87 protein-coding genes, 1 tRNA gene and 1 pseudogene are annotated in these 97,687 nt (G+C 62.9%); 48 read left to right on the forward strand and 41 right to left on the reverse strand.

The window, feature by feature from the left end; genetic code table 11:
• The coding region (locus ACVOKO_RS08890) for a hypothetical protein (protein WP_430980739.1) at nt 1-258 on the forward strand (258 nt) is incomplete at its 5' end.
• 154 nt (nt 259-412) lie between these two features.
• On the opposite strand, the gene ACVOKO_RS08895 is transcribed toward ACVOKO_RS08890, so the two are convergent.
• The 6 genes from ACVOKO_RS08895 to ykgO all read right to left on the reverse strand — a co-directional run bounded on the left by ACVOKO_RS08895 (nt 413) and on the right by ykgO (nt 5,229).
• On the reverse strand, nt 413-1,645 hold the full coding sequence (locus tag ACVOKO_RS08895; protein ID WP_430980740.1) for a TraB/GumN family protein: 1,233 nt from the start codon (nt 1,643-1,645) through the stop codon (nt 413-415).
• A complete protein-coding gene (locus ACVOKO_RS08900; protein WP_346498572.1) occupies nt 1,638-2,168 on the reverse strand; it encodes a GNAT family N-acetyltransferase in 531 nt (176 codons plus the stop codon). The genes ACVOKO_RS08895 and ACVOKO_RS08900 overlap by 8 nt, the downstream gene beginning before the upstream one ends.
• Nucleotides 2,169-2,179: 11 nt before the next feature.
• Nucleotides 2,180-3,067 carry a carbon-nitrogen hydrolase gene (locus ACVOKO_RS08905; protein ID WP_346498573.1) on the reverse strand — a complete coding sequence of 296 codons (888 nt, stop codon included), beginning with the start codon at nt 3,065-3,067 and terminating at the stop codon, nt 2,180-2,182.
• Nucleotides 3,068-3,468: 401 nt separating this feature from the next.
• Nucleotides 3,469-4,506, reverse strand: coding sequence for an agmatine deiminase family protein (locus ACVOKO_RS08910; protein WP_346498574.1), 1,038 nt, complete (start codon nt 4,504-4,506; stop codon nt 3,469-3,471).
• Between the two features lie 69 nt (nt 4,507-4,575).
• Nucleotides 4,576-4,905, reverse strand: a complete 330-nt coding sequence (locus ACVOKO_RS08915; protein WP_346498575.1) for a hypothetical protein — start codon at nt 4,903-4,905, stop codon at nt 4,576-4,578.
• 198 nt (nt 4,906-5,103) lie between these two features.
• Nucleotides 5,104-5,229: a type B 50S ribosomal protein L36 gene (gene ykgO / locus ACVOKO_RS08920; protein WP_057628212.1), complete on the reverse strand. Its 126-nt coding sequence runs from the start codon at nt 5,227-5,229 to the stop codon at nt 5,104-5,106.
• A gap of 192 nt (nt 5,230-5,421) precedes the next feature.
• On the opposite strand from ykgO, the gene cmk reads away from it, so the two are divergent.
• From cmk to galU, 8 genes are all read left to right on the forward strand, one after another.
• On the forward strand, nt 5,422-6,096 hold the full coding sequence (gene cmk, locus ACVOKO_RS08925) for a (d)CMP kinase (RefSeq protein WP_346498576.1): 675 nt from the start codon (nt 5,422-5,424) through the stop codon (nt 6,094-6,096).
• A 192-nt stretch (nt 6,097-6,288) separates the two neighbouring features.
• Nucleotides 6,289-7,974: a 30S ribosomal protein S1 gene (gene rpsA, locus ACVOKO_RS08930; protein WP_346498577.1), complete on the forward strand. Its 1,686-nt coding sequence runs from the start codon at nt 6,289-6,291 to the stop codon at nt 7,972-7,974.
• 89 nt (nt 7,975-8,063) lie between these two features.
• Nucleotides 8,064-8,369 carry an integration host factor subunit beta gene (locus tag ACVOKO_RS08935; protein ID WP_057628209.1) on the forward strand — a complete coding sequence of 102 codons (306 nt, stop codon included), beginning with the start codon at nt 8,064-8,066 and terminating at the stop codon, nt 8,367-8,369.
• A 97-nt stretch (nt 8,370-8,466) separates the two neighbouring features.
• Nucleotides 8,467-8,766 carry a hypothetical protein gene (locus tag ACVOKO_RS08940; RefSeq protein WP_346498578.1) on the forward strand — a complete coding sequence of 100 codons (300 nt, stop codon included), beginning with the start codon at nt 8,467-8,469 and terminating at the stop codon, nt 8,764-8,766.
• A gap of 6 nt (nt 8,767-8,772) precedes the next feature.
• Nucleotides 8,773-9,951, forward strand: a complete 1,179-nt coding sequence (gene lapB / locus ACVOKO_RS08945) for a lipopolysaccharide assembly protein LapB (protein ID WP_346498579.1) — start codon at nt 8,773-8,775, stop codon at nt 9,949-9,951.
• On the forward strand, nt 9,952-10,926 hold the full coding sequence (locus ACVOKO_RS08950) for an MraY family glycosyltransferase (protein ID WP_346498580.1): 975 nt from the start codon (nt 9,952-9,954) through the stop codon (nt 10,924-10,926). It begins immediately after the preceding gene.
• A gap of 14 nt (nt 10,927-10,940) precedes the next feature.
• On the forward strand, nt 10,941-12,857 hold the full coding sequence (locus ACVOKO_RS08955) for a polysaccharide biosynthesis protein (RefSeq protein WP_346498581.1): 1,917 nt from the start codon (nt 10,941-10,943) through the stop codon (nt 12,855-12,857).
• Complete coding sequence (gene galU, locus ACVOKO_RS08960) at nt 12,857-13,735, forward strand: UTP--glucose-1-phosphate uridylyltransferase GalU (RefSeq protein ID WP_346498582.1); 879 nt, start codon at nt 12,857-12,859, stop codon at nt 13,733-13,735. Before ACVOKO_RS08955 ends, galU begins: the two co-directional genes overlap by 1 nt.
• A gap of 357 nt (nt 13,736-14,092) precedes the next feature.
• Here the strand turns inward: galU and ACVOKO_RS08965 are convergent, their stop codons facing one another.
• The 3 genes from ACVOKO_RS08965 to ACVOKO_RS08975 all read right to left on the reverse strand — a co-directional run bounded on the left by ACVOKO_RS08965 (nt 14,093) and on the right by ACVOKO_RS08975 (nt 18,441).
• Entirely contained in the window at nt 14,093-15,301 is a 1,209-nt protein-coding gene (locus tag ACVOKO_RS08965) for an acetyl-CoA C-acyltransferase (protein WP_346498583.1), read from the reverse strand.
• Nucleotides 15,302-15,380: 79 nt separating this feature from the next.
• On the reverse strand, nt 15,381-17,753 hold the full coding sequence (locus tag ACVOKO_RS08970; protein WP_346498584.1) for a 3-hydroxyacyl-CoA dehydrogenase/enoyl-CoA hydratase family protein: 2,373 nt from the start codon (nt 17,751-17,753) through the stop codon (nt 15,381-15,383).
• A 34-nt stretch (nt 17,754-17,787) separates the two neighbouring features.
• On the reverse strand, nt 17,788-18,441 hold the full coding sequence (locus tag ACVOKO_RS08975; protein ID WP_313317469.1) for a TetR/AcrR family transcriptional regulator: 654 nt from the start codon (nt 18,439-18,441) through the stop codon (nt 17,788-17,790).
• 210 nt (nt 18,442-18,651) lie between these two features.
• Here ACVOKO_RS08975 and ndk point away from each other — a divergent pair, with 210 nt between their 5' ends.
• From ndk to guaA, 12 genes are all read left to right on the forward strand, one after another.
• Nucleotides 18,652-19,077 carry a nucleoside-diphosphate kinase gene (gene ndk / locus ACVOKO_RS08980; RefSeq protein ID WP_057628193.1) on the forward strand — a complete coding sequence of 142 codons (426 nt, stop codon included), beginning with the start codon at nt 18,652-18,654 and terminating at the stop codon, nt 19,075-19,077.
• Between the two features lie 15 nt (nt 19,078-19,092).
• The gene (rlmN, locus tag ACVOKO_RS08985) at nt 19,093-20,298 is read left to right on the forward strand and encodes a dual-specificity RNA methyltransferase RlmN (protein WP_346498585.1); all 1,206 of its coding nucleotides are present in this window, start codon (nt 19,093-19,095) and stop codon (nt 20,296-20,298) included.
• 10 nt (nt 20,299-20,308) lie between these two features.
• Nucleotides 20,309-21,076 (forward strand): type IV pilus biogenesis/stability protein PilW, encoded by a 768-nt coding sequence (gene pilW / locus ACVOKO_RS08990; RefSeq protein WP_430980743.1) that lies wholly within the window; start codon nt 20,309-20,311, stop codon nt 21,074-21,076.
• Between the two features lie 6 nt (nt 21,077-21,082).
• A complete protein-coding gene (locus ACVOKO_RS08995; protein ID WP_346498586.1) occupies nt 21,083-21,922 on the forward strand; it encodes a helix-turn-helix domain-containing protein in 840 nt (279 codons plus the stop codon).
• Between the two features lie 55 nt (nt 21,923-21,977).
• Entirely contained in the window at nt 21,978-22,619 is a 642-nt protein-coding gene (locus tag ACVOKO_RS09000) for a YfgM family protein (protein ID WP_346498587.1), read from the forward strand.
• The gene (gene bamB, locus ACVOKO_RS09005; protein ID WP_346498588.1) at nt 22,619-23,815 is read left to right on the forward strand and encodes an outer membrane protein assembly factor BamB; all 1,197 of its coding nucleotides are present in this window, start codon (nt 22,619-22,621) and stop codon (nt 23,813-23,815) included. The genes ACVOKO_RS09000 and bamB overlap by 1 nt, the downstream gene beginning before the upstream one ends.
• Before the next feature lie 12 nt (nt 23,816-23,827).
• A complete protein-coding gene (gene der, locus ACVOKO_RS09010; protein ID WP_346498589.1) occupies nt 23,828-25,228 on the forward strand; it encodes a ribosome biogenesis GTPase Der in 1,401 nt (466 codons plus the stop codon).
• Nucleotides 25,229-25,441: 213 nt separating this feature from the next.
• A complete protein-coding gene (moeB, locus tag ACVOKO_RS09015) occupies nt 25,442-26,581 on the forward strand; it encodes a molybdopterin-synthase adenylyltransferase MoeB (RefSeq protein WP_346498590.1) in 1,140 nt (379 codons plus the stop codon).
• Between the two features lie 77 nt (nt 26,582-26,658).
• Nucleotides 26,659-28,518, forward strand: a complete 1,860-nt coding sequence (locus tag ACVOKO_RS09020) for a monovalent cation:proton antiporter-2 (CPA2) family protein (RefSeq protein WP_346498591.1) — start codon at nt 26,659-26,661, stop codon at nt 28,516-28,518.
• A gap of 62 nt (nt 28,519-28,580) precedes the next feature.
• Complete coding sequence (gene folD, locus ACVOKO_RS09025; RefSeq protein WP_346498592.1) at nt 28,581-29,480, forward strand: bifunctional methylenetetrahydrofolate dehydrogenase/methenyltetrahydrofolate cyclohydrolase FolD; 900 nt, start codon at nt 28,581-28,583, stop codon at nt 29,478-29,480.
• A 238-nt stretch (nt 29,481-29,718) separates the two neighbouring features.
• Complete coding sequence (gene guaB / locus ACVOKO_RS09030; protein WP_346498593.1) at nt 29,719-31,176, forward strand: IMP dehydrogenase; 1,458 nt, start codon at nt 29,719-29,721, stop codon at nt 31,174-31,176.
• A gap of 120 nt (nt 31,177-31,296) precedes the next feature.
• On the forward strand, nt 31,297-32,862 hold the full coding sequence (guaA, locus tag ACVOKO_RS09035; protein WP_346498594.1) for a glutamine-hydrolyzing GMP synthase: 1,566 nt from the start codon (nt 31,297-31,299) through the stop codon (nt 32,860-32,862).
• Nucleotides 32,863-33,157: 295 nt separating this feature from the next.
• Here guaA and ACVOKO_RS09040 read toward each other — a convergent pair whose 3' ends face one another.
• The gene (locus ACVOKO_RS09040; protein WP_346498595.1) at nt 33,158-33,955 is read right to left on the reverse strand and encodes a class I SAM-dependent methyltransferase; all 798 of its coding nucleotides are present in this window, start codon (nt 33,953-33,955) and stop codon (nt 33,158-33,160) included.
• Nucleotide 33,956: 1 nt separating this feature from the next.
• Entirely contained in the window at nt 33,957-34,433 is a 477-nt protein-coding gene (locus tag ACVOKO_RS09045; protein WP_346498596.1) for a DUF2938 domain-containing protein, read from the reverse strand.
• A 94-nt stretch (nt 34,434-34,527) separates the two neighbouring features.
• Here ACVOKO_RS09045 and ACVOKO_RS09050 point away from each other — a divergent pair, with 94 nt between their 5' ends.
• Entirely contained in the window at nt 34,528-34,971 is a 444-nt protein-coding gene (locus tag ACVOKO_RS09050; RefSeq protein WP_346498597.1) for a helix-turn-helix domain-containing protein, read from the forward strand.
• A 117-nt stretch (nt 34,972-35,088) separates the two neighbouring features.
• Here ACVOKO_RS09050 and ACVOKO_RS09055 read toward each other — a convergent pair whose 3' ends face one another.
• The 3 genes from ACVOKO_RS09055 to ACVOKO_RS09065 all read right to left on the reverse strand — a co-directional run bounded on the left by ACVOKO_RS09055 (nt 35,089) and on the right by ACVOKO_RS09065 (nt 37,449).
• Nucleotides 35,089-35,445: a GIY-YIG nuclease family protein gene (locus ACVOKO_RS09055; RefSeq protein ID WP_346498598.1), complete on the reverse strand. Its 357-nt coding sequence runs from the start codon at nt 35,443-35,445 to the stop codon at nt 35,089-35,091.
• The gene (locus ACVOKO_RS09060) at nt 35,381-36,784 is read right to left on the reverse strand and encodes an MATE family efflux transporter (protein WP_346498599.1); all 1,404 of its coding nucleotides are present in this window, start codon (nt 36,782-36,784) and stop codon (nt 35,381-35,383) included. The genes ACVOKO_RS09055 and ACVOKO_RS09060 overlap by 65 nt, the downstream gene beginning before the upstream one ends.
• 92 nt (nt 36,785-36,876) lie before the next feature.
• Nucleotides 36,877-37,449, reverse strand: coding sequence for a DUF2239 family protein (locus ACVOKO_RS09065; protein ID WP_346498600.1), 573 nt, complete (start codon nt 37,447-37,449; stop codon nt 36,877-36,879).
• A 374-nt stretch (nt 37,450-37,823) separates the two neighbouring features.
• On the opposite strand from ACVOKO_RS09065, the gene ACVOKO_RS09070 reads away from it, so the two are divergent.
• From ACVOKO_RS09070 to ACVOKO_RS09080, 3 genes and pseudogenes are all read left to right on the forward strand, one after another.
• Complete coding sequence (locus ACVOKO_RS09070) at nt 37,824-38,645, forward strand: AraC family transcriptional regulator (RefSeq protein WP_346498601.1); 822 nt, start codon at nt 37,824-37,826, stop codon at nt 38,643-38,645.
• A gap of 80 nt (nt 38,646-38,725) precedes the next feature.
• Nucleotides 38,726-39,382 (forward strand): LysE family translocator, encoded by a 657-nt coding sequence (locus ACVOKO_RS09075; protein WP_346498602.1) that lies wholly within the window; start codon nt 38,726-38,728, stop codon nt 39,380-39,382.
• 8 nt (nt 39,383-39,390) lie between these two features.
• A pseudogene (locus tag ACVOKO_RS09080) lies at nt 39,391-39,600 on the forward strand (GMP synthase (glutamine-hydrolyzing)); the annotation flags it as partial.
• A 286-nt stretch (nt 39,601-39,886) separates the two neighbouring features.
• On the opposite strand, the gene ACVOKO_RS09085 reads toward ACVOKO_RS09080, so the two are convergent.
• The 5 genes from ACVOKO_RS09085 to ACVOKO_RS09105 form a co-directional block, all read right to left on the reverse strand.
• Nucleotides 39,887-40,939 carry a fimbrial protein gene (locus tag ACVOKO_RS09085; protein WP_346498603.1) on the reverse strand — a complete coding sequence of 351 codons (1,053 nt, stop codon included), beginning with the start codon at nt 40,937-40,939 and terminating at the stop codon, nt 39,887-39,889.
• Nucleotides 40,936-43,545 (reverse strand): fimbria/pilus outer membrane usher protein, encoded by a 2,610-nt coding sequence (locus ACVOKO_RS09090; protein ID WP_346498604.1) that lies wholly within the window; start codon nt 43,543-43,545, stop codon nt 40,936-40,938. The genes ACVOKO_RS09085 and ACVOKO_RS09090 overlap by 4 nt, the downstream gene beginning before the upstream one ends.
• A gap of 59 nt (nt 43,546-43,604) precedes the next feature.
• Nucleotides 43,605-44,339, reverse strand: a complete 735-nt coding sequence (locus ACVOKO_RS09095; protein WP_346498605.1) for a fimbrial biogenesis chaperone — start codon at nt 44,337-44,339, stop codon at nt 43,605-43,607.
• A 71-nt stretch (nt 44,340-44,410) separates the two neighbouring features.
• A complete protein-coding gene (locus ACVOKO_RS09100; protein WP_346498606.1) occupies nt 44,411-44,941 on the reverse strand; it encodes a fimbrial protein in 531 nt (176 codons plus the stop codon).
• A gap of 508 nt (nt 44,942-45,449) precedes the next feature.
• Nucleotides 45,450-46,346, reverse strand: coding sequence for a LysR family transcriptional regulator (locus ACVOKO_RS09105; protein WP_346498607.1), 897 nt, complete (start codon nt 46,344-46,346; stop codon nt 45,450-45,452).
• A gap of 70 nt (nt 46,347-46,416) precedes the next feature.
• On the opposite strand from ACVOKO_RS09105, the gene ACVOKO_RS09110 reads away from it, so the two are divergent.
• Nucleotides 46,417-46,836 (forward strand): CidA/LrgA family protein, encoded by a 420-nt coding sequence (locus tag ACVOKO_RS09110; RefSeq protein WP_346498608.1) that lies wholly within the window; start codon nt 46,417-46,419, stop codon nt 46,834-46,836.
• Complete coding sequence (locus ACVOKO_RS09115; RefSeq protein ID WP_346498609.1) at nt 46,826-47,539, forward strand: LrgB family protein; 714 nt, start codon at nt 46,826-46,828, stop codon at nt 47,537-47,539. The genes ACVOKO_RS09110 and ACVOKO_RS09115 overlap by 11 nt, the downstream gene beginning before the upstream one ends.
• An 8-nt stretch (nt 47,540-47,547) precedes the next feature.
• Here ACVOKO_RS09115 and ACVOKO_RS09120 read toward each other — a convergent pair whose 3' ends face one another.
• From ACVOKO_RS09120 to amaB, 6 genes are all read right to left on the reverse strand, one after another.
• Nucleotides 47,548-48,435, reverse strand: a complete 888-nt coding sequence (locus ACVOKO_RS09120; protein ID WP_346498651.1) for a DMT family transporter — start codon at nt 48,433-48,435, stop codon at nt 47,548-47,550.
• 32 nt (nt 48,436-48,467) lie between these two features.
• Entirely contained in the window at nt 48,468-49,511 is a 1,044-nt protein-coding gene (murB, locus tag ACVOKO_RS09125) for a UDP-N-acetylmuramate dehydrogenase (RefSeq protein ID WP_346498610.1), read from the reverse strand.
• Nucleotides 49,508-50,563 (reverse strand): quinone-dependent dihydroorotate dehydrogenase, encoded by a 1,056-nt coding sequence (locus ACVOKO_RS09130; protein WP_346498611.1) that lies wholly within the window; start codon nt 50,561-50,563, stop codon nt 49,508-49,510. The genes murB and ACVOKO_RS09130 overlap by 4 nt, the downstream gene beginning before the upstream one ends.
• 4 nt (nt 50,564-50,567) lie before the next feature.
• Nucleotides 50,568-51,338: a class I SAM-dependent methyltransferase gene (locus ACVOKO_RS09135; protein ID WP_346498612.1), complete on the reverse strand. Its 771-nt coding sequence runs from the start codon at nt 51,336-51,338 to the stop codon at nt 50,568-50,570.
• Between the two features lie 7 nt (nt 51,339-51,345).
• The gene (locus ACVOKO_RS09140) at nt 51,346-51,642 is read right to left on the reverse strand and encodes a DUF4190 domain-containing protein (RefSeq protein WP_346498613.1); all 297 of its coding nucleotides are present in this window, start codon (nt 51,640-51,642) and stop codon (nt 51,346-51,348) included.
• 126 nt (nt 51,643-51,768) lie between these two features.
• Nucleotides 51,769-53,301, reverse strand: coding sequence for an L-piperidine-6-carboxylate dehydrogenase (gene amaB / locus ACVOKO_RS09145; RefSeq protein ID WP_346498614.1), 1,533 nt, complete (start codon nt 53,299-53,301; stop codon nt 51,769-51,771).
• 256 nt (nt 53,302-53,557) lie between these two features.
• Between amaB and kdsA the strand changes: the two genes are divergently transcribed.
• Nucleotides 53,558-54,403, forward strand: a complete 846-nt coding sequence (kdsA, locus tag ACVOKO_RS09150) for a 3-deoxy-8-phosphooctulonate synthase (RefSeq protein WP_346498615.1) — start codon at nt 53,558-53,560, stop codon at nt 54,401-54,403.
• Between the two features lie 245 nt (nt 54,404-54,648).
• On the opposite strand, the gene galE is transcribed toward kdsA, so the two are convergent.
• From galE to ACVOKO_RS09190, 8 genes are all read right to left on the reverse strand, one after another.
• Nucleotides 54,649-55,650, reverse strand: coding sequence for a UDP-glucose 4-epimerase GalE (galE, locus tag ACVOKO_RS09155; RefSeq protein WP_346498616.1), 1,002 nt, complete (start codon nt 55,648-55,650; stop codon nt 54,649-54,651).
• 9 nt (nt 55,651-55,659) lie between these two features.
• Nucleotides 55,660-56,826, reverse strand: a complete 1,167-nt coding sequence (locus tag ACVOKO_RS09160) for a glycosyltransferase family 4 protein (RefSeq protein ID WP_346498617.1) — start codon at nt 56,824-56,826, stop codon at nt 55,660-55,662.
• The gene (locus tag ACVOKO_RS09165; RefSeq protein ID WP_346498618.1) at nt 56,823-58,025 is read right to left on the reverse strand and encodes a glycosyltransferase; all 1,203 of its coding nucleotides are present in this window, start codon (nt 58,023-58,025) and stop codon (nt 56,823-56,825) included. Before ACVOKO_RS09165 ends, ACVOKO_RS09160 begins: the two co-directional genes overlap by 4 nt.
• Nucleotides 58,022-59,341 (reverse strand): hypothetical protein, encoded by a 1,320-nt coding sequence (locus ACVOKO_RS09170; protein WP_346498619.1) that lies wholly within the window; start codon nt 59,339-59,341, stop codon nt 58,022-58,024. Before ACVOKO_RS09170 ends, ACVOKO_RS09165 begins: the two co-directional genes overlap by 4 nt.
• A complete protein-coding gene (locus ACVOKO_RS09175) occupies nt 59,338-60,420 on the reverse strand; it encodes a hypothetical protein (RefSeq protein ID WP_346498620.1) in 1,083 nt (360 codons plus the stop codon). Before ACVOKO_RS09175 ends, ACVOKO_RS09170 begins: the two co-directional genes overlap by 4 nt.
• Entirely contained in the window at nt 60,404-60,871 is a 468-nt protein-coding gene (locus tag ACVOKO_RS09180) for a serine O-acetyltransferase (RefSeq protein ID WP_346498621.1), read from the reverse strand. Before ACVOKO_RS09180 ends, ACVOKO_RS09175 begins: the two co-directional genes overlap by 17 nt.
• Nucleotides 60,872-60,949: 78 nt before the next feature.
• A complete protein-coding gene (locus tag ACVOKO_RS09185; protein ID WP_346498652.1) occupies nt 60,950-62,113 on the reverse strand; it encodes a nucleotide sugar dehydrogenase in 1,164 nt (387 codons plus the stop codon).
• 51 nt (nt 62,114-62,164) lie between these two features.
• On the reverse strand, nt 62,165-63,589 hold the full coding sequence (locus ACVOKO_RS09190) for an undecaprenyl-phosphate glucose phosphotransferase (RefSeq protein WP_346498622.1): 1,425 nt from the start codon (nt 63,587-63,589) through the stop codon (nt 62,165-62,167).
• Nucleotides 63,590-63,890: 301 nt separating this feature from the next.
• Between ACVOKO_RS09190 and ACVOKO_RS09195 the strand changes: the two genes are divergently transcribed.
• Entirely contained in the window at nt 63,891-64,328 is a 438-nt protein-coding gene (locus ACVOKO_RS09195; RefSeq protein WP_346498623.1) for a low molecular weight protein-tyrosine-phosphatase, read from the forward strand.
• A 37-nt stretch (nt 64,329-64,365) separates the two neighbouring features.
• A complete protein-coding gene (locus ACVOKO_RS09200) occupies nt 64,366-66,597 on the forward strand; it encodes a polysaccharide biosynthesis tyrosine autokinase (RefSeq protein WP_346498624.1) in 2,232 nt (743 codons plus the stop codon).
• Nucleotides 66,598-66,674: 77 nt separating this feature from the next.
• Here ACVOKO_RS09200 and ACVOKO_RS09205 read toward each other — a convergent pair whose 3' ends face one another.
• The 5 genes from ACVOKO_RS09205 to ACVOKO_RS09225 all read right to left on the reverse strand — a co-directional run bounded on the left by ACVOKO_RS09205 (nt 66,675) and on the right by ACVOKO_RS09225 (nt 71,966).
• Entirely contained in the window at nt 66,675-68,816 is a 2,142-nt protein-coding gene (locus tag ACVOKO_RS09205) for a YjbH domain-containing protein (protein ID WP_346498625.1), read from the reverse strand.
• Entirely contained in the window at nt 68,813-69,583 is a 771-nt protein-coding gene (locus ACVOKO_RS09210; RefSeq protein WP_346498626.1) for a capsule biosynthesis GfcC family protein, read from the reverse strand. The genes ACVOKO_RS09205 and ACVOKO_RS09210 overlap by 4 nt, the downstream gene beginning before the upstream one ends.
• Nucleotides 69,583-70,323, reverse strand: a complete 741-nt coding sequence (locus tag ACVOKO_RS09215; RefSeq protein ID WP_346498627.1) for a YjbF family lipoprotein — start codon at nt 70,321-70,323, stop codon at nt 69,583-69,585. The genes ACVOKO_RS09210 and ACVOKO_RS09215 overlap by 1 nt, the downstream gene beginning before the upstream one ends.
• Complete coding sequence (locus tag ACVOKO_RS09220; protein WP_346498628.1) at nt 70,286-71,389, reverse strand: polysaccharide biosynthesis/export family protein; 1,104 nt, start codon at nt 71,387-71,389, stop codon at nt 70,286-70,288. Before ACVOKO_RS09220 ends, ACVOKO_RS09215 begins: the two co-directional genes overlap by 38 nt.
• An 88-nt stretch (nt 71,390-71,477) precedes the next feature.
• Complete coding sequence (locus ACVOKO_RS09225) at nt 71,478-71,966, reverse strand: hypothetical protein (protein ID WP_346498629.1); 489 nt, start codon at nt 71,964-71,966, stop codon at nt 71,478-71,480.
• Between the two features lie 419 nt (nt 71,967-72,385).
• Here ACVOKO_RS09225 and ACVOKO_RS09230 point away from each other — a divergent pair.
• The 6 genes from ACVOKO_RS09230 (at nt 72,386) to thrC (ending at nt 79,614) form a co-directional block, all read left to right on the forward strand.
• A tRNA-Arg gene (locus ACVOKO_RS09230) sits at nt 72,386-72,462 on the forward strand.
• A gap of 60 nt (nt 72,463-72,522) precedes the next feature.
• The gene (locus ACVOKO_RS09235; protein ID WP_346498630.1) at nt 72,523-73,269 is read left to right on the forward strand and encodes an AraC family transcriptional regulator; all 747 of its coding nucleotides are present in this window, start codon (nt 72,523-72,525) and stop codon (nt 73,267-73,269) included.
• 87 nt (nt 73,270-73,356) lie between these two features.
• Nucleotides 73,357-74,301 (forward strand): DMT family transporter, encoded by a 945-nt coding sequence (locus tag ACVOKO_RS09240; protein ID WP_346498631.1) that lies wholly within the window; start codon nt 73,357-73,359, stop codon nt 74,299-74,301.
• A gap of 492 nt (nt 74,302-74,793) precedes the next feature.
• Nucleotides 74,794-77,298 carry a bifunctional aspartate kinase/homoserine dehydrogenase I gene (gene thrA, locus ACVOKO_RS09245; protein WP_346498632.1) on the forward strand — a complete coding sequence of 835 codons (2,505 nt, stop codon included), beginning with the start codon at nt 74,794-74,796 and terminating at the stop codon, nt 77,296-77,298.
• Entirely contained in the window at nt 77,295-78,239 is a 945-nt protein-coding gene (locus tag ACVOKO_RS09250) for a homoserine kinase (protein WP_346498633.1), read from the forward strand. Before thrA ends, ACVOKO_RS09250 begins: the two co-directional genes overlap by 4 nt.
• 79 nt (nt 78,240-78,318) lie before the next feature.
• Complete coding sequence (gene thrC, locus ACVOKO_RS09255; RefSeq protein ID WP_346498634.1) at nt 78,319-79,614, forward strand: threonine synthase; 1,296 nt, start codon at nt 78,319-78,321, stop codon at nt 79,612-79,614.
• A gap of 268 nt (nt 79,615-79,882) precedes the next feature.
• On the opposite strand, the gene ACVOKO_RS09260 is transcribed toward thrC, so the two are convergent.
• On the reverse strand, nt 79,883-80,641 hold the full coding sequence (locus ACVOKO_RS09260; protein ID WP_346498635.1) for a Crp/Fnr family transcriptional regulator: 759 nt from the start codon (nt 80,639-80,641) through the stop codon (nt 79,883-79,885).
• A 110-nt stretch (nt 80,642-80,751) separates the two neighbouring features.
• Between ACVOKO_RS09260 and hisS the strand changes: the two genes are divergently transcribed.
• The 11 genes from hisS to ACVOKO_RS09315 all read left to right on the forward strand — a co-directional run bounded on the left by hisS (nt 80,752) and on the right by ACVOKO_RS09315 (nt 91,780).
• Nucleotides 80,752-82,161, forward strand: a complete 1,410-nt coding sequence (hisS, locus tag ACVOKO_RS09265) for a histidine--tRNA ligase (RefSeq protein ID WP_346498636.1) — start codon at nt 80,752-80,754, stop codon at nt 82,159-82,161.
• Between the two features lie 471 nt (nt 82,162-82,632).
• On the forward strand, nt 82,633-82,959 hold the full coding sequence (locus ACVOKO_RS09270) for a YerC/YecD family TrpR-related protein (RefSeq protein ID WP_346498637.1): 327 nt from the start codon (nt 82,633-82,635) through the stop codon (nt 82,957-82,959).
• 9 nt (nt 82,960-82,968) lie between these two features.
• Nucleotides 82,969-83,880 (forward strand): ATP phosphoribosyltransferase, encoded by a 912-nt coding sequence (gene hisG, locus ACVOKO_RS09275; RefSeq protein WP_346498638.1) that lies wholly within the window; start codon nt 82,969-82,971, stop codon nt 83,878-83,880.
• Nucleotides 83,877-85,172, forward strand: coding sequence for a histidinol dehydrogenase (hisD, locus tag ACVOKO_RS09280; RefSeq protein ID WP_346498639.1), 1,296 nt, complete (start codon nt 83,877-83,879; stop codon nt 85,170-85,172). Before hisG ends, hisD begins: the two co-directional genes overlap by 4 nt.
• Nucleotides 85,169-86,251: a histidinol-phosphate transaminase gene (gene hisC, locus ACVOKO_RS09285; RefSeq protein ID WP_346498640.1), complete on the forward strand. Its 1,083-nt coding sequence runs from the start codon at nt 85,169-85,171 to the stop codon at nt 86,249-86,251. The genes hisD and hisC overlap by 4 nt, the downstream gene beginning before the upstream one ends.
• Nucleotides 86,248-87,321 carry a bifunctional histidinol-phosphatase/imidazoleglycerol-phosphate dehydratase HisB gene (gene hisB / locus ACVOKO_RS09290; protein WP_346498641.1) on the forward strand — a complete coding sequence of 358 codons (1,074 nt, stop codon included), beginning with the start codon at nt 86,248-86,250 and terminating at the stop codon, nt 87,319-87,321. Before hisC ends, hisB begins: the two co-directional genes overlap by 4 nt.
• The gene (gene hisH, locus ACVOKO_RS09295) at nt 87,318-87,917 is read left to right on the forward strand and encodes an imidazole glycerol phosphate synthase subunit HisH (protein ID WP_346498642.1); all 600 of its coding nucleotides are present in this window, start codon (nt 87,318-87,320) and stop codon (nt 87,915-87,917) included. Before hisB ends, hisH begins: the two co-directional genes overlap by 4 nt.
• Nucleotides 87,914-88,648, forward strand: a complete 735-nt coding sequence (hisA, locus tag ACVOKO_RS09300) for a 1-(5-phosphoribosyl)-5-[(5-phosphoribosylamino)methylideneamino]imidazole-4-carboxamide isomerase (RefSeq protein WP_346498643.1) — start codon at nt 87,914-87,916, stop codon at nt 88,646-88,648. The genes hisH and hisA overlap by 4 nt, the downstream gene beginning before the upstream one ends.
• Complete coding sequence (gene hisF / locus ACVOKO_RS09305; protein WP_346498644.1) at nt 88,642-89,418, forward strand: imidazole glycerol phosphate synthase subunit HisF; 777 nt, start codon at nt 88,642-88,644, stop codon at nt 89,416-89,418. Before hisA ends, hisF begins: the two co-directional genes overlap by 7 nt.
• Nucleotides 89,408-90,046, forward strand: coding sequence for a bifunctional phosphoribosyl-AMP cyclohydrolase/phosphoribosyl-ATP diphosphatase HisIE (hisIE, locus tag ACVOKO_RS09310; RefSeq protein ID WP_346498645.1), 639 nt, complete (start codon nt 89,408-89,410; stop codon nt 90,044-90,046). Before hisF ends, hisIE begins: the two co-directional genes overlap by 11 nt.
• A gap of 210 nt (nt 90,047-90,256) precedes the next feature.
• Nucleotides 90,257-91,780, forward strand: coding sequence for a calcineurin-like phosphoesterase C-terminal domain-containing protein (locus ACVOKO_RS09315; protein ID WP_346498646.1), 1,524 nt, complete (start codon nt 90,257-90,259; stop codon nt 91,778-91,780).
• Between the two features lie 331 nt (nt 91,781-92,111).
• Here the strand turns inward: ACVOKO_RS09315 and ACVOKO_RS09320 are convergent, their stop codons facing one another.
• Nucleotides 92,112-93,794, reverse strand: a complete 1,683-nt coding sequence (locus ACVOKO_RS09320; RefSeq protein ID WP_346498647.1) for a long-chain fatty acid--CoA ligase — start codon at nt 93,792-93,794, stop codon at nt 92,112-92,114.
• 105 nt (nt 93,795-93,899) lie between these two features.
• On the opposite strand from ACVOKO_RS09320, the gene ACVOKO_RS09325 reads away from it, so the two are divergent.
• A complete protein-coding gene (locus ACVOKO_RS09325; RefSeq protein WP_346498648.1) occupies nt 93,900-94,349 on the forward strand; it encodes a nuclear transport factor 2 family protein in 450 nt (149 codons plus the stop codon).
• A 253-nt stretch (nt 94,350-94,602) separates the two neighbouring features.
• On the opposite strand, the gene acnA is transcribed toward ACVOKO_RS09325, so the two are convergent.
• Entirely contained in the window at nt 94,603-97,368 is a 2,766-nt protein-coding gene (gene acnA, locus ACVOKO_RS09330; protein WP_346498649.1) for an aconitate hydratase AcnA, read from the reverse strand.
• Nucleotides 97,369-97,687 lie beyond the last annotated feature (319 nt).

Consider the following 97,687-nt stretch of genomic DNA (forward strand, 5'->3'; position numbering starts at 1 on the left):
AGCAAAGCCCAAGCAAAGCCCAAGCAAAGCCCAAGCAAAGCCCAAGCAAAGCCCAAGCAAAGCCCAAGCAAAGCCCAAGCAAAGCCCAAGCAAAAGCCTGAAGTTTTTTGCGGCCGTGAGCCGAGGTGCAGCGGCAGACGCAGAAGAGTGAAAGCTAAAGCTGCGAAGCCCAAGCCCAAGCCCAAGCCCAAGCCCAAGGCCAAGCCCAAGGCCAAGGCCAAGGCCAAGCAAAAGCCTGAAGTCTTTTTGCGGCCGTAAGCCGAGGTGCCGCAGCAGACGCAGCAGAGTGAGAGCTAATCCCCTCTCCCGCGTGCGGGAGAGGGGTAGGGGTGAGGGGAGCTCTTAAGCCTCTAGAGCTTTTACAGCTTCCAAAGCTTTCGAGGCCTTTACAGCTTCAAAAGCCTCAACTCCATCACCCAGCCAACTTTCCATAAACACTGAAACCCGTGAGCCACAGCCCCAGCATGCTGCCCAGGTTGGTCAGCATGAAGGTCAGCACGATGCGCGTGACCCGGTTGCGATACCAGCCCTTGGCGCTCTGCGCATCATCACGCAGCTGCAGGAAATCCTGGTAGGTCGGCTTGCGCAGGCGGGTTTCCACCAACGCCGCAAACGCGCCAGTAGGAATGCTCAAGCGGAAAGGCTTGAACGGTGCGACAACAATCGCGGTCAAGATGCTCAACGGATGGCTGGCAGCCAACAAGGCCCCCAAACCCGCCAAACCGCCGGTATACATTGCCCAGGTCATCAGCATGTCGGCGCCCATGCCCATGCCGCCCTTCCAGAAACCAAAGCCAATGCCGCCCAGCACGATGGCCAGAATGCCCAGCGTGATCCACGGGACGTTGCGCTTCTTCGGCACCGACTCCAACTGCTCGCGCAGCGAGCCGGGCGCGTCGGTATCGGTTTCCAGGTAACGGGCCAACCCGGCCAGATGGCCTGCGCCAACCACCGCCAACACATTGCGCTGTTCACTGTTGTGTTCTTCGCGCAGGCGCGTGGCCATGTAGCGGTCGCGCTCGCCGATGATGGCCTGGTACAGCGCCGGGCTTTCATTGGCGAACTCGCCAAAGCTCGACTCCAGCATGTCGCCTTGCTTGAGTTTTTCGATCTCGTCTTCGCCGACATCCTCGGAAGAAAACAGCCCCGCACCCAGGCCCATAACCAGCTTGATCTTGCCGAAGAAGCCCAGGCTCTGCGAGGCGCGGCGGAAAGTCAGGCCAACGTCGCGGTCGATCAGGTGCACCGGCAGGTTGTTGGCCTTGGCCAGTTCCACCGCGCGCTTGAGCTCGGCACCGGGCTCGATGCCGAGCTGCTCGGCCAGGCGCCGCTGATATGCGGCTAGTGCCAGGTTGGCGGCAAACAGCGCCACGCGCCCTTTGCGGATTACTTCAACCAGATCCAGCTGCGCCAGGGCGTTGGGATTGGTCAGCGCCTGCAGGCGCTGCGGGTCCAGTTCCACCGCAACGGCGTCGTACTGGCCGGAGGCAATCGCCTGCTCAACGGCCAACACGCTGGCAGCAGAGACGTGGGCGGTGCCCAGCAGGGTGTAGCGCACGCCGTCGCGTTCAACCACGCGCACAGGCTGGCCAGCCAGCAGTTCGCCGGTGGATTCAACAGAGGAGTCAGTCATTGCTTCATTCATTGGAAGGGGCGCTGTCGGCACCGTCGCCGAGTGCGCGTTGCATCTGCACCGTATCCAACCAGCGCCCGTGCTTGCGGCCAAGGCCGCGGAAGATGCCGATCAGCTCGAAGCCGAAGCGTTCGTGCAGCTTGATCGATGCGGTATTGGTCGGCTCGCCGATCACCGCGATCATCTGCCGGAAGCCGCGAGCGGTGCATTCGTCGATCAGCGCCTGCATCAAGGCGCGGCCAACGCCTTGGCCCTGGAAGCGGCCATCCACGTAGACCGAGTTCTCCACGGTCCACTGGTAGGCAATACGCGCACGGTAGCTGTTGGCGTAGGCATAGCCGGCCACCTCGCCGTCAACAGTGGCGACGAGGTAGGGGAAGCCGCGCGTGGTGATGTCCTGCATGCGCTGCGCCATTTCCGCTTCGCTGGGCACCTCGTATTCGTAGGTGTTGACCAGTTCGCGGACTTCCACCGCGTAGATCGCGGTGATGGCCGGGATGTCGGCCGGTGTTGCTTGACGCAGTTGCAGGCTCATCGCAGGTCCAATCAGTCGATGTAACGCTTGAGCAGATCGCCGTAGGCATCGATGCGGCGATCACGCAGGAACGGCCAGATGCGGCGCACGTGCTCGCTGCGCTGCAGGTCGACTTCGCAGACCAGCAGGGTTGCATCGGTACCGGCTTCGGCAATGAACTCACCCTGCGGCCCCAGCACATGGCTGTTGCCCCAGAAGTTGATGCCCGATGCGCCCAGCGGGGAGGCTTCGTGGCCGACGCGGTTGCAGCTCAGTACCGGCACGCCGTTGGCCACGGCGTGGCCGCGATGGCTGAGCACCCAAGCATCGCGCTGGCGATTCTTCTCGTCCTGCATGTCGTCCGGATCCCAGCCGATGGCGGTGGGGTAGAGCAGCAGTTCGGCACCGGCCAGCGCCATCAGGCGCGCGGCTTCCGGATACCACTGGTCCCAGCAGACAAGCACGCCGAGGCGACCCACCGAGGTGTCGATCGGCTTGAAGCCGATGTCGCCCGGGGTGAAGTAGAACTTCTCGTAGAAGCCCGGGTCGTCGGGGATGTGCATCTTGCGGTACTTGCCCAGCAGGGTGCCATCCTTCTCGAATACCACGGCGGTGTTGTGGTACAGGCCGGCGGCACGGCGTTCGAACAGCGAGCCGACGATCACCACGCCATGCTTCCTGGCCAGTGCGCCGAGGTGTTCGGTGCTCGGGCCCGGAATCGGTTCGGCCAGATCGAATTCGTCCACCGACTCGTGCTGGCAGAAGTAAGGGCCGTTATGCAGTTCCTGCAGCAGCACCAGTTTGGCGCCCTGCGCAGCAGCCTCGGCCACACGTGCGTCGATCACCGCCAGATTGGCGGCGGCATCACCGTGGTTACGCTCCTGGACCAGAGCGACGGTAAGGGGGCTGCGCGAGTTCATGCTGCGATCCTGCGGGGGAAAACGCGCATGTTAGCGCGGATGCGCCTCTTCAATGTGGCCAGGGCTGAACAGATGGCGATGCAGGGCGCGTAGGCGCTTCGTGCCGCCTTTGGGTAGAGCCGAGCCATGCTCGGCTGAACATGTATGCGACGGATCCGGTTTGCATGCTGCTGGATCGAAATGCAGCCGGACGTGATTCGGTGCTATGGCTTGAACCCCTCTTCTACTGGCGGAAGAGGGATTGGACTGCGGCGGCTATTTTCGCCGGTGAAGCCACTGCCGAGCATGGCTCGGCACTACGCTTTGAGCCCCTCTCCCGTTTGCGGGAGAGGGGTTGGGGTGAGGGCGGCTTTTCGCTGGTGAAGCCTCTGCCGAGCATGGCTCGGCACTACAGGTGCCGCTTAGTTCTTCAGCAGGCCGGCCGGCAGTTGCATGGTGATGCAGTGCAGGCTGCCGTTCTGCCAGATCAGCGAGCGGCAGGGCACCTGCACGATTTCACGATCCGGGAAGGCCTGGGCCAGAACATCGCGCGCTGCGTCGTCTGCAACGTCACCGTAGGCGGGCATCAGCACCGCGCCGTTGACGATCAGGAAGTTTGCGTAGGACGCGGCCAGGCGGCGGCCTTCGTCCAGCACCGGTTCTGCCCACGGCAGGGGGAACAGGCGGTACGGTTTGCCGTCGCGGGTGCGCAGTGCAGCCAGTTCGGCGCCCATGGCCTGCAGCTCGGCGTAGTGCGAGTCCTGCGGGTCATCGCAGTTCTGGTAGACGATGCTGTCGACCGAGGCGAAACGGGCGAGGGTATCGATGTGGGCGTCGGTGTCGTCGCCTTCCAGGTAACCGTGGTCCAGCCACAGCACGCGTTCCTGCTGCATCCATGCCGCCATGTCGGCGCTCAGCGAGGCGCGGTCACGGTCCGGGTGGCGTTCGTGCAGGCACTTCCAGGTGGTCAGCAAGGTGCCGGCGCCGTCGGTATCGATGGCGCCACCTTCCAGTGCGAACGGAATGCTGCGCACCTGTGCGTTGTTGAACACCTGGGCCTGGTCCAGTACGCCGACCAGTTGGTCGTCGAGGCTGGCTTCGAATTTGCCACCCCAGCCGGTGAAGCGGAAATCCAGCAGCTGGAAGCTGCCGTCGGCGCGCTTGAGGGTGATCGGGCCGGAATCGCGCAGCCAGGTGTCGTCGTAGGCTGCGGTGACGAAACGCACGCGATCCATCTCCACGCGGTTGGAGCGCAGGCGCATTTCCGCGTAGGTCTCGATGTCGTCATCGGCCACGCAGATCAGCACTGGCTGGAAACGGGTGATGGCGCTGACCAGCGCGATGTAGGTTTCCTCGACCTCGGCCAAGCGCTCGGCCCAGTCGGTGTCGGCGTTCGGCCAGGCGATCAATACGCCGGACTGGGTTTCCCATTCGGCTGGAAAGCGGAGCGTTTCGTTCATTCTTCTCGGATGCAGTCGGCCCGGTCGGGCGTTGGGGGCGACAGGCCGGGCCTGCCGCCGGGAAAGGGTTCAGCGGATGGGTGGCTTCGGGCCGACTTCGTCAGGGCTGGCCTGGCGGGCCACCACGTCGATCACGCGCTGCCGTTCGAAGTACACGGTGAATGCAGGGTAGACCCAGCGGTTGATGGTCGGCCACTGGCGCTTCTGGCCGCCGCGCGGATCCATGCGCTCGCTGGGCGCACCGAAACGGGCTTCCACCTGGGCCATGCTCTGGCCGCGGGCGGGGATCGCTTCGGCAGGTTTTTCCTGCGCGCGCTCGATCAACAAGGTGTCGGCCAGTGCTGCCGGTGTGGCAGCCAGTGCGGCGATCAGGCCGAGAATCGTCAAGGTTTGCTTCATTGGTCACATCTCCCCAGAGGACAGGCTGCGATTACAGCAAAAAACGAAGCCGAAAGTACGGGTTCATGTCGTTTTTAGTGAGCACGCTCAGCATTGCGTCAGCGCTGTGTTCGGCCCGGTACGCAAAAAGCCGCCCGAGGGCGGCTTTTTGACGTTGCCCAACCCCTGCGGGTCAGGCGCTGGCTTGCGCCAGTTTGCTCAGCGCTGGCGAGCCTTGAAGCGCGGGTTCGACTTGCAGATCACGAAGATCTTGCCGCGACGGCGCACAACCTTGCAATCACGGTGACGGGTCTTCGCCGACTTCAGGGAGGACAGAACTTTCATGACATACCTCGGCGGATAACTAGTAAGGAGATCTTAGGAGCGTGGCCGCGGATATGCAGGATAACGCCCGTTCAAGCCCGCCATTCTACCGGGTAATTCCACGCCGGTTCAAGTGCTTGCGTGCAAACACCTGCCGGGATGGCGGTGCGGGGCGCTAGAATAGCCTGATTCTCGCTCCAGACAGGCCTCCAGATGAGCCAATTGCCCCCCGTTCTTACCATTGATGGCCCGTCCGGGGCCGGCAAGGGTACTGTCAGTCGCATCGTTGCCCGCCAGCTGGGCTGGCACTATCTGGACTCCGGTGCGCTTTACCGCGCGGTGGGCGTGGCCGCCAGCTGGGCGGATATCGACACTTCCGATGCGTCGGCGCTGGTGCGCTGTACCTTTGATACCAAGGTGCAGTTCGTGGAGCAGGGCGAAAACCTGCGGGTGCTGGTCAATGGTACCGATGCAACCGACGAGCTGCGGCTGGAAACCACCGGGGCGCTGGCCTCGGCCATTGCCGCCATTCCGGAGGTGCGCGCAGCGCTGAAGGAGCGTCAGCGCGCATTCAGGATTTTGCCCGGGTTGGTGGCTGATGGCCGGGACATGGGAACCGTCATCTTTCCCGACGCCCCATTCAAGGTTTTCCTGACTGCCAGCGCCGAGGAACGCGCCCAAAGGCGGCATAAACAGTTGAAAGAGAAAGGGGTTTCGGTTAACTTTGAAGACCTCCTGCGTGAGATCATGGCCCGCGACGCCCGTGATGCACAGCGCGCAGTGGCGCCCCTGAGGCCGGCCGAAGACGCCGTTCTCATCGACACCAGCGGAATTGGCATCGACGACGTCGTTGCCAAGGTGCTGGGTCTGGTTTCCAAGGAAGCCTGACCCTGGCTGCGTTGAGTGCGATCAGTTGACCGATTGCAGTCGCACCAAAGGTGTTGCAACAACCCGCTGCGCAATGGTGCGTGGTGGGCTTTTTCATTCACATGCGGCTGCCTTCATGGAGTCGTTCAACAGGCTGGACAGTACGGGTTTTCGCAACAGATCCGCTGTCCATATGTTCAACTGAGAAATCTAATGACCGAATCATTTGCAGAACTGTTTGAAGCCAGTCAGGCCAATCTGGCCAAGCTGAAGCCCGGTGCCATCGTTATCGGTACCGTCGTTGAGGTCCGCGGCGACGTGGTGATCATCAACGCCGGCCTGAAGTCCGAAGGCATCGTGCCGATCGAACAGTTCCGTAACGACGCTGGTGAGATCGACGTGGGCGTGGGCGACCAGGTGAAGGTTGCCCTCGACTCGATCGAGAACGGCTTCGGCGAAACCGTCCTGTCGCGCGAGAAAGCAAAGCGCGCCATGGTGTGGGACGAGCTGGAAGAAGCGTTGGAAAAGAACGAAACCATCACCGGCCGCATCAGCGGCAAGGTCAAGGGTGGTTTCACCGTGGACATCAAGGATGTCCGCGCATTCCTGCCCGGTTCGCTGGTCGATGTGCGCCCCGTGCGCGACCCGGCCTACCTGGAAGGCAAGGAGCTGGAATTCAAGCTCATCAAGCTGGACCGCAAGCGTAACAACGTGGTCGTGTCGCGTCGTGCAGTTGTCGAGAGCGAGCATTCGGAAGAGCGCGAGCAGCTGATGGACAAGCTGCAGGAAGGCGCCATCCTGAAGGGTGTCGTCAAGAACCTGACCGATTACGGCGCATTCGTGGACCTGGGCGGTATCGACGGCCTGCTGCACATCACCGACATGGCATGGAAGCGCGTGCGCCATCCGTCCGAAGTCGTGAACGTCGGCGACGAGCTGGACGTGCGCGTGCTGAAGTTCGACCGCGAGCGCAACCGCGTTTCGCTGGGCCTGAAGCAGCTGGGCGAAGATCCGTGGGACAACATCGCACGTCGTTACCCGGCCAACAGCCGCGTGTTCGGCAAGGTCTCCAACGTGACCGATTACGGCGCGTTCGTTGAGATCGAGCCGGGCGTTGAAGGCCTGGTGCACGTCTCCGAGATGGATTGGACCAACAAGAACGTCAACCCGTCCAAGGTTGTCCAGGTTGGTGATGAAGTCGAAGTGATGGTGCTGGACGTTGATGAAGAGCGTCGTCGTATCTCGCTGGGCATGAAGCAGGTTGCTGCCAACCCGTGGGAAACCTTCGCCGCCATCTTCAAGAAGGGCGACAAGGTTTCCGGCCAGATCAAGTCGATCACCGATTTCGGTATCTTCATCGGTCTGGACGGCGGCATCGACGGCCTGGTTCACCTGTCGGACATCAGCTGGAACACCACCGGCGAAGACGTCGTTCGCAACTTCAAGAAGGGCGACACCCTGGACGCAGTGGTCCTGGCCGTCGATCCGGAGCGCGAGCGCATCTCGCTGGGCGTCAAGCAGCTTGAGCAGGATCCGTTCGGTCAGTACATGGCTGCCAACCCGAAGGGTTCGAAGGTCGAAGGCGTTGTCAAGGAAGTTGATGCCAAGGGCGCAACCATCGAGCTGGCTGACGGCATCGAAGGTTATGTCTCGGCACGTGACGTCGCCAACGAGCGCGTTGATGACGCGACCCAGTTCCTGAAGGTCGGCGACAAGGTTGAAGCCAAGTTCGTGGGCATGGACCGTAAGGGCCGCACCCTGCAACTGTCGATCAAGGCCAAGGACGATGCCGAAATGCGCGAAGTGCTGGAGGAATACCAGTCCTCTTCGGCATCCAGCGGCACCACCCAGCTGGGCGCGCTGCTGCGTGCACAGCTGAACGGCAACAAGTCCGAGTAATCGGCCTGCTGTAAGTAGTTGTGACCTGAGCGGCCCGGACATCAGTCCGGGCCGCTTCAGGGTAAGACCCTGCCATTGACGAGTACGCAATGACCAAATCCGAATTGATCGAAATCCTCGCGCGCCACCAGGCGCACCTGAAGGCCGATGATGTCGATCTGGCGGTCAAGTCATTGCTGGAAATGATGGGTGGGGCGTTGTCCTCCGGGGATCGCATAGAGATCCGCGGTTTCGGTAGTTTCTCCCTGCATTACCGCCCGCCGCGCCTGGGCCGCAACCCGAAGACGGGTGAGTCGGTCGCGTTGCCGGGCAAGCATGTGCCGCATTTCAAGCCGGGCAAGGAGCTACGCGAGCGCGTCAGTTCGGTGGTGCCGCTGGAAAGCGACCCTGCCTGAGCGAGCTTGCGTGAAGTATCTCGCGGCAGATTGAATGCTGCGAATTCATGCGCTGAACGGTAAGCTACGGGCTCTTGTTACAGGAGTAAGCCGGCGCATGAAGATCGTTCGATTAGTGATCCTGCTGGCGGTGTTGATAGGTGGCCTGGTGATCGGCTCGCTCAACTCCCAGGCCATCGAAATCAGCCTTGCGTTCTGGGTGCTCAAAACCACGTCGGGTATCGCGATCATCGCCTCGCTGCTGCTGGGTGCATTGGTGGGCGGCGGCATGGTGATGGCCGGCCTGGTCGTGCCGATGTACGCCAAACTGCGGCGCGCCAACAAGGCCGCTGCCACCGCAGCGCCCGAACCCGCCACGCCTGCCGCGCAGGCACCTTCTCCCTTTGACGGACGCTGAGTAACGATGGCCTTCATCAGTGAATGGTTCTGGTTTTTCCTGTTCCTGCCGATCGCCGCGCTGGGCGGCTGGGTAATTGGGCGCCGTGGCGGCCAACGCCATAGCGAAAACCAGGTCAGCCGTCTTTCCAGCACCTATTTCCGTGGCTTGAACTATCTGCTCAACGAGCAGCCGGACAAGGCCATCGAGTTGTTCCTGCATATCGCCGAACTGGACAAGGAGACCTTCGAGACGCAGGTCGCCTTGGGTCATCTGTTCCGCCGTCGTGGCGAAGTGGATCGTGCGATCCGCCTGCACCAGGGGCTGGTCAACCGTAATGATCTGAGCGATGCGCAGCGCGTGCAGGCGCTGCTGGCGCTGGGCGAGGACTATATGAAGTCCGGCCTGCTGGACCGTGCCGAAACCGTGTTCACCGAGCTGGCCCAGCTGGACCAGCGTGCGCCGCAGGCCCTGAAGCACCTGATCAGCATCTACCAGGCCGAACGTGACTGGGAAAAGGCGATCGAGAACGCCACCCGCTATGAAGCGGTGACCGATGAGCCGATGGGCAAGTTGATTGGTCAGTTCGAATGCGAGCTGGCGGAGCGCTATCGCGCGGCAGGGCGTCTGGATGATGCCCGTGCGGCCATCAACCGGGCCAATGTGGCCGATGCGATGAGCGTGCGCGCGGGCATCATCGAAGGGCGCCTGGAAAGTGATTTCGGCAATGACGAGGCCGCTGTAAGGGCCTTCGAGCGGGCCGCGCGCAACGACCCGGACTATCTGCCGGAAATCCTGCCGCAGCTGATGAAGAACTACCGCAATGTGGGTGATCTGGCAGGCGCGCGTGCGTTTCTGGCGGAGATGACCGAGCACTATCGTGGGATCGCGCCGGTGCTGGCGCTGACCCATTTGATGGAAGAGCAGGAAGGGACGGCCCCGGCGCGTGCCTATCTTGGGCGCCAGCTCAAGGACCGGCCATCGGTGCGCGGCGAGTCCGCCCTGATCGACCTGACCCTGGCCGAAGGCGCCGATCCGGTTGCGACCTTGCAGGACCTGAAGCACATCACCGACCAGCTGCTGGTACGCAACCCGGCGTATCGCTGCACGCGTTGTGGGTTTGGCGCACGTACCCATCATTGGCAGTGCCCGAGCTGCAAGGAATGGGGCACGGTAAAGCCGCTATTGAACTACGCGGTGCTCTGAGTGCCGGTACTGCATTACTGGCTGTTGCTGTGGGTGTTGATCACCGCAGCCACGGTAACCTGGTTGGCAATCCGCTACGCGCATTGGCGGCGCCTGATCGACCAGCCCGGGGAGCGGCGCAGCCACAACGTATCCACGCCACGCGGCGGCGGTATCGGCATCGTTGTCTCGCAGTTGCTGGCCTGTGTGCTTGGGGCGGTGCTATTGCCGGACTATTCGGCAGCGCTGCTGGTATTCGCGCTGGGACTGCTGCTGGTTGCAGGTATCGGATGGTGGGATGACCACCGCTCTCTGCCGGCGCTGCCGCGCCTGTGTGTGCACCTGCTGGCTGGCCTGCTGCTAGGCGGAATTGTCTGGTTCGGCACTGGGAGTCTGCTCAAGGCCGTGTTCTGCTTTGGCTTGGCGGTGTCGTTGGTGAACATCTGGAATTTCATGGATGGGATCAACGGTCTGGCGACCACCCAGGCGATTCTGGTCGGGGTGGGCGCTGGCTTGCTGTTGCCTGGCAGCTATTCCTTGGCCGGCTGGGCATTGGCGGCGGGGTGTGCGGGTTTTCTGCCTTTCAACTTCCCCCGTGCCCGCATTTTCATGGGCGACGTTGGCAGCGGCGCGCTGGGTTATCTGGTGGCCGGCCTGCTGGCGTTGGGCCTGGGTGTTACCGAGACAGCGCCGGTGTTGTGGTTGGTACTGCCGGCGGTATTTTTGGCTGATGCAGGCTTCACACTTTTATCACGCATGCTCAAAGGGGAGCGCTGGATGCAACCGCATACCCAGCACCTGTATCAAGGTTTCGTGAAGCGTGAATACAGTCACACGGCTGTTACGTTGGGTTATGCCCTCTTCACCCTTGTGGGGCTTACACTTGCAGCGCAATTTTCAAGGCTTCCCCTAGGTTGGGGGTGGGCAGGGGGCGTTACCTGGCTGGCTGTTACGGCAGCGGTGTGGGCGTTCCTGCGTGCCACGGCACTTAAATAAGGACAAGGTTTTCTATGGCTTCTTGGCACGAGCGCTTTGCAGGCGGTGGCCCGCGTTACGCGGTGATGCTGCATGACCTGATGATGGTGTGGCTGTGTTGGCAGTTGTTGCTGATGGCCCGCTTCGCGCTGCTCGACGCCGGCCCTGTGCATCCATGGTTCACGCTGGACGTACTGATCGTCGTCGGCATCCAGGCGGTGGCGTTCTGGAAGGTTGGCCTGTATCGCGGTCTTTGGCGTTTTGCCTCCGTCGCTGATCTGATAAACATCTTCAAAGCCTCATTCATAGGCTTGCTGGCGATTGTGGTTGTGTTCTCCTATCGCCGCCTGGAAGGCATCCCCATCTCGGTGTTGGTGGTTTATCCATTTGCGCTGTCCGCGCTGCTGGGTGGGCCGCGCCTGCTGTACCGCGCCTGGAAGGATTATCAGGCCATGCATTCGGATGCCAGTGCGCGGCGCGTGCTGGTGCTTGGCGCAGGCCAGGCCGCCGAGTCCCTGATAAAGGACCTGCGTCGGTCCGGTGACTATGAGCCGGTGGGGTTGCTGGACGATTCGCCGCACCTGCAGGGCGCCTGGGTACACGGTGCCGCGATTCTGGGAACCTTGGACGAGGTCGCGCTGGTGGCCAAGGAAACCAGTGCCAAGTTGCTGGTGATTGCCATTCCGACGCTGGACGCCGCTGGCATGCAGCGAGTTGTGGGCTTGTGCGAAAGCACGGGTCTGCCGTTCCGTACCGTACCTCGACTTACGGATGTGCTTGAGGGCAGTTCGCTGCCCGGCCAACTCAAGGAAGTGGCCATCGAAGACCTGCTCGGGCGCAAGCCGATCCTGCCGGATTGGGAACTGCTGCGCAGCTGGTTGCGTGGGCGCACGGTGCTGGTTACCGGTGGTGGCGGCTCCATTGGTTCGGAACTGTGCAGGCAGTGTGCACGGCATGGCATATCGCGCATCGTGGTGCTGGAAATCAGCGAACTGCTGATGATCAACATCCAAGCCGAGCTGCGCAGGAGTTTCCCGGACCTGGAAGTGCATGGCGTGCTGGGTGACTGCGGTGATCCGGCCGTCATCCGTCATGCGTTGCGCAGCTACAACCCCGATACGGTGTTCCACGCGGCGGCTTACAAGCAGGTGCCGCTGCTTGAGGCGCAGCTGCGTGAAGCGGTGCGCAACAACACCTTGTCAACAGAGTGCGTCGCCTCGGCTTGCATTGAAGCCAAAGTCGAGAATTTTGTTTTCATCTCAACCGACAAGGCCGTGGATCCGGCCAACGCGCTGGGCGCGACCAAGCGCTACGCCGAGATGATCTGCCAAAGCTTGAACAAGCGCGCACCGCATACGCGCTTCGTCACAGTGCGCTTCGGCAACGTGCTCGGTTCGGTGGGCAGTGTGGTGCCCATGTTCCGCGAGCAGATCCGCAAGGGTGGCCCGATCACCGTCACCCATCCGGATGTAAGCCGCTACTTCATGACCATTCCCGAGGCTTGCCTGCTGATTCTGCAGGCAGCCGCGTCGTCATCGCGCGGGGCCATCTACATGCTGGATATGGGCGAGCCGGTGTTCATCCGCCATCTTGCCGAGCAGATGATCCGCTTGGCAGGCAAGCAGCCGGGGGTCGATATTCCGATCATCTATACCGGCTTGCGGCCCGGTGAAAAGCTGCACGAAAGCCTGTTCTATGAAGATGAGAACTGCCAGCCCACAGCCCACCCCAAGGTGATGGCTGCAGGTGTGCGCGAGTTTTCGCCCGAACTGGTATTGAACAATGTGACCGCGCTACGGAAGGCGGTTGCTGCCTACGATATCGAGGCGATGAGGCATATTCTGGGCACCACCATTCCCGAGTTCATGCCGGCCGATGATGTTGGCGCGCAGACGGGTACTGCCAATGTAGTGCCATTCCCCACCTCCAAAGAAGTCGGAAGAAACCACTGATGCAAGGTCGTATTAAAAAAGCAGTGTTTCCTGTTGCCGGGCTTGGGACGCGTTTCCTTCCTGCAACCAAGACCGTGCCGAAGGAGATGCTGCCGATCATCGATCGGCCGCTGATCCAGTACGCGGTCGATGAAGCCATCGAGGCGGGTTGTGACACCCTGATCTTCATCACCAACCGCTACAAGCATGCGGTGGCGGACTATTTCGACAAGGCCTACGAGCTGGAACAGAAGCTCGAGCGTGCCGGCAAGCACGAGCAGCTGGAGCTGATCCGTCACGTGCTGCCCAAGGGCGTGCGGGCTGTATTTGTAACCCAGACCGAAGCGTTGGGCCTGGGTCACGCAGTGCTCTGCGCAAAGGCGATTGTCGGTGACGAGCCGTTTGCGGTTCTGCTGCCCGATGACCTGATCTGGAACCGTGGCGAAGGTGCGTTGAAGCAGATGGCTGACCTCAACGAGATCAGCGGCGCCAGCGTCATTGCGGTGGAAGACGTGCCGCACGACAAGACTGGCAGCTACGGCATCGTAGCTACCGACAAGTTTGATGGTCGCAAGGGGCATATCACCCAGATCGTCGAGAAGCCCAAGCCGGAAGATGCCCCCAGTGATCTGGCCGTGGTGGGGCGTTACGTGCTCAGCCCGAAGATCTTCGGCCTGCTGGAGGCCACTGGCACCGGTGCAGGCGGCGAGATCCAGTTGACCGATGCGATCGCGCAGCTGCTCAAGACCGAGCAGGTGGATGCGTATCGTTTTGAAGGTACGCGTTTTGACTGCGGTACCCATCTGGGCTTGGTTGAGGCCACGGTGCGCTTTGCGTTGGAAAACGAGAAGCTGGCAGGCCCTGCGCGCGAGATGATGCAGAAGATGCTGGCGGAGTAAGTGCCGCGAAGCAATCTGGAAGCTGGCATTGATGCCTGCTTGGTGGAGTTGAAGGGCAGCCGAAAGGCTGCCTTTCTGCTTTTTTGCGTGGTGCCGCCGTCTTTGGTAGAGCGCAGCGATGCTGCGCTGGGGTTTTATCGGGAAGGCCTCTGTCGAGCATGGCTCGGCACTACGCGGGAAGGCCTCTGCCGAGCATGGCTCGGCACTACGCGGGAAGGCCTTTGCCGAGCATGGCTCGGCACTACGCGGGAAGGCCTTTGCCGAGCATGGCTCGGCAATACATGCTCCTGTTGGGATTGAGTAACAAAGAAGGCGGCCTTGCGGCCGCCTTCTTGAATCAACGTTGCAGCAAACCGCTTACAGCGATTCGAAGATACCCGCAGCGCCCATGCCGGTACCGATGCACATGGTGACCATGCCGTACTTCTGCTGGCGACGGCGCAGGCCGTGCAGCAGGGTGGCGGTACGGATCGCGCCGGTGGCACCCAGCGGATGGCCCAGGGCAATGGCGCCGCCCAGCGGGTTGACCTTGGACGGGTCCAGGCCGCAGTCACGGATGACCGCCAGCGACTGCGCGGCAAAGGCTTCGTTGAGTTCGATCCAATCCAGCTGGTCCTGAGTCAGGCCGGCCTGCTTCAAGGCCTTGGGAATAGCTGCGATCGGGCCGATGCCCATCACTTCCGGGCGCACACCGGCGACCGAGAAGCTGACGAAGCGGGCCAGCGGGGTCAGGCCGTAATCCTTGATCGCCTGCTCCGATGCCAGCAGCACCGCACCGGCACCATCGCTCATCTGCGAGGAGTTGCCGGCGGTAACCGAGCCGCCGAACTGACCGTTGCGAAACACCGGGCGCAGCTTGGCCAGGCCTTCAGCCGAAGAGTCCAGACGCGGGCCTTCATCGGTATCGGCCAGCTTGTTGCGGGTGATGATGCGCTTGCCGTCGGCCAGGTCAGGCAGGTGCGAGACGATGTCGTAGGGACTGATCTCGTCCTTGAACTCGCCGTTCTGGATTGCGGCAATGGCCTTCTGGTGCGAAGCCAGGGCAAAGGCGTCCTGTTCCTCGCGCGAGACCTTCCATTCTTCGGCGACCTTCTCGGCGGTGATGCCCATGCCGTAGGCAATGGCGACGTGGTCGTTGTCGAACACGCTCGGTGCCATCGCGATCTTGTTGCCCATCATCGGCACCATCGACATCGACTCGGTACCGCCGGCCAGCATCAGGTCGCTGTTGCCCAGACGGATCTGGTCAGCGGCCATCGCCACGGCCTGCAGGCCGGACGAGCAGAAGCGGTTCACCGTCTGCGCGGCGATGGTGTTCGGCAGGCCAGCCAGCAGCACGCCGATGCGCGCCACGTTCATGCCTTGCTCTGCTTCTGGCATGGCGCAGCCGATGATGGCGTCGTCGATGCGGTTGACGTCCACGCCCGGAGCCTGCGCGACCACGGAGCGGAGCACGTGGGCGAGCATGTCGTCCGGACGGGTGTTGCGGAACATGCCCTTGGGCGCCTTGCCAACCGGGGTGCGGGTGGCGGCGACGATGTAGGCGTCCTGGATTTGCTTGGTCATTGCAGTGATCTCTTCAATAGGTGTGAGCGTGAGGGCGGGCGAGGGTGGCGCTGGCAGCGCCACCCCGAAGCACGCTCACTCAGTTCCGCAGCGGCTTGCCGGTGGTCAGCATGTGCGCGATGCGGGCCTGGGTCTTTTCCTGCTGGGCCAGTTCAACGAAGTGCTTGCGCTCCAAGGTCAGCAGCCACTCCTCGTCGACCACGGTGTTGCGGTCGACCTTGCCGCCGCACAACACGGTGGCGATGCGCTCGGCAATCTCGTAGTCGTAAGGGCTGATGAAGCGGCCTTCCAACATGTTGACCAGCATCATCTTGAAGGTGGCGATGCCGACGTCGCCGGCCACACGGATGCGGCGTGCCGGCATCGGCGGACGGTAGCCGCCTTCGGCAAGTGCGGTGACTTCGGCCTTGGCGATGTGCAGCAGCTCGAAGCTGTTGAACACGACCTTGTCGGTGCCGCGCATCAGGCCCAGTTCCTTGGCGTTGACCGCCGAGTTGGAGACCTTGGCCATGGCCACGGTTTCGAAGGTCTTCTTCAGCTCGGCGAACACGTCGCCGTCCGGGCCAGCCGCCTGCGAGGCGCGCACGGCGATTTCCTTCAGGCCGCCACCGGCGGGCAGCAGGCCGACGCCGGCTTCCACCAGGCCGATATAGCTTTCCAGCGCAGCAACCGACTTGGCCGCGTGCATCTGGAACTCGCAACCGCCGCCCAGCGCCAGACCGCGGACCGCGGTGACAACCGGAACGGTGGCGTACTTGATGCGCTGGCTGGTGCGCTGGAAGTTGGCCACCATCGCCTCGAACTCGGCGAACTTGCCAGCCTTCAACGCGCCCAGCGCGCCGGACAGATCAGCACCGGCAGAGAAGGGCTCCTTGTTCTGCCAGATGACCACACCCTTGAACTGCTTTTCGGACAGGGCAATCGCGTGCTGGATGCCGTCCAACACCTGGTCGGACACGGTGTTCATCTTGGTCTTGAAGCTGATGACACCGATGCCGTCGCCGTCGGTCCACAGACGGATGCCGTCGTTTTCGAACACGGTTTCGCCCTGCGCGAACTTCTCGCCCAGCAGTGCGTCCGGGAAGCGCTGGCGCTGGTACACCGGCAGCGACGAGCGCGGCACCAGTGCATTCTGCGTCGGGCTGTAGCTACCCTCGGCGGCATGCACGCCGTCACGGCCGTCCAGCACCCAGGCCGGCAGCGGTGCATTGCTCATGCTCTTGCCAGCGGCGATGTCGTCGGCAATCCACTGCGCAACCTGCTTCCAGCCGGCGGCCTGCCAGGTCTCGAACGGGCCCAGCGACCAGCCGTAGCCCCAGCGGATGGCAAGGTCCACGTCGCGCGCGGTTTCTGCGATGTCGGCCAGGTGGTAGGCGCTGTAATGGAACAGGTCGCGGAAGGTCGCCCACAGGAACTGCGCATGCGGGTGCTGGCTCTCGCGCAGCTTGGCGAACTTTTCGGCCGGGTTCTTGATCTTCAGGATCTCGACCACTTCCGGCGCGGCAACGCGATCCGCCGGACGGTAGTCCTGCTTCTCAAGGTCGATGACCATGATGTCCTTGCCGACCTTGCGGAAGATGCCGGCGCCGGTCTTCTGGCCCAGTGCACCCTTGCCGATCAGCGCGCCCAGCCATGCCGGGGCGTTGAAATACTTGTGCCACGGGTCGTCAGGCAGGGTGTCGCCCATGGTCTTGATGACGTGGGCCATGGTGTCCAGGCCAACCACGTCGGAGGTGCGGTAGGTCGCCGACTTGGGGCGGCCGACCAGCGGGCCGGTCAGTCCGTCCACTTCATCAAAGCCCAGGCCGAACTGCTGGGTGTGGTGAATGGTGGACAGGATCGAGAACACGCCGATGCGGTTGCCGATGAAGTTCGGGGTGTCCTTGGCGTAGACCACACCCTTGCCCAGATTGGTGGTCAGGAAGGTTTCCAGGCCTTCCAGCACGGCCTTGTCGGTGGCCTTGGCCGGGATCAGCTCGGCCAGGTGCATGTAGCGCGGCGGGTTGAAGAAATGCACGCCGGTGAAGCGATGGCGCAGTTCTTCCGGCAGCACGTCGGCGAGCTTGTTGATGCCCAGGCCCGAAGTGTTGGAGGCCAGTACCGCGTGTTCGTTCACGAACGGCGCGATCTTCTTGTACAGGTCCTGCTTCCAATCCATGCGTTCAGCGATGGCTTCGATGATCAGGTCGCAGTCGCGCAGCTGCTCCAGGCCGGAGTCGTAGTTGGCCGGGGTGATGGCCTCGGCCAGCGCCTTGCTGGCCAGCGGTGCCGGGCTCAGCTTGCCCAGGTTGGCAATGGCCTTGAGCACGATGCCGTCGGCAGGACCTTCCTTGGCGGCCAGGTCGAACAACACCGTGTCGACGCCGGCATTGGTCAGGTGGGCGGCGATCTGCGCACCCATGACGCCTGCGCCAAGGACGGCGGCGCGGCGGACAAGCAGGGAATTGGACATATCGATAAACCTTTGGTCTGCGATGATGGTTGGATCAGGAAACGGCGGGGGAGGCCGGGTTGCGCACGCTGGCGCGGAAACCGGCTTCGGCGAAATGGATCAGTTCCTGCGCGGCCTTGCTGCGGTGCTCGGCCTCGCTGATGTTGGCTGGGCGCTTGATCAGCCCGAAATCGGCCATGGCGTAGGTCAGGGAACCGGCCAAAAAGTCCAGGCGCCAGTACAGCTCTTCCTTGCTAAGGCCCGGTACGCATGCGCCGATGGCCTTGCCGAACTCGCGCAATACATGGCCGTAGTGGTCGGACAGGAACTTGCGCAGGTTGTCGTTCTTCTCGGCGTAGGCGCGGGCGATGACGCGGACGAAAGCGCCGCCGCTCTGGCGGTCCTGGGCCAAGGCCAGGGCCGGCTCGACGAAGGCGGCCAATACCGCGCGCAAGTCGCCCGGATGGGCGCTGCGGGCCTGTTCCAGCTGGCCCAGGCGGGCGGCGGTCATCTCGTCCATGCGGCGGCGGAACACTTCATTGACCAGGTTGTCCTTGGACCCGAAGTGGTAGTTGACCGCAGCAATGTTTACATCGGCGTGACTGGTCACCTGGCGCAGCGAGGTGCCGGCGAAGCCGTACTGGGCGAACAGTTCCTCGGCCGCGCCGAGGATGCGGTCCTTGGTGGAGAAGCTGGCGGGTTTGCCCATGGCTGGCTCAATCAATCAAACGATTGTTTGGATCCTACGCCCGCCGGCTCGTTCAGGTCATGCTGCGGTGCAGCATCATTCATCTGCCGCTGTGCAAAGGGCAGGGGACACCGGTAGAATTAGCCACCGCAATTCAGGCTAAGCCCGCGTCCGCACGCGGGTTTTTTTAATGTACCCTCGGGCCGACCGGCCCAATATCGGAGAATTCCCATGGCGCTGGAGCGCACTCTTTCCATCATCAAGCCCGACGCCGTTGCCAAGAACGTGATCGGCGAAATCTACGCCCGCTTCGAAAAGGCCGGCCTGAAGGTGGTTGCTGCCAAGTACAAGCAGCTGTCGCGCCGTGAAGCCGAAGGCTTCTACGCCGTGCACCGCGAGCGTCCGTTCTTCAACGCGCTGGTCGAGTTCATGATCTCCGGCCCGGTGATGATCCAGGCCCTGGAAGGCGAGAACGCCGTCCTGGCCCACCGCGACCTGCTGGGCGCCACCAATCCGAAGGACGCAGCGCCGGGCACCATCCGCGCTGATTTCGCTGATTCGATCGATGCCAACGCCGCTCACGGTTCGGATTCGGTCGAGAACGCAGCCAACGAAGTGGCTTACTTCTTTGCTGCTACCGAAGTTGTTTCGCGTTAATTAGAGGTTGAAGTCGTGAACGAGGTCGTACAGACACCCGCCATCCAGCCGTTGCCGAAAACGGCAGCCAAAGCTGGCAAGCAGAACCTGCTCGACCTTGATCGCGCGGGCCTGGAGCATTTCTTCGTCGATATCCTTGGCGAAAAGAAGTTCCGTGCCCATCAGGTGATGAAGTGGATCCACCATCGCTACGTCACCGATTTCGACCAGATGACCGACCTCGGCAAGTCGCTGCGCGCCAAGCTGCAGCAGCATGCCGAGGTCGTCGTCCCGAACATCGTGTTCGACAAGCCCTCCACCGATGGCACCCACAAGTGGTTGCTGGCGATGGGCGTGGATGGCAAGAATGCCATCGAAACCGTCTACATCCCCGACAAAACCCGCGGCACGCTATGCGTGTCCTCGCAGGTTGGTTGTGCGTTGAACTGCACGTTCTGCTCAACCGCTACCCAGGGTTTCAACCGCAACCTCAGCACTGCCGAGATCATCGGCCAGGTGTGGATTGCTGCGCGTCACCTGGGCAATGTGCCGCACCAGATGCGCCGCCTCACCAACGTGGTGATGATGGGCATGGGCGAGCCGTTGATGAATTTCGACAACGTCATCCGCGCGATGAGCATCATGCGCGATGACCTTGGTTATGGCCTGGCCAACAAGCGCGTGACCTTGTCCACCTCGGGCCTGGTGCCGCAGATCGATCGTCTCTCGGTCGAGAGCGATGTGTCGCTGGCGGTGTCGTTGCATGCGCCGAACGACGAGCTGCGCGAAACGCTGGTGCCGCTCAACAAGAAATACCCGATCGCCGAGTTGATGGCTTCCTGCGCGCGCTATCTGCGCGGCAACAAGAAACGTGACTCGGTGACTTTCGAATACACCTTGATGAAGGGCATCAACGATCAGCCCGAGCATGCGCGCCAGCTGGCCCGCTTGATGCGCCAGTTCGACAACGCGGTGCAGGCCAAGGATTCGGGCAAGGTCAATCTGATTCCGTTCAACCCGTTCCCGGGTACCCGCTACGAGCGTTCGGACGAAGAGCAGATCCGCGCCTTCCAGAAGATCCTGCTCGATTCGCAGGTGCTGACCATGGTGCGCCGCACCCGTGGCGATGACATCGATGCCGCCTGCGGCCAGCTCAAGGGCCAGGTGATGGATCGCACGCGTCGCCAGGCTGAGTTCAACCGTCTGCTGCAGGAACAGGAAGGCGGGGATGCGGTCGCCTGATCGCTGGGTATTGTTGCTGGTTCTGGTCGCGCTCACTGCAGCGTGCGGGCGCGGCGATCTCAAGTTGGGCCGGCCGCAGATCGTGGCGCCGGACTACAGCGTCAAGCAGGACAAGGCCGCGCACAAGCGCATGCGCTATCAGGAGTTCCTGCGCCTGTCCGGCGATCGCTTTGGTCGCGGCCAGCTGGACGAGGCGCTGCAGTTCGCGCGCTCGGCGCAGAAGCTGGAGCCCGCTTCGCCTGATGCCTACACCATGCAGGCCGTGATCGAAGGGCATAGTGGCCAGGCCGAGGCGGCCGGTGCGCTTTATCGCAAGGCTGCCGAATTGGCGCCGCAGCAGGGCGATGTACTCAATAATTACGGCGCCTGGCTGTGCGGTAACGGCCACCCCGCAGAGGCGCTGGTCTGGTTTGATCGCGCCTTGGCCGACCCGAACTACGCTGGGCGTGCCGATGCCTTGGCCAATGCCGGCGGCTGCGCACTGGATGCCGGTCAGCGCGAGCGCGCCGAAGAGAATCTTCGTCAGGCCCTGGCCTTGGCCCCGACCAACGCCTATGCGCTGGAGGCGATGACCCGCAATGAAGTGTTGAACGGTCGTTATTTTGAGGCCAGAGCCTTCTACCAGCGGCGTTTGGCGGCTGCGCCGGCCACGGTTTCCGTGTTACAACTTGCCATTCAGATTGAAGAGCGACTCGGCGACAGGATGGCGGCCGGTCGGTTCCAACAGCGGTTGCGCGAAGAGTTTCCTTCAGCGGCAACCTCGAATCCCCAAGGCTGACGCATTGTGATCAATGATCCGGGTGTAAATGCTTTAGAAGGTGTACTGGGTTGCGGTGAGCAGCTTCGCAAGGCGCGAGAGGCCGCCGGTTTGTCGCTGGATCAGGTGGGCGGGCAGTTGCGCATGCCGGTGCAGGTGGTGGCGGCGCTTGAAGCTGAGCAGTGGTCGCGGCTGGGCGCTCCGGTATTCGTGCGCGGCCAGCTGCGCAGTTATGCGCGTCTGTTGAAGGTCGACCTGGGTGGTTTGCTGGAGCAGGCGAAGATCGCGCCGGTCGAGCCGCCCAAGCTGGTCAGTCATACCCATACCCCGCGGCTGCGGCGTGCGGCCGAGAACATCGGCCGGCGCGCGGTCTACGTGGTGATCACCGCCGTCCTGGCCGTGCCGGTCTGGTACGTGATCAGCGGCAATTCCAATAGTGCCCCGCCAAGTACCGCGTCGTTGGACGTGGTACCGGCCACGGATGCTGGTGGCCAGCTGGCTGCGCCCGTCCAGGCGCCGGCGGCGGTGCCGGTCCCGGCGGCTGACAGCGGCCCCTATATCGCCTCGATGGCACCGCTGGCACGGCCCGCGGCGGCTGCACCGTCGGCGCTGACGCTGAATTTCAAGGGCGACAGCTGGGTGGATATTTCGGCCCCGGACGGTGCCACGGTCGAAAAGGCCCTGGTGCGGGCCGGTGAAAGGCGCAGCTTTGCCGCCGGCCAGGTAGGTCGCATGGTGCTGGGTAATGCGGCCGAGGTTGAGGTTCAGCAGGCGGCGGGTAACGTCGACCTGGCTCCGTACAAGCGCGGTAATGTGGCCCGCTTTACGGTATCCTCTGACGGCTCCGTGGCGCCGGTTTCACACTGAAACCAGGCGTCTAACAAAACAACAAGGCTCCCCGCCAGGGTGAGCGAGAGTACGCATGGCGATTGACGACCTGCTCGACGAGCACGAACAAAGCGAACGTGTCCGCACGTGGCTGCGCAAGAATGGCGCCGGGATTATCGGCGGAGTAGTTCTCGGTATTGGCGCTATTGCCGGCTGGCAGTGGTGGCAGAAAGAGCAGGTCGGCAAGCTGGCCGACGCCAATGTCCGTTATGAAGCCGTGTCGCGCAGCCTGCAATCCAAGAACCTGGACGAGGCGGCCAAAGAGGTAGCGGCGCTGGGCGGTGGCAAGGCGGGCATCTATGCCGACCTGGCTTCGCTGGAGCTGGCCAAGGCCCAGGTCGAGGCGGGCAAGAGCGAGGACGCGATCAAGACGCTGCGCGCGCTCAAGGTCGAGGGGGAGTTCAAGACCCTGATCGACCAGCGCATCGCGCGGCTGCTGATTGAAACCGGCAAGCCCCAGGACGCTGCGACCCTGCTGGGTGCGGCCGACGACAGCTCCGGTCTTGAAATCCGTGGTGATGCCTTGATCGCGCAGGGCAAGCGTGATGAAGCGCGTGATCTGTACACCCAAGCGCTGGCCAAGCTGGACGTGGCTGCACCGCAGCGCCGCTTGCTGGAAACCAAATTGATGGACGCCGGCGGCACCGTGGCTGATCCTGCAGCGGAGAAGAATTGATGAAGTTCAAGCATGTTGCAGGCATTGCCTTGATGGCAGTGGCGTTGACCGGTTGTTCAACGGTGAAGGGTTGGTTTGCCGGGAAGGACGCTGCGGCCAAGAAGGCGCTGGAGCCGGCCGAGCTGACCAAGTTCGAGCAGACCGCGCGGGTCGACAAGATCTGGTCGGCCAACGTCGGCAAGGGCGAGGGTCGTATCGGCCTGCGTCAGGGCCCGGTGGTTGCCGATGGCCGCGTCTACGCGGCAGCGGTGCAGGGCGGCGTGCATGCGCTGGACCTGCAGACCGGCAAGGAAGTCTGGGAATACAGCCCGGCCAAGGAAAAGAAGAAGCCCAAGCTGCGTCTTTCCGGTGGTCCGGGCGTTGGCGATGGCCTGGTGGTCATCGGCACGCTGGATGGGCAGGTGATTGCACTGGACGCGGCCAATGGCAGCGAAAAGTGGAAGTCCAAGGTCACCGGCGAAGTGATTGCCGCGCCGGCCGTGGCCCAGGGCCTGGTGTTCGTGCGCAGCAATGATGGCCGCACCACCGCGCTGGATGCCGCCACCGGCGAACAGCGCTGGTTCAATGCGCAGGAACTGCCTTCGCTGACCGTGCGTGGCAACGCGCCGGTGGTGACCGGCCCGGGCGTGCTGTTCATCGGCAACGACGACGGTACCGTCGCCGCGCTGTCGATGCAGGATGGTCGCCCGCTGTGGGAACAGATGGTGGGTACGCCGGAAGGCCGTACCGAGCTGGAGCGCATGGCTGATATTGACGGCGCCCCGGTGCTGGAAGGTAATACGCTGTATGTGACCAGCTTCAAGAACCAGACCATGGCCATCGAAGGCCCGACCGGTCGCCCGATGTGGTCGCGTGACCATGGCGGTGGCGGCGGTGTTGCGGTGTCCTCGGGCAATGTCGTGGTCACCGACGGCAAGGGTTCTGTATACGGGCTGGACAAGAATTCCGGCTCGGCAATGTGGTCACAGCAGGCGCTGGCGCGCCGCTCGCTGACCGGTGCCGCCATCCAGGGTGACTATGCCGTGGTGGGGGATTACAAGGGATATCTGCACTGGCTGCGGTTGAGCGATGGTGAATTGGCTGCGCGTGAGAAGAGCGGTGGTGATGCTCTGCTGGCGCAGCCGGTCGTCGCTGACGGCATCCTGCTGGCGCAGAACGTTGATGGAAAGCTGACCGCATTCCGGTTGGCCCAATAAGGAGTTATAGCGATGCTGCCTTTGGTCGCCCTGGTTGGACGACCGAACGTCGGTAAGTCCACTATTTTCAATCTGTTGACCCGTACGCGCGATGCGCTGGTCCATGACCAGCCGGGTGTTACCCGCGATCGCAATTACGGTGTCTGCCGTCTTGATGAGGACAATCCCTTCCTGATCGTCGATACCGGTGGTATCGCCGGTGAAGAGGAAGGGCTGGCTGGCGCCACCGCGCGCCAAGCCCGAGCCGCCGCCGGTGAGGCGGATCTGATCGTATTTGTTGTTGACGCGCGTGATGGCACGTCGGCCCTGGATGACGAGATCCTGTCTTGGCTGCGCAAACTTGCGCGGCCTACGTTGCTGTTGATCAACAAGATCGACGGCACGGACGAACATTCCGTTCGTTCGGAGTTTTCCCGTTATGGCTTCAGCGAGATGCTGACGGTCTCTGCCGCGCACCGGCAGGGCATCGACGATCTGGTTGAGGAAATTGTCGAGCGCATGCCCGAAGAAGGCACCGCCGAGACCCTCGACAACGATCCGGATCGCATCCGCATTGCCTTCGTTGGCCGCCCGAACGTGGGCAAGTCGACGCTGGTAAACCGCATCCTCGGCGAGGAGCGGATGATTGCGTCCGAAGTGCCCGGTACCACCCGTGACTCGATTGCGGTGGATCTGGAGCGCGAGGGCCAGCTGTACCGCCTGATCGACACCGCCGGTCTGCGTCGCAAGGCGCGGGTCGAGGAAGTGGTCGAGAAGTTCAGCGTGGTCAAAACGCTGCGCTCGATCGAGCAGTGCCAGGTGGCGGTGCTGATGCTGGACGCCCACGAGGGCGTGACCGATCAGGACGCCAGCGTGCTGGGCGCGGTGCTGGATGCCGGCCGTGCGTTGGTCATTGCGATCAACAAGTGGGACGGCTTGAGCGAGTACGACAAGCAGCAGGCTGAAACCCTGTTGTCGCTGAAGCTCGGCTTCGTGCCGTGGGCCGAGAACGTGCGGATTTCCGCACTGCACGGCTCCGGTCTGCGCGAGTTGTTCAAGGCGATTCACCGGGCGCACGCCTCGGCGACGCATGAGTTCAGCACGGCCGAGGTCAACAAGGCGCTGGAAGTGGCCTATGAGGCCAATCCGCCGCCGAGCATCCGTGGCCATGTTTCCAAGCTGCGTTACGTGCACCCGGGTGGCAGCAATCCGCCGACCTTCATCGTGCACGGTACGCGCCTGAAGGAGCTGCCGGATTCGTACAAGCGTTACCTGGAGAACTTCTTCCGCAAGCGCTTCAAGCTGGTGGGTACGCCGGTGACCTTCCTGTTCCGTGAGGGTGCCAACCCGTACGAGGGCAAGAAGAACGTATTGACCGACCGCCAGGTCAAGGCCAAGCGGCGCTTGATGAAGCACGTCAAGGGCAGGAAGTGATTCGCACCCGGGACGCGGTTCAAGTTCCCGGGGCGATGTAGACGAAAGCGGCCGAAAGGCCGCTTTTGTTTTTTGCCGCTTGGCTGTTGCGCGCGGATGGGGCGGCGTTTGCGCCGCTTGATGTCGTCGTCGCATTCGCGGGGTTTGGCGCATACAGGCGGCCCCGGCGCGGTTCGTTTCCGCTGCCCGCTGCGTTTGGCCGATAATCCAGTCATGAGCATCCGCGAACTGACACCACAACAGGCCCGGGCCTGCCACGCCAATGGCGCATTGTTGATCGACGTGCGGGAAGCGCATGAGCGCGCAGGAGGCATGGCTGAAGGTGCGGTCGGTATCGCCAAGGCCGACCTGCTTGCTGCGCCTGCGCAGCACCTGCCAGCGCTGGACCGGGACATCCTGCTCATCTGCCAAAGCGGCAAGCGCTCAGCTGACGCGGCGCAGGCGTTGCTGGGTGCCGGCTACACAAACCTGTCCTCGGTAAGCGGCGGCACCGTCGCCTGGCGCGCGCAGGGTTTGCCGCTGGTGCAGCCGTTGCTGGATGCAGGCGAGCGCGACTTCTACGATCGCTATTCGCGCCATCTGTTGCTGCCGCAGGTCGGCGAAGCGGGCCAGCGTCGCTTGCAGCAGTCCACGGTCCTGGTGTTGGGCGCCGGTGGCCTGGGCTCGCCTGCGGCCTTCTACCTGGCCGCAGCCGGCGTAGGGCGCTTGCGCATCGTCGACGACGATGTGGTCGAACGCAGCAACCTGCAGCGGCAGATCGTCCATACCGAAACGTCGTTGGGTACAGCCAAGGTGGATTCCGCGCGACAGCGGCTGCTGGCGCTGAACCCGCACATCAAGGTGGAGGCGGTCGCCGAGCGTGTGACGTCGGCCAATATCGATGTGCTGTTGCAGGACGTGGACGTGGTGCTGGATGGCTCGGACAATTTTCCGCTGCGATATCTGCTCAATGATGCCTGCATCAAGCACGCCAGACCGCTGGTCTATGCGGCTATCGAGCGTTTTGACGGGCAGGTGAGCGTGTTTGATGCCGGCCGTCAGCGCGGTGTCGCCCCGTGTTATCGCTGTCTGTTCCCGGAGCCGCCGCCGCCTGAATTCGCACCCAACTGTTCCGAGGCGGGTGTGCTTGGTGTGCTGCCCGGCCTGGCCGGGATCATGCAGGCAACCGAAGTGCTCAAGCTGTTGCTGGATATCGGCGAGCCGCTGGTGGGGCGCCTGCTGCGCTTTGATGCGTTGCAGATGCGTTTCCGCGAAACCCGCATACCTGCAGATCCCGCATGCCCGGTGTGTGCTCCTGGTACTCCGTTCCCCGGCTATATCGATTACGCCGCCTTCTGCGCGCACACCGTTTGAACTGAGCGGCGGGCAGTGACCGGATCTGCACGGTTTTTGCTTTATCGTGCGCCTACTCGATTACAAGGCGATGCGGCATGGCAGCGGAATCCTCAGCGGAACTGGTAAAGATAGTCGCCCTGCTCGGCGCAGCGGTGGTGGCCGTGCCTCTGTTCCGGCGGCTGGGGCTGGGTTCCGTGCTGGGCTACTTCGTTGCCGGTCTGGCAATCGGTCCGTTTGGTTTTGGTTGGTTCTCCGATCCGCAGGCCATCCTGCACGTGGCCGAGCTGGGCGTGGTGATGTTCCTGTTCGTGATCGGCCTGGAGATGCGGCCTTCGCATCTGTGGAGCCTGCGCGGGGAGATCTTCGGCCTGGGTACGGCGCAGATTGTTACCTGCGCGCTGGTGCTCACCGGCGTGGCGATCCTGTTTGGTTATCGCCCGCAGATTGCCTTCATCGCTGCCGCTGGTTTCGTGCTGACCTCCACGGCGGTGGTGATGCAGTTGCTTGGCGAGCGTGGTGACCTGACCCTGCCGTCCGGGCAGAAGATCGTTTCCATCCTGCTGTTCGAGGATCTGCTGATCGTGCCGCTGCTGGCGGTTGTCGCATGGATGGCGCCGGTGCAGGCGGGTGCGCACGAGGGTTCGCGCTGGTTGAGCATCGCCATCGGTGCGGGTGCGATCGTTGGCCTGGTATTGGTCGGCCGCTACCTGCTCAATCCCTTGTTCCGCATCCTCGCTGCGGCCAAGGCGCGCGAGGTGATGACGGCGGCTGCCTTGCTGGTGGTGCTGGGCGCGGCGCTGCTGATGCAACTGGGCGGGCTGTCGATGGCGATGGGCGCGTTCCTGGCAGGCGTGCTGCTGTCCGAATCGACTTTCCGGCACCAGATCGAGGCCGATATCGAACCCTTCCGCGGCATCCTGCTCGGCCTGTTCTTCCTCAGCGTGGGCATGGCGCTGGACCTGTCGGTGGTGGCATCGAACTGGAAGGTGATTGCGCTGCTGGTGCCGGCGATGATGCTGGCAAAGGCGCTGTGCATCTACGGTGTGGCGCGGGTAATGGGCAGTGATCACCGCCAGGCATTGGACCGTGGCGTGCTGATGGCCCAGGGCGGCGAGTTTGCCTTTGTGCTGTTTGCCGCTGCTGCGACAACGGGCGTGATCGACGCAAACGTCAACGCCAACCTGACCGCGGTGGTGGTGTTGTCGATGGCGCTGACACCTCTGTGCATGCTGGTGTATCGCCTGCTGGTAAAAGAAGGGCAGGTCTCCACTGAAGGCGTGGATGCGGCCGATGGGCTGACCGGTAGCGTGCTGGTAATTGGGTTTGGTCGCTTCGGTCAGGTGTCCAGCCAATCGCTGCTTGCGCGCGATGTGGACGTGACCATCATCGACAACGATATCGAGATGATCCGCAGTGCTGGCCGTTTCGGCTTCAAGATCTATTACGGTGACGGCACCCGGCTGGACGTGCTGCGCGCTTCTGGCGCCGAAACCGCGCGTGCGATTGCGGTCTGCGTGGATGACCGGGTTGCTGCCGACCGCATCGTCGAGCTGGTAAGGCATGAGTTTCCGCTGGCCAAGCTGCTGGTGCGCTCGTTCGACCGCGAGCATTCGCTGTCGCTGATACATGCCGGTGTTGATTTCCAGATCCGCGAAACCTTCGAGTCGGCGGTGGAGTTTGGCCGTGTGGCACTGATGCAGCTGGGTGTGGATGAAGACGAGGCCGACGTTGTCGCGCGCGAAATCCGCCGCCGTGACGCTGAGCGCTTCGAGCTGGAAATGGCCGGTGGCGGGCTGCAGGCCGACACCGGTCTGATGTACCGCAATACCCCCGGAGCGCCGACACCGACGCCGTTCACCCCGCCGCGGCGTGAGTCGCGCCCCCTCAACCCGGACGCGATTGCCGGGGCAGGGGAGGAGCCGGTTTCCGATTCAGGCGCCACGCCAGGACCATGACAAGGTGTGGCGCTGGCCGTAATCAGGGACAATAGCCGCCCCCGTGTTCATCGCCATGCCCCATGACTGTCCTCGCCGACGCCTCCCCGCAGACCTCCCGCATCCTTGATGGCCGCCGTATCGCCGAGGAACTGCTCGACGATTTGAAGGTGCGCGTCGACGCCCGTCTGGCGGCCGGTGGCACCCGTCCGGGGCTGGCCGTGGTGCTGGTGGGCGGCGACCCCGCCTCATCGGTGTATGTGCGCAACAAGCGTCGCGCCGCCGAGAAGGTCGGCATCGAGGCCTTTGATTACGACCTGCCCGAGGGCACCAGCGAGGCTGAGCTGCTGGATCTGATCGACCAGCTCAATGCCGACCCGAAGATCCACGGCATCCTGATCCAGCTGCCGCTGCCGGGCATTCCCGATGCCAACCGTCTTATCCAGCGCATCGACCCGCGCAAGGATGTGGATGGCTTCCACCCGCAGAACGTAGGCCACCTGGTGCTGCGCGAGTTCGGCCTGCGCCCCTGTACGCCGCGCGGCATCACCACGCTGCTCGGCCACACCGATCAGCCGGTGCGTGGCCGCAACGCCACCATTGTTGGCGTCAGCAATCACGTCGGCCGGCCGATGGGCCTGGAACTGCTGATCGCCGGCTGCACCGTGACCAGCTGCCACAAGTTCACGCCCAAGGACGTGTTGGAGCAGGCCGTGCGCAACGCCGACATCCTGGTGGTGGCGGTGGGTATCCCGCAGCTGATCCCGGGTGAATGGGTGAAGCCGGGCGCGGTGGTGATCGATGTCGGCATCAATCGGCTTGAGGATGGCCGGCTGGTCGGCGATGTCGGTTTCGAGGCCGCAGCCCAGCGCGCCAGCTGGATCACCCCGGTACCGGGCGGTGTCGGTCCGATGACTGTGGCCACGCTGATGCAGAACACGATCGAGGCGGCCGAGGCCAGCGCTGAAGGCTTGAAGTTCTGAAGCCGCGCAGTGCCGAGCCACGCTCGGCAGAGGCAGCATCACTGTAGTGCCGAGCCATGCTCGGCAGAGGCTTTCCTCGTACAGCATCACTGTAGTGCCGAGCATGGCGCGGCACTACATGGCATCCAATCCCTGAACACGTCCCCGCCAGCGCGACACTGCGTCGCACCTGCCCCCTGCCATCGGCGGCCAAATAAGGGTAAAATGTCGCGCTTCCCCACATCTACCGGGCACGCCGATGCTGCGCATCCAGGCTGAAGCACTAACGTACGATGACGTTTCTCTCGTCCCCGCTCACTCCATCGTTCTGCCTAAGGACGTTGACCTCGGCACGCGGCTGACGCGCGACCTGCGGTTGAAGTTGCCGATTGTCTCGGCTGCCATGGATACCGTTACCGAAGCACGTCTTGCCATTGCCATGGCGCAGATCGGCGGCATCGGCATCCTGCACAAGAACCTGAGCGTCGAGCAGCAGGCGGCCGAAGTGGCCAAGGTCAAGAAGTTCGAGTCCGGCGTGATCCGCGACCCGATCACCGTTGGCCCGGAAACCACGATCCGCGACGTACTGGCACTGACGCAGGCGCACAACATCTCCGGCGTGCCGGTGGTGGGCAGCGACGGCCAGCTGGCCGGCATCGTCACCCACCGTGACATGCGCTTTGAAACCGAGCTGGACGATCCGGTCCGCCACATCATGACCAAGAAGGATCGCCTGATCACGGTCAAGGAAGGCGCTGCCTCGGACGAAGTGCTGCAGCTGCTGCACCGCAACCGCATCGAAAAAGTGCTGGTGGTCAATGACGCGTTCGAACTGCGCGGCCTGATCACGGTCAAGGACATCCAGAAGAAGACCGACAACCCCAACGCTGCCAAGGACGCCGCAACGCGTCTGCTGGTGGGTGCTGCGGTTGGCGTGGGTGGCGATACCGATCGTCGCGTCGAAGCGCTGGTTGCTGCCGGTGTTGACGTGTTGGTGGTGGACACCGCGCACGGCCATTCGCAGGGCGTGCTGGACCGCGTGCGCTGGGTGAAGAAGAACTTCCCGAACGTACAGGTCGTCGGCGGCAACATCTGCACCGGCGAAGCCGCTCTGGCACTGCTCGATTGCGGTGCCGATGCGGTCAAGGTCGGCATCGGCCCGGGCTCGATCTGCACCACCCGCGTGGTTGCCGGTGTCGGCGTGCCGCAGATCACCGCGATCGACCTGGTTGCCGAAGCGCTGCAGGATCGCATCCCACTGATCGCTGACGGTGGCATCCGTTATTCCGGTGACATCGGCAAGGCGCTTGCCGCCGGTGCATCGACGGTGATGATCGGCGGCCTGCTGGCCGGTACCGAAGAATCGCCGGGCGAAACCGAACTGTTCCAGGGCCGCTCCTACAAGAGCTACCGTGGCATGGGTTCGCTGGCGGCAATGGAGAAGGGGTCCAAGGACCGCTACTTCCAGGACGCGGCTACCGCTGACAAGCTGGTGCCCGAAGGCATTGAAGGCCGCGTGCCGTATCGCGGCCCGGTCGGTGGCATCATCCATCAGCTCATCGGTGGCCTGCGCGCGACCATGGGTTATGTGGGCTGCGCCACCATCGAAGAAATGCGCACCAAGCCGAACTTCGTGAAAATCAGCGGTGCCGGCCAGCGTGAGAGCCACGTCCACGACGTGCAGATCACCAAAGAGCCGCCGAACTACCGCGCTTGAAGCGGGAGTGAGTGAAGAGGAGTGAGGAGCGAGATCAAGCTCCAAGCTCCTCTTCTTCTATACAGCGCCGGCGATGCCGCCTTTTCTCACTTCTCACTCCTATCTACTTACTTCTCGCTCATGACCAACATCCATAACGACAAGATCCTCATCCTCGATTTCGGCGCACAGTACACGCAGCTGATCGCGCGCCGCATCCGCGAATTTGGCGTGTATTGCGAAATCTGGGCGTGGGACCATGATCCGGCCGAGATCGCCGCCTTTGGTGCCAAGGGCATCATCCTGTCCGGCGGCCCGGAAACCACCACGCTGCCCGGCGCACCCGCCGCGCCGCAGGAAGTGTTCGACAGCGGCCTGCCGCTGCTGGGCATCTGCTACGGCTTGCAGACCATGGCCAAGCAGCTGGGCGGCGGTACCGAAGCCGCTGACCAGCGCGAGTTCGGCCATGCCGAAGTGAAACTGCAGGGCAACGATGCGCTGCTGGGTGGTCTGTCCGACCACAACGGCGAGCCGCGCCTGGATGTGTGGATGAGCCATGGCGACCACGTCACCCACGTGCCGCCGGGCTTCACCATTACTGCCGTTACCGACCGCATTCCGGTCGCCGCGATGGCCAATGAAGACAAGCGCTGGTACGGCGTGCAGTTCCATCCGGAAGTGACCCACACCAAGCAGGGCTCAGCGCTGCTGAAGCGTTTTGTCACCGACATCTGCGGCTGCGCCACCTTGTGGACCGCCGCCAACATCATCGACGACCAGATCGCCCGCGTGCGCGAGCAGGTTGGCAGCGATGAGGTGATCCTGGGCCTGTCCGGCGGCGTTGATTCCTCGGTGGTTGCTGCGCTGCTGCACAAGGCCATCGGTGACAAGCTGACCTGCGTGTTTGTCGACACCGGCCTGCTGCGCTTCCAGGAAGGCGACCAGGTCATGCAGATGATGGCCGACAACATGGGCGTCAAGGTCGTGCGCGTGAACGCTGCCGACCGTTATTTCAAGGCACTGGAAGGCGTCAGCGATCCGGAAGCCAAGCGCAAGGTGATCGGCAACCTGTTCGTCGAGATCTTCGACGAAGAGTCGAACAAGCTCAGCAATGCCAAGTGGCTGGCGCAGGGCACCATCTATCCGGACGTGATCGAGTCGGCCGGCAGCAAGACCGGCAAGGCACACGTCATCAAGAGCCACCACAACGTGGGTGGCCTGCCGGAAGACATGAAGCTCAAGCTTGTCGAACCACTGCGCGAGCTGTTCAAGGACGAAGTGCGTCGCCTCGGCGTCGAGCTTGGCCTGCCGCGTGCAATGGTCTATCGCCATCCGTTCCCGGGCCCGGGCCTGGGTGTGCGCATCCTCGGCGAAGTGAAGCGTGAGTACGCCGAGCTGCTGGGCAAGGCCGACGCGATCTTCATCGAAGAACTGCGCGCCGCTGACCTGTACGACAAGACCAGCCAGGCGTTCGCCGTGTTCCTGCCGGTCAAGTCGGTTGGCGTGGTGGGCGATGCGCGTGCGTATGAGTGGGTGATCGCGCTGCGTGCGGTTGAGACCATCGACTTCATGACCGCGCATTGGGCGCACCTGCCGTACGATTTCCTCGGCCGCGTTTCCAACCGCATCATCAACGAACTGCGCGGCGTCTCGCGCGTGGTCTACGACATCTCCGGCAAGCCGCCGGCGACGATCGAGTGGGAGTGATCGGGCATCTGGTGCCTCCCGGTAGCTGGCAGCAACAAGCCAACCGGCCGCGTAGTGCTTAATGCTGTTCATTTGGTCGATAGTGCGTGACCCAGAATCCGATGCCAGTCCTCTGGCATCGGATTTTGTCTTTTGTAGGAGCGGCGTAAGCCGCGAAGCTCGTACATCCTCGAATGACATGGCTGCTGAGCGGGTAATTGAGCAACGCCAGCTTCGCGGCTGACGCCGCTCCCACAGACAAGCGCCGGGCCAGCGCAGTGAGCTTCGCTACGCGCATTGCAGAAATTCGCCTCACTCAGGGCGCCGGGTTCGCTCTGCGACCTTTCACTGCATTGGCACGGGCGCGACAAGTGATTTGCCCTTCGGCATCCACCGGCAACAGGGCACTGATCCTGGCCTTGAGCAGCGTGTGCTCATCCGCCGCCATCGCGGCAAGCGTTGAACCGACGCTCGGTGCGCCGAGCGCTGTCGACCAGAAGTCCTCAAAATCAGCGAACGTGCGGCTCACTTCGATTGCGCGGGTTTCAATCGCCTCCAAACCAGCGTCGCTCCACAACTCCCGCAATGCCTCAGTGCGTGAAGCCTCCGGGCTGGGCGGCGAGGGGACTGCGTGGCCAAGCCCACGCATCTGTGCCAGCAACATTTCATAGGGAAATCCGCCACCCAGCATGTCCCAGGCGTACGCGGCGACGCTGCCACCGGGACGAACCACGCGCGCCATCTCGGCTACGCCGCGAGCGGGCTCGGGGACAAAGAAAATCACCAGCGGCATCACTGCAATATCGAAGGCAGCGTCCTCGTAGGGCAATGCCATCGCATCGCCTTCGTCAAATACTGCCGCCTGCAGTGCTGGCTGCGCTCGTGCATAGGCCAGCTGTTGCTGGGATGGATCCACACCATGCATCGAGCTTGGCGCGCAGCGCGCGATCACCCTCTCGGTGAAGGCGCCATTACCGCAGCCTACGTCCAGCCAGCGTTGGCCGGCTGCTGGCGCCAGCCAATCGAGAAACACCTCGCCGGCAAGCTGGCTCCAGATTCCCATGTAGCGCTCATAGGCGAGGCCATCGCGAAAGCGGATTTCATTGGTCTTCATATCAAGCCTCACAGAACCTGATCAGCGTAGCCGAAAGATAGAGCCCCAGCCCGAACACGGCATGCGTCGCCAAGCTGCGCAGGCAGTTCTTCAACGGCGTTGCCGTCTTCGATGCCATGAAGCCCGCGCCCATGGCCGGCTGCATGACGAACAGAGGTGCGGCAACGGTTGCCATGCCTACGGCCAAGGCGGGCATCAGCGACGGATCGCCAAGCCATGGCCAGCCTGCAACCGCCACCAATAAAGCCGCGAACGCGATGCCAATGGCGTAATGCATGGTCCAGCCAAGCAGCTGCTCGCCCGGTATCGGCGCGGCCTGTCCGATGTTGGCATGTGCGAATCTGCCCTTGGCCAGGTGTGCTGCCCAGCGCCCAAGCAATGCGTAGTCGAGCGTGGCAACGCCCAGTTGCTTGAGGGCCTGGGTCCACAGATCCATCACCAATGTCGCGCCAATTCCAACCAGCAGCACCCGCGCCATATCCATCCACGTCATAACGCCTCCTTTGCAGTCGATTCATCTGCACACGCGGGCATGGTAAAAGTTGAAGTCAACTTCAAGTCAAGAGACTGCGATGGACATTGCCGAAGTCGCCAGACGAACCGGGCTGCCGTCCTCCACGCTGCGGTATTACGAAAACAAGGGATTGATCACGGCCAGCCGCGCCGCTGGTGGCCGGCGCCACTTTGCGGCCGACGTGCTCGACCAGCTGAGCTTGATCGCGTTGGGCCAGGCCGGCGGGCTGTCGTTGGACGAGATCCGCAGCATGCTCTCGCCGCATGGCGCGCCGAACGTGGATCGGGCACTGCTGCTGAGCAAGGCCGAGGAGATCGACGCGACCATAAAACGCCTGCGGGCCATGAGCGATGGCCTGCGCCACGCCGCCGCATGCCCAGCTGACAATCATCTTCAGTGTCCGACCTTCCAGCGCCTGCTGAAGGCCGCAGCCACCGGCCGGTTGAAGCCGGACGCCGCCCGCTTGACGCCGGGCAAGCGCAGTACACGGGCTGACGTCTGAGCGGATGCGCGTCGAGACGAAGTGGCCTGCGAGGGATGCGGATGGTTGCCTGTTGGTCGTCGAACACGAACACTGAGGCCGCGCGCGTCGACGGCCTCCTCAGGCAAACGGGATGGTTCATCGCTGCAAGCCCTCCAGCTCGCGGTAGCACTGCTCCAGCGCTTTCAGTTCAGCCGCGTAATCGAAGTTTGCGTCTTCGCGCTCCTTCACCAGTTCCAGTACGTCGAAGCGCAGCCCGTCCGCGCCGCTGCGGTTCCACGCGGCTTGCAGCACGCGGTCTGCATACTTGCCCATGCCCAGCTCGAAGCGCGCGCGATTCAACGCCGCGTGCACATTGCGACTCGCGCCGAGCATGCGATATCCGCTTGCCCGGTCGTCAATGGCATAGATGCCCATTGGCGGGAAGGCGTCACGCGCCAGGCGAGCGGCCGCCCGCCGCGCTTGGCGCGATGTCTGGTTGAGGGATGCGTCCATCTTTTTTCTCCTTGTGACGGTAATAGAAGCTGTGCAGCACCAGCATGGTCAGGAATGCAGCGGGGCAGGCCCAGAACACGCCAGTGGGGCCGAAGCGGGCTTCCAGCGCCATCGCAAGCGGCCATTCGACGGCAAGGATTGCAGCCATGCTCAGCAGCGCCGGCACCAACGCGGCACCACTCGCGCGCATTGAGCCGACCAGGATGTTGCTCCAACCAAGCAACACCACGCTCCAGGCAACGGTGCGCACGATGGCGACCGACAGCTCCAGCACTGGCCCGGGCTCCAGGAAAACGCGCAGCGCGAAGGGCGCGAGCAGATGCGCAGCCAGCACGAACAGCACGGTGATTACTGCGTTCAAACGCACTCCCATCGCCACGATTGCCGGCAGCCTTTCACATCGACCCGCGCCTACCGCATGCGCGCTGAAGATGGCTGCGGCAATACCAAAGCTCATCGCCGGGAACTGCACCCAGCTCAAAAGTTGCGTCGCCGCGCCATAGGCGGCGGTCGCTGCCGACCCGTGACGGTTCACCAAGCCGAGCAACACGATCTCGGCAAGCGCCATGGCCAGCATCTGCAGTGCAGCCGGCAGGCCGATGCGCAGCATGCGGTTGGCGGTGGCCGCACTGGGTCTGCAGCCGCGCCAGCCAGCACCTGCAGCCAGCGGATGGCCGCCATGCCGCCAGCGCCGGATCAAAACAGTGAGCGCAGCCAGCTGTGCGCAGAGCGTAGAGGCGGCAACGCCAGCCGCGCCCAACGATATGCCTGCTACGAACAACGGCGTGCACACCGCACCCACCAGCGTCGCCACCAGCAAGGCCCACATCGGCGACTGCACGTCGCCGCTGCCACGGCTCAGCGACAGGCCAGCCCAGGTGACAAACACGAAGGGCATCACCAGCAACATCGCGCGTGCATACAGCACCGCGGCCGGCAGAATGTCCGGCGGCGTGCCCAGCGCCTGCATCAGCCACGGCGCAGCCCATGCCCCGGCCACCGCCACTACAAGCCCGACGCCAAGTGCAGCCACAACAGCCGTCGCAGCCACGCGCCGCAGCTGTGCGGCATCACCGGCGCCCCATGCCTGTCCGGCAAGAATGGTCGCACCGGCGCCCAGCCCGATGATCAGCGACAGCAGCAGGAAGAACACAGGAAAGAACGATGCGGCTGTCGCGATGCCGTGCACGCCCAGCAGGCTCCCCAGCCAGAAGCCATCGAGCAGCCCTCCCGCACTTTGCAGCGCGTGGGTCAGGATCAAGGGCGTCAGCAGTGCCAGATAGTGCATGCGCAGGGTTCGCGCCGGCTTGGAAGAGGAGGGGGTGTCTGGCGTGCTCATGTACGTTCTCGTGGATCGCGGGCATAGCCGTACCCGCAACGCTGCAGCCGGAGCCGCGCGCGGTTTGCAAGATCAGCAGGAAGAGGCCGGGCTTAGCCGGGCGCAGGTTCGGCGAGTTGCAGTACGTAGGCCTGTATGTCTTGCGGCCATGCGGCCATCTGCGCCAGCAGACGCTGCTGGTCGCCGGCGAACAACGCCCGCGCGGCTTCCTCGAAGCCGGCCAGGTCACCGGCCAGCGTGGACATGGCGTTGTAGGCGCGGTCGCGCGCCTGCCGTAGCTGGTCCGCGCCGCTGTCCTTGCGCCGCGCTTCGTGCACGAGCTTGCGCAAGGCTACGGATGCACCGCCGGCCTGCGCCGCCAACCAGTCCCAATGCTCGGGTAGCAGCGTTACTTCCCGCGCGGTCACACCGAGTTTGGGGCGGCCGCGCCCTTTGGGGGGTTGTGCCGGCGCAGCACGTGTGTAGCGCGCAGCGACAGCTTCCTCATCACCGCGCAGATCGAGGTCAGCAGACTGGCCGGTGGCATTGTTGAAAACCAACGGGTTCTCATCAGGCTGCGACTGCTGCGCACGCAGCACCGCCACGGCGACCTCATGCAAAGGACCGGTGGCGAGGCGCTGCCCTTTCAGGAAAGCGGTATAGGTGAGTGCAGGGTTCTGGTCCATGTGGCGAATATTATCCGGGTTAAATTGTCTGGTCAATAATATCCGGGTAAAATAGGGCGGCCGGCGTTGGCCTTTCCGGCAACGTAAGGCAGGTGCTGTCTTCACGCAGCCCGGTAGCCAGTTTGTCGTTGACGTCCATGGCCACTGCGATCCCATCGCATCGATGGTGCTCGCCCATGCGATGGCGCACTGCTCGCCAGGCGCAGGCATTGCTTGGCCGCATGTGAGGCGCTGCTCGCCTGCTTTGGAAAATTGAAAAGACATCTGCTGGCGAAGCTGCGCTTTTGAGATCGCAGCGTCTCCAAGCGAACACCCATCCGCCGCAGTTCGCGATAGATTGGCTGGATTGTGAAACAGGATCCGTTGGAACTGTCTTGAGTGAAGCCGTGAATTCAACCCGCTTCTGGCGCGATCCGGCCATGCCCTTTGTTGAGAGCAGGCGGGCCTGTGACAGCCGCGCCTGCTACCGGGCACATAGCCATCCGACCTTTTCCATCGGTGCGGTGGACAAGGGGGCAAGTGTGTTCACTGGGGCCGCTGGCGGCGCGGTTGCGCTACAGCCTGGATCATTGGTGTTCGTGCCGCCAATGCGCGTGCATGCATGCAATCCAGAAGCGGGCAGCGCCTGGAGTTACCAGATGCTGCATCTGGATGCGCAGTGGCTGACGACGGTGCGGGAAGAGAGCGGTGTTCAGTGGGGTGAGGTGGCAACAGAAACGGTTCGGATCACTCGCCAGCCCGTGCTCTACGCCCGCTTCTGCAGGCTCAACGCGTTGTTGTTCTCCGAGGCCTGCGCCGATGACAAGGAAGCTGCGCTGATCGAATTCATCGGTGATTGCGACAGTGCCGACGCTCAGGTAATTGCCGCAGCATCCAATGCAGCAGCGTACTTGCAGCTGCTGCAGCCATTGCTGGACATGCTGCGCCACGAGGGCGGCGCGGTGCGGCCACTGGCTGAACTCGCGCAGATGGCCGGCATGGGCCGCTATCAGCTGATCCGCGCTTTTCGTGCGGTTACTGGTATGACCCCGCACGCATGGCAGTTGAATCAGCGCATCAACCTCGCACGTGAACAATTACAGCGCGGGGCTGATCTGGCGGAAGTTGCGCTGCGTCTTGGCTTTGCCGACCAGAGTCATTTTCAACGCGTGTTCAAGGCTCACGCGGGTACGACGCCGGGGCGTTACCGCGCCTAGCCGCGCGCAATTTTGTTCAATACACAACGCGGCGATAGCAACACACTTCGCGGAGCCAACATCCCGAGAAGCAAGCTTGCATGCAGCAGTTCCTGTTGATCGCCACCGCGCACTTCCTGGCGCTGCTGTCGCCCGGCCCCGATTTCTTCCTGATCGCACGCAGCTCTGCATCGTCAGGTTGGCGCATTGCCAGCGGAGCATGCCTGGGCATCGCCTTGGCAAATGGGGTGTTCATCGTTGCTGCGTTCGTGGGCTTCTCTGCGTTGAGTGCAGGAAGCCCGTCATTCATCGCCCTGCAGCTTGCCGGTTGCCTTTACCTGCTCTACCTGGGCTGGTTGTTCTTTCGCCATGCGGGCAGTAATTCCCTGCAGTTCGCCCCCGGTGCTGATGTGCAGCGCAGGGAAAGCGTCGCTGCCGTGTTCTGGTTGCGTGCTGCGGGTATGGGCTTCCTGTCGGGGATCCTCAATCCAAAGAACGCGTTGTTCTACGCCAGTTTGGCAGCGATGCTCACCGGTGCCAATGCAGGCACGGGTTGGAAGGCGATCTATGGAATTTGGATGTTCACCGTGGTGCTGTTATGGGATCTGCTGGTAGCGGTGCTGATTGGCAATAAAGCCGTGCTGCGGCGCTTTTCCAACGCACTATCTTGGCTGGAAAGGTTTTCCGGCGTGGTGCTTATCCTGCTGGCCGCAGGCGTCATCACGACGCTGGCGCTGGACTATGGAACGTCACGTTGACTCTGGGGATAGGCGTGGTTGGCGATGCGCGTTCGTATGAGTGGGTGATCGCGCTGCGTGCAGTTGAGACCATCGATTTCATGACCGCGCATTGGGCGCACATGCCGTACGATTTCCTCGGCCGCGTTTCCAACCGCATCATCAACGAATTGCGCGGCGCCTCGCGCGTGGTCTACGACATCTCCGGTAAGCCGCCGGCGACGATCGAGTGGGAGTGAGTCCGCTGCGGCGGTACGGTTCACTGCTGCGCTGAAACAAGGAGCCCACGTCCTGCGTGGGCTCTTTGTTTGTGTGGCGGCACTGGGCTGGCCTGTCAGGGCGCCAGCAAACGCAGCCGCGATCAACGCGCGAGAAGGTCTGTAGTGCCGAGCCATGCTCGGCAAGGTTTTTACCCAGCCATGCTGAGCGAGGTTTTTACCCGTGAACCCCTGCCGAGCATGGCTCGGCACTACATGGATCTGCCGGTTGAACCATCGTCCGTAAGCGGAGCGTTGGTCGCGCGCATCAGCGGAAAGTGACAGTCACCGTGGCTGTCGCCGAGAACGGCCCCCACGCTGGTTTCTCATCCATCCAGAACAGCGCCGTCCTGAATTCGTGACGGTTAATGCCGTGGTTCACCGTGCCGAGGGGGATGGTCTTCTTCATCTGAATATAGCGCTCGCTGCTCGCGGGGTCGGACAACACGATGCCAAAGTTGCCGTTGCTGCGCGGCAGGATGATAGTGCCTTCGTGCACCCCGTTCGCGGTGTCGAAGGTGGCCATCAACATCTTTTGGCTGCATTGGCCGCCGGCGTTCGGGTGGGTCATGTCCACTTCAATCCAGAACGACATCTTGTGGGTCTCGCCTATATGGATGCTGGACGAGGGGATCCGGCCGAAGTCGACGGTGCTGCCGGAATTGGCCACGATCCGGATTTCGGGGTTGCAGGCAATGAAGCGAATGCGGCCCAGCCCGCCGATACCCGCGCGGAAGTTGGAGCCGGGGCTGGTATTCAAGCCGCCATCGCCGTCTACCTGGAACAGATCTAAACTGCGGCTGTTGTTGATCAGGCCATTGGCGGGCGGGGGGAATCCGGTTGCCTTGATGTAGATCGAGAAAGTGACACTCAGCACGTTGGATGTGGCGCAGCGTTCAGCCTTGGAAAGGTTCCAGTGCTTTTTGCAGTTGGCCCGGTTTGCCATAGGCATGGTGCCTGCGCCGACCAGCAGGCGCGCGGCCCCGCCGTTGATGCGGTAGTCGGTATTGGCGATGGTTACCCCGACCTCGATGGAGGGATGGAGCTGCGCGATGGTGTTGTCCGGGTCCCAATAGAAGAACGCGTACTCACCATCGGGCGCGGACTGTGCATCCAGGCAGCGGAAGCTGATGCTGAACTCCTCCGAGCGCCACAACAGCCTGCCGCGCACGGCATCGCCGCGGGAGATGACGATGTCGTTGAGCAGGTTGATCTGTTGATGGACTGTTTCGGAAAACGTTTCCTTGCAGGACATGGCCACCGCTGCCTGCGGTAGAAGCAACACGAGCAGCAGGCACAGGTTTCGAATCAGGTAAGTCATGGTCGATCTCGGGGTTGTGCACCGGATTGGGTGCATTGCAGGTCCACATGGCGATAGCCCTGGCTTTTGATGGCGCTGGCGGACAGCTGCAGCGAGGCCAGGTGCAGTTCACAGGCCTGGTAGGTTTCCTGCCCCCAGCGCACCGACAGGCTGTCGTCGGCACGCACGCCGCTGACGAACAGGGTTCCATCGGGGCCGGCCACGCCGCGCTTGTGGCCGTCGTGATCGAACACTTCCGCGCCCATCGGCACACGCTTGCCGTTGCCGAGCAGGGAATGGATCATCAGGTTGCTGCCACGGCGTGTGTCGAAATCCATGCGTACCAGAGCGCCACGGGTTGGCACCACCGTGCCGTTGATCCGGCTGGCATCGATGTCGGCACCCAGGTCATCGCTGCGCAAGGCCACGCGGTTGTTGCGGTAGGCGGCCACGCCGGAAATGACGCCATAACCGCGCCGGTCAAGGCGCACACCCGACTGGTTTTCCAGGCCGATGCCGGCGCCGTCGGTGGCATGCACCAGCACGTTGCTCGACTGCAAAGACTGCGCCAGGGTGAGGCCGTTGCCGTGCACCACCCAGGCCCCGCTGGCTCCCCAGTTCACCTGCTGGTAGTCACGCGCCCTGGTTGCGCCGAAGCTGAGGCTTCCTTTGCTGCCGGTGTAATTGGCATTGACCGCAGCGGAACCGCCGCGATCGGAACGGCCAAGGTTCAGCCCATAGCCAAGTTTTTCGCTGCGCAAGGCCGTGCCGTTGATGCCCGCCTGGTAGTTGCCACCCGAGTTGCGGGAGTGGCTGTAGGCACTGACGCCATTGGCGCGAACCGCGCCCCTGCGGCCCAGGGGAACGGTAAGCGACACCCCCAGGTTGCGATCGGAGTGTCCGTGGCGGCTGCGCGTATCACGAAAAAAAAGGCTGTAGTTGGCCGCGCCCAGGCGGCCATTGAAACCCAGATGAAGATTTCGTTCGCGTGCATGTGCGGCCCAATAGTTCTGGCTGCTGTAGCTGAAGTTGAGCGAGTAGTCGTCGAAAATGCGCTGGTCAACCGCGACTTCCAGGTGACTGCGCTTGTTCTGGTAGCGCGCGCTTGTTATTGCCTGCCGGGCCGGTGGACGCCAGACCGGCTTGGAGGATGTGGCGCTGTTGCTGGCGTCGAAGTCCTCGTCCCAGCGTTCGTAATGGTCATTGCGCCACTGTTCGCGCTCATTGGCCGCGTCGCTGAAGTCGTAGTAGCCCGAGGTGGAATAGCGGTGGCCGACGAGGCGGAACTCGGTGCCACGCGCGTTCAAGGATTTGGAGTAGAGCACGCGGTAGCTCTGGCCGCTGCGGTCGCCACCGCCGGCCAGCTGGGCGCGCGCGTGGCTGATGTCGATGGATGCCGAGCCGAAACGGCCCAGGTCATGCGCCACGCCCAATGCGATGGATTGGTAGTTCTGCGCCACCAGCAGGCCGCCATAAGGCGTGGCGCTGGAGGGAAGCCCGTGGGCGAGGGTGGCCTGCACAAACCCCGGTTGGTAGCGTTCCTCACCATTGCGCAGCGTGCCTGCGCTGAGCTCGTAGTGGGTCAGGCCTGGCCGGAGCATGGTTTCCACGGCGGAGAACGCCTGGCGATGGCGTTGCACCGCGCCGTCGGCGCCAATCACCGACACCTCCAGCTCGCCACTCATGCGATTGGGGACGATGTCCTTGATCTCGAAAGGCCCAGGGGCGACGTTGATGGAATGGATCAGGTGCCCGTCCTGCCGCACTTCGACGCGGCCGCCATTGATGGCCATGCCGCGAACCACCGGCGCATAGCTGCGTTGACTGAATGCGAGCATGTCATCGTCGTTGGCCAGTTTGGCGCCGCGGAAACGGACGCTGTCGAATACGCCGTAAGCGGTATAGCTGTCGCCGAGCACCAGTCGGCTGCGTTGCGAGCCCAGGTCGGTCTCGGCGCGGAAACTTCGTGATTGCCAGTGCGTGCGGTTGCCGGCGTTGCGGTCACTCGCCGTGCGGTTGAGGTTGGCAGTGTGACGCAGACGCCACATGCCAAGATTCAGCCCACTGTTGATCGAGGCATACAGGTAATTGCCGTTGTCGGCGTGTTCCTGCCGGTCATGCGAACCGTTCAAGGCATATTCGACCAGCAAGGCATTGATACCTTGGTCACGCAGGGCGTGACGGATGTAGCCACGCGGCAGCGTATGCAGATGCACCTGCGGCACCTGCAGGTCGAGTCGCTGCTGATTGCCGTTGTAACTCACCTGGCTCCCTGCCAACAGGGCCGGCAACGATTCACAGTGGGGTTGCCCCTGCGGGTCGCGCTGGCCGCTGGGTAAGCGAATGCTCCAGGCCCGCAAGCGTGCTTGGGTCAGGCAGGGCTGGACCTCGCCGTTGGGCAGGCGCTCGAAGTGGATATCCTCGCGGGCGATTTCATCGCCGTTGAGGTAAACCGAAAACGGGTACGTGCCGGGCAACACCGAGCCTGGGCTCGACAGCATGGCCACGTCGTCTTCGTTTTGCGCACCGCGCAGGAAGTCGAGGTTGAACTGGGGCGCCGCTACCGCAGTGCCGATACCCAGGGTATTGAGCGCGACGGCGAGCGGTGCCAAACGAGGGACAAGCATGTCCCTCCGCAGGGTGGCGCGGATTGTGCGAAGCATGGCTGGACTCTTTGACGCAGACGTCAGCGCGTCACGGCGACGTCTGCAAGTTCGGTGATGCCGCCGAAATCATTGATGTAGGAAAAGCGCAGTGTGCTGCGGCCGTGCAGATCGAGCGCCGCGGCCGGAACGCTCATCGACTGGCCGGGTGCAATCATGTCCAGGTCGACTTTCCTTTCGGGGCCGGCTGTTGCCTGGCCTTGCAGTTCAGCAAAGGTGATATGCAAGGAACTGCGATTTGTCACCTGCAGCTGGTCACCGGCCATGCGCCACTGAAGGGCATGGGCAGCCTCCTCCAGCGTGGTGTCGAGCGCGGCCGGTCGATAGAACAGCTTGATGCGGGTGCGGATGGCAACCTGCAGGACATTGCTGGCCTCGGAGCGCGGCGGTATCTCCTGCACATTTACCCAGAACAGCGATTCCCGGTCCTGCGGCAAACCGGTGCCCGAGTAGATCGCCCTGAGCACGGCCTGTTCGCCTGCGGACAACTGCATCAGCGGCGGCGTCAGCAGCATCGGCAGGTCTTTGCCTTCAGGCATGCCGTCCCCGTCATCAAGCCAGGTCTGCACCATGTAAGGCAGCGTGCTGCGGTTGCTCAGGGTGAGCGCAGCCGATGCCGCGTTGCCACTGTAGATCACGCGCGTGGTCTCAACGTGCACGGCGGCGGATGCGACCTGGCCGCCAATGCCGAAGACGATCAGCAGTGCCGTCAGCAAGTGCAGGGCAGGGCGTTGGAAGGGGAGGAAGTGTGCGGACATGGGAATGCTTGCTACCGGGAGGGACAGGGGACAACAGTGCTGCCGGACGGTGCCGGCAGCACTGGGTCTGCTTAGCGGTACTCGATCGAGAACGTCGAGTTGGCGTCCGCTGCGCCCGCGGTTACCTCTTTGGAGAAGGACTTGTAGCGCGCCTTCAGGTTGACCGTGGCAGTGCCGGTGGTACCGACGGTGACCACGGCCGGGTCCTTGATGTCCTGGTTGATCGGGAACAGGTTTTCGTTGTGGTCGAGGATTTCGATGCCGATGCCGTTCGCTGCGCTGACTGCCAGCAGTTCCGGGTGGCCGGTAGGAACAATGCCGTCAAAGCGCAGGGTGTAAGTGCCGGCGGCGCAATTCTGCAGGCCGATGCTGAAGCTCTTCGGCGCCGAGACATCACCCACGTTCTTGAACAGCGTGGTGGGGAACTTGCCGATGGTGACGGTCTGGTCGATGCTGGCGGTGGTGACGTCACAGGTGGACTGCACGATTTCGCCCTTGAAGGTGATCGAGCCCGACGCAGCCTGTGCGGAAGAGCACAGCAGTGCCGTCAACGCCAGGGCGGCGGCGCCCATCTTCAGAGCCGTGGGGGTGTTGCGCGTCATATGTAGTTCCTTTCAAAGTATTGATGCGAAGGCACGGTGGATCCGTTGCTCCGCGGGGTAGTCAGACGGAAGTGCGCAGGCAATGCCGGCGCAATCCTGTACTGAACAAGGTGATGCGCAAGGAAGGCACCCGGGGGCGGATGATGCAGAGGCCGTCTTGCATACACCCGCCTACGGAATAAGCCCGTCGGGGCAGGTGCGATGCAGTGCAGTGGCGGCGAAACGATGTCCTTGCGGTCGTAATCAGGCTGTAACCAAGCAGGTGCATAGTCTAGAAACGACAGTCGGCTTTGTTCAGCGGGATTGTTCGCCCTGCCTCACTGTGGTTTCACCCTTCTGCTCACTCCCTTCTCATCCATTGGGATGTAGGGAAACTACCCATGGCGCGTGGCCACGGCATACGCGAAAAGCGGATGGCACTCACGCCTTGTGGTCGCCGAATTCGCAGACAGAGCTTGGTGCTGCCCTGCGGTCAGTATGGCCGACGCTTTTTTCGGGCTGTAGGAAACTAGTCCGCTGGCATGGCGTCGCCATGCTGCTCTGCCACCAGTGCCAACCAGGCCTGCGCTGCGGCGGAGAGATAGCCGCCACGGCGCCAGGCCAAGGCCATCTTCCAATCAAGTTCCGGCTCATCCAGCGGCACCAGCACCACATCCGGTCGCAGCCTTGCCTGCGCGATCATCCGCGGCAGCATTGCCACGCCCAAGCCGGCCGCGACCAAGGCCACGATGAAGTCCGGTTGGGCACTACGGCTCACCTCACGCGGAGTGAAGCCGCGCGCCATGCAGGCCTGGATGATGCGGCGGTTGAGCATGAAGCCTTTTTCGAACAACACGAAGGGAACCTCAGCCAGATCCTGCAGTTGCAGGCTGGAGCGTGCTGCCAGCGCATGGTTGCCTGGCAACAGCGCGACCAGCGGCTCGGTGCGCACCGGTTGCCAATCCAGATCGTCGGCTACCGGCAGCAGGCTGGCGGCAAGCTCGATCTCGCCGGCGCGCAGGCTTTCCTCCAGTACCTCGCTGCCGCGTTCGAGCACGCGCAGTTCGATCTGCGGGTAGCGTTGACGGAAGCTGGCGAATACGGGGGCGAACAGCACATCGCTGCCCAACGAGGCCAGGCCCAGGTGAAGTTCGCCGCGCTGCAGGCCGCGCAACTCCTGCAGTTCGCGCAGCATGTCTTCGCGCTCACCCAGCACGGCCAAGGCGCGCCGGTAAACAATCTGGCCGGCCGGGGTCAGCCGCACGCCATGCCGCGAGCGTTCCAACAGTACTTCGCCCAGCTCGTCCTCCAGTTGCCGGACCGCCTTGCTGAGTGTGGGCTGGGTGGCAAAGGCCGCCTCGGCGGCAGCGGAGAAGCCGTCGTGGCGGACCACTTCGACCAACATGCGGAGCTGTCGGATATCCATTCTTAATTGGAATCCATGGGATGAATTGAATTCATTTTAATTATGGATGGCGGCGGCGTACATAGGAGGCATGGAAACGTTTCTGCTCTCGTTGCGCCGCGGTCGCCTGGGTTTGAAGCGCCGCTTGCGCCGCAGCACCTGGCTGCAGATTGGCCTGCTGGTTGGCATCTGGCTGTTGGCTGAGGGGCTGATGCGAACGTTGGGGGTTCCGGTGCCTGGCGGCATTGTCGGGCTGGTGGTGCTGCTGCTGGCGTTTGCGCTGCGCTGGCTGTCGCCGCGCTCGTTTGCGCAGGGCGCGCAATGGCTGGTTGCCGAAATGCTGCTGTTTTTCGTGCCGGCGGCAATGATCCTGCTCGACAACCGGCAGATGTTCGGTTGGCTGGGGCTGAAGTTGTTGCTGGTGGTGGTCGGTGGCACCGTGCTGGTGATGGCGGCCACCGCATTGACCGTGGAATGGTTGTTCCGTCGGAGTCAACGTAGTGAACGTTGAAGCGCTCATCACCCATCCGGCGCAGCTGCTGTGGCCGCTGTTCTGGGCCGTGGTCACGGTGGGCGCCTATGTGCTGGCCAAGGGGCTGTACCGCCGCGTCCAGCAGGGCTGGGCCTCGCCCTTGATCACCGCACCCTTGGTGTTGCTGGCGCTGGCACTGCTGCTGCATGCGAACTATCACGACTACCTGCGCGGCACGCATTGGCTGATGGCCATGCTGGGGCCGGCCACGGTTGCCTTCGCTGTGCCGATCTACGAGCAGCGGGCGTTGATCGCGCGGCATTGGAAGGTGCTCGGCGCCGGCGTGCTGGTGGGCAGTGTTACGGCGATCAGCGCGGCCTGGTTGATGGCCAGCGCGCTGCACCTGTCGCCCGAGTTGCGCCTGAGTCTGGCGCCGCGTTCGGTGACAACACCGTTTGCGATGGACGTGTCCGGACGCATTGGCGGCATCCCCGAATTGACCGCTGTGTTCGTGATCATCACCGGCATCTGCGGCTCCTTGTGCGGCCAGCTTCTGCTGAAGCTGTTGCCAGTGCGCAGTGCGATGGCGCGCGGTGCACTGTTCGGCATGGGTGCGCACGGCATGGGCGTGGCCAAGGCACGCGAGTTGGGCGAAAGCGAAGGGGCAATCGCCGGCCTGGTGATGGTGATGGCGGGCTTGGTGAATGTTGCCGCAGCGCCGTTGTTGGTGGCGCTGCTGTAACTGCTGGCTTACTCGCCGGGCTTGGCGGCGGCGATCGGGGCGTGGGTGGCCGCACGGCGGGACAGCACGGCTTCGCGATGGGCGATATAGGCGTTGGAACCCAGGATGATCAGCGCGCCAATCACCGTCCAGCGATCCAGTGTCTCGCCGAACAGCAGCCAGCCCATGACCACCACCAACGGCAACTGGGTGAAGCTGATCGGCGTGAGCGCGGACACTTCGCCCAGCTTCAGCGCCCGCGTCCAGAACAGCTGGCCGATGGTGCCCAGGACGCCCGTGGCAGCCAGCCACAACCAGGCGATTCCGGTCGGCCAGACCCAGACGAACAGCGCCGGTATCAGGGACAGTGGTACCCAGAACACATAGGTATAGAACACCACGGTATCGGGCCCGTCGATGCGGGTCAGCTGTTTGATCTGGATTGCGACCAGTGCACTGAGCACCGCCGCCAGCACCGCAACCAGACTGCCGAGTTCGAAGCCATGCGCGCCCGGGCGCACGATCACCAGCACGCCGATGAAACCGACGATCACGGCTGCCCAGCGACGGAAGCGGACCTTCTCGCCCAGCCACAGCACCGCGGCGATGGTGACGAACAGTGGCGTGGAATACGACAGCGAAATGGCCTGCGACAGCGGCAGGTGACCGATGGCCCAGAACGCGCACAGCATCGAGGCCAGGCCGATTGCGCTGCGCAGGAAATAGCGCGGCAGTTGCTGGGTTCGCAACGGCGCGTGGCCGGGGCGGATCAGCATGGGCAACAGCGCCAGCAGGCCGAAGCTGTTGCGGAAGAACGCAACCTCTTGTGTAGGCACGTAGCGGGTGGCCAGGCGGATTGCCACGGCCATCAGACCGAAGGCCATGGCGCTGCCGAACATCAGCAGGGCGGCGCGCATGGCGATGGAGCGGGGTGCGGCCAAGGCAGTGTTCACCAGCGGGCGCCGACCAACCTGGGTTCGGGTTCGATCGGTACGCCGAACTTCTCCAGCACGGCGGCTGACACGCGCCGCGCAAACGCCAGCAGTTCGCCACCGCTGGCGTTGCCATGGTTGACCAGCACCAGCGCGTGATTGGGGGACACGCCGGCATCACCGTCGCGCTGGCCCTTGAAGCCGGCCTTTTCAATCATCCATGCCGCCGAAACCTTGCGGTTGCTGTCGCCATTGCCGGGGAAAACCGGCAGCTCGGGATAGTGCTGCAGCAGCACGTCGACCTGTTCGAGCGGCAGGATTGGATTCTTGAAGAAGCTGCCGGCATTGCCCAGCACATCCGGGTCGGGCAGTTTGCGCCGCCGGATGGCGATGACCGCGTTGGCGACATCGGCCGAGACCGGGAATTCAATCCCCATGGCCTGCAGTTCCTCGCGGATGCCGGCGTAGTCCAGCTGCAGCTCGTGCAGCAGCGGCAGGCGGAACTCCACGGCTGTGATCAGGTAACGATCGGCCTCGTGCTTGAACACGCTGTCGCGGTAGGCGAACTGGCAGGCGTCCTGATCCAGGCGTACCCAGCACTGCTCCTGACGGTCCCAGGCTTCGACGGTCTGGATGAACTCGCCAACCTGGACGCCATAGGCACCGATGTTCTGGATCGGCGCGGCGCCGACCGTGCCGGGGATCAGGGCGAGGTTTTCCAGCCCGGACAGGCCTTCGTTCAACGACCACATCACCAGTTCGTGCCAGATCACCGCCGCGCCCGCGCGGACAATGGTGTGATCGGCGCGGTGTTCAAGTGCAGTGATTTCGCGGTTTTCGAATACCAGCACCACGTCTTCGGGGTCGGCGGCCAGCAACACGTTGCTGCCGCTGCCCAGCACCAGCAGGCCGGCGTCGGCTACCGCCGCCAGCGCTTCAGGCAGCGCAGCGGGGTCGGCGACACGCAGCATGCGCGGTGCGTGCGCGTCGACATGGAAGGTGTTGAGGTGGCGCAGCGATGCGTTTTCGGTCAGCGACCAGGCAGGGGTGGCAATCGTCATAGCGGTGCGACGGCGCCTCCGGACGGGGACTCGCGGCGGCGACGGATGGCATCGACGCAGTCGCCGATCAAGCCCGGGCCCTTGAAGATCAGCCCGCTATAGCACTGCACCAGGGCGGCGCCCGCCGCCATCTTTGCAACCGCATCGGCACCGGAGCTGATGCCGCCCACGCCGATCAGCGGCACCGACTCGGGCAGGCGCGCACGCAGGCGGCGCAGCACCAGGGTGGACTGGCCGAGCAAGGGCGCACCGGACAAGCCGCCGATTTCCTTGGCCAGCGGATCGGCCTCCACCGTGGGCCGGCCGATGGTGGTATTGGTGGCGATGACGCCGTCCACACCCAGTTCGCCGAGCACGCGCGCTGCGGCATCGATATCGCGGTCGCTCAGGTCCGGCGCCACCTTGACCAGCATCGGCACGCGGCGGCCATGCTTGGCGGCCAGCTGCTCCTGCGCTTCGCGCAGGCCGGCAACCAGGCGCCGCAATGCCTGCTCTTCCTGCAGCTCACGCAGGCCAGCGGTATTGGGCGAAGAGATGTTGACGGTGATGTAGTCCGCCAGGGGGTAGACCTTTTGCATGCAGATCAGGTAATCGGACAGCGCGTCTTCATTGGGCGTGTCCTTGTTCTTGCCGATATTGATGCCTAGCGGGCCGGGGCGATGCTTGACCGCCTCCACGTTCTTCACCAGCGCATCGACGCCGAGGTTGTTGAACCCCATGCGGTTGATGATGGCGTTGTGGCGCGGCAGGCGGAACAGGCGCGGTTTGGGGCTGCCTGCCTGCGGGCGCGGTGTGATGGTGCCGATTTCGACATAGCCAAAGCCCAGCGCAAACAGGGCTTCAATGTGCTCGCCGTTCTTGTCCAGGCCTGCGGCCAAGCCAACCGGGTTGGGGAAATCCAGGCCAAACACGGTGGTGTGGAGCGGCTTGATGCGGCCGGCAATCAGCGGCGTGGTGCCGGTGCGCCAGGCCAGATCCAGCGCGGACAGGCCCAGGCCGTGCGCGCGCTCGGCATCAAGGGTGAACAGGAAGGGACGGGCAATGGAATACATAAGCTCAGTTCAGCGTGCCGACAAAGGCGCGGGTTTGGTACTCGAAGGCGACCTTGCCATCGGCCGCGTGCGCGTCGAACAGACGCTGCAGGGCCTCCAGCATAGGCGCATGGCGGGGATGACCGGCTTGCGGGGCGTAGGAGGAAGACAGCAGACGACCACGCAATCCGTCGTAGTCCAGATGCTGCACATTGGGCAGATGCACCAGACCGCGCAGGCCGTCGCCGAACCATTCGCGCATGGTCTGATCGTCCTGGTAGCGCTCGGCAACTTCGGTGTAATCGGTGCCGTAATCCAGCAGCAGCTGCTCATAGCCGGCCAGGAAGGGTGAGGCGTCGAGCAGGCGCGAGTTCCAGTACACCAGCGCCAATCCGCCCGGACGCAGAATGCGCGCCCATTCGCGGCGCACGGCAGCGGTGTCGAACCAATGGAAAGCCTGCGCGGCGGAGACCAGGTCGGTGCTTTGGTCGGCCAGCGTGGTGGCCTCGGCGGTGCCGGCAACCAACTGCAGTTGCGGATAATCCGATTGCAGCCTTTGCTGCGCCGCTGTGCGCATCGCGGCATTGGGTTCCACCGCGGTCACCGGATGACCGGCGGCGAGAAACAGCTCGGTGGAAATGCCGGTGCCGGCGCCGATATCGGCGACCAGCGCAGAGCGGGGCAGGCCGATCTCCTCATGCAGCCAGCGCAGCAGTGTGGACGGATAGCCCGGGCGGTAGCGGACATAGTCCGCTACCCGGCTGCTGAAACGTTCGGTTGAATCGGATTGCCCCATGCCGGCCTCAGGAGTTCAGTGCCGCGATGCCAGCCAAGCCACCGAAGAACACGATGATGGCAATGAAGAAGATGATGCCGATCAACCACAGCGCGGTAGCGAGCCAGCCTAGGACCAGCCCGGCCACGGCCAGGCCGTCACCTTCCATCTGGCCGTTGCTGCGGCGGATTTCGCCGCGTGCCATATGGCCGAAGATGATCGCGCAGATGCTGCCGATGGCCGGCAACAGGGTCCAGCCGAGGATGCCGGCGACCAGGCTGATCACGGCGTAGCTGCTGGTCTGGCGAGGTGCAGGAATGCTCATCGGAAGCTCCGTTTCTGCTGTAGAAAGCCCCTCTCCCGCAAGCGGGAGAGGGGTTGGGGTGAGGGCAGCTTTTCAGCTGAGAACTCTCCCGGTTCAACGCCCTAGCCAAGGCCAGGGCAGACAACATCAAAGATCGAACTTGATGCCCTGGGCCAGCGGCAGCGAGTCGGAGTAATTGATGGTGTTGGTCTGGCGACGCATATAGACCTTCCACGCGTCCGAACCGGACTCGCGGCCACCGCCGGTGTCCTTTTCGCCACCGAAAGCGCCACCAATCTCGGCACCGGACGTACCGATGTTGATGTTGGCGATGCCGCAGTCGCTGCCGGCTGCCGACAGGAACTTCTCGGCGGTCTTCAGGTTCTGGGTGAAGATCGACGAGGACAGGCCCTGCGGCACGCCGTTCTGCATGTCGATGGCTTCGTCCAGATTGCTGTACTTCATCACGTACAGGATCGGCGCGAAGGTCTCGTGCTGGACGATTTCATCGCTGTTCTTCAGCCCGGTGACAATGGCCGGCAGCACGAAGTTGCCGGCGCGGTCGATGGCGGTGCCGCCAGTCTCGACGGTACCGCCGGCAGCCTTGGCCTTGGCGATGGAAGCCAGGAACTGCTGCACGGCTTCCGGGCTGTTCAACGGGCCCATCAGGTTGGCCGCATCGGTCGGATCACCGATCTTGCCTTCCACCTGCTTGTAGGCCTTGATCAGCGTGGCCAGCACGTTGTCGTAGATGGATTCGTGCACGATCAGGCGGCGGGTGGTGGTGCAGCGCTGGCCGGCAGTGCCGACGGCGCCGAACACGATGCCCGGCACGGCCAGCTTCTGGTCGGCGGTCTCGTCCATGATGATGGCGTTGTTGCCACCCAGTTCCAGCAGGCAGCGGCCCAGACGCTGGGCGACCTTCTGGTTGACGGCGCGGCCGACCTGGGTGGAGCCGGTGAAGGAGATCAGCGGCACGCGGCGGTCGTCGACCATCTTCTCGGACAGGGCGGTGCCGGCGTCGTTGATCAGGAAGAACAGGTTCGGGAAGCCGGCACCTTCGAGCGCGTCATTGCAGATCTTCATCGTCGCAATGGCGGTCAGCGGGGTCTTGTTGGACGGCTTCCAGATGCAGATATCGCCGCAGATGGCAGCCAGGAACGCATTCCAGCTCCACACCGCAACCGGGAAGTTGAAGGCCGAGATGATGCCGACCAGGCCCAGCGGGTGGTACTGCTCGTACATGCGGTGGCCGGGGCGCTCCGAATGCATGGTGTAGCCGTACAGCATGCGGCTCTGGCCCAGCGCGAAGTCGGCGATGTCGATCATCTCCTGTACTTCGCCGTCGCCTTCCGGCTTGGACTTGCCCATTTCCAGCGCGACCAGCGAGCCCAGCGCGTCCTTGTGCTTGCGCAGTGCTTCACCGCACAGGCGTACGGCTTCGCCACGGCGCGGGGCCGGGGTGGTGCGCCATACCTTGTAGGCTTCCTGCGCACGGGCGATGACGGTTTCGTAATCAGCCTCAGTGGTGGCCTGGACCTCGGCGATTACTTCGCCGGTGGTCGGGTTCTGCGGCTTGAGGACGCCCGCGCCGGTGGCGGCGGACCATTCCCCGTTGCCCATGTAGGTGCCAGCGTTGGTGGCATCCAGAGCCAAGGCCTTGAGCAGCTCGGAAGACATTCAAACTCCTGTTTCTTAACGTGATTTTGGCGCCGTCGGAGACTGCGGGTGGGGCGACGGAGTGAGTGCCACATAGTATCAGAGTGAACCGATTGGCCCCGGGCGCGCTGGTCTGGGGTTTGCCGCAGGCCGCCACGGGCTGCGACGGGGGCCGGCAGGGCTGATTTCGGGACGCCGGGAGCTGTCACTGACGGCCGTTTTCAGCCATATTCGCCACCCTTGGTTGGGGCTTCCCCGGTTTGAACAGGAAAGACAGATGAACGTGAAGATTTCGGATGGGGTAGTGGTTGGCAACAACCTGCCTTTCGTGCTGTTTGGCGGCCTGAATGTGCTGGAGGACCTGGATTCCACGCTGTATGCCGCAGAGCGCTATGTGGAGGTCACCCGCAAGCTGGGTATTCCGTACGTGTTCAAGGCCTCGTTCGACAAGGCCAACCGCTCCTCGATCACCTCCTTCCGCGGCGTCGGCCTGGAAGAAGGCCTACGCATCTTCGAGCAGGTGAAGCAGCGTTTCGGCGTGCCGGTGATCACCGACGTGCATGAAGTTGCCCAGGCCGCACCGGTGGCCGAGGTGGTGGACGTACTGCAGATTCCAGCCTTCCTGGCCCGCCAGACCGATCTGGTGACCGCCATCGCCCGTACCGGCCGTGCGGTCAACATCAAGAAGCCGCAGTTCCTCAGCCCGACCCAGATCAAGCACATCGTCAGCAAGATCCGCGAAGCCGGCAATGAGCAGATCATCCTGTGTGAGCGTGGCGCCCAGTTCGGCTACGACAACCTGGTGGTGGACATGCTCGGCTTCCGCGAGATGATCGAGGCGACCGGCGGCTTGCCGGCCATCTTCGACGTCACCCACAGCCTGCAGCGCCGCGACGCCGGCAGCGAAGCCTCTGGCGGACGTCGCCGCCAAGTGGTGGAACTTGCCCGTGCCGGCATGGCGGTCGGCATCGCCGGCTTGTTCCTGGAAGCCCACCCGGACCCGGACAACGCGCGCTGTGATGGCCCAAGTGCGCTGCCGTTGGATGTGCTGGAGCCGTTCCTGGCGCAGATCAAGGCGCTGGATGAGTTGGTGAAGGGCTTCCCGGTGTTGGATATCGCCTGATCGGCGGCAGTGCCGACCGCCGGTTCTGTCAGAGCGGGTGGTCGGCAGTTTGACCTGTTGCGAGTTTGCGTTCGCGCGATAGGCCGATAGCCACGAGTTTGGTAAATAAGGTTCGTGAAGGTGCAAGCACGGCGCCACTGACAGTTTTCGGCAGCGCTTGCGGGGTGCAGTTGCCCCCTGAGGCAAGAGGGAACAACGGAAATTTCCGGGCGCGCAGTCGTAGATTCCCTGCCAGCAACAACGAGTTATTGCTGCGTCGGGAACCAACTCGGTGGCGCACGGTGCCAGCGCCACGCGCTTTCGATGATGGGAGCCAGTTCAGTCCATTGTGGCTGCCAGCCAAGCAGTTCGCGCGCTTTCTGGCTTGAGGCAACCAGACTCGGCGGGTCGCCTGCACGCCGCGGTGCAATCTCGTAAGGAATGGCCTTGCCAACCACCGACGCTGCGGCACTGATCACCTCGCGTACGGAAAAACCTTGGCCATTACCCAGGTTGAACGCGTGCGCGCCCTCATGTTTGTCCATGAAATCCAATGCCAGCGCATGCGCCTGGGCGAGGTCCTGCACATGCACGTAGTCGCGGATGCAGGTGCCGTCGTGGGTAGCGTAGTCATCACCAAAGATCTTTAGCGCCGGGCCATCGGTCAGTGCAGCGCGTAATACGTTGGGAATGAGGTGAGTTTCGCACGCGTGCGCCTCGCCGATGCCGTGTTCGGGCAGGGCACCCGCCGCATTGAAGTAGCGCAGCGCCACCGAGCGCAGCCCATAGGCATGTGCAGCATCGGCGAAGACGCGTTCTGCCATCAATTTGCTGGCGCCATAGGGGTTGATGGGGAACGTGGGGTGCTCCTCATCAATGACCTCGCGGATAGGGTTGCCGAAAACTGCCGCCGTTGAAGAAAAGACCAGGCGTTGGACGCGATGGCGGCGCATGGCTTCTAGCAGATTAAGTGTACCGGTCACGTTGGCGGCGTAGTAGCGGTAGGGTTTGGTGATGGATTCACCTACCAACGAGCGCGCACAAAAGTGCATGACAGCGTCGAAACGCTGCTGCAGGAAGGCCCGCTCCAGTGATGCCGGGTCGAGCAGGTCGGCTTGGATAAGCTCGCCCCAACGGACTGCATCCTGATGGCCGGTTGAAAGGTTGTCCAGTACGGTGACGACGTGGCCATGTGCGGCTAACCATTGCGCCATATGGCTGCCGATGTAGCCAGCACCGCCACAGATGAGTATTTTTTTTACGTCCATGTGGGTAGCTCAACGTTCGTCGAGAATGTGGCCTTCCTGGTTGTTGCAGGTGGTGCGCTGGAACTGCAGCCAACGTCGTTCCACCAAGCTGCCAAACGCGAGCCGGAATCGCGCCGCGGAAAATGACTCCGCGTGCACGCGACATGCGTCTGCTGTGATCGGTACGGGCAAGGATTCGAAGCGTTCAACCGCCGCGATGATCGAATCGGCACTTTGCTCGCCAAACAGAATTCCGGTCCGCGCGCTGTCAGGCGCTGCGCGGACCGTCTCCAGAGAGCCGCCCTTGCCGTAGGCGATCACTGGCGTTCCACAGGCTTGGGCCTCAACGGGGATGATCCCGAAATCCTCCTCTGCAGCGAATATGAAGGCCTTGGCACGTTGCATATGGCTCTGCAAGGACTCGGAGGATTGGTAGCCCAGAATGGTGACATTGGATGTCGCCATCGATTGCAGTCGGGTGAGCTCCGGCCCGTCACCAATTACCACCAGCCTGCGCTTCGGCATCTTCGAAAAAGCCTCCACGATCAGGTCCATGCGTTTGTATGGGACCAGACGTGACGCGGCCAGGTAGTAGTCCTCCTTATTACGCTGCAGCGTGAAAGCATCCACATCAACTGGCGGATGGATTACCTCCGCGTCGCGACGGTAGACTTTCTGGATGCGACGGCTGATGAAACGGGAGTTGGCGACAAAAAAATCAACGCCAGCAGATGTCCGATAGTCCCAGATCCTTATCTTGTGCAGCAGCCATCTTGCCAGCCAGGACTTCAGTCCATGCTGCAGGTTTGATTCGCGCAGATACTGATGCTGCAGATCCCAGGCATAGCGGATCGGAGAGTGGACGTAGCTTATATGCAACTGATCAGGGCCAGTAAGTACACCTTTTGCGACAGCATGCGAGCTGGAAATTACGATGTCATAGGCGGAAAGATCGAGCTGCTCGATTGCTAAGGGCATCAGTGGCAACAAACTTCTATAGTGCTTTCTGGCGCCGGGCAATTTTTGTATGAATGAGGTCCTTGTGCGCGGGGCACCCAGTAGTGCTCTATCGGCATCGGACAAGAAATCAACTACAGAAAATATGTCTGCGGTCGGGTAAATTTTAATCAACTCAGACAGCACCCGCTCCGAACCGGCATAGGTGACGAGCCATTCGTGGACTATGCAGATTTTCATGGGATGGCCGTCACTGATTCGAACAGCGCCAGAAGACTGGATGCGGCACTCGCTGGGGTATATTCGGCGGCTGAGCTGGCGGCGCCGTGCTCCTGCTGATCTATCAGTTCAGGTTGCTCCTGCAGCAGGCGGATGATCGTTACCAGCGAGCCGTTCCCTGGCGTGTAGACGTAGCCATTTGTGCCCGATCGGATGATTTCCTTCTGGCCACCATGGCTGGATACGACAACGCATTTTCCATACGCCAAGGCTTCATAGGTGATCCTGGAGAGTGGCTCGTTCCAGAGCGATGGGATGACAACTACGTCAACCCGTCGAAAGAACTCAGCGCGATCAACCCGGCCGACGAAAGTTACGTCGTCGCCAGCAAACCTTTCCCGGAGGGAGATTGCATGTTCGCCGGAGACGGTTCCTGCAATCAGGATGCGTATGCCACCTGCGGCGAGCAAAGGTGACACTTCCTGTAGGAAGAGCTCGAATCCCTTTGAGGGTTGAATCTGGCCCATCACCCCGATGCTTAGCCATGGATTGGTGTGACGGGGTGATGGATGTGATTTTCCTTGATCTTCGGGCTGGCCAGCACCTGCATAGATGACCCGCGAGGTGGCGTCAGTGAAAGTTCTCGATGCCTTGAAAGTGTCAAGCAGTGCGGTGCTGTTGGCCGCTATTCCGCTGGCACAGCCGGCAATCGACCTGCGTAGGGAACAGCCAAGCCTGCACTTGACACAAGTGCCAGTGCAGTTTTTCCCCCGTTGAAAGCGCGATTGACGCAGGCAAATCCAAGCGTAGTCGCGTAGTCCGGCCACCACAGGAATGCCCAAGACCTTGGCAAGCAAAACGGACGCTCGGCCGATGCCGGGGAGGTTGTTGACGTAGACGACATCATATTTTTCACGGTACAGCAGGCGGAAGGTATGTAACGCCGCTCCGACCTGGAGGAAGCCGCCGAATTGCCAGCCAATTCGCATGAGAGAGCTGCGCCGTGCATGCAATGGCGATCCGCTTGAGAACAGCGTCCTTAGATAGTGGGTGCTCACGCCGTTGACTCGGGTGGGGTTGCCGCTGAGTTCATGCGCAACGGTCAGTACATCGACCTTCTGACCCAATTTGATCAGTGCCTCACATTGGAGACGGAGCGATTCTTCGGCTCCTCCTACTTCGTAGGGATAATAGAAATTGTTGACTACAAGAATCTTCATCTTGGAAAGCGGAATCTAAGGGTCAGGGAAATCACGATGATCAGGGTAGTCAGCACGAAAACCCTGGCCGTGGTGGAGGGAGAAAGAATGTCCGGTGACAGCAGCAGCAGGAATGGTGCGCCTGCGGCCCACGCGACGCTGTGGCCGGATCTTGTCATTACGTAGGCAAAGAAGAGGCCTGAAATAACGCCAAAAATTGGGATTAGTATCGCGCCCCCGGTGAAGTAGGCCAGCCCGTGAGGGCCGATGGGCAGTCCCCAATTAACGCGGTCCGTATTGGCCAGTAACACCCCAATTGTGGCTGCTTCATCAGTAACCGGTTTTTCTTTCCAGACAGCCCTAGGTACCGGTGCGAGCACAGCAGAAGCAACTATCTCGTTACCGGAGAACGGCACGACATCGCGACGGAGCAGTGAGAGCAGGCTTGGAAAGTTGTCGGCCGCGCCGGTGTCCATCACTAACCTCGATAGCACACCCGCAGAAGCGTGATACTGCGCCGAAAGCTGCGCGGACCGATAGCTTCCCAGCGCACTTACGAACGCCAATGCCAAGGCGGCCATCAGCAGGACTCTGCCGACCGGGATGCGCTTTGAACCCGATATCCACAACATGCATATCGGAATAATTGTCGAGAACAAGGCATAACTGCGGCCTCCGAGAAGTGCAAGTTCGCAGAAAATTATTGTTGCCAGAAACCAGCTGAGTTTCTTTCTCCCACACAGGAACAACAGCGCGGCGCCAATAGCGCCGGCGCCGACGACGACCCGCAGAAATCCGATCCCAAAGTAAACCTCGTGACGGTTGCTCATGCTGGCGAGCATCTTCGCTGCTCCGCCGACCTCTATGGTTATCACGATGAAACCTATCTGGGACAGAGCGACCAGACCGGTAGATACGATTCCGATCCACGTTCTATTTTCATTCGCGACTTGGCTGATCTGCATTCTTAGGTAACGACCTGAGAATGCAGACGCCGTCGCTATGAAGGACGCGGTCCACAGCAACAGCATCAGCAACGCCTGGCCGCGAAGCTGCGCGGCGTCGGAGCCAATTTCCGGCGCATATCGCAAAGGACGCCCGTCGAAGATAGCCAGTGCGATATCCGCAGCGTAGAGCGCCTTCAGCGAAAGAATGATAGCCAGCCAATCGCGAGGGATATCTGATCGGACACAGGCCAATAAGATCGCGAAAAGGAGCGTCGCGCAGAGTGCCGCTGATACTGGTAGCACCAATGGGAACGATGCGGCAAGCGTGCCGACGCCAATGATGGTCGAGCACAAGGCAAGGTTGTATCGGTATCGAAAGTTGCACATCATCGTGCCATCAGCCTGGCAAGCTGCACGCCAATGCTTGTGGAGAATGCGAACAGGAGGTAGGCGAGGTCGGCTGATACTCCGAAGCTCAGTAGTCCGGAAAGAATAAGGAATGCTACGGTTCCAACGCTGTATACATACGCTGATTTTTGATTGATGTGCAGCCGGTAGGCCCACCATTGGCTGCACGCCAGTACAATGGACGCGCAGAGTATCTTTGGCAGGGCACCTTCCAGGCCAAGCCCGGCCGCTCCAGCTACCGCCATCACTCCAAAGCTGGGTCTGTCCAGCTTCCTTGACCACGGCTCAAGTTGCCCTGGATGCTTGATCCTCGGTAAAACCAAGGTAGTCAAAATTGCGCCAGCTGCAGACTGTATCGCGGCCGCCGCAAGCAGTGAATTGTGAATGAGCCCAAACGCTGCGCTAGGCGCAGCGAAGGAACGCACAAGATTCTGATCATTGCGGTAGATCGAAGAGGATGCGATGCCCAACAGCAGTGAGCGCGTCTCTGCTTTGCTCAGCGAGCGAGAAGTGGAACTGCTCCGTCTTATCGCGTTTGCGGCTGAGCGCAGTGTATGAAAGAGGTGGATGCAGCCACCGCAGATGATGATGGTATCGATACCCGGTTTATGGAAAAGGCGAGCAACTGCAACGGATACGGCAAAAATGAATACATTCCTGAGGCACATATTCTGGAAGTAACTGCTACTGTTATCGCGTGTGAGCAGATGCGCGTTCTCAAGGGAGAATCCTGCGCCCACCATCAAGCCCACGATAAAAATAACGGGAACCCCGAGGGTCGAAGAGTTGGCGGGCACGAGCGCGAGCAAGCACGCGATAGTGCCAGCTCCGGTCAGCAGAACACCGGAGACTACTGGGATCTCGTACGTCACTCCTTTTGCCAATGTCGCCTGGAATGCGGCGCTCTGGCCCACTTGGATCGCGGTCAGGAAAAAGCTCATGCCAAGGTAGAAGTCAGTACCAGCGTGCGGAATCAGCCAAGCACCCACGTGAGTGGACTGAAGGAACAAGGGCAATGCGACAGCAGCGCCGTACCAGAGGAGCTTAGCTATTGCTTTCATCGGGCCTGAGAATCGTACCGGGGGGAACTCTAGTGTTCGCAGGAATATGTACGTCGCCAATGACAGTGACGTTTGGGTAAAGGGTGGTTCGGTCGCCGATCGTTGGGTAGTTGTTTTTCAGTCTGCCAAGCGTAGTGCCGTGATACAGCGTGATGTTTGCGCCCATTCGAGTACCTTCGCCAATGACAATGCAGAGTGGATGTGGCAGATAGAGTCCGGGGCCGATTACGGCACCTTTGCCAACATCTATTCCAAAGAAAGAAAGCAGTGCATTGCGGGCGAATGAGTGCAGAAACACGTTTTCGAGCAGCGTAATCCTGATCAGGAATACTGCCCTTATCGAGGGGTTTGCCGCCACGCGAAGAAAAGTTCCGAAGCCCCTGCGCTCGGAGTAGATCCGTTCGACATCGGTTCTCACAATTGAAATTAGTTCTTTGGTGCTGGAAATCAAAGTGAATGCTCGATGTGGGTTGGCGACTGTGGTCCCATCCACTGTCAGGACGTCAGCGAGGGTGCTCCTATAGGCGACTTAGTCCGTTCCGAAAAGGTCACGGGTAAACACTTTGTGAGAGACGGCGGCAAGATCGTTAGTCATCCGGTTGGTGATTATCATGTCTGCCTCATTCGTAAAGGCATCGATGTCGTTCACCACGCGTGAATTGAAGAACGATTCGCAGGCAAGGCCTGGCTCGTAGATAACGACCTCTATGCCTTTTGCCTTCAGGCGTTTCATGACCCCTTGAATGCTTGACGCCCGAAAATTGTCTGAGCCAGCCTTCATGATCAAACGATGGATTCCGACGGTGCTCGGCTTATTGGCGGCGATGCTGTCGGCGATGAAGTCCTTACGCGTTGTATTGGAGTCCACGATCGCGCGGATCAGGTTCTGTGGAACATCGCGATAGTTGGCGAGTAGCTGCTTGGTGTCCTTCGGGAGGCAGTAACCGCCATAGCCAAACGATGGGTTGCTGTAATGCATGCCGATGCGTGGGTCGAGCCCGACACCATCGATGATCTGACGCGTATCCAGGTTGTGACTCGCAGCATAGGTGTCCAGTTCATTGAAGAACGCCACCCGCATTGCCAGATAGGTATTGGCAAACAGCTTGATAGCCTCGGCTTCTGTCGAGTTGGTATGAATCACTGGTGCAGTATCGGAAGCGGCGCCCTGCTGGAGTAGCGCGGCAAAAAGGTACGCTTGCTCGGATGTGTCGCCTATGATAATTCGGCTGGGATGAAGATTGTCGTGCAGCGCTTTCCCTTCGCGTAGGAACTCCGGCGAGAAAAACAGGGCTCCAGGTGTCGATTGGCGAAGTCGTTCAGTGTAGCCAACCGGGACCGTGGACTTGATCACGATCGTTGCCTTTGGATTTATTTCCTTAACGTCGGCGACTACCGCTTCCACCGTGCTCGTATCGAAATAATTGCTGTCCGGATCGTAGTCGGTTGGAGTTGCGATGATTACAAAGGACGCATCGGAATAGGCCTTTGATTTGTCCAGAGTGGCTCGTAAGTTGAGATTGCCCAGCTCAAGGCGGTGCTGGATGTCGGCATCCTCAATTGGAGAGCAGCCGCGGTTGATTGCGTCGACTCGCGCAGGGTCGATATCCAGCGCGGTTACGTGATGATGTTGTGCGAGTAGGACGGCGTTGGAAAGGCCAACGTAGCCTGTTCCTGCAACGGCAATTTTCAGTGGCGTGCGTATGTATTCGTGAATGGTTGTAGCTGGCTTCATGGGTGCGACTCAGTACGCGTTCTTATGTAAAAAGCCCTTGAAAAGGGTCGCAACAATGATTCGAAGGTCAAACCCCAACGACCAGTTCTCGATATAGAAAAGGTCGCACTCGATGCGCTTGTGCAGGTCGGTGGAGCCGCGCCAGCCGTTGACCTGGGCCCAGCCGGTGATGCCCGCTTTCACCATGTGCTTCTTCATGTACGCGGGAATTTCGTGCTTGAACTGGTGCACGAATACCGGCCGCTCCGGTCGCGGGCCCACAATCGACATGTCGCCGCGCAATACATTCAGGAACTGCGGCAGCTCGTCCAGGCTGGTCTTGCGCAGGAAGGCGCCAACCTTGGTCGCGCGATTCTCGCCGGCCTTGGCCCAGACTGCTCCGGTACCGGTTTCAGCATCCACCGGCATCGAGCGGAACTTGAGCATCTGGAAAGTGCTGTTGTTCCAGCTCATGCGCTCCTGGCGGTAGAACACCGGGCCGGGGGAGCTCAGCTTCACGGCGATTGCGATTGCCAGCATCAGCGGCGAAATCATCAGCAGGATCACGGCCGCCAGGAGGCGGTCTTCCAGCGCCTTGAACAGGCGTGCGCGCCCCTGCAGCGGCGTCTGCTGCAGGTTGATGACGGGCAGGCCCGCCAGCTGCTCTATCGAATGATTGAGCAGGTGAATGCCGAACATGTCGGGAACGAACTTGATGTCGGCCGTTGCATGCTGCAGTTGATTCAAGGCCAGCGCTATCTGCGCCTCGTCGCGCATCGGCAGCGCGATCCAGACCTGATCGATGGCATTGCTTTCAACGTAGCTTCCCAGGTCGTCCAGCGTGCCCAGTAGCTCGGTTGGGCCGTCGATGACGCAACGGTCGGCGCGAGTCGAAAACCAGCCGCGGATGGTGATGCCTGCCCAGCTGTTTTCACGCAGTGTGTCGATGATTTTCTGCGCATCAGGGGTGGCGCCGACCAGTACGGCGGTGCGCAGGTCGTTGCCGCGCGCGCGCGCCCACGCCGCAGCGGAACGTACCAGCAGACGTGACAGCAACACGGCGCACGCGCTCAGCCAGAACCACTTCTGTACCCAAAGCATTGCCTGGCTGTCAGCGACCTGGATCGCGATGACGTATGCGAACAAGGCGCCAAAAATCAGCAGCCATTTCAGCAGCAGTTGTGCCAGTTCTGCGAGCAGGCTGCGGCCGCGCCAGCTGGAGTAGAGCGACGAGGTGCCAAGTACGAGCAGGCTCAGCAACATCGTGATGGCGATCAGACGCCAGTAGTTGACCGACAGCAGCAGATCGCCAAATTGCAGCCGGTAAGCCGCCAGTGCGGTGCAGATCAGGAGCAGTGGGTCGCTGATTCTGAGAATGATCCCAAATGTTGTTGTCAGGCGCCCGGAAGGGGCTCTCCATTGCTCAAGATGGGATTGGGAGGAGGCGGTCCACATGGAAATCTTCTTTCTTCCTTGAATTCAACAACGGGCAGAAGTTGCAAGAAATCCAATCAAGGCCTTGATAACGCGAGGAATTTCAATCTTCGCGGGAATGCATGGTTTCACTTGCTCTCTTATTGTATCAGTTTGTTTCAGAGGGTACACTTGCGCGCTTCCCGATCCCGGCGTGCCTGTGTCCACTGCGCTTGTTTCAACACCGGCGCGTTTCAGCGGGCCGGAGGCGGGGAGGCCATGCAGTTGCCGTTTCGGCATTGCGCAACGCGGCGCGTCCGCATAGATGCTCCGAGGTTTGCAGGTGTTCAAAAAACCGTTGCTTGTCTGTGTCGGCAACATCTGTCGCAGCCCTACCGCCGAGATTCTTGTGCGTCACGCGTTGCAGGGACGGGAAGGCGTGCAGGTGGCGTCGGCCGGTCTGCATGCGTTGGCCGGCCACGCCATTGACCCGATGGCGGCGGTGCTGTTGCGCGAGCGTGGCCACGATCCGCAGGCGCATCGGGCCCGGCAGGCAACGGCGTCGATGTTGAGTGCCGCTGACCTGATCCTGGTGATGGAGCGGGCGCACGTGGTGAAGATTGCGCGCGAGTGGCCGCAGGTAAGCGGAAAAACCTTTCTGCTCGGGCATTGGGACAGCAGTGAAGTGCCTGATCCGTATCGGCAGGGGCGCATCGCCTTCGAGCACGCCTATGGCCTGATCGAACAAGGTGTTGCGCGCTGGGGCAAGTACATCGCTTAGGCGCGTGTTGGCGCAGTCATCTATCAGAACGGAAGTCATGGAAAAGGAAAAGCAATTGCGAACTACCCCGCAGGACGACGAGATCGATCTGCGCGATCTGGTGGGTGTCGTGTACGACCGCAGGTGGTGGGTTATCGCAACCACTACCGCATTTGCGGTGCTGAGCGCTGCCTACGTGCTGCTGGCAGAGCCGGTGTATCAGGCCCAGGCAATGATCCAGGTCGAGTCAAAAGTGCCTGCGATTCCAGGTTTGTCGGATCTGACCTCGTTGACTGGCGGTGGTAGTGCGGCTGCGACAACCGAAGTGGCGCTGTTGACCTCACGCATGGTTGTTGGAGCTGCGGTTGATCGCCTGCAGCTGGATATCAAGGCCGAGCCGCGCCGGTTTCCTCTGTTGGGTGGGTATTTCGCTCGACGGCACGAGCGCATGGATGCACAGCGGGTGGCTGGCCCGGCGTTGGGCTTGTCCCGGTATGGTTGGGGCGGCGAGGTGCTGAGCGTGCACCGTCTGGATGTGCCCGAAGGGCTCCTCAATGAGTCGCTTACGCTGGTTGCCGGTCCGGCCGCCGGGGGCTTCTCGCTGCTGGGGCCAGGCGGTGACGAGGTGCTGCACGGTGCTGTGGGCGTGCCTGCGGAAGCAGGCGGCTTCAAGCTTGAAGTAGCCGAGCTGCGTGCCAACCCGGGCACGCACTTCTTGTTGCAGAAGCGCCGCCGTTTGGATGTTCTGGTTGAACTCCAGAAGGAGATAAAAGTCGCCGAGCAGGGCAAGGATTCCGGCATCCTGAAGCTGGCTTACGAAGGTGGGGATGCGTTGGGTGCAGAAGCGCTGTTGCAGAACGTGGCCGAGATCTATGTTCGCCAGAACGTGGAGCGAAGCTCGGCTGAAGCGGCATCCCAGCTGCAGTTTGTAAAGGATCAGCTGCCGACGGTGCGCAAGCAGGTCGAGACCGCCCAGACTGCGATGGCCAGCTATCAGGCACGCTCGAATGCGGTGGATATCACCTTGCAGACCAAGGGGCTGTTGGAGCAGCAGGTAGCAGTGGAAACCAGTATCCAGCAGCTGCAGTTGAAGCAGGCCGAGATGGATAGGACGTTTACCCGCGAGCATCCGGCCTACCGGGCGCTGCTCAAGCAGATTGGCGGCCTGCAGGCGCGCAAGGACGGCTTCCGCAATGACGTCAGCAACCTTCCTGATACGCAGCAGGAGTTGCTGCGCTTCACCCGCGACCTGACCGTCAGCAATGAGTTGTACACCGCACTGTTGAACCAGGCGCAGCAATTGGATGTGGCGCGCGCCGGATCCGTCGGTAACGTTCGAATTGTGGATGCGGCGGTTGCTGATATGAGCAACCCGGTAGCACCGAAGAAAGCGGTGATCGTCCTTGCAATGACCCTGCTTGGCGGGATGTTGTCCATTGCGGGCGTGTTTGTTCTGCGCATGCTGAACCCCGGGATTGAGGATCCTGCCGATATCGAGGAGTTGGGCTTGCCTGTTTATGCGGCTATTCCGCTCAGCAGTGCAGCCAGCCTGGCGCAGGCGCGCAAGGCGGGTCGCGGCAAGCGCAAGGGTGTTGGTGCGGCCGCAGCGGCTCCGCTGCTAGCCAGTGCAGCGCCTGCGGACCTTGCAGTAGAAGCGCTGCGCAGCCTGCGCACCAGCCTGCATTTCGCGATGATGGAGGCCAAGAACAACATTCTGGTGGTATCGGGCCCGCGGCCCGGGATCGGCAAGACTTTCATTGCGGCCAATCTGGCGGCAGTGATCGCGCAGGCCGGCCAGAAGGTTCTTGTGATTGATGCAGATATGCGCAGGGGCACCTTGCATAAGGTGCTGGGCGTCGCGCACAAGACAGGACTGTCGGACGTGCTGTCGGGCAAGGTCGATCTGAATGCTGCAGTCCATGCGGCGCCGGGATTGAATGGCATGCACTACATCGGACGTGGCGAGGTTCCGCCTAGCCCGTCCGAGTTGCTGATGCATCCGCGCTTCGCCCAGGTATTGGAAGAACTTGCGCGCAATTACGACCTGGTCATCATCGATACGCCGCCCGTGCTGGCAGTAACAGATGCGGTGATTGTTGCCAAGCATGCCGGCTCAACGCTGATGGTCACGCGCTTTGGCGTCAATCATCCCAAGGAGATCCGGTTGGCGATGAAGCGTTTCGAGCAGAATGGGGTGCAGGTAAAGGGCGCAATCTTCAACGCGGTGGAAAGGCGCAAGACTGGCTATCACAGCTACGGGTACTACGAGTACGCCTCTGACACGCCTTGATGCCGTTGGCGCGCCACCGCGCTGTTGCGGGTGGCGCGCGGAAGGGCGCTGGATGGCTTCAGGCAGCCGGCGCCCTGTCAGTCACGCATGGCCTCGGGATGCGCGAACACTGCGTCGATGCCGTGCTCGTTGGTCATCGGATACAGCATGTAGCGGCGGCTCAATCTAGCGCCGCCATCACGGCTGAGCGGGCTCCAGGCAAGGTTGGCGCGTGTTCTGCTTGAGCGTGGCAGCATCAGGTCGAACGGCACCGAGACCAGAATCCCCTTGTCGAAACTGCCCTCGCCGAAGTCGCTTGCCGAGACGTTGGTCTTGGTTGCGTATGCGCCCATACTGGCGCCGTTGTCGAACACCCGGTTCAAGGTGAGCGTCGCGCCCCAATCCTTTGCCAGGTAGCGGCCGGCGTTGAGTGTTGCGACGATTTTTCGCGAATCTCCCCAGGTGTAATAGAGGCTGGCGTGGCCGGTGGCCACGCTGTAGTCGCGGAAGTGCAGGCGTTGATCGAAATCGCGCTGCTTGACCAGGTTGATGTCGGCACCAAACGCCCATCGGCCAAGGAATGGCCGGTACAGCACTTCGCCACCTACGCCGCCGTACATCGATTCCAGCATGCCTGCGTACGCCATTGCATAGAGATCCGGGCCCAACCGGCCAGTGGCGGTGAGCTGCAGGTTGGGCAGCGTTGCCTCGGCGGTTGTCAGGTACTGTCGGATGTCGGTGCGCACGCGTGGCAGCTTGCTGGGTGCGTCGTAGCGGAAGCGGTCGTAATTGTTGTAAAGATTGTAGTTGAGCGTGCCGCTCATCCACAGCGAGTGCGTGAACCGCAGCTCGGCGCTGTAGCTGCCGGCAAGCTGGAACAGGATGAAGTTGTCTGGCCCGCCCAGCGTTTGCTGATAGTCGAGATTGAATTCGCCTTCAAAGTGGCGCAGTGGCGCTTCATACATGATGTGTCGGGACGCAGGCGAGGGTGGCTCAAGGCCAACGCGCAGTGCAGCTGCCGCCACGCGATGATCGGAAAACGCCCGGAAAGCGGCCCGCTCAACGCTGGTTTCGATGAGTGCAATGCCCAGCCGGTTGTTCTGAATCGTGAGCCACCGGATATCTCCGGCGGCCGCCTGGTCAAGAATGCGGCTGGCGCGGCCAAAGCCTGTCGCCGGGTCCAGAAATCGCCGCTGCTCGCCGCTTACGACAAGGTCGGGGCCGCGCCGCGCTATGCGCGTCACACGCAGGCCGGCATTTTCCTCGAGCTGGCTTGAGATTGCTGCCCAGTCAGTTGAGGGGAGGTTGGCTTTCGCAGCCAGTTCGCCAGCAGGCCCGGAGCTGGCGGCGTTGTCGATGGCTGGCGGCGGGTCCAGCGGCTTGGCACTGGAGCGGGCGGTAGCCAGGTTGCCATGCAGGGTGAGGCCGAATACCGGCTTGTCACCGCGTTCCCACCCCAGCTGGAACTGGACATTGTCGTTAAACGCGTATGCCGCGCCGATGTTGAAGGGGTGACGTTGCCGTTGCTGGTTGCGCTGCGGCTCGTTGCGATAGTCGTTGCCTTCGTATTCGAGCTTGATCTGCAACGGCTCCCACGGTGTCTGGTACGCAACGCCAGCAAATACGCCGACCGGGCCCCGGAACATGCCGGCGGTGTTGAGCTCTCCGGTATGCGTGGTGTTGTGGGGGCGGTTCTCGAAACGGTCATCGATGTGCCGGAGCGGATTGCTGAAATCGCCCCGATTGCCGATGTAGCCTGTGGCCAGGCCGAGGCTGGCGTCGAACGGGCCAAACCGCTTGTTGGCCACCAGGTATTCGCTGGAGAACAAGCCGGTACCACCAATGTCGCGCGCGCCCAGTGCCAGCTCAGGCCTCCAGCGGCTTTCCTGCAGCAGGCGCAGCTTCAGGTCGATCGATTTGTCCTTGTAGTTCTGGCTGCCGCTGAGCGAGGCCGGGCCATAACGGCGATTGGCGATGGAAATATAGCGGAACGAACCTTCCAGCCACGGCAACGGCTGCAGGGTGACGGTGTAGCGGCTGTAGGGCGAGGTGTGGCTCGCGGTAATGCCCAGTTCGCCTTCGTCGGCCATGCGCGCGGTTGGGGTCTGCAGCAAGCCAATGCCGCCCCAATCGCTGGAGCTGGGAGTTGGTGCCTGTTGTGCCTGAAGGTCAGCACTTATGCCCAGGCACAGCAGGGTCAGGCTCAGGTGCATCAACGCACGCGTGTTTCGATGGGTCACGGTGCAGTTCCGGGCGCGGGCAAGAGTTGGGTGGCGAGAAAGCGGGCGGCATCCTCGTTGAATCGGGGTGCTGCCTTGCGTACCACGGCGGCGGCCAGCGGTACGAAGAGGATGGCGCCGGGTGCCAGGCTGGAAGGCGCGGCGCGGTTCCATGCGGCGATGCCCAGCGTTTCGACATGGCCATCGGCGTGGATGACGTGCACATGGTCAGCGCTGGCGCCGCTGGTCATTGGACATTGGTGTAGATAGCTGGCCGGTGACTGCAAGGCGACGTGCGCTGGGTGGCAGTCATTGGCCACCGCGCCGGTGATGGTGATCGTGGCAGGGCGCGTTGGATAGAAGACCTGATCGCCGGCTTGCACGGGCAGGTCGCGTTCGCGGCTGGCTTCCAGCGCCCGCGGCTCCAGCAGATAGCGGACGCGACCGGTGACCGGCAGCCGTGCGAATGATCGGGTCATCTGGACGAGGGTGGCCGAGAGCTCGGGTGGGTTCGGGTTGTGCCTTGAAAGTTGCTCCAGATCAAACAGGAGCCCAGCCTTCCAGCGGGTTTGTTCGATGCGAGCCTGCTCGCGAAGTAGCGCAGCGCCCAGCATGTAGGCGCCTTCAGTCGGGCCGGCGGTCAATGCCAGCTGGCTCAAGCGGCTATCGGGCGGCAGCACATGGTTGCCCGCGTTGCGAACATTGCCGCTTGCAGCCACCGGCACTGCGGTGGTGCCCGCGATGGCGGGGCTAGAAATCAGCAGGAAGAGCAGGGCGAAGGCGCGCATCATCGGTTGCGCAGATCGGCGGAAAACGGCTTGAGTTGCACAATTTCAAGCGAGGCGTCTGCGCTGATCGCCTGTACGCTTTTCCAGATGAAGCCGTTGTCTGGATCCACCCAGTAGTGGTTGCGCGTCGACCAGCCCGCGCCATGCAGCGCTTCCTCAATATGCAGCAGTTCGCGCGGTTTCCCAAGGATGCTGAGGGTCTCCCGCCCGAGCGGCTGCAAGGTGCCGGTCACGCGCATGCCGTAGTGGTAGCCGGGCATCACGTCATATCGGCGATGCACGGTGGTTCCGGCTTCTATCCTGCGCAGGTCATGGAATGGGTTGCTGCCTTCAAATGACATGCCACGCAGTTCGGACCTGCCGCCGTGGGTTGCTACCACCAAGCCATCCTGCAGGAAGACGATGCTGCGGTCAGTGCTGTACCACGCCTGGCGTTTCCCATCGAGGTTGCCCAGCACCAGGATCGCGCCGCCATCCGCACCGCTTACCTTGATCTGTGCAAAGCGGCTGGCAGCAACAGCATCCGGATCCGGCGTGATGTCGGGCTTGCCGCTGATCGCGAGGCCTAGGCTCTTGAGGCTGGCCTGGGCAAGCGAGCCGCAGCCTGCGATCAGTGCCGCGCTCAGCAGTACGCCCACAGCCCGCAGGTTGCGCAGGGGCAGTGCTGCGGTAACGGCGTCCTTGCTTGTCATGATGTGCTGCTTAGTTGCTGTCCAGGTCGCTGTGCGCGCTGGCGGCATTGCTGAGAATGGCGGTGAAGGGCAGCAACTGGTTCACGAAGCGGCTCCAGCGGGTAACGCCGGCAGCGCCGACAAACACCACATCGCCGGGATGCAGTTCAAACTGGCTGGCCACCGCAAAGGCTGCAGGCGACTTGGCCTGCAGATGGAAGACCTGCGAGGGGATGTTCTGCAGATCGCTTGAGCCACGGATGACATAGATGGCGTTGCCGTTGGCGGTGCTTTGTATCAGCCCGCGTGCACGCCCCAGCGCCTGGCTCAGGGAAATCTGCCCGGTGCGGAAGTTCATGGCGCCAGGCTGGTTCACTTCGCCCACGACAAAAACTTCCTTGCGGTCCAGGTAAGGCACGTGGATGAGGTCGTTGGCTTTCAGGAAAACAGGGCTGCCGCCATTGCGCCCGATGAGATCCAGGTCGATGGTGTAGGTGACGCCATCGCGGCCGAGGCTCACGCCGGAAAGATCTGCCTGTAGTGGGTCAAGGCCGGACTGGGCGATGGCATCGCTCAGCGTCAATGGTGCGACCGTGAGCGGAATGCTCGCCGGCTGCCGCGATGCACCGGTTACCCAGACGCGCTGGCTGGCGTAGCTGAGCATGGAAACATCAACCTGCGGCGTTTCGATGTAACGCGCCAGTTTGGTGCTGAGTTCCTCACGCAGCTCACTCGGCGTCTTGCCGGCAGCATTCAGCTTGCCGATGTAGGGGTAGAACAAGCTGCCATCCGATTGCACAAGGCGACCTGCGGCATTGAGTTGCTGCTGCGGGCCTGCCGGCACGGTGAGCTCAGGGTGGTCCCATACGGTGATATACAGCATGTCGCCCGCACCCACCCGATAAGGACCGGGCCGATAGCTGCTCAGTGCCAGCGGCATGGATTTCGCATCACGCGAAGCCCGCTCCATGGCGATAAGCTTGGGCGTGATCGGCAGAAGCTCGATAGTGCTGTCGCCAACGGAATGACCGGGTTGCGCGATTGCATCGCTGCGCAGGTGTTGGCCCGGCGCCAATACGCAGCCGGGGAGTAACAACGCGAGCGCCAGTGTGGCGACAAGACGCTTGCAGTTCATTTCTTCTTCCTGGCCTTTGCAGGCTATACGCAGCCCTCACCGGCGCGAGGGCCGGTGAGGGAATACTGGCGCTTGATGTGTTTCGAAATCAGTGAGTGCCGGTCGGGCCTGGGGCAACCGGTGCGCTGCCATTGCCACCGTCATCATTGGAGAGCACCGAATACAGCAGCACGCCAGCGGCTACGCCGCCACCAATGGCCAGGCGGCGGTTCAAGGTGCCGCGTGCGCTGTTGCCGGCCTGCTCGGTACCTGCCAATTCGGTGCTGAACTCACCATCGGCGGTGACAAACTCTTCGCTGCCGTGTTGTTCGAACGAGGCGGTTGCCTCTTCGGTGGCAGGTTGTTCGAAGGAAGCCGTTGCTTCCTGGTCGGCAGACGAGGTCAGCTCACTCTGCGCAGCCGATTCCTGCTGTTCGCCGGGGCTCTGTTCCTGGTTCGCAACTGCGTCTTCAAACGCCGGCTGTTCGATTGCTTGCGGGTCCTGGGCGACGACAGGCTGCTCAGCGAGCTGCGCGTCCTGCGCGATGGCCGGAAGCGAAAACGCGGCGAGGGTCAGAGCGTAAAAAGATTTCTTCATTGCTGGTTCTCATCTTCCGCTGGAAGCGGCTGCTTGTGTGGTTGTGCAATCCCGGCAGGCCGAAGGCCTGCGCGGTGAGTGGTGCGCTGCTGAAGCCTGTCGTCATTGGCTAGCAGGAGGCCCCGAGGATTGTAGGCACGCGGCATAGGCGCTTGGATTAGGGTTTGTCTGAAAAACGTGTTGGCGGAAGCCGGTGTCTGTGTCGTTTCGGCCTGTCGATGATTTTCGGTGCACATCAGCAGGCAGTTTGTTGCTGGCAACGGCTGGCGCGCTTGCGAGCAAGCTGATTGCGGTGAGGAGCAGTGCATGGCCTGCCGAAGACCGTTTCCGGCACTGCCACGGCTGAGCGGCAGCTTCAGCCGCAGCCGGAAAAGCTGGCTGGGCGGGGCGCTTGCCTGTAATCTTGGCGTCCATATTTTGGCCCCGTAGCTCAGCTGGATAGAGCGGTCCCCTCCTAAGGGACAGGTCGCACGTTCGAATCGTGTCGGGGTCACCATCTTTCAACGCAGTCTGTGGCAGCTGCTGCAGGTGCCAGCCAGCCCCGGTATTGATGCCGATGCAGTGCGGTGATGCCCTCAGTTTTCGCAGTTATGGCCCCGCAGGTCATTCGCACAGTCACGCTCACCTGCAGCTGGTGCTGCCGGTGCACGGCAGCCTGGAGCTGGAGATCGAGGGGCGCGGCGGTCACTTGGACGCGCAGCGCGGGGCCTTGGTAGTGCCCGGTGCGGCCCATGTGCAGTCCGGCAACGGGCGCAACCGGTTTCTGATCGTGGACTGTGACAGTGCCTTGCTGGCGCGAGCACAGTTGGAGCGGGCACAGCAACGCCCGTTCCTGCAGATTTCCGCTGCTGCCCGCAGCTTGCTCGAATTCATCCATATCCGGACCGGCACGCAGCCCACCGTGACCACCGCACTGGCCCAGCACGCACTGCCGTTGTTGCTGGATGCCTTGTTTGCCGCGCCGGTGGCGGTGGCTCCTGGCCGAGCGGCAATGCAGCGCCTGTGCGCACAGGTTCTGCAGGCGCCGGGCCAGGCTTGGCCGTTGGCGCGAATGGCGCAGGTAGCTGGTATCGGTTTGACCGCCTTGCACGGCCTGTTCAAGCGCGAATACGGGCTTACCCCGGCGCAATGGCTGTTGCAGCAGCGGCTGCTGCTTGCGCAGCGGCAATTGGCGGGCGGTAGCCAGTCGCTGGCGCAGATTGCCCAACAGGTTGGCTTCTCCGACCAGGGCGCCCTGACCCGCGCCATGCGCCGTTCGCTGGGCACCACGCCGGGCCGCTATCGTCGTCGTTTCGATGCGTAGTTTCAGCCCATCGCCGCGTAGGTTGGGACAATACAAACCAGGCCGGCACATGGATGCTGGTGGGGTATCTGGGCGTCGGGTGGCGTGATGAAAGATCGGATGTGGTTCGGTATCGGCAATGGCGTGGCGTCCGGTGCGCTTTGGGGCCTGGTGTTCCTGGCACCGGCGGTGTTGGCGGATTTTTCGCCGATGCAGTTGGCGGCGGCGCGTTACCTGATTTACGGCCTGGTTGCGGTGATCCTGCTGGTACCGCGTTGGCCGGCGCTGCGCGCGCGCATCGGCAAGGCCGAGTGGACCGCGCTGACCTGGTTGAGCTTGCTGGGCAATCTGCTCTATTTCGTCATGCTTTCCATCTGCGTGCAGTGGAGCGGGGGCGGGGCCGCCGCGTTGATCGTCGGCATGGTGCCGGTATTGGTGGCGGTGGTGGGCGCGCGTGAGCCGGGCGCGGTGCCCTTGTCCCGGCTGGCACCGGCGCTGGCCTTGTGCATGGCCGGGGTGGTGCTGATGGGCTATGAGGCCATCGTTTCGTCACATGTACAGGCCAGCACCACGCAGCGCTTGCTTGGCCTGCTGTGCGGAGTGGGCGCGCTGCTGTCCTGGACGGCTTATTCGGTGGGTAATACACGTTGGTTGGCCAAGGTGCCGGATGTGTCCGGGCATGATTGGTCACTGCTGACCGGAGTGGCAACCGGTGGCTTGGCCCTGCTGCTGGCGCCGGTGGCCTTCGCCGACGGTGGAGCAGGGCATACGGGCCGCGAATGGAGCGGCTTCTGGATGATGGCCGCGGCGGTGGCGGTGTTCGCCTCGATCCTGGGCAATGCCTGCTGGAACCGCGCCAGCCGCGCCCTGCCATTGACCCTGGGCGGGCAGATGATCGTGTTCGAGACCTTGTTTGGTCTGCTCTACGGCTTTGTCTGGCAGCAGCGCTGGCCGGTGGCCATCGAGGTGATTGCCGCGCTGTGCCTGATTGCCGGGGTTGCATGGAGTGCGGCGGCACACCGCCCGGCGGCGCCGGCCGCGGATCCGGCCTGAGCGATTCCGCGCAGTCAGCTGGCGAAAGGCCGCTTGCGGCGATTCTTTCGAATGCTTTGGAAACCGGCACGCCGGTATCCACGGGCAACTGCCTGCCCTGCACCGGGCAAGGCATTGGCAGCTGCTTAGCCGTGAAATGCACGACGTTCGTGCTTGGTGACATTTGCAACTTTTAACTGCCGCTTCGGCGACGTTGCCTTCAATTGGGTTTTTGCATCGCAGCACTTGACAGTCTGATCCCGGCTGTTGTCTCTTGAAGGCCATGAGCAGCCCCCAGTCCATCGCCACCACCTCGCAGACGCCCTTGGGCGCTCGGGGCAGCGCGTCTGGCTGCGGCGGCACCATTACCACCACCACTATTACCGTCACCATTCGTCCGGTGCGGTCCGTCGTCTTCGCGTAATTTCCGAAAACCACGGCCCCGCACCCGGATCAGGATGCGGGGGAACTCCATCCAGATGCGTGTCGGGGCCTCCAGCCGAGGTTCTTCCGATGTCGTCAGTTGCTGCTCCACTCGCCGATCCTGCCGCGGACGCTGCCGTCCGTACCGTCGTGCACAAATTCGGCGGCACGTCCGTCGCTGACGCCGAGCGTTACCGCCATGTCGCCAAGCTGCTGCTTGACCGCGACGAGCAGCAGCAGGTGACCGTGGTATCGGCAATGAAGGGCGTGACCGATGCGCTGATCGATCTGGCCAGGGCTGCAGCTGCCGCCGATCCCGCCTGGGATGAGCGCTGGCACGACTTGCGGGCGCGACATCGCGGCGCGGCCGCTGCGCTGCTGGGCGAGCATTCCGGGGCGACCATCGAATGGCTGGATGCGCGTTTCGAACGTCTGCGCGAAATCCTTGCCGCATTGGCGGTGATCGGTGAGCTGCCGCAGGAAGTGCTGGACCGCGTGCAGGGCCTGGGCGAGGTTTTCTCCGCACATCTGTTGGGCCATCACCTGCAGATCCTGGGCGAAGATGCTGATGTACTGGACGCCCGCGATGTGCTGGTGGTCAATCATGGCGAGCTGGGTGTGGATGTGGACTGGAAGTCCAGCGCGGCCAACCTGGCGTTGTGGCGTGAAACGCACCCGGCGCGGCGATTGGTCGTGACCGGTTTTGTCGCCCGTGATCGCAAGGGCAACATCACCACCCTGGGCCGCAACGGCAGTGATTTCTCCGGCGCTATCTTTGCTGCCTTGTTTGCCGCCGACGAGCTGCATATCTGGACCGATGTTGATGGCGTGCTTTCGGCCGACCCGCGGGTGGTGCCCGAAGCGGTGCAGCTGGATGCGCTCAGCTATGACGAAGCCTGCGAATTGGCGTATTTCGGTGCAAAGGTCGTGCATCCGCAGACCATGTCGCCGGCAATCGAACGTGGCCTGCCCATCATCATCCGCAACACCTTCCAGCCCGATCATCCGGGTACCCGCATCACCGCCGAAAGTTCCAGCAGTGGCCCGATCAAAGGCTTGACGCTGAGCTCGGAGCTGGCCGTGCTGAACCTGGAAGGTACCGGCCTGATGGGTGTGCCGGGCACCGCCGAGCGTGTCTTCGCCGCGCTGCGCAATGCGCATGTATCGGTGGTGATGATCTCGCAAGGCTCGTCCGAACATTCAATCTGTTGCGTGGTCAAACAGGCCGAGTGCGAGCGCGCACGCGATGCCTTGTTGCAGGGCTTCTCTCACGAGCTGGCGGCCGGCCAGGTGCAGCGGGTGCAGCTGACCGAGCAGGTGAGCGTGCTCGCTGCGGTCGGCGACGGCATGGCCGGGCAGCCGGGCGTGGCCGCACGCCTGTTCGAGGCGCTGGGCCGGGCCCAGGTCAATATTCTCGCCATCGCGCAGGGTTCGTCCGAGCGCAATATCTCGGTTGCGATCGAGGCGCGCGATGCTACCAAGGCCTTGCGCGCTGCACATGCCGGTTTCTGGCTGTCGCCGCAGACCTTCTCGGTAGGCGTGATCGGGCCAGGCAACGTAGGTGCGGCTTTGCTGGAGCAGCTGTATGCGTCCGAAGCGGCGCTGCTGGCCAGGGCGAAACTGGACTTGCGTCTGCGTGCGGTAGCCTCGCGCAACCGCATGGTGCTCGACCAGCGCGGCATGCACGGCAACTGGAAGGCGGCATTCGATTCGGCCGCGCTGCCCAACGATCTGGACCTGTTCACCGAGCATCTGTTGTCGGCGCGGCTGCCGCATACCTTGATCATCGATTGCAGTGGCAGCGCCGAAGTGGCTGACCGCTACGCGGGCTGGCTGGCTGCGGGCATCCATGTGGTGACGCCGAACAAACAGGCCGGTTCCGGGCCATTGGCGCGCTATCAGGCCATCCGCGAGGCGGCCGCATCGACCGGCGCGCGCTTCCGCTATGAGGCCACGGTGGGCGCTGGCCTGCCGGTGATCACCACCTTGCGGGATCTCGTTGATACCGGTGATGAAGTGACTGCGATAGCCGGCATTTTCTCCGGCACGCTGGCGTGGTTGTTCAACAAATACGATGGCAGCGTACCGTTCTCCGAGCTGGTCACGCAGGCGCGCGGCATGGGGTATACCGAGCCGGATCCGCGCGATGATCTGTCCGGTGTGGACGTGGCGCGCAAGCTGGTCATCCTGGCGCGCGAGGCCGGTTACGCGCTGAGCCTTGAAGACGTGGCCGTGGAAAGTCTGGTGCCGGCAGCGCTGCAGCAGGCCAGTGTTGAAGACTTCATGGCGCGACTGTCCGAAGTGGATGCCGGCTTTGCGCAGCGCTTGGAAGAAGCCCGGGCGCGCGGCAACGTGCTGCGCTACGTGGCCCAGTTCAGGCCCGGCCAGCAGCCCAGCGTGGGCCTGGTTGAATTGCCGGGCGACCATGCGTTCGCCAACCTGCGCCTGACTGACAATGTCGTGCAGTTCACCACCCGTCGCTACTGCGACAACCCCTTGGTGGTGCAAGGTCCGGGCGCAGGCCCGGAGGTGACGGCGGCCGGTGTGTTTGCTGATGTGCTGCGGGTTGCAGCGGGCGAGGGAGCGCGATTGTGAGTGATGGTTTGAAGGATTCAGGACGGCGTGAAGCACGGGCGTTCTCTCCGGCATCGGTAGCCAATGTGGCAGTCGGTTTTGATCTGCTCGGTTATGCGGTGCCGGATGTCGGCGACACCGTAACCGTACGCCGCATAGACGCGCCGGAAGTGCGCATCGCCGCCATTCGTGGCGCTGCGGTGGAGCTGCCGTTGGATGCACCCAGCAATACTGCCGGTGCGGCATTGATCGCATTGCGCCAGGCGTTGGGGCTGACGTACGGCTTCGAAGTGGAGATCGACAAGGGCATTCCGCTCAGTTCCGGAATGGGCGGGTCGGCGGCCTCGTGCGTGGCCGCGCTGGTGGCGGCCAATGCGCTGCTGGATGTGCCTTTGAGTCGCGAGCAGCTGTATCTGTATTCGTTGGAAGGCGAAGCCGTGGCCAGTGGCAGCCGCCACGGCGACAACCTGGGGCCGATGTTTCTTGGCGGCTTGGTGCTGTCCACTTTGGAGCGGCTGGTGCCGGTGCCGGTGCCTGCACAATGGCATAGCCTGCTGGTGCATCCGGACGCCTTGCTGGAAACGCGCCGCGCCCGCGCCGCCTTGCAGGGAAGTTATGCATTGAAGGAGTTCGTCGCACAGAGCAGCAATCTGGCCTTGGTGCTGGCTGGTTGCCATGCCGGCGATGCCGCCTTGGTGCGGGCTGGCCTGGCCGACGTGCTGATCGAGCCGCGGCGTGCGCCGCTGATCATCGGTTTTGATGCCGCCAAGGCGGCGGCGCTGGCAGGCGGGGCGATGGGCGCCAGCATCTCCGGTGCCGGCCCCAGCGTGTTTGCCTGGTTTGAGGACCCTGACACCGCGCTTGCGGCCGCGCCCAAGGTGCAGGCGGCATTTGCTGCGGCAGGATTCGACAGCCAGAGCTGGGTGAGCCCGGTCAACAGCCCCGGCGCACGCTTGCTATGAGCCAGCAGCGGCCTGGGTGCGCGGCCTCTCATTACGCTTGCGTCGCATGCAGCACTTCAACCCTTTCGCGGATTTTCGAATGAACTTCATCTCCACCCGCAACGCTTCCCCCGCCGTCACCTTGAGCCAGGCCATCGCCGCCGGGTTGGCACCGGACGGTGGCCTGTACGTGCCGCAGCAGATGCCTGCAGCACGCACCCTGCAGCCCGGCGCTACGCTGGCGGCGAGCGCTGCCGAGCTGCTGCAGCCGTTCTTCGCAGCCGATGCATTGGCGCCAGAACTGCCGGCGATCTGCGCCGAGGCTTTTGATTTCCCAGCGCCGCTGCAGGCCTTGGCTACGCCCAATGATCATGTGCTGGAGCTGTTTCACGGCCCCACTGCAGCGTTCAAGGATTTCGGTGCGCGCTTCCTCGCGGCCAGCCTTTCGCGTGTGCGGGCAGGGCAGGAGCGGCCGCTGACGATCGTGGTTGCGACCTCCGGTGATACCGGCGCCGCGGTCGCGGCGGCCTTCCATAACCAGCCCAATCTGCAAGTGGTGGTGCTGTACCCGGATGGGCGCGTATCGCCGCGGCAGGCGCATCAGCTGGGTTGCCTGGGTGGCAATATCCGCGCACTGCGCGTGGCCGGATCGTTTGATGATTGCCAGGCCATGGCCAAGCAGGCGCTGGGCGACACCGAGCTGCAGGCACGTGTGCCGTTGAGCTCGGCCAACAGCATCAGCCTGGGCAGATTGCTGCCGCAGATGAGCTATTACGCGCATGCGGCGCTAAGCCATCGGGCCGTGCACGGCGGCGTGCTGAACTTCGTCATTCCCACCGGCAACCTGGGCAACGCGATGGCGGCGGTGATGGCGCGAGCGCTGGGTGTGCCATTGGGGCGGATCGTATTGGCGACCAATGCAAATCGTGTGTTGCCGGATTACTTCAGTGGCGCCGACTACACGCCCAAGGCCAGCGTTGCCACCTTGGCCAACGCCATGGACGTTGGCGCTCCGAGCAACTTCGAGCGGCTGCGTTGGCTGTACAGGGGCGATGATGCGGCCTTGCGCACGGCATTCACCGCGCAGGCGGTGAGCGACGCCACCATCCGCGACACGATTGCTGCGCGCTATCGTGATCATGGTGAAGTGTTCTGTCCGCACACCGCAACGGCGGTGCATGTGCTGGAGCAGCTGCGCGCCAGTGGCAATGCGGCAGCCAACGAACATTGGGCGGTTGCGGCGACCGCACACCCGGCCAAGTTCGAATCCGTAGTCGAGCCGCTGATAGGCCGCGAGGTAGAGATGCCGCCAGCCCTGGCCGAACTGCTCCAGCGCCCGGCCCATGCCGAACCCTGCGCCCCGGCATACACCGCCCTGCGCGAAAAACTGCTGTAACCCACCGCCCGTAGTGCCGAGCCACGCTCGGCAGGGGCGTCACCGATAGACCAGATGCAGGAGCGGCGTAAGCCGCGAAGCCCGCATCGCTTCGCGGCCAGCACCTTCTGCAATCTGGAAATGCACCAGCTTCGCGGCTGACGCCGCTCCCACAGACAAGCCTCAACCGCATTTGTAGTGCCGTGCCATGCTCGGCAGAGGCGTTACCGGTAACGCATCGGCCGAGCATGGCTCGGCTCTACAGGTGATCAGGTGATCAGCTTCTGAGTCAGAACTCGTCGTTGGCCAGCTGCTGCAACTCGGCGAAATCCAGTATCTCCACCACATTCAGGTGGGGCAGAGCGATCAGGCCCTGCTGGCGCAGCTTGGTGAATGTGCGGCTCACCGTTTCCATGGTCAGGCCGAGATGGTCGGCGATATCGCCGCGGCCCATCGGCAACGAGACCCGGTTGCTGCTGCGGCCATTCAAGGTGACCTCGCGTGCGGCCAAACGCAGGAGGAAATCCGCCAGCCGTTCCGGTGGCTGCAGACGAGCCAGCGCCAGTGCATTGTCCTGTGCGGCGTCCAGTTCCTGGCAGGCGCGCTGTAACAGCTTGCGCTCCAGGTGTGGGTAGCGTTGGCGCAGGTCGCGCATCTGTGTGGTCGGCACCCGGCAGACGCGGCTGTCCGCAATTGCCTCGATGTCGTAACGGTGGTGATCGCTGCCACTGAGCCCCAGGTAATCACCTGGCAGAACGAAGCCGTTCACCTGCCGGCGGCCATCGGCCAGGGTCCGGACCAGGCGCAGCGCGCCCTCGGTTACTGTATAGACATAAGTGCGCGGCTCGCCGGCACGGGCCAGCGTAGTGCCCATTGCCACTGCAGTGGAGACGGTGATCTGCTCCAGCGCATGTACTTCATCACAGGACAGGGCCGAGCACACCGACAGGTGACGGACCGAGCATTGCAGGCACTCGCGCCCGCCATTGCCTTCTGCCGCAATGGACGAAACGGGGGATTGCTCGGTGCCTTGGGCTGGCCGGGACATGTCTTGGATGGGCGAGAAGTTGTCCTAAATGATACTTCATGCGGCCAGACGGGCGGTGTGCGGCTAGAATTGGCAATCGTTTCCCACATTGAGTTGCAGGAGTTTTGCCCGTGATCAAGCCCCGTACCCCGCCCGGCATCATGGAATTGTTGCCGCGCGAGCAGATCGCGTTCCAGCGCATGCTGGACGTCATCCGCCGCAATTACGAGCGCTTCGGGTTCCTGCCGGTGGAGACCCCGGTGTTTGAACTGTCCGATGTATTGCTGACCAAGTCCGGCGGCGAGACCGAGCGCCAGGTGTATTTCGTGCAGTCCACCGGTGCGCTGGCCAATGCCGCCGAATCGGCCGACAAGGGCGGGCTGCCGGAAATGGCGCTGCGTTTCGACCTGACCGTGCCGCTGGCCCGTTACGTGGCCGAGCACGAGCATGACCTGACTTTCCCGTTCCGCCGCTATCAGATGCAGCGCGTCTACCGGGGTGAGCGTGCCCAGCGCGGCCGCTTCCGCGAGTTCTATCAGTGCGACGTCGATGTGATCGGCAAGGACAGCTTGAGCATCCGCTACGACGCCGAGGTGCTGGCGGTGATCCATGCGGTGTTCTCCGAGCTGCGCATCGGCAACTTTGCCGTGCAGCTGAACAACCGCAAGTTGATGCGCGGTTTCTTTGAAGCGCAGGGCGTGGTGGATGCCGAGCAGCAGGCGCTGGTGCTGCGCGAGGTCGACAAGCTCGACAAGCGTGGCCCCGACTACGTGCGTGAGACCCTGGTTGGCCCGGATTTCGGTCTGCCTGCCGATGCGGTTGAGCGCATCCTGTCCTTTGTCGAAGTGCGCTCCAGCTCGCACGCCGATGCGCTGGCGCAGATCGACGCGGTGTTGGCGGCGGCCGGGGAATCGGCCAGCGAGTCGCTGCGCACCGGTGCAACCGAGCTGCGTGAAGTGCTTGAGCTGGTGAAGGCGCTGGGCGTGCCGGAAACCGCCTATTGCCTGAATTTCTCCATCGCCCGCGGCCTGGACTACTACACCGGCACGGTTTACGAGACCAGCCTGGTCGACCACCCGCAGATCGGCTCCATCTGCTCGGGCGGCCGCTACGAGGACCTGGCCAGCCACTACACCAAGTCCAAGCTGCCGGGCGTGGGCATTTCCATTGGCCTGACCCGCCTGTTCTGGCAGTTGCGCGAGGCCAATCTGATCGATGGCATCGCCGAAAGCAGCGTGCACGCGATGGTGGCCTTGATGGACGAGGCGGCCATGCCGCAGTCGCTGGATATCGCCCGCCGCCTGCGTGCTGGCGGCATCAATACCGAAGTGCAGATGGAGCCGAAGAAGATCGGCAAGCAGTTCCAGTACGCCGCCAAGGCAGGCATCCGCTTCGTGGTGCTGGCCGGTGAGGATGAGTTGGCGCGTGGGGTGGTTGCGGTCAAGGACCTGCTGCGTGAACAGCAGTTCGAAGTAGCCAGGGATGAACTTGCATCTACCCTCCAGGTAGAGCTGGAACAGACCCGCGCAATGGCGCGCTGATTGAAAAGCCCCGCATAGCGGGGCTTTTTTTATGCCTTCGCGATGAAGGCGGCCAGCGAGGTAGTGGGGGGGCCTCCTCCGCACGCGGGGGGAAAAGGCCACCCCCCCCCCCCCCAAACGCAGGCCCAAAAAATGCTCGGCAAGGGGCGTTACCGGGCAAGCCCCAGCCGCGCATGGCTCGGCACTACTGCTTCTGCCCCCTCCCTTTTCCCGCAGCGAAGGGGAGGGCTGGGGAGGGGTAAGCCTTTCGCGATAGCAGCAGGCGGCTGACACCGCGCCCACACGCGAACCCTTGTAGAGCCGAGCCATGCTCGGCAGAAGCCTTCCCGGTAATGCCTCAGCCGAGCATGTTTGGGCAGAAGCCTTCCCGGTAAACCCCCAGCCGAGCATGGCTCGGCACTACGGGCCAGCGGGTTTGACTCGGGGCCTGTTTCGCACTAATGTATTAGCACGCTATTACATTGATGCATGATGAAGCCACGTCCCGACATTGAACGCGAAAAGCCCTCCGACGCCCCATTGAAGGCGCTGGCACGTGCTTTGGCCGCTTTGGACAAGCCGCAGGATGTGCAGGCCTTCCTGCGCGATCTGTGCACACCAGCCGAGCTGGAAGCCATGGCGGACCGCTGGCGGGTGGTGCCGCTGCTGCGCAAGGGCGTCCCCTACCGTGAGATCTACGACCTGACCGGGGTGAGCGTCACCACCATCGGCCGGGTCGCGCGCTCGCTCGAGCACGGTGCCGGTGGCTATGCCGCCGCCATCGAACGCCTCGCCACGCGCAAAACCGAATCCAACTGAGATAACCGCATGAGTGCTTCAACCACCGCCCCGGCACGTGACCGGCTGCGTATCGCCATCCAGAAAAGCGGCCGCTTGGCCGACCCCGCGCGCAGCTTGTTGGCGGCCTGTGGTCTGAGCTGGCGGCAGAGCCGCGACAAGCTGTTCTGCTTCGGCGAATCGCTGCCGGTGGACCTGCTGCTGGTGCGCGACGACGACATCCCGGGGCTGATCGCCGACGGTGTCTGCGATCTGGGCGTGGTTGGCCTGAACGAACTGGACGAGCAGGCCAAGGCGCGCCGCCAGATCGGCCTGCCGGATGCCTACCAGCCCTTGCGCGGCCTCGGCTTCGGTTCCTGCCGGCTGATGATCGCGGTGCCGGAAGAATGGGATTGGCAGGGCGTGCAGATGCTGCAGGGCAAGCGCATCGCCACCAGCTACCCGGCCATCCTGGCCGCATGGCTGAAGGAAAAGGGCGTGGATGCGCAGGTCGTCGAGCTGTCCGGTTCGGTGGAAATCGCGCCGAAGCTGGGCACCGCCGAGCTGATCTGCGATCTGGTCTCCAGCGGCGCCACGCTGGCCGCCAACCAGCTCAAGCCGGTGGAAGTGTTGCTTGAAAGCGAGGCCGTGCTGGCTGGCCCGGTCCGGGAGTTGGATGACGCCCGCGCCGGCCTGATGGCGATGCTGCTGCGTCGTCTGGATGGGCTGAGCAAGGTGCAGGACCAGAAGCTGCTGATGTTCAGCGCCAGCGAAGACCGCGTGGAAGCGCTGGCCAGTCTGCTGCCCGACGCCGAGCCGCTGCTGCGGCTGCCGGGGCAGGGTGGTGCGGTGCGCCTGCAGACCATGTGCAGCGGTGCGCTCAGCTGGCAGCGCCTGGAAGAACTGGAACGTGCCGGTGCCCAAGGCCTGATGGTATTGGCGGTGGAGAAGTCGCTGGTATGAACATCCTCGATTGGAACGCGCTCGACGCCGATGCACAGGGGCGTGCATTGACCCGCCCGGTGCAGACCGTTGCCGCCCAGACCCGCGATTCGGTCGCTGGCCTGATCGAGCAGGTACGCAGCCGTGGCGACGCCGCATTGCGTGAAATCACCGAGCGTTTCGACGGCATCGCGCCGGAGCGCTTTGAAGTCGGCGAAGCCGAATTTGCCGCCGCCGAGCTGGCGGTGCCGGCGGAACTGCGCATCGCCATGCAGCAGGCTGCCGATCGCATCGACCGCTTCCACCGCGCCGGCATGGCCCAGCCCTATAGCGTGGAAACCGCGCCGGGCGTGGTCTGCGAAAAGGTCATCCGCCCGATCTCCCGCGTGGGCCTGTATGTGCCAGCAGGCAGCGCACCGTTGCCTTCAACCGCACTGATGTTGGGCGTGCCGGCCAAGCTGGCCGGCTGTCGCGAAGTGGTGCTGTGCACGCCGCCACGCAAGGACGGCACTGCCGATCCGGCCGTATTGGTGGCCGCGCGCCTGACTGGCGTGCACCGCGTGTTCAAGATCGGTGGTGCGCAGGCCATTGCCGCCATGGCATATGGCACCGAATCGGTCCCGGCCTGCGACAAGATTTTCGGGCCGGGCAATAGCTTCGTGACCGAGGCCAAGCAGCAGGTTGCCCAGTCCGGCGCCGCTGCCATCGACATGCCGGCCGGCCCATCGGAAGTGCTGGTGATCGCCGATGCCGGCGCCAACGCCGCCTTCGTTGCCGCCGACCTGCTGTCGCAGGCCGAGCACGGCCCCGATTCGCAGGTACTGCTGCTGTGCGATGACGTCTCAATGATTGCCGCCGTGCAGGACGAAGTGGAAGCACAGGTCGCGCAGCTCGCGCGTGAGTCCATCGCCCGCCAGGCATTGACGGCCTCGTTGCTGGTCAAGGTTGAATCGATCGCGCAGGCATTTGAAATTTCCAATCGCTATGCGCCTGAACACCTGATCCTGGCCCTGCGCGAGCCGCGCCAGTGGCTGGACAAGGTGGAAGCCGCTGGTTCGGTATTCCTGGGTGATTACACGCCTGAGGCACTGGGTGACTACTGCTCCGGCACCAACCACGTGTTGCCCACTGCCGGTGCTGCCCGCGCCTACAGCGGCGTCAGCGTGGCCAGTTACCAGAACCAGATCAGCGTGCAGGCTGCCAGCCGCGCCGGTATCGCCGCCATCGGCCCGTGTGCGCTGACCATGGCGCGCGCCGAGGGCCTGGGTGCGCATGCCAACGCGGTTGCACTGCGGCTGGGGGTTGCGCCGTGAGCAGCTTGCTTGATCTGGTCCGCGATGATCTGCGTGACTTCGGTGGTTACTCGTCTGCGCGCAGCGCCAAGCTGCAGGGCGAAATCTGGCTCAATGCCAATGAATCGGCGTGGGGCAATCCAGGCGACACCCAGGCCAGTTGCCGCCGTTATCCCGACCCGCAACCGCAGGCGCTGCGCGAGCGGCTGGCCAGCCTTTATGGCTGCCAGCCCGAACAGTTGTTGATCGGTCGCGGCAGTGATGAAGCCATCGATCTGCTGGTGCGCGCCCTGTGCGTACCCGGCCGCGATGCGGTGCTGTACACGCCACCGGTGTTCGGCATGTACGCAGTCAGTGCACGGCTGCAGAACGCGGCGGCGCTGGAAGTGCCGCTGCTCGACACCGAGGCAGGCTTGGTGCCGGATATCGATCGCATCATCGCCACGGCGAAGCAGGGCAGCGCCAAGCTGGTGTTCCTGTGCTCACCTTCCAATCCCGGCGGCCTGAGCATCACGTTGGATCAGGTCGAAACCGTGGCCCAGGCGCTGCGCGGCCAAGCCTTGGTGGTGGTGGACGAAGCCTATGCCGAATTTGCCGATGAACCCTCTGCCACCAGCCTTATGACGCGGTTCGACAATGTCGCCGTACTGCGAACCTTGTCGAAGGCGCATGCGCTGGCGGCCGCACGCATTGGCTGCGTGATTGCCGATGCGGCGCTGGTCAGCGTGCTGCGCTGCTGCCAGGCGCCGTATCCGATCCCCACGCCGTGCTCCACGCTTGCACTTGCAGGCTTGGACGCCGCCGCGCTGGTGCAGACCCGGGCACGTATCGCCACCGTACGCAGTGAACGCGACCGCCTGCGCATTGCTTTGTCGCTGCTGCGCTGTGTACGCCATGTTTATGGCTCGGATGCGAACTTCCTGCTGGTGCGCTTCAACGATGCCGAAGCGGCCTTCCAGGCCTTGCTGAAAGCTGGCGTGGTGGTGCGCGATCAGCGTGCCGCGCCGCAGTTGCACGACGCCCTGCGTATCACCTTGGGCACCCCCGAACAAAACGACCGCGTCCTTGACGCACTTGCCACGCTGGAGCCGTCCGCATGACCCCCATCCTGTTTGTCGATCGCGATGGCACCCTGATCGAGGAGCCGGCCGACTTCCAGATCGACGCCTACGAGAAGATCCGCTTCGTCAAGAACGTGATCCCGGCCATGCTCAAGCTGCGGGATGCCGGCTACCAGTTCGTCATCGTCTCCAACCAGGACGGGCTGGGCGGCGAAGGCTATCCGCAGGCCAGTTTTGACGGCCCCAATGACCTGATGCTGCAGATCTTCGCCAGCCAGGGCATCCGCTTCCGCGACGTGCTGATCGACCCGAGCTGGCCGCAGGACAACAGCCCCAACCGCAAACCGGGCATCGGCATGATGGTGCCCTACCTGCAGGACCGCAGCATCGACTGGGCGCGTTCGGGCATGGTGGGTGATCGCCCGACCGACATCCAGTTCGCCGACAACATGAAGATCCGTGGCTTCCAGCTGCGCACCGAACAATTCGGCGGCGAGTGGGACTGGGACGCGATTGCCCACGAGTTGGCCGACGCCCCGCGCCGCGCCACCGTGCAGCGCGATACCAAGGAAACCCAGATCCGTGTCTTCGTCGACCTGGACAAGGTGGCCAGCTCCAGGATCAATACCGGCCTCCCATTCTTCGACCACATGCTGGACCAGATCGGCCGCCATGGCGGTTTCGCGCTGGAGGTGGAAGCCAAGGGCGACCTGCATATCGACGAACACCACACCATCGAAGACACCGGCCTTGCGCTGGGCCAGGCATTGCGCGAGGCGCTGGGCGACAAGCGCGGCATCGGCCGCTACGGCTTTACTTTGCCAATGGATGAAACCCTGGCCAGCGCCGCGCTGGATTTCAGTGGCCGGCCGTACTTCGTGTTCGATGGCGAATTCAAGCGCGAGCGCGTGGGTGACATGCCGACCGAGCTGGTGCCGCATTTCTTCCGTTCGCTATGCGATGCCAGCGGGCTGAACCTCAACCTCAAGGTGGAAGGCGAGAACGACCACCACAAGGTAGAAGCCTGCTTCAAGGCACTGGCCCGCGCACTGCGCCAGGCCATCCGCAAGGAAGGCACCGAGCTGCCGTCCACCAAGGGGGCCTTGTGAGCAAGGTCGGTCTGGTTGATGCCGGTGGTGCCAATCTGGGCTCGGTGCGCTATGCATTGGAGCGGCTGCAGGTCGAGGTGCAGATGGTGCGCGAAGCGGGCGATCTGGTCGGTCTGGAGCGGGTGATACTGCCAGGTGTGGGGGCTGCAGCCGAGGGTATGCGGCGCCTGCATGCACAGGGCCTGGTGCAACCGCTGCGCGAGCTGCAGGTGCCGTTGATCGGCATCTGCCTGGGCATGCAGTTGCTGTTCGAGCGCTCGGAAGAGGGCGATGTGGAATGCCTGGGACTGCTGCCGGGCATCGTCCGCCGCCTGCACCCTGGTGTGGGCGTACGCGTGCCGCATATGGGTTGGAACAAGCTGCTGGCGCTGCGTGAGTCGCCCCTGCTTGATGGCGTGCCGCTCGGTTCCAGTGCTTACTTCGTGCACAGCTATGCAGCACCGGTCACCTCCGACACGGTTGCCGCCTGCCACCACGGGGGCCTGTTTACTGCGGTGGTACAGCGGGGCCGTTTGTGCGGCGCGCAGTTCCACCCCGAGCGTTCGGCCGGCCCGGGCGCACGCATTCTGCAGAACTTTCTTGAGATCGCCGCATGAGCTTTACCGTTTACCCCGCGCTGGATATCCGTGACGGCCGTGTAGTGCGCCTGCTGCAGGGCGACTATGCCAAGCAGACCACCTACGGCGACGACGCCCTGCCGCGTGCGCAGGTATTTGCTGCCACCGGCGCCAGCTGGATGCATTTGGTCGATCTGGATGCGGCCAAGGCCGGCGGCTACACACTGGCGCCGTTGCTGCAACAGATAACCTCGACCACCGCGTTGAAGGTGCAGACCGGCGGCGGCGTGCGTGGCCGCGATGACGTCGCCCGCATCCTTGATGCAGGCGCCAGCCGCGTGGTGATCGGCTCGCTGGCGGTGCGTGAGCCTGAGCAGGTGCTGGCATGGCTGGCCGAGTTTGGTGCCGAGCGGCTGACCATTGCATTGGATACCCGGCAGGGCGAAGACGGCGTCTGGCGCCTGCCGGTACACGGCTGGACCGAAACCGCTGATGTCACCCTGGATGCGCTGGCCAGCCGCTACGCGCAGGCAGGCATGAAGCACCTGTTATGCACCGATATTTCCCGCGACGGCATGCTGTCCGGCCCGAATGTGGAGCTCTACGCGCACCTGGCCAAGCTGCTGCCTGGTGTTGCCGTGCAGGCTTCCGGCGGTGTGCGTGATGCTGCGGACATCCGCGCTGCCAAGGCCGCCGGCTGCGGCGGTGCGGTACTGGGCAAGGCGCTGCTGGAAGGGCGCCTGCAACTGGACGAGGCCTTGTCATGTTGAGCCGTCGCATCATTCCCTGTCTGGACGTGCGCGAAGGGCGGGTGGTCAAGGGCGTCAAGTTCCGCGACCACATCGACATGGGCGATATCACCGAACTGGCACTGCGTTACCGCGACCAGGGCGCTGACGAACTGGTGTTCTATGACATTTCCGCCAGCCCGGAAGGCCGTTCGGTGGACCGCGCCTGGATCGAAAGGGTGGCGCGGCTGATCGATATTCCGTTCTGCGTGGCCGGCGGCATCCGTGATGTGGAAACCGCACGTGCCGTGCTCAATGCCGGTGCCGACAAGATTTCAATCAATACTCCGGCGCTTGAACGCCCCCACCTGATTGCCGAGCTGGCCGAGGCGTTTGGCCAGCAATGCGTGGTGGTCGGCATCGACTCCATCGCCGAGCCCGACGGGCAGTGGCGGGTGCGCTCGTATACCGGCGATCCGAGCAAGACCCGCGCCGAGGCCCGGCTGACCTTGAACTGGGTGCGTGAAGTACAGGCTCACGGCGCAGGTGAAATAGTGCTGAACTGCATGGACAGCGACGGGGTGCGCAAGGGGTACGATATCGCACAGTTGCGCCAGGCCCGGGCGCTGTGCACGGTTCCGTTGGTCGCCTCTGGCGGCGCGGGCACGCCGCAGCATTTCGCCGATGTATTCGTACAGGCTGACGTTGACGGGGCTTTGGCTGCCAGTGTTTTCCATTCCGGCGCCATTGCAATTCCGGAACTGAAGCAGTTCCTGCGCGAACAACAAATCGAGGTTAGGGATGTCTACTGAATTCAAACCGGTTGATCCGGCCGCACTGGACTGGGACAAGGTCAACGGGATGATGCCTGTCATCATCCAGGACCAGGCCACGCTGCGCGTGCTGATGCTGGGCTATATGGACCGCGAGGCGCTGGACACCACCCGCGCCAGCGGCAAGGTCACCTTCTTCAGCCGTAGCAAGAAGCGCCTGTGGATGAAGGGCGAGACCTCGGGCAATCACCTGGATCTGGTCGATATCCGCAGCGATTGCGACAACGACACGCTGCTGGTCACCGTGCGCCCGCACGGCCCGACCTGCCATACCGGCAGCAGCAGCTGCTTCAGCGCGGCGCCGGGCAATTTCCTCGGTGCGCTGGATGCCTTGATCAAGCAGCGCGAGCATGATCGCCCGCTCAACAGTTACACCACCAAGTTGTTCGAGAAAGGCGCACGCCATATCGCGCAGAAAGTGGGCGAAGAGGGCGTGGAAACGGCTCTCGCCGGGGTCGTACAGCGTGACGACGAACTGCTGGGCGAATCGGCGGATCTGCTGTTCCACCTGATCGTATTGCTGCGCGCCCGTGGCCTGTCGCTGGACGATGCCATCGCCGTGCTGGAAGACCGCCACGCCAAGGCCGCAGAAAAAGCCGCCAGCTGAGCAACTGTAGTGCCGAGCCATGCTCGGCAAGGGGCTTTACAGGGGTTCTCTGTAGTGCCGAGCCTTGCTCGGCAAGGGGCTGTACCGGTATGCCCAGCCGAGCATGGCTCGGCTCTACAGGTATCGCTGGTGCCGCCCGCCACCTGCCGCAATGCCTTTGCAGCATCCCGCGGCGATAATGGGCACCTGCCCATCGTTGCCGAGGAACCCATGCGCCCATCCCTGCTGACCGCCGTGCTGCTGGCCTGCGCGCCGTTTGCTGCCAGCGCTTCGTGCCTTGAAGGTGCGGTCTTCCTCGACCGCAACGGCAATGGTCAGCAGGACGCAGGCGAGAAGCCCTTGGCGGACATCCGCGTCTCCGATGGCGAGCATATTGTCAGCACCGGCAAGGACGGCCGCTATCAGCTGCCCGCATCCAGCCAGCCGAATGTCTTCCTCATCAAGCCGGCCGGCTATAGCGCTGCAAAGCGCGCCGATGGCCTGCCGGATATCTGGCGGCCGCAGACGGGCGAGGGCGATGCGCAGTGCCGCCCGTTCGCGCTGACGCCGGACAAGAACGCACCCAGCAGCTTCCAGGCCTTGCTTGTAGCTGACAGCCAGACCAGCAACGCGCTGGACGTGAGCTACTTCGAGCGCGACATCATCGAACCGCTGCGCGGCAAACATCAGGCGCGCCTGGGCATGACCCTGGGCGATATCACCAACGATGACCCCGCTCTGTACCCGGCGTTGACCAAGGCGGTCACCTCGCTGGGCGTGCCGTGGCTGCACGTACCGGGCAACCACGACATGGATCTGGCAGCCAGCAGCGATGCCAACTCGCTGGACAGCTACCATCGTGCGCTGGGCCCGGATACCTATGCCTGGGAAGAGGCGTCGATGGTCTTCATCGGAATGGACGACATCCTCGCCCAGCCCGGGCAGAAGCCCGCCTATATCGGCGGCCTGCGCGAGGATCAATTCGCCTTCCTTGAGGCCTACCTGCCAACCGTCCCGAAGGACAAACTGGTGGTGCTCGGCTTCCATATCCCGCTGTTCGACCACGTCTATCGCGCCGAAGACCGGGCCCGGCTGTTCAAGCTGCTGGAGCAGCTGCCGCACCCCTTGATCGTCAGTGGCCACACCCACAACCAGAGCCAGAAGTTCTGGGGAGCGCAGGACGGTTGGAACGGTGCCAAGCCGCTGCACGAATACAATGTCGGCGCAGCCTGCGGTGCCTTCTGGTCGGGGGTGAAGGATGCGCAGGGCATTCCGGATACCACCATGGCGGACGGCACTCCCAATGGTTATGGCTTGCTCAACATCCGCCCGCAGGGCCAGTACAGCGTCGAGTACCGCGTTGCCCGCGCCCCGGCCGACCAGCAGATCGCGTTGCATGCACCCAAGGTGCTGCGACAGGGCGCGTACCCGGCCTGGGGCATCTACGCCAATGTGTTCATGGGCTACGAGGGCTTGCCGGTGGAGTTCCGCGTCGATGGCGGTGAATGGCAGGCGATGAAGCAGGTCAAGCAGGCTGATCCGCGCTTGTTGGTGGAAAACATCGCCGATGATCTGGCCAGTGAGCTACGTGGCTACGACCGTTCGCCGGAAGCCGTGCCATCCAGCCATCTGTGGCGCGCTGCATTGCCGACCAAGCTCGCCGAAGGCGAACATGCGGTGGAAGTACGTACCGTGTTGAATGGCGTGGAGTACCGCAGCCAGGCCAGCTACCGGCTGCAAAGCGCTACGCCGTAACGGCAAGCGCCGTTGTTGTAGGAGCGGCGTAAGCCGCGAAGCTGACAATGCTTCGCGGCCCCAAATTTCGGCAACCTGAAAATCTACGAGCTTCGCGGCTTACGCCGCTCCCACATTGCGGGGTGGCCGGCTGTTTTTTTGTAGGAGCGGCGTCAGCCGCGAAGCTCGCGGTGCTTGGCGGCCAGAGATTTCTGCAGCCTGACAATCCATGAGCTTCGCGGCTTACGCCGCTCCTACATGCTGATGTTGTCGCGCTGAAGATGCATAAAAAAACCTCCCTGTTGCCAGGGAGGTTTGTGGGTGTCACGCAGCCTGTGTCAGGCCGCCGGAATCAAGCTTCCGGCTTGGCGTCGCGCAGTTCGCGGCGCAGGATCTTGCCGACGTTGGTTTTGGGCAGTTCCTTTCGGAACTCGACGATGCGCGGGTGCTTGTAGCCGGTGAGGTTGGCGCGGGCGAATTCCTTCACCTGCTCCTCGGTGAGGTTGGGGTCCTTCTTTACGATGACCACCTTCACCACTTCGCCCGACTTCTCGTTGGGTGCGCCAACGGCAGCCACTTCCAGAATGCCCGGCATCATCGCCAGCACGTCTTCGATTTCATTCGGGTAGACGTTGAAGCCGGAGACCAGAATCATGTCCTTCTTGCGGTCGACGATATAGAAGAAGCCGTTCTCGTCCATCCGCGCCATGTCGCCGGTATGCAGCCAGCCTTCGGCGTCCATGACCTTGTCGGTCTCGTCCTGGCGGTGCCAGTAGCCTTTCATCACCTGCGGGCCGCGGATGCACAGCTCGCCCACTTCGCCCATTGCCACCATCTGGCCGTCGTCGTTCTTGACGCAGGCGTCGGTGGAGGGAATCGGCAGGCCGATGGCACCGTTGTATTCCTTCAGGTCCAGCGGATTGATGCAGGCCGCCGGCGAGGTTTCGGTCAGGCCGTAGGCTTCCACCAGGGTGACGCCGGTGACCTTCTTCCACTTGTCGGCAACGGCGCGCTGCACAGCCATGCCGCCACCGAGCGCGACCTTCAAATTGGAGAAGTCGACCTCATCGAAACCTTCGGTATTGAGCAGGCCGTTGAACAAGGTGTTGACGCCGGTGATGGCGGTGAAGCGGTTGTTCTTCAGCTCCTTGACGAAGCCCTTCATGTCACGCGGGTTGGTGATCAGGTAGTTCAGGCCGCCGAGCTTCATGAAGACCAGGCCGTTCGCCGTCAACGCGAAGATGTGGTACAGCGGCAGCGCGGTGATGATCACTTCCTCGCCGGGCTTGACGCCCGAGGCGCTGATCCAGGCCGAGGCCTGCTGCATGTTGGCGATCAGGTTGCGGTGGGTCAGCATCGCACCCTTGGCCACGCCGGTGGTACCGCCGGTGTACTGCAGGAAGGCGATGTCTTCGTGGTCGACTTCAACCACCGGCATGCTGTGGCGCTTGCCAAGGTTCAACGCATCCTTGAAGCGGATGGCGTTGGGCAGATCGTAATCCGGCACCATCTTCTTCACGTACTTCAGTACGAAGTTGACGATGGCGCCCTTGGGGAAGCCGAGCATGTCGCCCAGGCCGGTGGTGATGACCTGCTTGACCGGCGTATCGGCAATCACCTGCTGCACGGTATCGCCGAAGTTGTCGACCACCAGCAGCACGGCGACGCCGGCATCCACCAGCTGATGCTTGAGCTCACGCGCGGTGTACAGCGGGTTGACGTTCACCACGGTCAGGCCAGCGCGCAGGATGCCGAAGATGGCAATCGGGTACTGCAGGCAGTTGGGCATCATGATCGCAACGCGGTCGCCCTTCTTCAGCTGCAGCTCGCCCAGCAGGTAGGCGGCGAACTGGGTGACCAGCACGTCGGCTTCGCCATAGGTCAGGACCTTGCCGAAGTTGGAATAGGCCGGGCGATCACGGAACTTGGTAACCGAGGCATTGAAGACGTCGGCGACGGAGTGGAATTCGTTGACGTCGATTTCAGCTGGTACGCCAGCCGGGTAGCTCTGCAGCCAAGGACGTTCTTGAGTCATCTTCCCCTCCAGGAAATGGGATGTTCTAGTGGTCAGGCCCGTTTCGCGGGCGCCGGCGTTATTGTTGCCAGCATACCGTTCCGAATTGAAAAGGCGAAGGGATAGATGATCCGATCAGTCTTCAACTGCATGCTTTGTGCGGTGATCATGCTTTTGCTGGCCGCTTGTGGCCGTGAGCCGCCGGAGCAGCGCCTGCGTACAACTTTTGCTGCAATGCAGGAAAACGTCGAGGCGGGCAGGCCGGGTGACTTCATGGATGCGGTCGCCGTGGATTTCGTTGGTAATGGCGGTTTGGACCGGCCTGGCCTGGAGCGGTTGCTGAAAGGGCAGCTGCTGCTCAATGCCAAGGTGGGTATCCAGACCGGACCGTTGCGGGTGGAGATGGGCGAGGGTGGAACCGCAACCGTGCGCTTCACTGTGTTGTTGACTGGCGGCAATCGCGGGCTGCTGCCTGAGCGCGGGCAGATGCAGGAAGTAGTTACCGGCTGGCGTGAGCAGGACGGGGAGTGGCAGGTGTACAGCGCGGATTGGGAGCCGGTGGGTGGGGATGGGTGAGATTTGGCGGCACGTTGGGTGGTTGAGGGTTTTGAAGCCTTGGAGCTTGAAGGCACCCCTCCCCAACCCTCCCCTTGGTTACGCCAAAGGGAGGGAGACAAGCGAGGCTGCAGCTCTGCCCCCTCCCTTTGGCGTAGCCAAGGGGAGGGCTGGGGAGGGGTGCTGTTACTCTGGCTGTAAAAACTCCAGCCCTCCCGCCAAAAAAAACGCCCCAAAAGGGGCGTTCTTTATGTTCAACACTCAACGCAGCAAATCAAGCGACCTTCTTCGCCGCCAACTGCCGCAGCACGTACTGCAGCAGGCCACCATTGCGGAAGTACTCCACTTCCTTCGGCGTGAGCAGCAATACCTTGGTGGTGAACACCTTCTTGCTGCCGTCGGCCTTGGTGGCGGTGACGGTGGCGCGCTTGGCCTTGCCGTCGTCCAGGCCGGTGATGTCGAACACTTCGGAGCCATCCAGGCCCAGGGTCTGGGCGTTCTCGCCGTCATGGAACTGCAGCGGCAGCACGCCCATGCCGACCAGGTTGGAGCGGTGGATGCGCTCGAAGCTCTCGGCGATGACCGCCTTGACGCCCAGCAGGTTGGTGCCCTTGGCCGCCCAGTCACGCGAGGAGCCTGTGCCGTATTCCTTGCCCGCCATCACCACCAGCGGCACGCCATCGGCCTTGTACTTCATCGCCGCGTCGTAGATGGCCAGCTTCTCGCCGGTGCTGCTGCCCGGTGGGTAATACAGCGTATTACCACCTTCTTCACCGCCAAACATCAGGTTCTTGATGCGGATGTTGGCGAAGGTGCCGCGCACCATCACATCGTCGTTGCCGCGACGGCTGCCGTAGCTGTTGAAGTCGGCCGGCTGCACGCCGCGCGACTGCAGGAAGCGGCCTGCCGGCGAATCCTTCTTGATGTTGCCGGCCGGGGAAATATGGTCGGTGGTGATCGAGTCACCAAACAAGCCCATTACCCGTGCGCCGTGGATGTCGCTGATGTTGCCGACCTGCATGGTCATGCCGTCGAAGTAGGGCGGGTTCTTGATGTAGGTCGAGTCGCCACTCCAGGCATAGGCCTGGCCTTCCGGCGATTCGATCTGCGCCCAGCGGCTGTCGCCCTTGAACACATCGGCGTAGTTCTGCTTGAACATCTCCGGGCCGACGGTGGCGGCGATGGTGTCGCCGATTTCCTTGTTGCTCGGCCAGATGTCGCGCAGGTAGACATCCTTGCCATCGCTGCCCTTGCCAAGCGGTTCCTTGGTCAGGTCGATGTTGACCGTGCCGGCAATGGCATAGGCCACCACCAGCGGCGGCGAGGCCAGGTAGTTGGCCTTCACTTCCGGGTGCACGCGGCCTTCGAAGTTGCGGTTGCCGGACAGCACCGACGCCACCACCAGTTCGTTCTCGGCGATGCCGGCGGACACGGCTTCCGGCAGCGGGCCGGAGTTGCCGATACAGGTGGTACAGCCGTAGCCGACGACGAAGAAGCCCAGCTTCTCCAGGTCGGTCAGCACGCCGGCCTTTTCAAGATAGTCGGTAACCACGCGCGAGCCTGGGCCGAGCGAGGTCTTCACCCACGGCTTGGCCTTCAGGCCGATGCGCGCGGCATTGCGCGCGAGCAGGCCGGCGCCCAGCATCACCGCCGGGTTGGAGGTGTTGGTGCACGAGGTGATGGCGGCGATCACCACCGAGCCGTCGGACAGTTCGGTGTCTTCGTCGTTGATGCGGATCTTGGAGATGGGCTTGGCTGCCAGGCGCTTGGCCTGCGGCTGATCGCCACCTTCCTCGTCGAACTCCTGCACCGCGCAGCCAACCTTGGATTTACGGTTGGCTGTGAGGGTGGTCAGGGCCTCGGCGAAGTTGCTGTGCACGTCTTCCAGCAGCACGCGGTCCTGCGGGCGCTTGGGGCCGGCCATCGACGGTTTGACGTCGGCCATGTCCAGTTCCAGCGTGGCGCTGTATTGCGCATGCGCGCTGTTGGCGTCGTGCCACAGGCCCTGGGCCTTGGCATAGGCTTCGACCAGGTTGATCTGCGCCTCGCTGCGGCCGGACAGGCGCAGGTAGGTCAGTGACTCGGCATCGATCGGGAAAATGCCGCAGGTGGCGCCGTATTCCGGGGCCATGTTGGCAATGGTGGCGCGGTCGGCCAATGGCAGATGCTGCAGGCCCTCGCCGTAGAACTCGACGAACTTGCCGACCACGCCGAGCTTGCGCAGCATCTGCGTGACGGTCAGCACCAGATCAGTGGCGGTGGTGCCTTCGGGCAGCTTGCCGGTCAGCTTGAAACCCACCACCTGCGGGATCAGCATAGACGAGGGCTGGCCCAGCATCGCGGCCTCGGCCTCGATGCCACCCACGCCCCAGCCCAGCACGCCGATGCCGTTGATCATGGTGGTGTGCGAGTCGGTGCCGAACACGGTGTCCGGGAAGGCCCAGTTGGTGCCGTCGATCTGCCGCTCCATCACCACGCGGGCGAGGTTTTCCAGGTTCACCTGGTGGACGATGCCGGTGTTCGGCGGCACCACCTTGAAGTTCTCGAAGGCCTTCTGGCCCCAGCGCAGGAAGCTGTAGCGCTCCTGGTTGCGCTCGAATTCGATCTTGCCGTTGAGGTCCAGCGCATCGGGGCGGCCGAACACGTCCACCTGCACGGAGTGGTCGATGACCAGCTCGGAGGGGATCAGCGGGTTGATCTGTGCGGCATTGCCGCCCAGCTTGGTCACCGCATCGCGCATTGCGGCCAGGTCAACCACGCAGGGCACGCCGGTGAAATCCTGCAGTACGACGCGGGCCGGCATGAAGGCGATTTCGGTATCGGGCTCGGCCTTGGGGTTCCAGCGGGCTACCGCTTCGATGTGGTCCGGGCCAACGGTCTGGCCGCCGTCCTCGTGCCGGAGCAGGTTCTCCAGCAGGATCTTCATCGAATAGGGAAGGTGGGAGATGTCGAACTTCTCGCTGAGCTTGGGAAGGCTGCAGTACGTGTACTGCTGGCCGCCAACCTCCAGTTGGCTACGGGTGGAGAATGTATCGCTCATATGGCTGACTCCTCTTGGTGCAGATGGCTTGCGGCGGTGCGTGGGCATCGCGCGGGCTTTGCAGAGCCATGGGCCCTGTCAGTGAATGCCATCCGAGTATGGACGAAGCACCCACCTTCCGGCGCACGGCGGCTGGGGCCAGTTTAGGCAACGGCATGTTGCGCCCATGTACATGCGCCGGTGTTGAGTGAGGTGAGGGGTACAAGCAGCAGCGGCTGTGCCGAGCCACGCTCGGCACAGGCTTTAATATGTCGTGCCGAGCAATGCTCGGCACAGGCTGCACGTGTAGTGCCGAGCCATGCTCGGCTGGGGCTCTACC

Source organism: Stenotrophomonas sp. STEN240 (assembly GCF_056756175.1).

Bases quoted from the DNA above. Each gene is read 5' to 3' on its own strand.
- guaA (WP_346498594.1), top strand. From the start codon at position 31,297: ATGACCAACATCCATAACGACAAGATCCTCATCCTCGATTTCGGCGCA.
- ACVOKO_RS09165 (WP_346498618.1), bottom strand. From the start codon at position 58,025: ATGAAGATTCTTGTAGTCAACAATTTCTATTATCCCTACGAAGTAGGA.
- ykgO (WP_057628212.1), bottom strand. From the start codon at position 5,229: ATGAAAGTTCTGTCCTCCCTGAAGTCGGCGAAGACCCGTCACCGTGAT.
- moeB (WP_346498590.1), top strand. From the start codon at position 25,442: ATGAGCATCCGCGAACTGACACCACAACAGGCCCGGGCCTGCCACGCC.
- galU (WP_346498582.1), top strand. From the start codon at position 12,857: ATGCAAGGTCGTATTAAAAAAGCAGTGTTTCCTGTTGCCGGGCTTGGG.
- ACVOKO_RS09175 (WP_346498620.1), bottom strand. From the start codon at position 60,420: ATGAAAGCAATAGCTAAGCTCCTCTGGTACGGCGCTGCTGTCGCATTG.
- galE (WP_346498616.1), bottom strand. From the start codon at position 55,650: ATGGACGTAAAAAAAATACTCATCTGTGGCGGTGCTGGCTACATCGGC.
- hisG (WP_346498638.1), top strand. From the start codon at position 82,969: ATGAGTGCTTCAACCACCGCCCCGGCACGTGACCGGCTGCGTATCGCC.
- ACVOKO_RS09220 (WP_346498628.1), bottom strand. From the start codon at position 71,389: ATGAACTGCAAGCGTCTTGTCGCCACACTGGCGCTCGCGTTGTTACTC.
- hisIE (WP_346498645.1), top strand. From the start codon at position 89,408: ATGTCTACTGAATTCAAACCGGTTGATCCGGCCGCACTGGACTGGGAC.
- bamB (WP_346498588.1), top strand. From the start codon at position 22,619: ATGAAGTTCAAGCATGTTGCAGGCATTGCCTTGATGGCAGTGGCGTTG.
- guaB (WP_346498593.1), top strand. From the start codon at position 29,719: ATGCTGCGCATCCAGGCTGAAGCACTAACGTACGATGACGTTTCTCTC.
- ACVOKO_RS08915 (WP_346498575.1), bottom strand. From the start codon at position 4,905: ATGAAGCAAACCTTGACGATTCTCGGCCTGATCGCCGCACTGGCTGCC.
- ACVOKO_RS08895 (WP_430980740.1), bottom strand. From the start codon at position 1,645: ATGAATGAAGCAATGACTGACTCCTCTGTTGAATCCACCGGCGAACTG.
- ACVOKO_RS08975 (WP_313317469.1), bottom strand. From the start codon at position 18,441: ATGGGCAAACCCGCCAGCTTCTCCACCAAGGACCGCATCCTCGGCGCG.
- ACVOKO_RS09000 (WP_346498587.1), top strand. From the start codon at position 21,978: ATGGCGATTGACGACCTGCTCGACGAGCACGAACAAAGCGAACGTGTC.
- ACVOKO_RS09100 (WP_346498606.1), bottom strand. From the start codon at position 44,941: ATGACGCGCAACACCCCCACGGCTCTGAAGATGGGCGCCGCCGCCCTG.
- ACVOKO_RS09105 (WP_346498607.1), bottom strand. From the start codon at position 46,346: ATGGATATCCGACAGCTCCGCATGTTGGTCGAAGTGGTCCGCCACGAC.
- ACVOKO_RS09055 (WP_346498598.1), bottom strand. From the start codon at position 35,445: ATGGACGCATCCCTCAACCAGACATCGCGCCAAGCGCGGCGGGCGGCC.
- ACVOKO_RS09140 (WP_346498613.1), bottom strand. From the start codon at position 51,642: ATGAGCATTCCTGCACCTCGCCAGACCAGCAGCTACGCCGTGATCAGC.
- ACVOKO_RS09060 (WP_346498599.1), bottom strand. From the start codon at position 36,784: ATGAGCACGCCAGACACCCCCTCCTCTTCCAAGCCGGCGCGAACCCTG.
- ACVOKO_RS08905 (WP_346498573.1), bottom strand. From the start codon at position 3,067: ATGAACTCGCGCAGCCCCCTTACCGTCGCTCTGGTCCAGGAGCGTAAC.
- ACVOKO_RS08935 (WP_057628209.1), top strand. From the start codon at position 8,064: ATGACCAAATCCGAATTGATCGAAATCCTCGCGCGCCACCAGGCGCAC.
- thrC (WP_346498634.1), top strand. From the start codon at position 78,319: ATGAACTTCATCTCCACCCGCAACGCTTCCCCCGCCGTCACCTTGAGC.
- ACVOKO_RS09130 (WP_346498611.1), bottom strand. From the start codon at position 50,563: ATGTATTCCATTGCCCGTCCCTTCCTGTTCACCCTTGATGCCGAGCGC.
- ACVOKO_RS09315 (WP_346498646.1), top strand. From the start codon at position 90,257: ATGCGCCCATCCCTGCTGACCGCCGTGCTGCTGGCCTGCGCGCCGTTT.
- ACVOKO_RS09240 (WP_346498631.1), top strand. From the start codon at position 73,357: ATGAAAGATCGGATGTGGTTCGGTATCGGCAATGGCGTGGCGTCCGGT.
- ACVOKO_RS09020 (WP_346498591.1), top strand. From the start codon at position 26,659: ATGGCAGCGGAATCCTCAGCGGAACTGGTAAAGATAGTCGCCCTGCTC.
- lapB (WP_346498579.1), top strand. From the start codon at position 8,773: ATGGCCTTCATCAGTGAATGGTTCTGGTTTTTCCTGTTCCTGCCGATC.
- acnA (WP_346498649.1), bottom strand. From the start codon at position 97,368: ATGAGCGATACATTCTCCACCCGTAGCCAACTGGAGGTTGGCGGCCAG.
- rpsA (WP_346498577.1), top strand. From the start codon at position 6,289: ATGACCGAATCATTTGCAGAACTGTTTGAAGCCAGTCAGGCCAATCTG.
- ACVOKO_RS09065 (WP_346498600.1), bottom strand. From the start codon at position 37,449: ATGGACCAGAACCCTGCACTCACCTATACCGCTTTCCTGAAAGGGCAG.
- ACVOKO_RS09090 (WP_346498604.1), bottom strand. From the start codon at position 43,545: ATGCTTGTCCCTCGTTTGGCACCGCTCGCCGTCGCGCTCAATACCCTG.
- hisB (WP_346498641.1), top strand. From the start codon at position 86,248: ATGACCCCCATCCTGTTTGTCGATCGCGATGGCACCCTGATCGAGGAG.
- ACVOKO_RS09095 (WP_346498605.1), bottom strand. From the start codon at position 44,339: ATGTCCGCACACTTCCTCCCCTTCCAACGCCCTGCCCTGCACTTGCTG.
- folD (WP_346498592.1), top strand. From the start codon at position 28,581: ATGACTGTCCTCGCCGACGCCTCCCCGCAGACCTCCCGCATCCTTGAT.
- ACVOKO_RS09085 (WP_346498603.1), bottom strand. From the start codon at position 40,939: ATGACTTACCTGATTCGAAACCTGTGCCTGCTGCTCGTGTTGCTTCTA.
- ACVOKO_RS09190 (WP_346498622.1), bottom strand. From the start codon at position 63,589: ATGTGGACCGCCTCCTCCCAATCCCATCTTGAGCAATGGAGAGCCCCT.
- ACVOKO_RS09225 (WP_346498629.1), bottom strand. From the start codon at position 71,966: ATGAAGAAATCTTTTTACGCTCTGACCCTCGCCGCGTTTTCGCTTCCG.
- ACVOKO_RS09045 (WP_346498596.1), bottom strand. From the start codon at position 34,433: ATGGCGCGGGTGCTGCTGGTTGGAATTGGCGCGACATTGGTGATGGAT.
- ACVOKO_RS09040 (WP_346498595.1), bottom strand. From the start codon at position 33,955: ATGAAGACCAATGAAATCCGCTTTCGCGATGGCCTCGCCTATGAGCGC.
- der (WP_346498589.1), top strand. From the start codon at position 23,828: ATGCTGCCTTTGGTCGCCCTGGTTGGACGACCGAACGTCGGTAAGTCC.
- ACVOKO_RS09200 (WP_346498624.1), top strand. From the start codon at position 64,366: ATGGAAAAGGAAAAGCAATTGCGAACTACCCCGCAGGACGACGAGATC.
- ACVOKO_RS09110 (WP_346498608.1), top strand. From the start codon at position 46,417: ATGGAAACGTTTCTGCTCTCGTTGCGCCGCGGTCGCCTGGGTTTGAAG.
- ACVOKO_RS09210 (WP_346498626.1), bottom strand. From the start codon at position 69,583: ATGCGCGCCTTCGCCCTGCTCTTCCTGCTGATTTCTAGCCCCGCCATC.
- ACVOKO_RS09170 (WP_346498619.1), bottom strand. From the start codon at position 59,341: ATGATGTGCAACTTTCGATACCGATACAACCTTGCCTTGTGCTCGACC.
- amaB (WP_346498614.1), bottom strand. From the start codon at position 53,301: ATGTCTTCCGAGCTGCTCAAGGCCTTGGCTCTGGATGCCACCAACGCT.
- ACVOKO_RS09235 (WP_346498630.1), top strand. From the start codon at position 72,523: ATGCAGTGCGGTGATGCCCTCAGTTTTCGCAGTTATGGCCCCGCAGGT.
- ACVOKO_RS09160 (WP_346498617.1), bottom strand. From the start codon at position 56,826: ATGAAAATCTGCATAGTCCACGAATGGCTCGTCACCTATGCCGGTTCG.
- ACVOKO_RS09120 (WP_346498651.1), bottom strand. From the start codon at position 48,435: ATGCGCGCCGCCCTGCTGATGTTCGGCAGCGCCATGGCCTTCGGTCTG.
- ACVOKO_RS09215 (WP_346498627.1), bottom strand. From the start codon at position 70,323: ATGCCGCCAGCGCGCACAGCGACCTGGACAGCAACTAAGCAGCACATC.
- ACVOKO_RS08900 (WP_346498572.1), bottom strand. From the start codon at position 2,168: ATGAGCCTGCAACTGCGTCAAGCAACACCGGCCGACATCCCGGCCATC.
- ndk (WP_057628193.1), top strand. From the start codon at position 18,652: ATGGCGCTGGAGCGCACTCTTTCCATCATCAAGCCCGACGCCGTTGCC.
- ACVOKO_RS08910 (WP_346498574.1), bottom strand. From the start codon at position 4,506: ATGAACGAAACGCTCCGCTTTCCAGCCGAATGGGAAACCCAGTCCGGC.
- ACVOKO_RS09050 (WP_346498597.1), top strand. From the start codon at position 34,528: ATGGACATTGCCGAAGTCGCCAGACGAACCGGGCTGCCGTCCTCCACG.
- ACVOKO_RS08970 (WP_346498584.1), bottom strand. From the start codon at position 17,753: ATGTCCAATTCCCTGCTTGTCCGCCGCGCCGCCGTCCTTGGCGCAGGC.
- cmk (WP_346498576.1), top strand. From the start codon at position 5,422: ATGAGCCAATTGCCCCCCGTTCTTACCATTGATGGCCCGTCCGGGGCC.
- ACVOKO_RS08965 (WP_346498583.1), bottom strand. From the start codon at position 15,301: ATGACCAAGCAAATCCAGGACGCCTACATCGTCGCCGCCACCCGCACC.
- ACVOKO_RS09260 (WP_346498635.1), bottom strand. From the start codon at position 80,641: ATGTCCCGGCCAGCCCAAGGCACCGAGCAATCCCCCGTTTCGTCCATT.
- thrA (WP_346498632.1), top strand. From the start codon at position 74,794: ATGTCGTCAGTTGCTGCTCCACTCGCCGATCCTGCCGCGGACGCTGCC.
- ACVOKO_RS09320 (WP_346498647.1), bottom strand. From the start codon at position 93,794: ATGACTCAAGAACGTCCTTGGCTGCAGAGCTACCCGGCTGGCGTACCA.
- kdsA (WP_346498615.1), top strand. From the start codon at position 53,558: ATGAACGTGAAGATTTCGGATGGGGTAGTGGTTGGCAACAACCTGCCT.
- ACVOKO_RS09270 (WP_346498637.1), top strand. From the start codon at position 82,633: ATGAAGCCACGTCCCGACATTGAACGCGAAAAGCCCTCCGACGCCCCA.
- hisD (WP_346498639.1), top strand. From the start codon at position 83,877: ATGAACATCCTCGATTGGAACGCGCTCGACGCCGATGCACAGGGGCGT.
- murB (WP_346498610.1), bottom strand. From the start codon at position 49,511: ATGACGATTGCCACCCCTGCCTGGTCGCTGACCGAAAACGCATCGCTG.
- hisF (WP_346498644.1), top strand. From the start codon at position 88,642: ATGTTGAGCCGTCGCATCATTCCCTGTCTGGACGTGCGCGAAGGGCGG.
- ACVOKO_RS09075 (WP_346498602.1), top strand. From the start codon at position 38,726: ATGCAGCAGTTCCTGTTGATCGCCACCGCGCACTTCCTGGCGCTGCTG.
- ACVOKO_RS09135 (WP_346498612.1), bottom strand. From the start codon at position 51,338: ATGGGGCAATCCGATTCAACCGAACGTTTCAGCAGCCGGGTAGCGGAC.
- ACVOKO_RS08955 (WP_346498581.1), top strand. From the start codon at position 10,941: ATGGCTTCTTGGCACGAGCGCTTTGCAGGCGGTGGCCCGCGTTACGCG.
- hisA (WP_346498643.1), top strand. From the start codon at position 87,914: ATGAGCTTTACCGTTTACCCCGCGCTGGATATCCGTGACGGCCGTGTA.
- ACVOKO_RS09325 (WP_346498648.1), top strand. From the start codon at position 93,900: ATGATCCGATCAGTCTTCAACTGCATGCTTTGTGCGGTGATCATGCTT.
- ACVOKO_RS08940 (WP_346498578.1), top strand. From the start codon at position 8,467: ATGAAGATCGTTCGATTAGTGATCCTGCTGGCGGTGTTGATAGGTGGC.